This window comes from Pedobacter foliorum (genome assembly GCF_013266735.1).
GTDB classification, from domain to species: domain Bacteria; phylum Bacteroidota; class Bacteroidia; order Sphingobacteriales; family Sphingobacteriaceae; genus Pedobacter; species Pedobacter foliorum.
In genome coordinates, this window is record NZ_JABSNU010000008.1 from 1 (window position 1) to 115,343 (window position 115,343).

Below are 115,343 nucleotides of genomic sequence, written 5' to 3' on the forward strand. Positions count from 1 at the left end.
ATGCAAAGGTCAAAGCTTTCAGAGCAACTTCTAGAGGGGTAAGAGATGTCAAATTCTTTCTGTTCAGACTTTCTAAAATCTATGCTTAAAGTTTCATGCCCCCAAGAATTCCGCTTGATCCTTAGCTACTTAATTGATATTGAATTAATTTGTATATTGTATTATTGAATTTCATCTGTAAATAATACGTTATGAATCAAAAAGAAATCAAAGACGAATATGTTAATGCAGTTAACAAGATCGAGACCATTCTTAAATTCGATAAGCATGTATACCCAACCGCAACCGATTTTATAGGTCATTTGTTAAAGCTATCTAAAAGCCATCATTTTGAAGTATTAACAAAAGATGGATCCAAGTTGGAAGATGCTATTAATGGTTAAAGCTTGTTAAAAATCAAGACCTTAACGGTACGAAAAAGAGAGTAGGTTAAACGTATTGACTGATGAGTTGTTGCAGTTGCGTAGCCTGAATAACTCCTGATTGTCTCCATAGAATCTTGCCTTCCTTAAATAGGATAAAAGTAGGTACGCCCTGGACGCCATATGCAGCGGCAGCGGCCGGATTCTTATCGACATCTATTTTTAATATAGTTGCAGTCTCTCCAACCTGTTTCTTTAGTGTATTGAGAATTGGAGCCATAACTTTGCATGGGCCACACCAGGTAGCATAAAAATCTACAAGAACCGGTTTATTGCCTTTGATCATTTCTGAGAATGTAGCCATACTGTTATATTTTAGTTTACAAGTGTCAAATTACATTAATCTAAGCTACAAATGGGATGCCATTAACTGTAAAGTTATATTTTCTAATATATAAATCGATAGCTTTGTCGGCTAGATTTTAATAATATGATTAGATATTTCTTTATACTGTTTATGATGATTCAATTGAACAGTTTTGGACAAAGTTATAAGACGCAGATTGAAAAGCATCGTGAGCATTACAAAGAGGATTTCTTAAAGGATTTTCGTTCTCCTTTAAAACAGGATGACCTTAAGAATTTACATTTTTTTGAAGCTGATAGTAATTATAGAGTAAATGCGAAAGTAGAGCTTTTAAAGAATGAAATCCCATTTCAGATGCCTACGTATACAGGGACAAGCAGAGAGTATATCCGTTATGCTATTCTTAGTTTTAAGCTGAATGGAGTGGATCAGAAGTTGACGGTATATAAAAGTATTTCTTTATCCAAGGTTGAGGAATATAAGAATCATTTATTTCTTCCATTTACTGATGAAAGTAATTCTGAGGAAACGTATGGAGGAGGAAGATACATTGATTTAAGTAGTCAAGATATTTCTGGAGATGTAATTGAGGTAGATTTCAATAAAGCATACAATCCGTATTGTGCTTATAGTGATGGATATCAGTGCCCTAAACCCCCAGTAGAAAATGATATTAAGCTTAAGGTCAAGGCTGGTGAAATGATTTATACGGGAGATAAAAAGCATAAATAGTTTTTTAGGCCAGTATCCAGAAAACTGTGTAAATGAAATTAGGGTTAATTGATATAATCAATTAACCCTGGTAAGCATAAACCATATTTCGATTTGCATTCTGCTTATCTTTAATACGCTTTAAGTGATCTTTAAATTGCTCATGCTCATCCTGTGAGGCAGTGGCTAGCGCGGCTCGTTTATAATGCTCTTTTGCTGTAGTAAAGTCTTGCAATTCCTCTGCATTTAAGCCAAGGTTCTCATAGATATGAGATTTACAAACTCCGGGAACAGCTAATGCCTTATCAGCTATATTCTGAGCTAGCTTATGCATCTTTAAAGTAATCAACAGCTTTAGATAATGTTCATAAACATCAGGGAAATCTGCCTCAAGTTCTATACACTTTTTATAATAGTAGCCGGCAGTCTGATAATTTTTAAATTGATAATAGTAAAAACTACCCAACTGGTAATATGCTCTGGCATATTCTGGATCTGAATTGATGATTTCATGAAAAAAGTGAAGCGCTTTTGGCAGTTCGCCATAATGAAGTTCTTCTATTGCCTGTAGATATTTTTCTTCTACAGTGTATAAAATGTCCATAAGGATATATGTATAATTTGATAAGTATTACCTCAACAAATTGATGTTAATAAAATAAATGAGTTTTGTTTAGATCTTGAGATGTTTTAGTTAAAACTAAAATCCATACCCAAGTACATGAGCCAAAGAGACTGGCTAATGTTATTTATTTGGATATGTTTAAGGCGTAGCATGACTTTATTTTTTACAAATATAGTGAAATCTTTTCTATTAAAAAACGGACTGCCATAGGGTTGTCAGTGCGACTGGTTTTCTTTGTGTAAGAAATAAAATTAATCACTAATAACTCTAGATTATGACTACGATTAACACAACCACCGAAACAACGATCGCTCCTTTGTTTATGAATTCACTAGACTTGTTAAATCACTGGCAAGGACATAGAAGACTTACAAGACGCGTAATTGAAGCTTTTCCTGAAGAAGAATTATTTAAGCACACTATCGGGGGAATGAGACCATTCTCGGGTATGGTAAGCGAAATTAATAGTATATCCGGACCAGGCGTAAAAGGTATAGCCACAGATGTTTGGACAACGATTAATGAAATGGATCATCATTCTGGAAAGTCTGAGGCAAGTTCAAAAGAAGAGTTGTTGAGGCAATGGGATGCAGTTACTGATGAAATCAATACTTTTTGGGCGCAAATTCCTGAAGCAAAATTTCAGGAAATAGTATTGGCTTTTGGCCAGTATGAAGGGGAGGCTTATGGCACCATTCTTTACTTTATTGATAACGAAATTCATCATCGTGCACAAGGCACAGTCTATTTACGCAGTTTAGGCATTGAGCCACCTGCATTTTGGAATAGAGATTAACCTGATTTGTAATTAAGTATTTTTAGCATTAGTTGCCCTCATGGATGTGGGGGTAGCTAAATTTATTAAACAATACTTAAATTGCAGACATGGAAAAAATCTATGGCGATCATATAAATCTTTTAACGTTACCTGGTGAGGCATTTTTTCACCCTGAGTTTTTTACAGAAGAAGATAGCTATATGTATTTGGATAGATTAACTGAAGAGGTTGAATGGAGACAAGAGCCAATAAAGATGTTTGGTAAAGAAGTTTTACAACCTCGGTTTACAGCTTTCTATGGTGATGATGGTGTTAATTACACTTATTCTGGCATTACGATGTATGCGACGCCATGGACGGCTACGCTTCTAAGAATAAAAGAGAGCATTGAAATGATGCTAGAAACTAAATTTAATGCTTGCTTGTTGAATCATTATCGGGATGGTAAAGATTATATGGGCTGGCATAGGGATAATGAAAAGAATCTGGGCAAATTCCCGGTTATTGCTTCGGTAAGCTTTGGTGCTTCAAGAATTTTTCAATTCAGAAATTACAAAGATAAGTTGCCAATTGTGTCAATTGAATTAACCCATGGAAGTCTGTTGATTATGAAAGGTGGGACGCAGCAATATTGGGAGCACAGACTGCCGAAAACAGTGGTAGAGACCCAACCAAGAATCAATTTAACTTTTAGAATGATTAAAGGATAATATTCGCAATATTATGGCAGTTCAGGTTAAGTAATTGAGGTTTGTTGTAATTAAGTCAGAAAAGCATTTGAAATTTTAATTGTATATTAAACCCATTACTTTTGTTAACACTGTTAACTAAAATTAAACTAGTATGGGAATCGCGGAACGTAAAATCAGACAAAAGGAAGAATTCAGAGCTAGTATTCTTGAAGCTGCATGGCTGCAAGTGCTAAACGACGGCTGGCAATCCTTATCTATCCGTAAAATTGCGGATGCTATTGAATACAGCATTCCCGTTATCTACAATCATTTTGAGAATAAGGAAGCTATTCTATTGGAATTTACCAAAGAGGGATTTCAAAAGTTAGCAGATACTCTTCTTGAAGTGAAGAGCAGATACACCAACCCATCCGAACAGCTCGAAGCTATGGCCCATGCTTACTGGGACTTTGCTTTTGAACACAAAGAATATTACCAATTGATGTTTGGGTTAGGAATACCTGCATGTGAAATGGTAAACCAGATTGCCGAAATGAAACTCATGACAAGCGTTATGATATCCACCATACAGGAAGCCATTGCCTCCAGTAATAATACTGAAACTAACTATTTTTTGAAATACCATACTTATCTTTCGATACTTCATGGGCTAGTTTCAATAGAGATGATCCAAAAGGTTGGTAAACCTGATCCAGAAAAGAAGATGATTCTTCAGGATGCTATTTCTGGGTTCATTAAATCACTAGTAATTAATTAATCACCAAAATTTCTATATTTATCACCAAGAGAAAACTTAAAATTTAAAGATGAGAAAACTATTTAACACTAATTTCAACAATGAAGGCATACATTTCATGCTGCTTGTTACACGTATTGCTATTGCTGCATTTATGCTTACCCATGGACTTCAAAAATTGCCATGGCTTTTAGCAGGAGGAGAAATTCAATTTGCCGATCCAATAGGAGTAGGCCAGGCTACATCTCTTGTGTTAACTGTATTTGCTGAAGTGGTATGTTCTATTTTAGTTTTATTAGGTTTGGGAACGAGATTGGCGGTAATACCTCTAATTATAACTATGTTGGTTGCTATTTTAATTATTCATGCACCTGATGCATTTGAGAAAAAAGAACTTGCAGTACATTTCTTAGTTACCTATTTGTTTTTATTAGTGGCCGGTTCCGGTAAGTATAGTGTAGATCACTTAATAAGCCGTAGTATGAACAGTCGCAGACGATAATTGAAGTCTATTTGTATAATTTCACCGGATAATCCGTTATAGCTGTTATGAGAAAGATATTATTAGTTTGCCTGATGGCGATAGGGTTAGCTGGCTGTGGTATAAACAGGCAGGCGCAACAAATAAAAGCACTGGAAAGATGTAAGTATAGGGTCACTTCGGCCGATGAAATTACGCTTGCCGGAGCTGATGTGAAAAAGATGATCCTTAATCAGGATATTAATTTGGGAAGCCTTCCCGGACTTGCTTTAGGATTACTAAGAAGAGATATTCCTTTAAGGGCCAGACTAAATTTAGAAGTGAAAAATCCTTCTGGTAATGATGCTGCTATTAATCAATTTGAATATAAAATATTGATCAACAGACAAGAACTAGCTTCTGGATTTGTAAATCAGGAAGTAAACATTGCTGCTGGTCAATCTACAGTCGTTCCAGTTGATATGGAGGCAAACATTTATCCGTTTATTTCAAATAGCAAGGTAATGAAAGAGATTACCGACTTTATACAATCTGGAAAAAATGGGCCTGAACAGAAGGGGATACTTACACTGAAAATAAGACCAAGTATTAAAGTTGCTGGGGGATTGGTAAAATATCCAGGCTTTATTACTATAGATAAAGAAGTAAGCAGTAAAATTCTCCTATAAGAAACGTAGTATTTTTGCAGGATTGTTACGGAGTTTAGTTTTTAATAACACTCCGGATTGATGATTTTTAGTTATTTTCGAGCTATCATGAGTTTGTAAAGAATGTAATAATTCAAACTTATGATAGCATCATAATAATTAAAAAAAGATTATCTTCCAAGGATAATCTAAGATCTGTATATGAAGTTACGTTTATGCCTGTTACTGCTAACTGTTCTGGTTCCTTCTTTAATTAAGGCTCAGAATATGCAGCAGCTTAATGCTGCCGAGATTAAACAAGGCCTTGAAGGATTAAATGTTGTTGGCAGTGTTTTATACGTTGCCGCACATCCCGACGATGAAAACACCCGTTTATTAGGCTATCTCGCAAAAGAGAAAAAGGTGAGAGCCGGTTATTTATCATTAACCAGAGGAGACGGAGGACAAAATCTTATAGGAAATGAACAGGCCGAATTACTTGGCTTAATCCGTACTCAAGAGTTATTGGCTGCCAGACGAACAGATGGAGCTGAACAATTCTTTACAAGGGCAAATGACTTCGGATTTTCGAAAAACTCTGATGAGAGTTTTAAGATATGGGATAAGCAGAAGATATTGGCTGATGTAGTATGGGTAATCCGAAAATTTCAGCCCGATGTAATTATTACTCGTTTTCCTGAAGATGCGCGTGCTGGCCATGGACATCATTCTGGCTCTGCAATACTTGCTCACGAGGCTTTTTCAGCTGCTGCTGATCCGAAACGATTTCCTGAACAGCTTGCTTTTGTAAAACCATGGCAGGCAAAACGTATTCTTTGGAATACCTTTAATTTCGGGGGTAACAATACTACTTCAGAGGACCAACTTAAGATTGATGTTGGGGGGTATAATGCCTTGCTGGGTAAAAGCTATGGCGAAATTGCTGCTGAAAGTAGATCTAATCATAGAAGTCAGGGATTTGGTTCTTCAAGACAACGAGGTTCGGCAATTGAATATTTTAGCTATGTGGCAGGTGAAAAAGCTACGAAGGATATATTTGATGGGGTTGATTTTACCCTTAACCGAACTCCTGGAAGTGGAGAAATACAAAAGCTTGTTTCTGAGATTAATGCGGAATATGATGTTGCTGATCCATCTAAATCAGTTATAAAACTTTTAAAGCTAAAACAACTGGTAAAGGGAAAACCTTTTAAGCAGGGTTTGTTAGATGACTTAATTTTAGCTTGTGCCGGAATCTGGTTTGAAAGTGCAGCAGTAAACTCTTCATATGCCTTAAATGAACCTGTTAATGTAAGGGTTCAGGCTATAGCAAGAGCCAAACAAGGGTTTCCTTTAAAAATTAGCATTGAGGAGATCAATAGTAAAGCTTCTTTCGATTTACCTCTTAATCAATTTGTATCTCAGGATAAAACAATATCAACATCCGGCTTTGGGATTACTCAGCCTTATTGGTTGGAGAAGAAACACACTTTGGGTTCGTATGTAGTCGATTCATTATCAAAAATAGGCCTTGCCGAAAATCCTATTGGGTTAAATGGTCTGTTTAGGATTAAAATAGGTGATCAGGTGATCGAAAAGAAACGAGCTGTTGTGTATAAATATACTGATCAGGTGCGTGGTGAAATCTACCAGCCTTTGGTAATTGCTCCACCTGTTACGGCAACTATGACCGAAAAGGCATTTGTATTTAATAATAATGAACCTAAAAAAATACTTGTTCAACTCAAAAGCTTTAAAGACAATGCAGCAGGATTATTAAAACCTGAATTGCCGGCAGGGTGGAAAGCTTCTCCGGAGAGCCTGAATTTTAGCCTTTCTAAAAAAGGCGAAGAAGAATCTGTTGAATTTACAATTACTCCTTCTGGAGATGTTAAAAGTGGTAATTTGATTTTGAATGTTGTTGTTGATGGTAAAACTTACCATCAAGGTTTACACGTGATAGATTATGATCATATCCCTACTCAAACACTTTTCCCATTTGCGGAAGCGAGGGTAGATAAGGTAGATTTAAAGTTGGCAGGAAAGCGTATTGGCTACATCGCCGGTGCTGGGGATCTTGTTCCCGAATCATTAAAGCAGATTGGTTACGATGTAGTTAATTTGACTGCAGGACAGGTTATTAACAGTGATCTTTCTGGCTTTGATGCAATAGTAGCCGGGGTGAGATTGTATAATGTAAGCGAACAGATTAAAAGTATGCAGCCCAAGTTGATGAAGTATGTGAACGATGGGGGTACTTTTTTGGTACAGTACAATGTAAATGGGCCACTGAAGTTGGATAATTTAGGCCCTTATCCTTTTGGTGTATCGCGTGACAGGGTAACTGAGGAGGATGCTAAGGTTACAATATTCAATCCGTCAGATCCTGTTTTAAATTACCCTAATAAAATTACGGACAAAGACTTTGAAGGATGGGTACAGGAAAGAGGATTGTATTTTGTTACGGATGCTGACCAGAAGTATAGAACCCTATTAAGTATGCATGACAATGGTGAAAGTGATAAAACAGGATCTTTAATCATAGCAAATTATGGAAAAGGTAGGTTCGTTTACACTGGTTTATCCTTTTTCAGACAGCTACCTGCAGGTGTACCTGGTGCGTATAGATTATTTGTGAATTTAATATCAGTTAAGAAATAATATCATTACAACATGGCAGAACATGACAACCCGGTACCAGAGAACCCAGAGCAAGAGCTACCGCCTTTTGTTAAAACCTGGAAACAGTTTTACCGGTTGCTAATTGGTTGGCTTGTATTTTTGATCCTGATCCTTTACGCATTTACAAGATATTTCGAATGAGTGTTATAGATTGGACAGTATTAATTCTTACACTCGTTGTAATTGTGGTTTACGGCATTTATAAAAGTCGTGGGGCACAGAATATTAAAGGCTATTTACTTGGTAATCAATCTTTGCCTTGGTATCATGTATGCCTTTCTGTTATGGCTACGCAAGCCAGTGCAATTACTTTTTTGTCGGCACCGGGGCTGGCTTATTCTTCAGGGATGAGTTTTGTGCAGTTTTATTTCGGTGTACCATTGGCTATGATCGTGTTGTGTATCACCTTTGTACCTATATTTCATCGGTTAAAAGTTTACACTGCGTATGAATATTTGGAGCAAAGGTTTGATCTTAAAACAAGAGCTTTAACAGCTTTTCTTTTCCTTGTTCAAAGGGGGCTTTCTACCGGTATTACTATTTATGCCCCTTCAATTATTCTTTCTACCATTTTAAATATCAATACAACTTACACTACTTTGTTTATTGGAAGTTTGGTGGTGTTTTATACTGTTTACGGAGGTACAAAGGCTGTTTCCTACACACAAATGCTTCAAATGAGTATTATCTTTTGTGGTTTGTTTGCTGCAGGTATTATGGTAGTTCACTTATTACCTGCTGATATTGGTTTTGTAAAAGCGATAAGCATAGCTGGTAAAATGGGCAGAGCTAATGCAATAGACTTTACTTTTGACCCTAATAATCAATATACGGTATGGACAGGATTAGTGGGAGGTTTCTTTTTGCAATTATCGTATTTTGGAACAGATCAGAGCCAGGTTGGTAGGTATTTGTCGGGGGCTTCTATTAGTCAGAGCAGACTAGGGCTATTGATGAATGGCCTTGTTAAGATACCTATGCAGTTTCTGATATTGCTAATTGGGATATTGGTGTTTACTTTCTATCAGTACAATAAACCGCCTATTTTCTTTAACAGTTTTGAGTTGAGTAAACTTGAAAATAGTAAATATAATCCGGAGCTAAATAAAATAAAGGCCGATTATGATAAGGCTTTTGAAGAGAAGCAGGTGGAGGTTAATAAAATGAACTCTGCTTTAGACAAGGATGATCGGTTGTTGATTGATCAGCAGCGAAAGGCTTTGCAACTGGCAGACGAAAAAGAGAAATCGATTAGAAAACAGGCTACAGACCTGATGGTGAAGAATGATGAGCACGCAAATACTAAAGACAATAATTATATATTTTTAAGCTTTGTAACTCAATATCTGCCCCAAGGACTAATAGGACTGCTAATCGCAATTATATTCCTTGCATCTATGGGGTCAACGGCCAGTGCATTAAACTCTTTGGCATCCACAACAGTAATTGATATTTATAAAAGACTAATCAAAAAAGATGGTTCAGATCATGAATACCTGCAAGCATCCAGGCTTGCAACTGTATTTTGGGGGGTAATCTGTGTTATTATGGCACTCTATGCAAGTAAAATAGGTAATTTACTGGAGGCAGTGAATATACTTGGTTCATATATTTATGGTACCATACTTGGTGTTTTTTTGGTTGCCTTTTATGTGAGACATGTGAATGGGAGAGCCGTGTTTTTTGCAGCTTTAGCAACTGAATTAGTGATTGTTATTATTGGTAAACTTGATCTTGTTGCTTACTTATGGCTTAATATAATTGGGTGTTTGTTAGTCGTTTTATTATCTGTGATTATCCAGAGTACGATGAAGAAACCTAAAATTGTTGAGGAGAATAATAATGTGTAATATGATACGAAGTTTTTTAACTGTTTTTATCTTAACTATTTCAACAGCAATAGCATTTGGACAGCAATCGTGGAAAAAGACAACTGATGAACTAATATTTAATAATCCTCCATTTGATCAATGTCATGCTTCTACATTGGTTGAGCTAGACGGGGGAAGATTAATGGCTGCCTGGTTTGGCGGTAACCATGAAGGAAGTAAAGACGTAAGAATTTGGATGTCTATAAATGAACGTGGAAAATGGACTAGTCCTGTTGCTATTGCCGATGGTAAAGTAAATGGGGAATGGGCATCTCCATTATGGAATCCTGTGTTGTTTAAAACAAAAAAGGGAAAACTTTTCCTGTTTTATAAAGAGGGGCCTTCGCCAAGGGAGTGGTGGGGCATGATGAAAACTTCCGATGATAATGGAAAAACATGGTCTGCTAAAACTCGTTTACCTGATGGTGTGCTTGGGCCAATAAAAAATAAGCCAATTGAGTTAGCTGATGGTACAATTTTGTCTCCATCAAGTACTGAAACAAATGATAAATGGAGTGCGCATATAGAGAGATCTGTAGATGGGGGTAAAACATGGACAATTATACCTGTTGACCCGGAGAGTAAGTTTGAAGTAATTCAGCCAAGCATATTACTTCATAAAAATAAGAAGCTGCAAATACTATGTAGAAGTAAGCAAGGGGCCGTAGTTGAATCATGGTCAGAGGATAATGGTAAAACCTGGAGTGCATTGAGTGCGACTAGTTTGCTTAATCCTAATTCAGGAACTGATGCCCAAACGTTAAAAAACGGAACATTTATGATTGTCTATAACCCAACTGTTCCAGGTAAGGAATGGTTTAATGGGCGATTTAAGTTAAACGTCGCCCTGTCTGTAGATGGCAAAAAATGGAATGATATTTTGATACTGGAGGATGGTGATACTAAGAAAGAGTTTAGTTATCCGTCAATAATCCAATCTAAGGATGGGAAGGTGCATATTACTTATACTTTCGATAGAAAGAACATTAAGCATATTGTACTTGAATAAGTGAGAGTCTAATAAAAAACCCGGATACTGTAAATCAGTATCCGGGTTTTTTATTGATTTAGTAATCCTGATTGTTACTTTTTAGCCTCCGCTAATAAGCCTGTATGTAATCTAATATATTCAGGGTTTTTAATTTCAGTAGCTAATTTTATTCCTTCTTCAGCAGTAGCAGCTGCAGCTTTTTTATCTCCAGATTTTAATTGAATACGTCCTTTTAATAATTTAACCCAAGGAGCTTTAGGATCAGCAGCTTCAGCAGCGGTAGCCCATTCAAGTGCTTTTTTTAAGTCTTTTCCACTATCAAAATAGTAGTATGAAGCCTGGAAGTAAGGTTTTTTATCACCTCTCATTGCTTCGTCAATGCTAGCCATTACCTTAGCATCAAAATCAGTTGATAGATCAACAGTTAAACCAGTGTTTTCCCACATTAACTGCAATTTGGCAGTACCAGGATAAACATCTGCAAATTGAATGGTAAATGTTTCTACTTTCTCTTTAAGCTTAGTAGGCTTAACTTTTACACGTAATACATCATCACTTTCTTTATACTCATATGCACCCCATTGTTTTGATCCTTTGTTTATGATTATTGTCCACTCGTTTTCACCTGGTATAGTAAATAATTCATATTCGCCGGCAGCAAGATCTTTTCCTCCAATTTTTACTGCTTCTGTAAAAGCGATAGTAGTTGCAGAATTGGCGCCTGTTCTCCAAACTGATCCATATGGCTCTAATCCTCCAAATATTTTACGGCCTTTAGTATTCGGACGTGAATAATTGATGGTTACTTTACCAAGACCGAAATCCTGAGAAATGGTTTGTCCAGAGCTGGGCTGAGGCATTTTTATGCCCTGAGCCTTAAGTTCAGATTGTAACGATACTGCTAACGCAATAAATAGTACTGTTGTTAATGTCTTTTTCATGATCATAAAATTGTTTTAGGCGATCAGTGGGCGTAAGCTGAGCTGATCTAAGTTTTGCTGATGCTAAATTACCACTTATTTGACTCTTTAATTCAACAAAACCTTAAATTCGTTGCTATGGTTAATTTGCGTAATTCAATAGCAGTTTTAGCGTTTCTTTTTGTCTCATGTTCAGGCGTAAGATATGTATCGGAGCCTGTCTTGGAGGTAGGAGTATCTAAAAATCTAGCTGTTTATCGTAAATCTGTTTTGAGTAATATCAATTATAAACTGGAGTTGGATATTCCAAGAAACAGAGATGAAATTATAAGTGCTGTAGAAGAGGTTACATTTCAGCTTAGTGCTAATAAATATCCACTACAGATGGATTTTAGAGAAAATGCAAAGAAAATAAAAGTTTTGCAGGTAAATGGAGTGAATGTAGGTGTAAATCATAAAGATGAACACCTTATTGTAGAGTCCAAATACTTAAAGCAAGGAGTAAATGTAATAAGTCTAAGCTTTGAAGCAGGTGAGGCTGCACTGAATAGAAATAATGATTATTTATATTCTTTATTTGTGCCGGATAGGGCCAGAACAGTTTTCCCTTGTTTTGATCAGCCGGATTTAAAAGCCACTTACAGCCTTACTTTAAAAGTTCCTAACGATTGGAAAGCAATGGCTAACGGTACATTAAAAGATTCTGTAATTACTGGTGACCGTAAAACGTATAATTTTAATAAATCGGATACTTTGAGTACTTATCTGTTTGCATTTGCAGTAGGGAAATTTACGTTAGCCGAAGGAAAAGTTGGGAATATGGTAACTGATTTTCTATATAGAGAAACTGATACCTTGACCATAAAGAATAGTGTGGATGAAGTTTTTAATATTCACACCAAATCCTTGAAATATTTAGAGGATTGGACTGGGATTCCTTACCCTTTTCAAAAATTTGGCTTTGTAGCTATCCCAGATTTTCAATTTGGGGGAATGGAGCATGTGGGCGCAATTCAGTATAAGTCTTCGGCTTTGTTTTTAGATGAAGGTGCAACTAAAGATCAGTTAAATGCACGGAATAATTTAATAGCTCATGAGACTGCTCATATGTGGTTCGGAGATTTGGTAACGATGAATTGGTTTACTGATGTCTGGATGAAAGAGGTTTTTGCAAACTTTATGGCTGATAAGAGCACGGAGGAGATTACAGGAAAGGAAGTGTTTGATCTTAAGTTTCTTACAGATCATTTTCCTGCGGCATACAGTATTGATCGGACTAAAGGCTCAAATCCGATAAGACAGGATTTAGACAATCTAAAAGATGCCGGAACCCTTTATGGTAATATTATTTATCATAAAGCTCCTATTGTTATGAGGCAATTAGAACGATTAATGGGAAAGGAAAAGTTTCAGATGGGTGTAAGGGAATATCTAAAAGAATTTACCAATAAGAACGCTTCCTGGCCTGATTTGATAAGAATTCTGGACAAATACACGGAGGCTGACTTACAAAAATGGAATAAAGTTTGGGTAAATGAAGTTGGAAGGCCAGTAATAGATTATACAATTGAAAAAGCTAACAATAAGATTAAAAAGTTTGTAATTACGCAAAAGTCTGAATACGGGGCTGATAGGATTTGGCCTCAACTAATGGAGGTAACTCTTTATTATCCTAATCGTAGTGAAGAACTAACGGTTAATCTTAATAGTAAAAGTGTAGAATTGAAAGCTGCTGAAGGAATGGAACTTCCCTCTTATGTTTTATTTAATTCATCTGGGCAGGGCTATGGTCTTTGGCCATTGGATAAGTCAATCTATAGTGAAATATTTTTGATTGGAAAGGCTGTAAATAGATCTTCTGCCTATATCTCATTATATGAGAATATGTTAAATGGCAGATATATAAAGCCATTGGAACTGTTAAATCTGTTTGTTAAAGGTCTCGATCAGGAAAAGGAAGAGCTAAACCTGAAGTTGATTACAAACTACATCAGTAATATTTATTGGGAGTTTATTTCTGAACATGAACGGGCCAGTATGTTCGCATCTTTAGAAAATGCTTTATGGAACTCAATGCAGAAGCAAAGTTTGCCAAATAATAAGAAAGTGCTTTTTAAAACTTATCAGGATGTCTATCAGTCTGCCGAAGCTGGTAAACGACTGAATGCGATTTGGGAAACTCAAAAAGTTCCGGCCGGAATAAAACTTACGGAAGATGACTATACTTCATTGGCTTTTTCTCTGGTCTTGAGAGATGGAGATAGTTCTATTTTAGATAAACAGCTAAAACGGATAACCAATGTTGATAGAAGAAAACGGTTTGAATTTATTATGCCGGCGGTGTCTTCTTCAATGAAAAAAAGGGATGACTTCTTTAAAAGCCTTGAGCTAAAATACAATAGAGATAAAGAATCAAATGTTGGGGCTGCTTTATATTATCTTCACCATCCTCTTAGACAGAGAAGTTCCTTTAGATATTTGGAGAAAAGTCTTGATATGTTAAGTGAGATTCAAAAGACTGGTGATATCTTTTTTCCTCAAAATTGGTTGCAAGCTACGTTTGGATATTATCAGAGTAAAGAGGCTTTAAAGATTATTGAGGACTTTTTAGAAAAAAATCCTCAATATAATCCAAAGTTGAAAGCCAAAATTCTCCAGTGTTCAGATAATTTGTTTAGGGCACAAAAGTTACTGAGCGAATAACATTATTGTTGAAGTTCAATGTAGGTGATCTTAAATGTTTGCTTGCTTTTGGTTATTGTGAATTGAGTTGGATAGCCGTCAGCATTGTATTGATATGTGAAGTTAGTATTTTCACCAGGAGTACCTGTATTTGAATAGCTTAATCTATTATTCACATCGGCAGAAAAAAGCTGAAAATTTATTGCAAGAAATAGAAGCTGACAATGTTGTACATTTTTGAAAATTCCATTTTTCTCATCATAAGTATATGTAATGGAGGTGTTATTTGTAGGAGAGTTTTTAATTGTAATATCTGACAAGTTACCTGATGAGGAGTAATGACATTCGCTTTCTTTGTAGGGGTATGAATGACCACTACCAGAAGCAAGTATAGAGCTTATCTGATTTTGAAGATTTTGTTTTAATACAAGTGAGCCTGTAGGTGAATAGGCTTGGCCGTCAATATTAAAAAATGTAACTTTTAAATCTTTATTCGGAACTCTAATACAATAAATTGATTGAATAAGAGTCTTGTTGGCGTATTTGTCATATTGAGAAGGAAGCTCATCCTTGTATGTGGGCTTGAAACGATATCCATCAGAAGTTTTAACTTCTGAAATAAGAGTTGAATTCTCATTGTATTTTAGGTTAATAACGAGGTTGCCTGATTCTAATTTTATTGGTAAGAGTACCTTTTTTAAAGGTTCTTTTACAACCGGTGTGTCCTTCTCTTCTTTAGGAGGTTTGTTTTTTGTACATGATGAGATTAGTAAAACAACTCCACTGATAATAGCAACGCATTTAAATTTTAAAATAGTCATCGATTCTTTTTTGAATTGTAAGCAATTAATACTCATCAAACATATTTATAAATATCTCATATAACAAGCTTATTTTCTTTATAGTTGGTTTTATATTTCTCTGTGGGAAATATAATTATTTTAAATGAATTGAAAATATGTTGAAATAATGATAAAAGTATTGGTTTAAATGCAGCCCTAAATTGCATTCCTGTACTTAAAAAATGTACTTTTGCTTGACTATTTCTTTTAGCGACTAACGTTTATTAAACCCTTAATATGGACGATTTTTTAGCTGCCCGACTTCAGATGGCCTTTTCTCTTGGCTTTCACATTGTATTTGCTTGTATTGGTATGGTGATGCCCTTTTTTATGACAGTTGCTCATTTTTATTGGCTAAAAACTAAAAAAGTTGTTTATAAGGATGTTACTAAAGCCTGGAGTAAAGGTGTAGCTATATTTTTTGCCACAGGGGCAGTTTCAGGGACGGTGTTGTCTTTTGAGTTAGGGTTGTTATGGCCAACATTTATGGAGCATGCAGGTCCAATTTTTGGAATGCCATTTTCTTTAGAGGGAACAGCATTTTTTATAGAAGCAATAGCCTTGGGGTTTTATTTGTATGGATGGGGAAAGCTTAATCCATGGTTTCACTGGTTTACAGGTATTGTTGTTGGTATAAGCGGACTATTATCAGGGATACTGGTAGTTGCTGCTAACGCCTGGATGAATAGTCCTGCCGGTTTTGATTTTGTAGATGGTAAGTATTTAAATATTGATCCTATAAAAGCAATGTTTAATGATGCCTGGTTTTCTCAGGCACTTCATATGTCCATTGCCGCATTCGTATCTACCGGATTTGCAGTAGCCGGTGTGCATGCATTAATGATTCTTAAAGGCAAGAATGTAATATTTCATAGTAAAGCGTTTAAAATAGCAGCCGTGTTTGGAACAGTGGCGGCCTGTTTACAGCCAATAAGTGGAGATATTTCTGCTAAAGATGTTGCCCATCGTCAACCTGCAAAACTAGCGGCAATGGAGGCTCATTTTCATACAGAGAGAAATGCACCGTTAATAATTGGAGGAATACCTGATACTGCCAATAAAAAGGTTGATTATGCAATTAAAATTCCAGGGCTCCTTAGCTTCATGACTACAGGAGATTTTAATGGTGAAGTGAAAGGATTGGATACCGTTCCAAAAGAGGATCAGCCACCCGTTGCAGTAACTCATTATGCGTTTCAGATTATGGTTGGCCTTGGAATGGCTATGGTATTGATTGCTTTATTGTACTTTATTGCACTTTGGAAAAAGCAGCAATGGCTTAAAAGTAACTGGCTATTGAAACTTTTTGTGATTGCAACTCCGATGGGATTTATAGCTTTAGAGGCAGGGTGGACAGTGACGGAGGTGGGCAGACAGCCCTGGATTATTCAAGGTGTTATGCGTACTGCGGATGCTGTAACTCCAATGCCAGGGATTGCTTATTCTTTTTACCTCTTTACTGGGGTATATATATCATTAGCCATTATAGTGTGTTTACTCCTATACCGTCAAATTGCTATGGTTGGCAAATTATACGATTCGAGCACTAAACCTCATAAAAATTAAGATTATGATCTATGTTGTTATAGTTTTCCTGTGGACATCAATTTTACTCTATGTTTTATTAGGGGGTGCGGATTTTGGCGCGGGAATTATAGAACTTTTTACTTCCAAAAAGAACCGTTCTAAAACGCGTAAAACGATGTATGAAGCAATTGGTCCTATTTGGGAGGCAAACCATATGTGGTTGATCATTGCCATCGTTATCCTTTTTGTAGGGTTTCCTAAAATTTATACTACTGTTTCAATCTATTTGCATATTCCATTGGTATGCATGCTTCTTGGTATTATTGCCAGAGGTACAGCTTTTGTGTTTAGAAATTACGACGCCGTTAAAGATGATATGCAAAAGGTATATACGCCTATATTTATCTATTCGAGCTTAATTACGCCATTCTTTCTAGGTATTATAGCCGCAAGTTCAGTATCCGGCCAAATAGATATGCAGGCCCAGGATTTTCTGTCAGCTTATGTTTTTAGTTGGTTAAACTGGTTTTCTGTTGCCGTTGGTATATTTACAGTTAGCATATGTGGCTTCTTAGCTACTATTTTTATAATTGGACAGACTGCAAATGATGATGACAGAAGCTTCTTTATTAGGAAAGCAAGACGTACGATATATATAGTTATGTTTTGCGGAGCATTAGTTTTTGTTGCTGCATATCATGAAAATATTCCATTAGCTAGCTGGATTTTTGGGGATACCTTAGGCCTAATAGCCATTATAGCTGCAAGTATATCGTTGGTTATTATGTTTTTCTTACTACAACGAAAAAAGCCAGTCTTTCTTCGTTTGTTAGCTGGATTTCAGGTTACCATGATCTTGTTCGCAGCCACGTATTCTCATTTTCCAGACATAGTGCTAATAAAAAATGGAGCGAATCTGTCACTGCTTATCCATCAGGGACAGGCAAAAGCGATTGATACCCTGGGCTATGCCTTATTGATTGGCAGTATATTTATTCTCCCTGCATTGGTATATCTGATTTACATATTCCAACTGAAAAAAGAAGTACAGGAAGTTCATTAGTCACTGTATTTTTTATTGTGTTTGCTAGATGTATTTATCTATGTTGTAGTGAAATGCCTTGGTAATATTAATTGTAACAAGAATATTAAGAAACAAACTTGCTCCTCAGGTTAAACCTAAATATGTTTAGTGAGTCATAATTCTAAATTCACAGTTAATGACCAAACTTTTACTAAATATGAAACCTACATTCTTAAAAATTGCAGCAAGTACTTTATTAATTGCTGGTTTTTATATGACTGCGCAAGCTCAAAAGCTTAAAGATGTACAAGAAGTAAGTGTTACTGCCCCGGAAAACATAAAGATTGATGGAAGAAACACGGAATGGAATGATACTTTTCAGGCAGAAAATAAACGCACCGGTATTTTTTATACGATGAGTAATGACGATAAGAATTTATATCTGGTTATTAAATCTACTGACTTAACTACTAATGCAAAGATTCTGGCTGGTGGCATTACATTGGCTATAAATACTGAAGGAAAAAAGAAAGAAAAGGAAAGTATTACGCTTACTTATCCATTGATTAGTCGCCCTGCTCAAGGTGGTGGACAAGGAGGAAGGCGTCAAATGGGGATTATAATGAATAATGGTGGCAGAGGTTCACAAACTCCTGAACAAAGAGATTCTGCAATGGCCGTAATGCAAAAAAGGCAACTTGGTCAAGTTAAAGAAATTAAGATTAGTGGGTTTAAAAAAACTACTGATACGCTTATCTCTGTGTATAATGATTTAGGAATAAAAGCATTTTCCAGTATAGGAAACGATAAGGCTTTCTTTTATGAACTGGCAATCCCATTTGAAGAGTTAGGGATTTCTAAGGATGCACCAAAGGAATTTGCTTATAACGTTAAACTGAATGGTCTGCAGTTGCAAGGGTTAGATGGTGGTGAGGGTGGAAGAGGTGGTTTTGGTGGTAACAGAGGTGGTGGTGGAGGAAACTTCGGGTCAAGAGGTTCAGGTATAGATTATCAGGCATTAACTAGTCCAACAGATTTTTGGGGAAAATACACCATTAAATAATCTATACACAAATTCAACACACATACAAACCACATAACGAGAATGAATTATTTCTATAATGCATTGAGACCCGCTATTGTACTATTTCTACTGATATTCAGTTCTATAGTTCTTTATGCCCAAGTGCCATCAAAGGAACAAAATCCACCGCCGCCACTTCCCACACGAGAAGTGAGTGGAATTGTAAAGGACTCAACCGATCTGGGGGTAATTGGAGCAACTGTCAGCTTAACATCCGATAAGGATACTTTAAAAACAAGTACAAATACTGACGGTATATTTGTATTCAGAAATGTAAAGTCAGCAACTTACATCATTACAGTTCAAAGCATTGGGTATGTTAAAACTCCTGCAATGCGTTTTAAACAAAACGATACCAGTCCTAGAATTGTAATGGATCCAATAGTTCTTAAAGAAGAACGTAATACTTTGAATGAGGTGGTTATTAATGGCACTCCATCTATTACCTATAAAACAGATACAGTTGAGTATAAGGCTAGCGACTATATTGTTCGAAAGAATGCTACTGTAGATGAGCTGCTTAAAAAAATGGAGGGTATGGAGGTAGGTACTGACGGAACTTTAGTTCACCAGGGAGAAACAGTTACTAAAGCCAAATTGAATGGAAAGGAATATCTTGGGGGCGACATCGCAAACGCAATTAAAAACCTTCCAGCTGAGATCGTTGATAAAATTCAGATTGTTGATGATTATGGTGATCAGGCGGCTCGTACAGGCGTAAAGGATGGTGACCCTCAAAAGATACTGAATATCACTACAAGAACGGATAAGTCTGTCGGGAATATGGTGAATTTGAACACTGCAGGAGGTAGTAACGAAAGAAAAGAAGCAGGATTGTTTGCTACACGCATTAACGGAAATCAACAGATCGGGATAAACGGTAATTATAGTGATGCGATTAATCTTAATGCATTAAGTGGCTCTACAAAGAATACAAATACCAGATTCAGTTTGCGCGATAAAATTGGGAAAAAAATAGAGTACAATTTGGGTTATCAATTTCAAAATTCTAACGGAGACAATTTGAATGAGACCGAATCCCTAAGTATTTTAAGTAATGGACAATTGCATGCCAATAGTTCGAATACCGGCTTGCAAAAATCAAATAATCATAATTTTAAACTTGAATTTGAAGTAAACCTGGACTCAAGTAATTATCTTAAAGTTACCCCGACCATTCAATCCAATTCTACCGATAATGATGGTTCTTCTACGTTAAGTCAAAGGGGTAGCAGTCTTTCAATGGGACTGGATCAGGACCGTCGTATAACAAATTCAAATTCAAGCACAGCACCTCAATTTGGTATTTCTACTTTTTATCAGCACTTATTTAAAAAATACAGAAGGAATTTTTCGGCACAGATAGATTTGAATAAAAATAATCAGGATAACGAGCAGGAAAGATATAACTTCACAACTTATTATACCGATGCGGCACCAGACGGTAAAGATTCCGTAATTAATCAGATTATAGCACGTAAGAATCGACGTGATAATTATCGCGGAAGTATGACCTATGTTGAGCCTCTAGGAGTTAATACTCAATTCGAGGTGAATGCACAGGTGAATTATAATGGTTATGACAATACCGCAACCACAAGAGATATTTTAGATGGTGGCTTTTCCGGTATTATAGATTCGTTAAGTAATATTTATAACTATTCCTTTACACAGGGGCGGGTTGCGTTAAATTTTAGGTACGGAATGTCTAATACGTCCAAAGTTCGTTTCTCTGTTGGTTTAACAGGTGTGCCGGCTTTATTATCCGGAACTAAAATAAGTCTGGGTACCACAACAAACCGGAGTAGTTTTAACCTAATACCTATCGCAAGATTTGAATATCGTTGGAGCAGACAACAAAAAGTATCTTTGAACTATTCAGGGAATGCAGTAGAACCAACTTTTGATCAAATACAGCCTGTAAGGGATGTTACAAATCCAAATAATCCGGTTATTGGTAATCCGGACCTGATTGCCACTTTTGTGCATACTTTAAGAGGTGATTACAATAATTATATTGCAAACTCGAAGCTTAACCTTTCCCTAAATGCAAATGGTTCTTATACTGAAAATGCCGTAATCAGAAATGTGGAAACTGTTGACAATCCGGATCCAAATCTCCCTGGTAGTAAAATTAATGAAACACACTTTTTAAACGTTAGTGGAGTGTATAGATTGACTGGTAATTACAACATCAGTAAGCAGCTCAGCAATAGAAAATATAATTTGCAACTTAATGGTACAGTGAGTTATAATCATAACCTGAGTATGAGAGATGGTATTTTGAATACTACTGATATCACTGTTCTCGATCAACGTTTTGGCCCAAGAATTAACCCTACGGAATGGTTGGAGATCAATACAAATATTGGATACAAACACGAAAAGTCTAATTCGACGCTTCGTTCGGGTAATAATAATATCAACACGCTTTCTCTTAATTTGGATGGAAGAGTGTATTTATGGGATGTATGGATGTTTGGGTACAATGGTAGTAAGCAGTTCATAAATGGTATAGTCGGAAATACAAATAACAGCCCCTTAGTAATAAATGCAAGTTTGGAGCGTCAGTTGTTTAGTCGCAGAGGCCAGATCACATTTCAGGCATTTGACATTTTAAATCAGAATAATTTTCTGAGGACACAGCAACCGGATGATGGCGGTTATGTAAATACGAGAGTAAATCCCGTTAGCCGATATTTTATGCTTAAACTGAGTATGAGGCTGCAAAAATGGTCAGGTGCTCAAGGGCGTGGTGGCAGAGGCGTTATGCGCCGTGGCGACGGTAGCTTTATGTAAGATTTGATTTGTAGGTTAGATACCTATGTTAATCAAAAATCCGTATTTTGGGTAACTAACCAAATACGGATTCTTATGATCAATGGCATAAAAGCTTCAATTATATTTTCAGTTACATTTGTATTATCATGTTTTGTAAACATTCATGAAAGTAAGGCCCAAGGGTTTTTAAGGGCAGATGGGAAAAAAATTGTCAATGAAAATAACGAAAACATACTGCTCAGAGGAGTTGGGTTAGGTGGCTGGATGTTGCAGGAAGGTTATATGTTGGGGATTAACAATGAAGGCCAGCAACATAAAATTAAACAGCGAATAACTGATTTGGTAGGTGAGCAGGAAACCAAGGTGTTTTACAATAATTGGCTGTCTAATCATACCAGAAAAGCAGATGTTGATTCAATGAAAGCATGGGGATTTAATTCGGTTCGTCTACCTATGCATTACAATCTTTATACTTTATCTATTGAAGAAGAGCCTGTAAAGGGGCAAAATACCTGGCTTGAAAAAGGTTTTTCGATGACGGATTCTCTACTTGCCTGGTGTAAGGCTAACAAGATGTATTTGATATTGGATTTGCATGCAGCACCAGGTGGACAAGGTAATGATTTCAATATCTCAGATCGGGATCCCTCAAAACCTTCGTTGTGGGACAGTGAGGCCAATCAGCAAAAAACCATAGCGCTGTGGCGTAAACTAGCCGAAAGGTATGCAAATGAACCATGGATTGGAGCTTATGATATTATAAATGAACCTAATTGGGGGTTTGAGGATCCTACCAATGATAAAAATGGACTAAAGGAAAAAAAGAATGCACCTTTAAGAAAACTGATGTTAGACATCACTAAAGCAATACGTGAAGTTGACCAAAAACATATTGTAATCATAGAAGGTAATGGCTGGGGCAATAACTATAATGGAATCTTTCCTTTATGGGATAATAATATGGCCTTAAGTTTCCATAAGTATTGGGCATATAATGATCAGGCATCTGCCAAAGGGATGATAACTATTCGAGATGAGCACAACGTACCCATATGGTTAGGCGAAACTGGCGAAAACTCTAATGTTTGGTTTACAGAAGCTATCAGGTTGTTCGAAAAAAACAATATAGGTTGGGCATGGTGGCCTTTAAAAAAGCTGGGTAATAATAATCCGATTCAAGTGAAATCTAATCACGAATATGATGTAATTCTTAACTACTGGAAAGGGGATGGTGCTAAGCCAACTGCTGAGGTGGCAAAATCGGGATTAAAAAAGCTTGCCCACGATTTGAAGATAGAGAATGGTATTATCCACTATGATGTAATTGATGCAATGATGCGTCAACCCTTCTCAAATGAAACAAAACCTTTTAAAAACAATACAATAAAAAAGAATACTACCATTTACGCTGTTGATTATGACCTGGGGATAAATGGTATTGCATATTTTGATAAAGACACTGCCGATTATCACGTTTCTACAGGTATAAATACTGCTGGGAATAAAGGCAGAGTATATAGAAATGATGGGGTGGATATAAGTAGAACCCCTAATGATTCATATTATGTTAGTCATATTGAAACAGGCGAATGGCTACAGTATACAATTGATGTAGAAAGTGCTGGCGTTTACACTATAGTGTTAAATGTAGCTGCTAAGGATGCTAATGGTCGCTTGTCCATTGCCATCAATGGAAGGCAGATGGAGCCAATCGTTAATGTACCCAATACAGGTGATTACACCACTTTTAAAACAGTTCAGCTAAAAAAGATTAAGCTTAATGCCGGTAAACAAAAATTAAAGGTTTTCGCGAATGCAGGTGGTTTTAATTTTAACTATATTCGATTTATCGAATAGAATAACTAAAATTAAAATATGAAAGGAAATAGGCGTTTAGTGCTGATTTTCAGTGTTATCTCAGTATTTGTTTTCCTGTTTTCACAATGTGTTGATTCTGTTAAGAAAGTCCCTGTAGCTGAAAATGCAGTTGCAGGTAGTAAAACGTGTATACAATGCCATAAAAATGTGTATGAATCGTACTTGAAAAATCCACATTTCTCTACTACATCTCCAATCACAGCAGATAGTCAGTTGCCGAAAGGGGGTAATACAAATGTTTATAATTATGATAAACATATGAAGGTTGCTGTAGAGAAAAGGGATAGTGGGCTGTATCAGGTTGTTTATCTCGATGGTAAAGAAAGGCTTACCAGAAGATTTGACATAGTTTTTGGCTCAGGAGAAAAGGCTTTCACCTATGCAACATGGAAAGGGAAATCGTTATATCAGTTACCATTGTCCTTTTTTAAAAGTCAAGATAGTTGGGCTAATAGCCCCGGTTTTTCAGGCTCTAGACCTAATTTTGGTCGAGTTATTGAGCCGAGATGCCTTGAGTGTCACAGTTCATTTATAGATCATAAAGTAGTAAAAAATGGAGGATTAACTGTTTCAGATGAGTTGGTTAAATCGTCCCTCGTTTATGGAATTAATTGTGAAAGATGTCACGGCCCCGCTGCAAAGCATGTTGAATTTCATATAGAAAATCCAAAGAAAAAAGAGGCTAAGTTTATTACTTTATATAAGTCGTTGTCAAGAAAGCAAAAGGTGGATGCCTGTGGTGTTTGCCATTCAGGAAATGATGCTGAAAAGTTGAAATCTACTTTTTCATTTAAACCAGGAGATGATCTCAATGAATATTATGGGAATTTTTCTGCATCCTTTGATGAGTCATCACTTGATGTTCATGGAAAACAAAATCAGATGCTTTCAGGCAGTAAATGTTTTATTAAAAGCGAAAGCCTTGACTGTTCAACATGTCACAGTACCCACAACCAAAACAAAGTAGGTTTAACGGCTTATTCAAAGAAATGTATGAGCTGCCATTCTACCATTAAGCACACTGATAAAACTCTGGCAAATGCGATGGTTAAAACTAACTGTATAGATTGTCATATGCCTTTAAAACCGTCCAAGCTAATTAGTTTTCAGCAAGCAGGTCAATCGAATGTAAGTCCGTATATGCTTAGATCACACCGCATAGCAATTTATTAAGTGTAAAAAAAATGTAGTGCACTTCGGATTATATTTGTTAAATTTGGTTTAAGCCGACATTAACTTAATGGATTGCAGACTCTTATCTGATGACGAATTAATTGTTCTTTTTAAAGGAAGTTGCCAGCATGCGTTTAAAGAGATGTATTTGCGGTACTGGCAAAAGGTATATCAGATTGCGTACAAGAAAGTACATCATAAGGAATTGGCAGAAGAGTTAACTCAAAATCTCTTTACGGAATTATGGAGAAGAAGAGAAACAGTTGTAATAAACTCATTAAGTTCTTATCTGTTCGGAAGCCTAAAATACTGCATTATCAACCATTATAAGTCACTCTTAGTTCAGGAAAACTATCATAACTACGTTAAGGCATCCACTAATTACGGTGTAGTTAATAATACAGACTACCTGCTGATGCTTAATGAACTTTCTGATGCACTTGCAAGAGGCATTGCTTTACTCCCTAAAAAGACAGCAGAAGTATTCAGGATGAGCCGTATTGAACATCGGTCTGTTAAAGACATCTCCGAACAGCTCCATATCTCCGAGAAAGCTGTAGAGTACCATATCACCCAGTCACTTAAGTCAATTAGATTCTATCTTAAAGAATACCTCTTTATACTGGTTGCTTTTAGTATGTTTCTATAAAATTCAACTTTTTTCAAATATTTTTTAGGGGTAGAGGCTACTTAGCTTACATATAGTTTAAAAGCTATAAAAATGAGCAGAGAAGCATTTCATCTATTGTTAGAAAGATATTTGGAGAACAGGTGTACGGATGAAGAAAAGGAAATTATTGAAAAATGGTATGGAATGCTTGATAAGCATGACATGGAAGATATTGCTCCTGCACAAGTAAATGCGTTGGAACAAAAGCTATGGGATAGAATACATGAGGATGCCTTAATGGTAGAAGACGATGAAATTCCAGTTCGTAAACTCAAACCTCGTTTCAAACTATCAAAAACTTTAATTACTGTGGCTGCGGCTGTAGTTGCAGGCTTTGTGGTGATTACTGCTTATCTATTCTTTAATGTAGGTAGTAAAAAGCCTGAATTTATGACAGTTGCAGCTACAAATAGCATTAACTCTGTTACAAATAATACAACTAATTCCATGGTTGTTTCTTTGGAAGATGGAAGTAGGGTTACGCTTCAGCCAAAATCTTTATTGAAGTATCCTAAGCATTTTTCTAAAACTGTTCGTGAAGTATCGTTAGAAGGAGAAGGCTTTTTTGAGATCAGTAAAAATCCAGCCAGACCATTTTTAGTATACAATAGCAATGTAATCACCAGAGTTGTTGGTACCAGTTTTATCGTAAAAACAAACAGCGCAGCTAGGGAAACAGAGGTTACGGTTAAAACGGGTAAGGTAATTGTTTCTCCAAATTCAGGTAGCCTTTCCTTCAAGGTGGATGGGCTATTAAAATCTGATAAGGGAGTGGTGCTTACACCGAATCAGAAAACAGTTTACAATGCCTCAGAAAATACGTTTGCAACCTCACTTGTTGATAAACCACTGCCAATAGCAAAAAATAATAAACAGGTTATAAAAGAAAACTATTCCTTTAATGATGCCAAGGTAGCAGATGTATTAAATCAACTTCAAAAATCATACGGTATTGAGTTCACTGTCGAAGACAAGGAGCTGTACAATTATACATTTACAGGAGATCTTTCTGAACAGGATTTATACAGCCAACTAGACTTTTTATGTGAATCAATCCAAGCAAAGTATGAAGTAAAGGGGACTAAAATAATTATCAAAGAAAAATAACAACACCTAAAATCAACCAAAACTAATTATCTAACCAAACAGCTTATGAAGAAAAAGGAATTTTACTAACTAAAAGCTAAAAAAAAACTGACAATGTTGCGGGACATTGCCAGTTAAGAATTCTGTACGAAAAGTTTCATATTAACGAACAAAACTCCTAAAGTTATGAAAAAAAAGCGATTTGTTGCTTTAATAAAAACAGCAATGAGGATATCTATAGCCCAAATATTTCTAGTAGTTCTATTTACTTGTGGTGCGATGGCAAAAAATGCCGGCGCTCAGAGAATATTGAATAAGGAAATCTCAATCAGCATTAATGATGCTAAGGTTACAGAGATATTAAACGAGATACAAAACCAAACAAAAGTTAAATTTATTTACAGCCCATCAGTAATTAAAGCTGATCGGAAAACATCAGCCAACTTTATAAAAAGACGGCTTGGAGATATCCTAAACGAAACATTAAACCCACTAAGCATCTTTTATAAAGTGATCGACAACAGAATCATTTTGTATGATAAAGATGTTTCTAAAAAAGTAAACGAAGAGAATAACAATAAAGCACCAATATCGGTTAAAGGCAAGGTTACCTCTACTAAAGGAGAAACATTGCCTGGTGTAAGTGTAAAGGTAAAGGGTACTGTAACGGCTACGATTACTGATTTAAATGGAACTTTCGTCATTAATGTGCCAGATGCCAATTCAATTTTAGTCTTTTCTTATATAGGTTTTACCTCAAAAGAGATTCCTGTTAATGGACAGAGTACTTTAAGCGTCCAACTTGTTGAAGAAGAAACGTCACTAGGTGAAGTGGTTGTTCTGGGGTATTCTACCCAGAAGAAAAAGGACCTTACTGGCGCCGTTTCTGTAGTAAATGTTGCCGATATGATCAAGCAACCTAGCCCATCAATAAATAACTTGTTGCAAGGGCAGGCTTCAGGGGTTACCATTTTAGGATCTGGGCAGCCGGGAGAAGAACCTCAGGTGCGTATCAGAGGAGTAAATACCTTTGGTAATAACAACCCACTCTACGTGGTTGATGGGGTGCCAACACTTAATGTCGCCGATTTGAACCCTAACGACATAGAATCAATGCAGGTGCTAAAAGATGCAGGCTCAGCTTCAATATATGGTTCCAGGGCTGCAAATGGAGTTATCGTAATTAGTACAAAAAAAGGAAAAGATAGGGTTAAGGTGCAGTACGATGCCTATTATGGAACTCAACGTCCTAAAACAGGGAATGTTTGGAATATCCTATCACCTCAGGAGATGGCAGATCTAAAAAGGCTTGCCCAAACAAACTCAGGTGATACTGAATTTGATGATCCAATCTATGGAAATGGTCCTAAATATGTTTTACCTGACTACATCTATCCATTTGGAGCTAAAGAGGGAGATCCATCTGTAAATCCATCATTGTATAAACTAAAACCATTGTTTACTTCTGATGATGAGTATAAAACCTTTTACAGAATTAATAAGGCAAATAAAACGGGGACAAACTGGTATGATGAAATATTTAATCCAGCTCCAATAACCAGCCAAAATGTTTCTATAAGTGGTGGCTCAGATCAAGGTAATTATCTTTTTTCTGCAAACTACTTTAATCAGAAAGGAACATTGGATAGAACTTATTTAAAAAGATACACCGTGCGTTCCAATACTCAATACAACATTGGTAAATATGTTAGAGTAGGAGAGAATTTATCATACACAATTACAGCAAATCCTAAAATAGATGGACTTAGTGGCGATAATGCTATTGGTCATGCTTTCAGGGAGCAACCTATTATTCCAGTATATGATATAATGGGGAATTTTGCTGGTGGCTATGGAGGGCAATTGGGTGATGCCTATAACCCGGTAGCGATGTTGTACCGGACAAAAGATAATAAAGCTACTGACAATAGGCTATTTGGAAATGTATTTGCGGAAGCTGATCTTATGCCATTTTTGACTTTAAGGACAGCATTTGGTGCCGATTCTTATTCTGGGGCATCCAGATCATTCGTGTATCCTCAATATGAAAATGCAGAAAATACAACTAGCAACAGTTATGCAGAGTCTTCTTATACCGGTTTAGAATATACCTGGACAAACACATTGTCATTCAATAAAACTTTTAACCTTCATAGCTTAAAGGTATTGGTAGGAACGGAATACAATAAGAACCGCTACAGTACAATGAGTGGTACTAATAAAGGTTATTTTTCGTTTGATCCCGACTATACAAATCTTTCAAATGGCAGTGGGCCAATGGAAACCACAAGTGAAAGAACTGCAGATGCATTATTCTCTTTAATAGGTCGTGTTGATTATGCTTATAATGATAAGTATTTAATTGGTGCGACAGTTCGTCGTGATGGTTCTTCAAAATTCCTTAAAAATACCTACGGAGTGTTTCCTGCAGTGAGTGCGGCCTGGAGAATTTCTAAAGAAAGCTTCTTATCCGATGTTAAATGGATTACAGATTTAAAAATTAGAGGGGGATGGGGCATTATGGGTAATCAGGTAAATGTTTCGGGTTCAAACTCTTTTACAACATTTGGTAGTTCAATTGGTCAGTCGTACTACGCAATTGGTGGTGGCAATGCTGTGGTTGCAGGTTTTTATCAAAATCAGACAGGAAATCCTGATGCCAAATGGGAGAAAAACGTGAATTCAAATTTTGGTTTTGATGCTACATTATTTGGGGGAGGAATCGAAATTTCTGCTGATTACTACCAAAAAAATATAAGGGATCTTTTATACAACCCGGAAATGATTGGAACAAGTGGTGGTGCTACAGTTCCATATGTAAACATTGCCCAAATGAAGAACGATGGGTTTGATGTTTCGGTAACTGGACATAAAGATGTAGGTAGTGGCCTCAGACTTAATGCAACTGCTACAATTACCACCTATCGGAATAAGATAAAGAAAGTATCTGGCGACGTTGACTATTATGATGTTGATTCAAGAAGGTTTGATGGAAGTCATATCATTCGTAATGCCGTGGGGCATTCCATTAGTCAATTCTTTGGATATAAAGTGGAGGGATTTTGGAATTCTGATACTGAAATAGAGGCGGCTAATACAAAAGCTCAGGCAGTTACAAACGATCCGAACACCGTTTATCAGGATGATGTTAAAGTTGGTCGATTTAAATATGCGGATATAAATGGCGACGGAATGATTACTGCTGATGACAGAACTTTTTTGGGTAATGCTAATCCTAATTTTAGTTATGGACTTAATCTGGGTGCTAGCTTTAAAAACTTTGATTTTAGTGCTTTCTTTTATGGAGTTCAGGGTAATTCAATATGGAATCAGGTAAAATGGTGGACAGATTTTTCACCTTCTTTTGAAGGGGCAAAGAGCCATACAGCCCTTTACGATTCATGGACAACCTCACATCAGAATGCAAAAGCTCCAATACAGGAAACAACTCAATCTTTCAGCACAAATAGTGTCCCAAATTCTTACTTTGTAGAGAAAGGCTCATACCTAAGGCTTAAAAATGTGCAGATTGGTTATACACTTCCAGCAAATGCACTTCAAAAGTTTGGAGTTAGCAGGTTAAGAGTGTATTTGTCTGCTGCCAACTTGTTTACCATAACAAAATATTCAGGCGTGGATCCTGAAGTTGGAACTTCAAGCGAAACCGGACAGCAAACAGCATATGGGGTTGATGACGGTTCCTATCCAAGTCAGCGGACTTTTTTACTAGGTTTAAATTTACAGTTTTAATTACCTAATGGTTTAAGGAAATGAAAAGATCAACATATATATACTTAGTTGGACTGTTGTTTACAACACAACTATTTTATTCTTGTAAAAAAGCATTAATACAACCACCGTTAGGCTCTTTGTCAGAAGATCTTGTTGCTAATAAGAACGGTGTGAATGGATTGCTAATAGGCGCTTATGCTGCTTTAGATGGTATGCAGGGTGGCGATGTTGCCCTTGGGGGAGGAGATGCCTGGCAGGCTTCGCCCACAAACTGGGTTTTCGGATCTGTTGTTGGGGGGGATGCTTCCAAAGGAAGCGATGGTGCCGATCAGCCGGCTATTGATCCAATTGCCAATTTTTATTCAGGAGCTACTAATGCCTTTTATAATGGTAAATGGAAGGCCCTGTACGAAGGTGTGACCCGCACTAACAATGTTTTAAAATTCATGGCAAAAGCTGCAGATTTAAGCGATGCAGAGCGTAAAAATATAAGCGCTCAGGCACGTTTTTTACGTGGTCACTATTATTTCGAATTAAAAAAGATGTGGAATATGGTTCCCTGGATTGATGAAACCACAACCAATTTTAATCAACCTAATAATGTGGATATCTGGCCAAAAATTACCGAAGACCTTAAATATGCTTATGATAACCTGCTCCCAACTCAACCTGAAGTAGGAAGAGCTAATAAATGGGCCGCAGGAGCATACTTAGCAAAGGCTTATCTGTATCAGCATAAATTCGATCTGGCCAAACCTATATTTGATGCAGTTATTACACAAGGTCAAACCAGTTCGGGCTTAAAGTATGATTTGAATAAAAAATTCGAAGACAACTGGCTTCCTAGCGCTGAAGATAATCCTGAAGCAGTTTTTGTAATCCAAATGGCTGCAAATGCAGATCCATCAGGCCCATCAAATGCCAATAATGGCGACATGCTTAATTTCCCTTATGGCGATGGAAGTCCTTTCAGTTGCTGCGGATTCTTTCAGCCATCTATTGACTTGGTAAATCATTTCCGTACAAACCCGACTACCGGCCTGCCTTATCTTACAACCTTCAATAATTTTCCTGTAAAAACGGATATGGGAGTAAATGGTGATGCGGATTTTACACCGGATGCAGGAACTCTTGATCCGCGTTTGGATTGGACAGCTGGACGTCGTGGTATACCTTATCACGATTGGGGGATCTATCCAGGTAAGCCATGGGCAAGAGATCAGAGTTATGGCGGACCATATGGGCCTAAAAAGAATGTTTACTGGAGTGCAACAGCTGACGTTGATGGAGATCAGGGTACTTGGGCACCAGGAACAGCAGTTAATTATTCCATTATTCGTTTTGCAGATGTACTTTTAATGGCAGCAGAGTGTGAAGCTGAATTAGGAGGCTTAGGCAAAGCTGAGGAATATGTAAACCGAGTTAGGGCTAGGGCTGCGGATCATGAAAGTTGGTTATTTAAGTATAAGGATGATGAAGATCCGGCTGCTGGATTTTCTGATGAACCTGCGGCCAATTATAAAATCAATGAGTATCCAGCCGGAAATTTTGCAAGTCAGGGTAAAGATTACTCGTTGAAAGCCATTTATTACGAAAGAAAAATAGAGTTGGCAATGGAAGGTCATCGTTTCTTTGATTTGGTACGATGGGGTATAGCTGATCAGGAATTAAATGCCTATTTTAGCTACCAAGGGAAAATTACTTCTGATGTGAGGAATGGTAAATTTGTTAAGGGCAAGAATGATTACTACCCAATACCACAGCGCCAGATAGATTTAAGTCAATCTAATGGAGCACCGGTTTTAAAACAGAATCCAGGATATAATTAATCTGAACATAACCTAAAACAATGAACCAACCACAACGTTTTTTATCCCTCGACGTATTTCGGGGTATGACCGTCTGTTTCATGATTATCGTGAACACACCCGGTAGCGGAGCACAACCTTTTGCCATGCTGAACCACGCAGCATGGCATGGTTTTACACCAACTGATCTTGTATTTCCCTCTTTCTTATTTGCCGTTGGAAACGCCATGAGCTTTTCAATGAAGAAATTTGCCCAGATGGAAAACTCAGCGGTATTGGCAAAAATATTTAAGCGTACCCTGCTTATATTTCTCTTAGGGTATCTGATGTATTGGTTTCCTTTTTTTAGTTATAATGAGGGTGGAGGTATCAGCTTCTCACCCATAGCGAATACACGTATATTAGGCGTTTTACAGCGAATAGCGCTTTGTTATGGCATTGTCTCGTTACTAATTCATTACCTAACTACAAGGAGTGTAGTCGTTGTCGGTGTTTTGTTCTTATTAGGCTATTGGGCAGCGCTGTTATTATTTGGAGATGCTGCTGATCCATTTAGTATGACTGGAAATGCAGGTCAGTATCTGGATTTATATGTATTGGGAGATAAACATATGTACCATGGCGAAGGCATCGCCTTTGACCCCGAAGGGATATTGAGTACAATACCTTCTTGTGTAAATGTGATTATTGGGTATTTAGCAGGTAAATTCATACAAGAAAAAGGAAAGGGCTTCGAAACAATTTCCAAGTTATTATTAGCAGGCGGTGTATTAATATTGATCGCTATATGCCTGAATCCGGTATTTCCAATAAACAAAAAGCTATGGACAAGTTCATTTGTTTTGATAACCTGTGGGCTAGATCTGGTAATTATTGGTGCCCTGATATACGTTATTGAGGTGAAGTCCTATACAAAATGGACCGGCTTTTTTACTGTCTTTGGGAAAAATCCATTGTTCATTTACATTGTTTCAGAAGTGCTGTTAACCATTATAGGGGTAATTTTCCCTGGTCTTAATTTTAATGAATGGATAAGCAGCAGGTTTTTTCAGGTCATCGTACCTGGACCAGTTGGTTCATTGCTTTTTGCAATCTGCTTTATGCTTACCTGTTGGCTGGTTGGTTACATCCTTGATAAAAGAAAAATATATATCCGCGTTTAGTTATTAATCAAAATGAAGAAATTCTGTATTCTAGTTGCACTAATTTTTAGTGGTTTTAAAGGTGCTGATGCACAATCGGTATCGCCTTTTAAAGTAAGTAACCTTCACATTACAAGAGAGGTATTGAACAATATTGATGACATGGCTCTGTCGGTATTAACAATAACCAATAATGGAAAACAAACCTTGCCCGCTGGAGGATGGAGTATTTATTTTAACTCCAGGCCTATAAATGTTACAGGTACCGACAGCCTTAACGCAAGGATAAAATATGTTAACGGAGATTTATTTAAGTTGTATCCCTTAAAAGGTTTTCCTGCTTTAAAGCCTGGGGCATCTAAAAAGATTAAAGTCCTGTCTACTGAGATCAAAAATATTACGGATCTCTCTTCAGGTTTTTATCTTGTTTGGGATAAAGTACCTTCAAAAGGGTATAATATTAGCAATACCAATGTAAATCCGATTCAACAGGTTGAAAAAGTAGAGGCAGAAGTAGCGGCTCATGTATTTGATCAAAACAAACAGATAAAGGACATTCCTTTGGATAAACTACCAAAAGTTTTTCCAACTCCTGTTTCCTATAAAGAAGGGGAGGGCGTATTTAAACTAACATCTGGAGTATCTATAGCCGCCGAAATTGAATTTAAGAATGAGGCCAACCAATTTGCTGATGAACTGTCGGCCATGTTAGGCAAAAGACCTGCTCTTGTTCAAGCTGAGACTCAGCGTATGATTGTAATCAAAAAAGGAAATGTAAGTGGTAGCGAATCCTATAAATTAAGTGTTACACCTGATAGAATAGTGATAACCGCTGCCGAACCTGCCGGTGTGTTTTATGGTATACAATCTTTAAAAACATTATTCCCTTCCACATCTTGGGGAGCTATTCAAAAAGAAATTGCAGTAGCTGCAGTAGAAATTGAGGATGCTCCCCGGTTTGGATTCCGGGGTTTTATGATGGATGTAGCAAGGAATTTTCAATCGAAAAAACAAGTGCTGAAAGCTTTGGATGTGATGGCGCTTTATAAAATGAATGTGCTTCATTTTCACTTAAATGATGATGAAGGTTGGCGATTAGAGATTCAAGGTCTGCCTGAACTTACTACTGTGGGCTCACAAAGAGGCCATACTGTAAATGATGAGAAAAATATTCTTCCATCTTATGGGTCAGGTGCTGATACGGGCGTAAATTCAGGAAGTGGATTTTATACCAGAGCTGATTTTATCGAGATTCTTAAATACGCCGCTGCAAGACATATCCGTGTAATCCCGGAGATTGAAACTCCTGGTCATGCCAGAGCTGCCATTAAATCAATGGATGCCAGATATGAAAGGTTAATGAAAGAAGGTAAAAAGGAACAAGCCGTTCAATACCTGTTACGTGATTTGAATGATAAGTCCGTTTATGAGTCTGTTCAGGGATGGAAAGATAATGTTATTAATGTAGCAATGCCATCGGCATACAATTTCCTTGAAAAAGTAGTTGACGAAATACGCTTAATGTATAAAGAAGCAGATGCACCTTTAGCTACAATCCACTTCGGTGGTGATGAGGTTCCAAGAGGGGTATGGGAGAAATCTCCTGCAGTTGCCAACTTACTCAAAAAGGATACTTCAATTGAAGGCGTAGATGAAATGTGGCATTATTATTTCGACAAAGTAAACAAGATGCTTAAGTCAAAACAATTGTATTTGTCGGGCTGGGAAGAAATAGGATTACGCAAAGCATTGGTAAATGGAGAAAAGAAAATGGTGCTTGATGATCGTTTTACTAAAGAGAACTTTCATGCCGATGTATGGAATAATTTAAGTGGAAACGAGGATTTAGCCTATAAATTAGCTAATGCGGGTTACAAAGTTGTGCTTACCTGTGTTACCAATCTTTACCTCGATTTGGCAACCAATAAAAGTTTTAATGAAACCGGTCAGTATTGGGGTGGCTATGTTGATGTGGATAAGCCTTATTACTTTGTTCCTTACGAACTATTCAAAAATTTAAAGGAAGATGAAAGCGGTAATCCTATAGATAAAAAAACTTTAGAAGGAAAAACAGTGCTAACTGAATTTGGAAAATCTAACATTGTAGGCATCCAGTCGCCTTTATGGAGTGAAATCATTAAAACTCCAGAAAGGTTTGAGTATATGCTTTTACCAAAATTATTTGGCGTTGCAGAGCGGGCATGGGCAAAAAATCCGGAATGGGCAACAGAAGCCGATGCCTCAAAAAGTGGAGCAATGTATGGTCAGGCTTGGTCAGAATTTGTAAATATTCTTGGCAAAAAAGAATTACCGAGATTAAGTCATTATTCAGGCGGATATAATTACCGTATCCCGACTCCCGGAGTAGTAATTGAGAACGGTAAAGTGGTTGCTAATGTACAGTTACCTGGTTTTATAATCCGTTACACTACAGATGGAACAGAGCCAGCAGCAAATAGTAGCATTTACGCCGCACCTGTTGATACAAAAGGAATAATAAAATTAAGTGTGTTTAATGCTGAAGGCAAATCAGGCCGTTCAGTTAAAATAGAAAATAAATAAAGAGAACAGGACAGCACAGGTTGCTGATAAAAAAATATAATCTGATATTTAGTTAATTTATGAGGCTTTTCAAAAAGGTACAATAGCTAAGCTATTCTACGTCTCGTCATTCTGAAACAAACTATCAATGACAGAGTTTAAGCTTTCGTTATCTTAGCCCGGCCCAGCTGCAGAACCTCAGGGAAGGAAGGCTAAGATTTCGCAACTGTAAGTTCGCCCTTCTTTTGCGACAAGCTGAAATAAATTCGGCAGGACGAGCGCTTAACCAAAACGGTTATTGTTATACTTAGTATCTTTTTTAAGATATTAGGAATTCAGAATGACGAGTTTACTTTTTTGATAAACCTCATTTTTTTGACACCAAATATAAAAATCTGATTATGTTGTTACAGTACCTGGCATTCTGGCTTTGGGATTTTTTAGGGCATTTGCATCCATTGGCAGTGCATTTTCCTGTTGCCTTGCTTTTATTTGCTGCTATACTGGAGTTATTCACTCTAAAAAACTTTAACTCAAAACTCCGACACGGTATTGATGCTTTAATTATAGCAGGATCACTTGCTGGAATAATTTCTGCTGTTCTAGGCTGGTTGCTGTATAAAAATGGCGATTATAGTGGTAATGTGTTGACATTACACCAATGGATTGGATTTACAACCGCTGCTCTTGGTGTATTAACCCTAATTTCTCTTTATCAGATTCGCAAAAAGGATAAGTTTAAGCAAATTATTGTTTATCGCGGACTGCTGTTTTTTACCGCTATTGGTGTTTCTGTAGCAGGGCACTTTGGTGCTAATTTAACGCACGGTGGCGATTTCCTCACCAGCACTTTGCCTTGGAGTAAGGATCATAAAGAAACTAAACCGACTCAAAAGTTTGACTTTGTTGCTTTTAAAGCCAAAGCTGCCGATACGACTAAACTTGATAAAAAACAGGAGGTAGAATTAAGTACTGAAGTAAGAGCCATACTTGCTCATAATTGCTATAAATGCCATGGTGCAGAAAAAGTAAAAGGAGATTTAAGACTCGATGGCAAACATGTTGCCTTTAAAGGCGGTGAAAATGGCCCTGTTATTATCCCTGGAAAGCCAGAAGAAAGTGAATTGTATAAGCGTATTTCCCTTCCTGCCGATCATGAAGATATCATGCCATCTAAAGGAGGAAAGCTTTCGCAGAAGGACATAGATATAGTTCGCTTTTGGATAGCAAAAGGAGCACCTTGGCCAGAAGACGGCAGTAAAGCTACTGTTTTTAGAGTGGCTAAATTGGAACCCCGTAATCCGGTTCTTCCTGCAACTTCAAATAACCTGACAAACCCTGTCGATTTGTGGACAAATGACTATTTTAAAAAGAATAGAATATCGTGGCCGGCACTGGTAGATGACAAGATTTATCTGAGAAGAATATATCTAGATATCATAGGGTTGTTGCCTACACCGGCCGATCAGGATGCATTTTCGAAAGATACCAGACCAAACAAAAGGGCTTTGTGGGTTAAAAAACTTTTAAGTCTTGACAATGATTATGCATTGCATTGGTTAAGTTTCTGGAATGATGCTTTAAGAAACGATTACTCCGGAACGGGATACATTACCGGTGGTCGCTTTAACATTACAGATTGGTTATTTAAATCTCTCAAAGCAAACAAACCTTATGACCAGTTTGTAAAAGAGCTAATTAGTCCTACAGAACAATCAAAAGGATTTGTGGAAGGTATAAAATGGCGCGGCGTAGTTAATTCAAGTCAAAGAACCGAAATGCAGGCTGCCCAAAATGTTTCGCAGGTATTTTTAGGACTCAATTTAAAATGTGCTTCTTGTCACAACAGTTTTATCAGCGATTTAAAGTTGGAAGATGCCTATGCCTTTGCTAACATTTTTGCTGATACAACTCTGGAAATTAATCGTTGCGATAAACCTATAGGAAAATTTGTAGATGCGAGAATGCTTTGGAAAGAACTAGGTACTATTGATGCTAAAGCATCTGTTGCAGAAAAGCGCAAACAACTAGCCGAAAATTTAGTGAGACCAGAAGATGGAAGACTTTATCGTACCATAGTAAACAGGGTATGGGCACAGTTAATGGGACGTGGTTTAGTTGAACCTGTTGATATTATGGACAATGAGCCATGGAGTCAGGATCTGCTCGATTGGATGGCGTTTAATTTTGTTGCCAAGAAAGCTGATTTAAAGGAATTGATCTATCAGATTGCCACCTCCAACACCTATCAGCTTCCTTCAATAGGCTTTAAGGAGGTTGCTATGGTTAATAATCCGAACTATAAATTTAAGGGAATGGTTCGTAAAAGAATGTCGGCGGAGCAGTTTACCGATGTAGTAAGTAGTGTGATCACACCCGTGTTTGTCGATTCAAATTTGAGGTACAATCCTTTTGCAGAAGCTATTAAGGGTAAATTACAAGCAAAACCAACCTTTATCAGAGCTTCTTTAGTAGCAAATAATGGTTTTTTAACCGCTTTAGGTAGACCAAATAGAGAAACCGTTGCAACCAGCAGAGAGTCGCAGGCTAACTTATTACAGGCACTGGAGCTAACCAATGGCGTGATGTTTAATAATGTGTTAAAAACCGGAGCAGAGCGATGGAAAGCAAACTATCCGAACACTGATGTGCTCATCAAAGAAATTTACTTAAAAACTTTAGGTCGCGAACCTGCTGAAAATGAATTTAAAGTAGCCAAACAGGCGCTTGGTAAATCCCCGGATGTTGATGCGATTCAAGATTTATTCTGGGCTATTGTTTTACTGCCGGAATTTCAGATTATCTATTAACCCGAATTATGCTTAACTTAAATATAATCTTATAAAGATGAGTTGGAATAGAAGAGATTTTTTAAAGAATACTAGTGCTGCAACTTTAGCTGCAATGGCTGCTGGTATTCCTCTAACCAATTTGCTATCCTCATGCATTGGCAAAAATAATACTTCAACTGCAGACACTGTTATTTTGCTGTGGATGGCAGGAGGTATGGCACATACAGATACCTTTGATCCAAAAAAATATACGCCGTTTACCAAAGGCATGCAGGCAAATAGTGTGTTAAGTACCTTTAAATCTGTGCCTACTATTTTAGATGGAATTAACTTTTCTGAAGGGCTAGAGTCTATCGGGAAAGTGATGGATAAGGGAACCTTGATCCGCTCATATAAGGCTGGCGATATGGGACATATTTTGCATTCCAGACATCAATATCATTGGCACACGTGTTATAAGCCACCTCAATCTGTTTCAGCTCCCCATCTTGGATCCTGGATCGCTAAAGAGTTAGGTCCACTAAATCCGGTAATTCCAGCTTTTATAGATATAGGACAGCGATTTACACTAGGAGAGGGTGAAGAACTAAAGGCTTTTCACACTGCAGGTTTTTTAGGCAATGAATTTGGACCATTTTTAATTCCAGATCCTTCTGCCGGACTAGAAAGTGTGCAGCCGCCGGTAGGTATGTCGTCGAGCAGATTTGAAAAACGAAACAAACTATATTACGACCTGATCAGCAAAAGCCCATTGGGCGAATATGGTAGTGATTACCAAAAGGAATCCTTAAAAAGATCAATGGAACAGGCTTATATCCTTTTAAAATCTCCAGAAGCCAAAGCTTTTGATTTGAGCCAGGAACCTAAGGAAAGCTATGATATTTATAACACAGGTAAGTTTGGATTAGGCTGCCTAATGGCACGCCGACTTGCAGAACAAGGAGCGCGTTTTATTAGTGTAACAACTGAATACGAGCCGTTTAAAGGTTGGGATACTCATGATAATGGCTATACTCGCCTAATAGACATGAAAAAGCAGATAGATGGCCCGATAGCTCAGCTAATTAAAGATTTAGAGAAGAGTGGTCGGTTAGATCGCACTCTTGTAATTCTTGCCAGTGAATTTAGTAGAGATATGATGGTCGAAGGCCGTCCGGACGCTAAAGTACAGGAACAAGTAGAACAACCTGATGTCATTCAGGATATAAAAAACTATGGTATGCACCGTCATTTTACTGAAGGGGGATCGATGCTGATGTTTGGTGGAGGGATAAAAAAGGGGAGTGTATACGGCAAAACGGCTGATGAAAGGCCATGTAAAACGATAGAAAACCCTATAGTGATAGACCAGGTTCATCAAACCATTTATCATGCACTTGGTATTTCGCCGGATACTAATTATTTGGTGGAAAAAAGGCCGTTTTATACTACGCCTGATGGGTTGGGTAAGCCAGTATTGGATTTATTCGCTTAATTGATATTTAATAAGAGAATAATCTGTAATTACATTGGGCGTTAACAGTGGCTTTGAATAGAGGATAGTCCTATCAGTCTCTGACCTGAGTCCGAGTTGAGTCTGACAAATTATATACGATGAGCATACTCATCGTCATTCTGAATTTATTTCAGAATCTCATATTTACTATTCAAAACCTGCTTAAACGAGGTCCTGATACCGGCCTTCGCCGGCATGACGAATTCAGGATGACGAGGCTTTACTTTTTGGGATATTCCCAATAAAAAACGCCCTGTTTGTAGTTAGCAAACAGGGCGTTTTTCTATTATTTTTCTTAAAATGAAAAGTCGTCGTTTTGAACTCGCGTTCCGGCTCCTTCGTGGTTCTCAGAGTATTCATAACGTTTTTCTACCACATCCTGATGACTTTTAATGTAATCAACAGTCTCATTTAATCCTTCAGCAAATTTCTCGAAATCCTCTTTGTATAAAAAGATTTTGTGTTTTACAAAAACGCCATCTTCAAGTCTTTTTTTACTTTCGGTTAAGGTTAAGTAGTAATCTCCTGATCTTGTTGCTTTTACGTCGAAAAAATAAGTTCTTTTACCAGCTCTTACTTTCTTTGAAAAAACCTCTTCTCTCTCTTTGTTGTCAAATTCTCCCATGGTTGCTATAGCTCTTGGTTTTGGTTCGGGTAAATATAAAGGAATAATTACCAAAGTTCAAAATAGAAATTACACAGATTGACTTTCTTCCTCAAGTAATTGGTTCTGATACATTTCTGCATAAGCACCACCTTTTTGTAATAATTCGTTATGTGTACCGTGTTCAATGATCTGACCATCATCAAGAACTAAGATTTTGTCAGCATTTTTTATAGTAGAAATTCGGTGGGCAATAAGGATACTGGTCTTGTCATTCATGATTCTACCTAGATTATTTAGAATCTCTTCTTCAGTTCTGGTATCAACGGCAGAAAGACAATCATCAAATATCAGAATCTTTGGCTCTTTAATCAATGCACGGGCAATAGAAACACGCTGTTTTTGTCCACCAGACAAAGTAATACCTCTTTCTCCGAGCATGGTTTCGAATTTAAGCTCAAAGTCGATGATGTTGTGATAAACGGCTGCGTTTCTTGCTGCGGTTTCAACCTCTTGATCATTAACTGCATCAAGACCAAAGGCAATGTTGTTTTTTATCGTGTCAGAAAACAAAAATACCTCCTGTGGCACAAATCCTATCTGGTTACGATAATCTTGCAAATTAAGGTCTTTTAAGGCCTTGTCGTCAATTACTATTTTTCCTCCGTCTACATCATACATTCTCATGAGTAGATTGGCTAGGGTAGATTTTCCAGATCCTGTACGGCCAATAATTGCCACAAATTGTCCCTGCTCAATTTCAAAGCTTACATTTTTTAAAGCTGTGATGCCGGTATCCGGATAGGTGAAACTTACATTTTCGAACTTGATATTCCCATTTATGGCTCTTTTTTCCTGAGTATTGGAGGTAATATCTGGTTTGAGTTGTAAAAACTCGTTAATTCTTTTTTGCGATGCAGATGCCCTCTGTATCAAGGTGGTTACCCATCCAAGCATGGAGACAGGAAAGGTAAGCTGATTAACATATACAATAAACTCAGCTATATTTCCGGGTGTTATCGATCCGTCAATTACTTGCTTCCCACCAACATAGATGGTGAGGATAGTACTTAAACCTACCAATAGGAGCATTGTCGGATAAAACAGCGCTTGTACTTTAACCAAGCTCATTGCACTATTCTTATAACCCTCGCTCTCAGCAGCAAAAACTTTTTTGGTATGTCCTTCACGGACATAGGATTTTATTACTCTGATACCCGAAAATCGTTCTTGTACAAAACTCGATAAATTTGAAAGTTGCTCTTGTATCTGCTCACTTTTGTGGTTGATAAGCGTATTTACATAATAAATGATGATAACCAATGCTGGTAAAGGGAGCAAACAAAAGATAGCTAATGTGGCATTAACAGAGAACATCGCATAAATAACCAGTAAAAAAAGAACTCCGGTATTTATAGCGTACATAATTGCAGGCCCCACATACATTCTAACCCTGTTCACATCTTCAGTTGCTCGGTTCATCAAATCGCCTGTATTATTTCTGCGATAAAAGCCTAGACTGAGTTCTTGATAATGGGCATAAATTTCATTCTTCATGTCGTACTCAATATGTCTCGACATGAGAATTATCGTTTGTCGCATAAAGAAAAGGAACAGCCCCCTTAGCAAATAAAGTACTAAAACAAGAGCACCAAAATACAATAAACTGTAAGAGAAAATGTCGTATATAATTTCACGACGCTCAAATCCATTAAATAAGCTGTAAATCTGGATGTTTTCGGTAATTAAATTGAAGGCGTGACCAATAACCTGAGCTGGGATTACACCAAAAATATTTGATATAACCACAAAGAAAACTCCTGGAATAATCCACCATTTATATTTATAAAAGTACTTGTTTAAAAACCGAAGATGTTTCATGAGCAGGTAAAGTTAGCCAAATGGTGATAATTTTTTCAAAGACTTTAGTTAAAACAATGTAAATAATGTTTTTTTGACTAGTTTTGCGGCTTATCTGATAAACAAAATTATATGTCTGGTAATAGTTCTATCGTAAATTCCGTTTTAGATCAAATTGGTGCCTCTGGGCATAAAAAGGTTGTTTATTGTAATGATCCCGATACCGGTCTGAGAGCGATTATTGCTATTCATGATACTACATTGGGCCCTGCAATAGGTGGAACAAGGATGTGGAATTATGCTACCGAGGCCGAAGCTCTTGAAGATGTGCTTCGATTATCGAGGGCAATGACATATAAAGCAGCCATTACCGGCCTTAATTTGGGCGGGGGTAATGCGGTAATCATTGGCGATTCTTACAAAGGGAAATCTGAAGCCATGATGCGTAGCTATGGTAGATTCATTAAAAACCTAAACGGAGAATTTATTACTGCCGAAGATGTTGGTACCAACACAAGGGATATGGAATATATCCAGATGGAAACCAAACATGTTACAGGAGTTCCTGAGTCATTGGGAGGAGCCGGGAATCCTGCGCCAACAACAGCTAAAGGTGTGTTTTTAGGTATTAAAGCTTGTGTTAAAGAAGTTTTTGGTACTGATATGCTTGCTGGTCGTTCGGTAGTAGTGCAAGGTATTGGTAATGTTGGAGAACATTTGGTTGAATTGCTTAGAGCTGAAAATGTAGAAGTTTACATCAGCGATATCAATGAAGATCGTTTGCAGCATGTAGCCCGTACTTATAAAGCTAAGCCAATCTCTGCAGATAAAATTTTTGGTTTAAATGCCGATATTTACGCTCCTTGCGCTCTTGGTGCAACCGTAAATTCTAAAACCATTGAAAAAATGAAGTTTGCTATCATTGCAGGTTCTGCTAACAATCAGCTAGCTGATGAGCAGGTGCATGGTAAATTACTTTTAGATAAAGGGATTTTGTTTGCTCCCGATTATCTGATCAATGCAGGCGGTTTAATCAGCTGTTACTCTGAGCTTACAGGGTATGGTAAAAAACGTACCATGCAACTTACAGAGAACATTTACAATGCTACACGTGATGTAATTAAAATGTCTAAGAAGGATAATATCCCGACTATATGGGCAGCTAATCGCATTGCAGAACAAAGAATAATAGATATAAAGAAAATAAAATCATCATTTTAATAAACAGGTAATTTACCACTCGTTCTTACATTCATGTTAAACAGAAGGCACTTAAGAATTAAAGCTTTGCAAAATATATTTGCTTGGCACATGACAGACAAAAGAGATTTAGCTTCATCTAAGAAGGCTCTTATGCACAGTATTGATAATGTATATGAAATGTACATTTGGATGCTTTCTCTATTAGTAGAGGTTACGGAATATACCGGTGTTGATGCATTGGAAAGGGCTAATAAGCACCTACCTACCGCAGATGACCTTAATCCGAACCTAAAATTGCTGAACAATACGTTCGCCATTACGTTAAAGAATAATCCTGATTTCATTGCTGCTGTAAACAAATACAAAATCAACTGGATGTCAGATCCGGAATTTGTAAAAGCAATTTTCAATACTTTGAAAGTTACTCCAGAGTACACCGCATATCTTGCCGATCAGGATAATAGTCTGGAAGAATCTAAAACAATCATCAAATTTATCTTTAGAAAAATCATTCTAAAAAGCCACAATATTATACAGGCTTTTGAGGATAAATTTATCAACTGGTCTGTTGATAAAGAGGTGATGCAGGGTATGGTTGCTAAAACTATCAAAAATTTTACATCAGAAGATGCATTCGCAAACAAGCTTACTCCAATTAGTCAGGATTGGGAAGAGGATAGCAAATTTGTTGAAGATTTGTTTATCTATACGCTTAGGAATGATAAAGATTATCAGGCACTTATTGCAGAACGTACCAAAAACTGGGAGTCGGAGCGTATTGCTTTGATGGATACTATTTTGATGAAAATGGCGATTTGCGAACTGCTAAATTTCCCATCAATTCCAGTTAAGGTAACTATTAATGAATATCTTGATTTATCAAAAGATTACAGTACGCCGAAAAGTAATTCATTTATTAACGGTATCTTGGATAAAATTATGGGCGACCTTAAAAGAACAAATAGCATTACTAAAATTGGTCGTGGACTTATAGAAGAATAAATATTTATGAAGAAAATCTTGTTACTTGCAGCAGTTGCTTTAACATTAGCATCATGCCAATCTAAAACTAACAAAAACACTGATGCGACAACACCTGTTATTGATACTGCAGAAGCTGCAGCGAAAGCAGACTCTATTAAAGCAGCAGAAATACGTAAGGTAGATGGACCGGTATTAACTTTTGAAACTACCAATTATCACTTTGGTACAATAGAAAAGGGTGAAAAGGTTTCTTATAGTTTCAAATTCAGAAATACAGGTAGGATGCCTTTGATAATTAAAGATGCTATTGCAACTTGCGGTTGTACTGTTCCTGAGGTGCCAAAAGAGCCAATTAAACCAGGGCAAGCTGGGGAGCTTAATGTAGTATTTAACAGTGCAGGTAAAACAGGCAGACAAGATAAAGTGGTTTCGGTTAGATCTAATGCACTTAACAGCGCAATTGAGCTACACTTAACAGGAGAGATTAAAGAATAATAAATTTATAAAATAACAATATGATATCGACAATAATATTACAGGCTGCTGGTGGTAGCAGTATGTTAAGTACTTTAGTGCCAATGGTATTAATCATGGTAGTGTTTTACTTTTTCATGATCAGACCTCAGGTTAAAAAAGCCAAAGACCATAAAAAATTGGTTGAAGATTTGAAAAAAGGAGATAAAATCGTTACTACTGCAGGTATACATGGCAGAATTGTGGATATGAATGATACTACTTTCCTTATTGAAGTTGAAGGTGGTACAAAAATTCGTTTCGATAAAACTGCAATCTCTTTAGATGCTACAAAAGCTGCAGCCCCTAAAGCTGTTGACGCTCCAAAGGCATAACTTAAATAATGTTTTTAAAGCCGCTTCCATCCGGAAGCGGCTTTTTTGTTTTATTTTTATCTAAGTTTGTTTACTTTACAATTATGCCGTTTATAAAGCTTACAAAAATAGAACGCAAACGCTTCCTGGTTTTAATTACCTGTTTATTATTGGCAATTGGAGCATGGCTGTTAATGGCTTTAAATAATAAATACGTTTACACGGCTAAAACGGTATTGGTTTATAAAAACTTTCCTCAAAAGCGCGCTTTCCACGCACTTCAATCAGATACTGTGGATTTGCAGGTTGAAGGATCAGGTTGGCAGTTATTATTTGCACGACTAAGGGTTAAACCTCAATCAATAGCCATCAATCTCGAAAAATTAAACAATCGCAACTTTATTCTTTTTTCTGAGCAATTGTTTAGTGTAAATAGACAATTGGAAACATCACAAAAGATAATTTCAGTAAAGCCAGATACACTTTACTTTGATTTCTCAGAAAGAACCGTAAAAAGAGTACCAGTAAAACTGGTATCAGATTTTACCTTTGTAAAACAGTATGGGGTCTCAGATGATATTGAAATCATTCCTAAATATGTGACCTTATCAGGCCCCGAAGAAGAACTGAAGAAAATTAAAGATTGGCCAACTGATTCTTTAGAACTCAAAGATGCTCAAGGTACCACAGTTTCAAGGATAGCAATGACTCAAAACACGATGAAGAATGTTAGCATTTTTCCGACGAGTGCCGAGGTAAAGGTGCCGATTGATGAGTTTACTGAAAAAACAATAGACCTGACACTGAGAATTATAAACAACAAGGAGTACTATAGTGTTAAGCTCTACCCGAAAAAGGTTAAAGTCACTTTTTTGGTAGCTTTGTCTAAGTATCAGCAGATTAATGAGAATTTTATAGATGCGGTTGTTGATTTAGATGAGTGGAGAACGCTTAAGCACAATCAATTGAGAGTGAAGATAACCCGCTTTCCGGATTACTGTAAGTTGGTAAATATTGTTCCGGATAAGATTGATTTTATAATAGAAAAGTAATGTTAAAAGTAGGGATTACAGGGGGAATTGGTAGCGGGAAGACTACTATTTGCAGGATTTTTGAAACACTGGGGATTCCGGTTTTCTATGCTGATACCGTAGCTAAAGAAATCATGGTAAATGATGCTATTCTTATTAAAGGTGTTAAAGATGCTTTTGGTGACGAAAGTTACCTGCCTGGTGGCATTCTTAATAATAAACATATTGCAGGTATCGTATTCAATAATGCTGATGAACTGGCAAAATTAAATGCATTAGTGCACCCCGCAGTTTTTAGAGCATTCGATAACTGGGTTATTAAGTTGCCCAAAAATGTACCATACATCCTTAAAGAAGCTGCTTTATTATTTGAAAGCGGCTCTTATAAAATGTGCGATAAGAATATACTGGTAACTGCTCCTTTAGCACTCAAATTAGCTCGTGTAACGAAACGTGATGGGGTAACTGAAGATCAGGTTAAAGCAAGAATGGATAAGCAGTTTATCGACGAAAAGAAGGTAGAAATGGCTGATTATCTAATTAATAATAATGAAACAGATTCGCTCATTACTCAAGTAATGAATCTCCATCAGCTGTTTCTTAATACCAAACCTTAAATGATATTAGAAGATTTTATAGAGATCGATAAAACCGGTCTGTTTTGCAGGTATGGTAATTTTTATCTTGACCCAAAAGAAGCTGTAAAAAATGCAGTGATTTCTCATGCCCATGGCGACCACGCTGTTGGGGGCAATATTAATGTTTATTGCACAAAAGCAACCTCTTTGTTTATGCTTCATCGCTATAAAAAGTTTGCGGGTAACGAATTCAATATTATGGATTATCATCAAAGCTTTGATGTGAATGGTGTAAAGGTAAGCTTTATCCCAGCCGGACATATTTTAGGTTCTGCAATGGTGTTAATGGAGTATGAAGGAGTGAAATACCTTTATACCGGTGATTATAAGCTGCAACCTGATAAAACCTGCGAACCTGTAGAGTTTGTTGAAGCGGATGTGTTGATCACTGAAACAACATTTGCGGACCCTGAAACGCAACACCCAGTAGCGGAAGAGGAGATACTTAAATTGAACTCCACTAAAAGCAATATCATGCTTGGGGCTTATGCTTTAGGAAAATGTCAACGTCTGATCAGTTTGATGAATGATTACTGTACAGAAAAAAGGATACTTGTTCACCATAGTATGTTGCCTTTTGTGAAAATATATGAGCAAATGGGCGTAAATCTTGGAAAATATGAAATCTACGACCGTAAGGTAATGAAGAATAATCATACCGATATGGTATACATGGTGCCTCCAATGGTTTTTAAAAGCTATTTTAAAGCGATTAATGTGATCCGGATATTTGCTACAGGCTGGAAACATTTGCAAAGTAATCATGAAATTCAGTTGTATATATCAGACCATGCAGATTGGAATGATATCGTTTTAACCATCGAGAAAGTAAAACCAAAGCAGGTTTGGACAAATCATGGTAATGGGTTCCATTTACAGAAACATTATGAAAAAAGTTTGGTAGTTAAATTGCTTAATTGATGAAAGAAGGTGTAGACTATTACTTCAATGAGAATGGGTTTATGGTTTTTACAGAAGCTTACCACCTAAAACGTGGGTATTGCTGTAAAAATAAGTGCAAACATTGTCCATGGGGATTTGGAAAGGAAAAAGTAAAAACTACACCACCAAACAAATAAATTAACGAAAAGATGCAGTTGCAGAAAGAAACGCTAACCACGCGATTTGAGAGTATTCATCACCAGGCCATTGTAAATGTGTTCCATACCAGCAATTGGTGTACGGACAAATTGAAACAGGCCATTTTACCTTATGAGGTAACCACTCAACAATTCAATATTCTCAGGATTTTACGCGGACAAAACCCTAGTCCATCTACCATAAATCTCCTGAAGTCGAGAATGCTTGATAAAATGAGCGATACCTCAAGGATAGTAGATAGATTGGTGCAAAAAGAACTGGTTATAAAAGAACCTAATGGTACTGATAAACGTGCTGTAGACATTAGAATTAGTGATAAAGGGATGGAGTTACTTTCCCTCATGGATCAGGAAGTTAGCCTTTCTGTATTTATCTCATCAAATTTAACGGAGCAGGAAGCGATGGATCTAAATATATTACTTGATAAAATGAGGGGTTAAAATAACCCCTTTATAGAATTTAGTGCGAATGTGCTGAACTAAAATATCCAATTAATGCGATGCCTATCCCGCATAATACGGCAATCATTTTACGTTTAGATACTTTATGATCTACACTTGATTCAAATAGGATAGTAGTGGAAATGTGTAAGAAGATACCAATTACAATTCCCATAATTCTATTGAAATAGTTTTCGATACCGCCTATGGTGCCATTGCTAAGCCCATAACTTACATAAAATCCAAGTGGTGCCATTACTGCAAAAATACCTATGTAAACAAGTATATTACTTCTTTTGAATTGGTTTTGCATTAAAATACTCGCTAAAGCAAAGGCCGCAGGGATATGGTGAAGTGAAATTCCAAAGATCAGTGCATTGTGCTGATCCTTAGCTAAAGGCATACCCTCAAGAAAAGCATGAAGACAAAGGCTAATCATAATTCCATAAGGGAAAACCTTAGTTTCATGATGTTTATGAATGTGACCATGCTCTACACCTTCAGAAAACTGTTCCAAAAATATCTGTAATAAAAACCCTATAAGGATAAAAATCCCAATTTCCTGCGGGTCTGAGCCACTATATGCATCCGGTATTAGATGTAAAACTGTTATAGCGAACAAATAAGCCCCACTAAAAGAGAGAATCAGTTTTAATAGCTGAGATTTGTCGCTTTTTACTAAAAAGATAGCCGAACCTCCTAAAAATGCACTAAAAAATAGAATCAATACTTTCCAGATTTCCATTATAACTGTGGTTGTAGTTTTTTATAAATTTTTGCTGTTAATAAGCCTATAAGCGTACCAAGTATTGCGCCTACCATAGTATCTATAGGGTAGTGAACACCTACGTAAATCTGAGAAAACGAAATGATAAAGGCCCAAAAGAGCCCAATAGGCAATATTGGCTTCCATCTGTGGTAAAACACAAAGATAAGAAAAACCGCTATGGCAAAATGGTTTGTAGCATGAGCAGAAGGGAAGCTGTAACCACTTCCGCAAGGTACACGATGAATAATGTCGTTTACTAGAGTAATTTCATTACACGGCCTTATTCGGGCCACTAAGGGTTTAATAACTCTTGATGATACTAAATCGCCAATAGCGAAAGTGACTAATAACATCCCGATAATATACCAGCCCTTCTTTTTATACTCAATAAAAGAGAAAACGATAATGAACAGATAGAGGGGTGCCCAAAAAAAACGGTTGCGCATCAAAGGCAACAACCAATCAAAAAATGGATTGGCAAGTCCTCTATGGATCTTAAGGAAAAGTTCTACATCAAATTGCTGTAAACTTTCTATCATGCTTTTTTGCAAATTAGTATTAACCGGTCAGACTTTGTTTCATCAAAGGGGTCTAATCCGTAGCTTCCAAAAGTTGCTGAGATTTTTAATCCACTTTTTTCAAACATACGCTCAAAATCAGCAAGAGTAAAGGCCTGTACACGCTCTTCAAACGCATAAGGTTTACCTCTATGTTCAAAGTTAATGTGTTTGATTATCTTTCCTTCAGCAACAAATTTATTTAAATGAAACTCTATACCTTCAACAGTCTTTGTTTCCTGATGGGTAAGATTTTTAATGATCTTTTGCGTGTTGAAATAATCAATAACTAATGTCCCGTCCGCTTTTAGGCCTTTTCTGAAAGCTTTAATGGCATTTACATGGTCTTTTTCCGTTTCAAAATAGCCGAAACTGGTAAAAAGGTTCATGGCAATGTCGAAATAATTGATGAAACACAATTTCCGCATGTCATGAACAAAGAAATGAAGATTCTTTTGTTCAAATTGCTGTGCATACTTAATGCTCTGCTCAGATAAGTCGATTCCAGTTACATCATACCCCTTTTTATTTAGGTAAATTGCATGTCGGCCCCTTCCACAAGCTATGTCTAAAATTCGTGAATCAGCAGCTGGCTTTAGATAAGCAGAAAGGTTGTCAATTAAAAACTCTGCTTCGGCATCATTACGCTGACTATAAAGTATATGATAGAAAGGAGAGTTAAACCAATATTGGAACCATTTTCGCTGCATAGAGCCTGTATTTTGATGTTTTAGAAAAAAAACAAACTTAGATAAAATTGTTCTCATAAAACAATTTTATCGCTAGCTCCCCGAGTATTTTTTTACGAATGCGTGGTACTCCGTTAACCTGCTTTGCCTATTTTTTGTTATTTTTGGAAAAAAATAATCAACAAATTGACACTAATAAAATCTATTTCTGGAATAAGGGGGACAATCGGTGGTATTGCCGGTAATGGTTTAACCCCAATCGACATTGTAAAGTTTACTGCAGCTTATGGTTCGTGGGTAATCAGCAAAACAAATAACAAAAAAATTGTCCTTGGCCGTGATGCCAGGATCTCTGGCGAAATGGTTAATAATCTGGTTATTGGTACCCTGCAAGGTTTGGGTATTGAAGTAATCGATCTTGGTTTATCTACCACACCAACTGTTGAAATTGCTGTTCCTATGGAAAATGCCGGTGGCGGTATAATCTTAACAGCGAGCCACAATCCAAAACAGTGGAATGCGTTGAAACTCCTTAATGAGAAAGGTGAATTTATTAGTGATGCGGATGGTAAGGATGTTCTTGAAATTGCAGAGAAATCTGAATTTGCATTTGCTGATGTTGATGATTTGGGCAAAGTAGTAAGTAACGACACTTACCTACAAAAACACATTGACATAATTTTGGCTTTGCCATTGGTAGATGTTGAAGCCATCAAAGCTGCTAATTTTAAAATTGCGATTGACTGTGTTAATTCAACCGGAGGTATATTTGTACCTGCTTTACTAAAAGCTTTAGGTGTTGAAACCGTTCATGAATTGTATTGTGAGCCAAATGGTCACTTCCCTCACAATCCTGAACCACTTCCAGAAAACTTAACTGAAATAGCTAAAGTTGTACAAAGTAAAAATGCTGATCTTGGTATCGTTGTAGATCCTGATGTTGATCGTTTGTGCTTTGTTTGCGAAGATGGATCAATGTTTGGTGAGGAATATACTTTAGTAGCTGTAGCAGATTATATCCTTCAAAACACACCGGGTAACTCTGTGTCTAACCTTTCTTCTACAAGAGCACTTAGAGATGTTACTGAAAAATCTGGTGGAACTTACAATGCATCAGCAGTAGGTGAGGTTAACGTGGTTAACAAAATGAAAGCTACAAATGCAATTATCGGTGGAGAAGGAAATGGTGGAATTATCTACCCTGAACTTCACTACGGTCGTGATGCTTTAGTTGGAATTGCGTTGTTTTTAACTCACCTAGCTAAATTTGGTAAATCTATTTCACTGTTGCGTAAAAGCTATCCTGAGTATTACATTTCTAAAAATAAGATCACATTAACTCCAGAAATGGATATTGATGCCTTATTGGTTAAAGTTCAGGAGAAATATAAAGATCAGCCAAACAGTACAATTGATGGTTTGAAAATTGAATTTGATAAAGAGTGGGTACACCTGCGCAGATCAAATACAGAACCAATTATTCGTATCTATAGTGAGGCCGGATCTGAAACTGTAGCTGAAGGTTTGGCTACTAAAATCATCTCCGACATCAAAGAAATATTAAAACTGAGCTAATACAAAAAATGGAAAGAATTTATTTAGATAATGCTGCAACTACACCCCTGGATGCAGTAGTGATAGAGGAAATGGTTAAAGTGATGAATTCTTATTATGGTAATCCATCATCCATACATGCCCAGGGACGTGAGGTACGTACATTGATTGAAAAGGCAAGGAAAACTGTTTCCGGACTTTTAAATGCGACGCCTGCAGAGATTTTCTTTACTTCAGGAGGTACTGAGGCAGACAATACGGCTATTCGCTGTGGTATTGCTGCCTTTAATATCAAACACGCCATTACTTCTAAAATTGAGCACCATGCTGTAGAGCATACGCTGAATATGCTTTTGCAGCAAGGTGTAATTGATAAGCTTAGCTTTGTTAATGTAGATGCTAAAGGTAATATCGATTATGATCACCTAGAAGAGTTGCTTAAAAACAATGAGCGTTCTTTTGTTTCCCTAATGCATGCAAATAATGAATTAGGAACTTTAACTAATCTGGAAAGAGTAGGAGATATTTGTGAACAATATAATGCTATCTATCATTGTGATACCGTACAAACCATGGGGCATTATGTACATGATGTAAGAAAGCTTAAAGCTCATTTCATTGTATGTGCAGCTCATAAATTGCATGGCCCTAAAGGTGTTGGTTTCCTTTATGTTAACCATACCGTAAAAATCAGTCCAATGATTTTTGGAGGTGCTCAAGAGCGTAATATGCGCGGTGGAACAGAAAATGTTTACGGTATTGTTGGTTTAGCAAAAGCTTTGCAAATAGCGTACGGAGAAATGGAACAACATCAAAACTATATACAGGAGTTAAAATCCTATATGATGGAAAGGTTAAGCAATGAAGTGCCTGATCTATTTTTTAATGGAGAAACAGCGCCTGAAAAAAGCTTGTACACTGTTTTAAATGTTTCTTTCCCGGCGATGGATATGGCCGATATGCTTTTGTTTAATCTTGATATTAATGGGATTTCTGCTTCTGGTGGAAGTGCTTGTTCATCAGGATCTAATATTGGGTCGCATGTGCTAACCGGTATAGCTGCTGATCCTAATCGTCCATCGGTAAGGTTTTCTTTTAGCAAATACAACACGAAAGAAGAACTTGATTTTGTAGTTGAAAAAGTAAAACAGATTGTTAGCCAAAATGTAACGGCTTAATTAAATAGAGAATAAAGTATCTTTAAAAGCTAAAACATCATTTTAAGATGTTTTAGCTTTTTTGTTTCAACGGAATATTTATAAGAGTAAATAAAAAAAACTCTATCTTGCTTTACTAAATATAAATGCAGTCAAAATAACTCTAATCTTTATATGATTACTTTGTTACCATCATCAGCTAGGGAATCTTCATTTTATTATGTTTATTTGTGTGCTAAATCGATTAAATTTAATGTTTAATATGAAACGGACCACAACATTATTATGCGCTGCAGCTTTGGTGATGATCTCTGGATATCATTTAAAGGCTCAGGAAAAAGAAACCATTAAAAAAAATGGACTTACGCTTCATTTTACCAGTCAGGATCCAACATTTGACCCTGCACTAAAAAAGAAAATGATAGAAACTTTCTTTAAAGTTTATCCCCAACTTAGTAAAGAGTACAATAAAAAAACCGATAAGGAAGTCTATTTTGAGATAGATACCGCCTATGATGGGGTTGCAGCAACAGGAGGAGGTAAGGTAACTTACAGCTCAGCTTATTTCAAGAAATTCCCGGGAGATGTAGATGTGGTAACTCACGAAGTAATGCACATAGTTCAGAATTATGGCCGTAGTAAAGGACCGGGATGGCTTACCGAAGGCATTGCAGATTACGTGCGATATAAGTTTGGCGTAGATAATCCAGGTGCAGGTTGGGCACTTCCAGAGTTTAAAAACACACACACTTATAAAAATAGCTATAGAATAACCGCAAGATTCCTTGCATGGTTAGAAAATCACGGCAACAAGGGAATAGTTCAAAAACTAGACTCAAGTTTGCGCGATCACACTTATACAAACGAAATATGGGAAAAGGAAACAGGTAAATCTTTAGATGACCAGTGGAAAGCATATTCAGAAAATCCAGCATTATAACCACACTTGATATTTTTTAAACATGATTAAACAATTTTTAACCGCCTCATTAGTCCTGGCATCATCTGCACTTTTTGCGCAGAACGTAGGAAAAATAACTGATCCGGTAGAATGGATCAATCCGCTAATGGGTACTGCAAGTAAACCAAGCTTATCAAATGGAAATACCTATCCTACGATAGCATTGCCATGGGGTATGAACTTCTGGACTCCACAAACCGGTAAAATGGGCGATGGATGGGCTTATACCTACGACGCTGATAAAATAAGAGGATTTAAACAAACACACCAGCCATCTCCTTGGATGAATGACTATGGTCAGTTTTCAGTAATGCCTGTAACAGGTAAAATGAGATTCAATCAGGATGAAAGAGCTAGCTGGTTCTCTCACAAATCTGAAATTGCAAAGCCTTACTACTATAGCGTTTATTTGGCTGATGCTGATGTAACCACCGAGATTACACCTACAGAAAGAGCTGCTCAGTTTCGTTTTACTTTCCCAAAATCAAACGATTCATACGTAGTTGTTGATGCTTTTGATAAAGGTTCATACATTAAAATTATTCCTGGCGAACGTAAAATAATTGGTTACAGTACCAGATACAGTAGCGGAAAGCTTGAAAGCTTTAAAAATTACTTTGTTATTTATTTTGATAAACCTTTTACATCGGCAAATGCCTGGAAAGGAAACAGCCTTGCAAAGGATACGCTTGAATTACAGAGTGATCATTCAGGTGCTATCGTAGGGTTTAAAACTGAAAAAGGAGAGCAAGTAAACATGAAAGTTGCTTCTTCATTCATCAGCTTTGAGCAAGCAGACATCAATTTAACAAGAGAATTATCAAACGATAGCTTCGAAACAACTAAACAAAAAGGAAAAGCGGTGTGGAATAAAACACTAAGCAAAATCTCTGTTGAAGGTGGAACTATCGATCAGGTTCGTACTTTTTACTCAAGCATGTACCGTACGTTGTTTTTCCCTCATAGAATGTACGAGGTAGATAAATCCAATAAAGTTGTACACTATAGCCCTTACACAGGTAAAACTATGCCAGGCTATAGATTTGCAGGTACAGGTTTCTGGGATACCTTCAGAGCATTATATCCTTTCCTTAACTTAGTGTATCCTGCAATTAACAAAGAAATGCAGGAAGGTTTAGTAAACGATTATAAAGAGGGTGGATGGTTACCTGAGTGGTCTAGCCCTAGTTATTCAGATTGTATGATTGGAAACAACTCTGCTTCTGTAGTTGCTGATGCTTATATTAAAGGTATGCGTGGTTACGACATCAACACATTGTGGGATGCGGTAAAACATGGTGCTAACAACGAAGGTCCACAAGCTACTGGTCGTCGTGGTGTTAAATACTACAATGAATTAGGTTATGTTCCTTATGATGTGAAAATCAATGAGAATGCTGCAAGAACATTGGAGTATTCATATGATGATTTTGCGATTTATCAGTTAGGTAAAGCTTTGGGTAAGCCAGCTTCTGAAATTGATATCTATAAAAAACGCAGTATGAACTATAAAAATCTGTTCGATCCTTCAACAGGTTTAATGCGTGGTAAAAATCAAGATGGTAAATTCATGTCTCCATTTAATCCATTCAAATGGGGTGATGCATTTACAGAAGGAAATAGCTGGCACTATTCATGGTCAGTATTCCAGGATATTGACGGGTTATCTAAATTAATGGGTGGTAAAGATAAATTTGTTCAGAAACTGGACTCAGTGTTTACACTTCCTCCGGTATTTGATGATAGCTATTATGGTGGTGTTATTCACGAGATTCGTGAAATGCAAATTGCCAATATGGGTCAGTATGCTCATGGTAATCAGCCAATTCAGCACATGATTTATTTATACAACTATGCAGGTGCACCATGGAAAACTCAGTATTGGGTACGTGAAACTATGGATAGAATGTATAAAGCTACTCCTGATGGATATTGTGGAGATGAAGATAACGGACAAACTTCGGCGTGGTATGTATTCTCTGCTTTAGGATTTTATCCTGTAACTCCAGCAGTAGATCAGTATGTTATTGGAGCTCCATTGTTTAAAAAGGTTACGCTTACGTTAGATAACGGTAAAACGATTACTATCAATGCACCAAAAAACAGTGCAGATAACAAATACGTACAAGACTTAAAATACAATGGCAAACCATACTCTAAAAACTGGTTAAGCCACTCTACTTTATTGCAAGGTGCAACTTTAGATTTTAACATGGTTGAAGCTCCGAATAAAGAAAGAGGCACTAGTGAGTCGGATTTCCCTTATTCGTTATCAACAGATACAAATAAGTAATTGAGATAGATTCGGGTAAAAGGGGGTAAATACTTATTAGTGTTTACCCCCTTTTTATTAGCGTTACTTTTATTAGCGTCATATATGTTAGCATCACGTCATCCTGAATTTATTTCAGGACCCCTCAAGAGAAAGAAAGCCATGCTAGTGCGAGGTCCTGAAATAAATTCAGGATGACGGGGCGCTAACATAGAGCCAAAAAAAAGACCCCTGTTGTAACACAACAGAGGTCTTTTTATATAAGATTATACTAACAGCCAGTAATTACACTAACAATTACCAACTAGTGTTTCATCATTTTAAGGAAAGCAGCAAGTTTTGCTTTCATCATTCTGCGATCTACAATAAAATCAAGGAAACCATGTTCTAAAACGAATTCTGCAGTTTGGAAACCTTTAGGAAGATCTTTCTTTATAGTTTCTTTAATAACCCTTGGGCCAGCAAAACCAATCAAAGCACCAGGCTCTGCGATGTTAATATCACCAAGCATAGCATAAGATGCAGTTACACCACCAGTTGTAGGGTCTGTAAGTAAAGATATGTAAGGAATTTTAGCCTGACTTAACAATGCCAATTTAGCCGAAGTTTTAGCCATTTGCATTAATGAAAATGCAGCTTCCATCATCCGGGCACCACCAGACTTAGAGATCATTAAGAACGGAATTTTATGTTTCATTGAGTAATCAATAGATCGGGCAATTTTTTCACCTACTACTGAACCCATAGATCCGCCGATGAAATTGAAGTCCATACATGCAATCACAAGGTCTTCACCTTCTATCTTGCCATGAGCAGCTCTAATTGCGTCTTTTAAGCCGGTTTTCTTCATGCTTTCCACCAATCTGTCGGTGTAAGGCTTGCTGTCCGTAAAGTTCAATGGATCTCCTGATGTTAGATTAGGGAAAAGCTCCGTAAACTTATCATCGTCAAATAATACCTGAAAATATTCTTTAGATCCTATTCTTAAATGATAATCACAATATTGGCAAACATATTTATTCTCAACCTGATCGGCAGTATGTAAAGCTTTTTTACAATTTGGACACTTGTTCCATAAACCGTCTGGCGCTTCTTTTTTTTCTTCAGTAAGCGTACTAATACCTTTTTTTTCTCTCTTAAACCAAGCCATGTTATTTCTTGAAAAATGCGAGTACAAAGAAACAAAAAAAAATTAGAAGAGTTTAAGGATACTTTAGTTAAACGATTATGAGTCTGTAAATCTTCAGAAAAATATAAAATAACACATGATAGCTTCATTACCAAGGCTAAACAATACGCTTTAATTGAAAATAATCGCCGTATTGGTTTGCCTAAAGTGATATTTTTCCTAACTTCGGCAGATATAAAATTATAAAAAATGAGTTTAAAAGGCTACAAGGGCGTAATTTACGGAGATGCCGTTCAGGAATTGTTTGAACAGGCTAAAAAACATCAATTTGCTTTGCCAGCAGTAAATGTTACCGGTACAAATACCATTAATGCAGTAATGGAAACTGCCAAAGCAGTTAATTCACCTGTTATCATTCAACTTTCTAACGGTGGAGCACAATTCTACGCAGGTAAAACATTAAATAATGATAACTTAAATGCTTGCGTATTAGGTGCAGTATCTGCAGCAAAACACGTTCATTTATTAGCTGAACATTATGGTGTTGCTGTAATATTACACACTGACCACGCTGCTAAAAAATTATTACCATGGATCGACGGATTGTTAGATCATGGTGAGAAATTCTTTGCAGAAACTGGAAAACCATTGTTTTCTTCGCACATGTTAGACTTATCTGAAGAGTCTATCGAAGAGAACATGGAAATCTCTGCTAAATATTTAGCGCGTATGGCTAAATTAGGTATGACCATTGAAATCGAGCTTGGTGTTACAGGTGGTGAAGAAGATGGCGTTGACAACAGCGATGTAGATAGTTCTAAATTATATACTCAGCCTTCTGAAGTAGCTTATGCTTACGAAGAATTAAGCAAAGTAAGTGATAAATTCACTGTTGCAGCTGCGTTTGGTAACGTTCACGGTGTTTACAAACCAGGTAACGTTAAATTACAACCGGTAATTCTTAAAAACTCTCAGGATTTCATCAAAGAGAAATTCAATATTTCTGCTGAGAAACCTATCAACTTTGTATTCCATGGTGGTTCTGGTTCTTCTCAAGAAGAAATCAGAGAAGCTATTTCTTACGGAGCTATCAAAATGAATATCGATACAGATATGCAATGGGCTATGTGGGAAGGTATTTTAGATTATTATAAAGCTAATGAAGCTTATCTTCAAGCACAAATCGGAAACCCTGATGGCGAAGATAAACCGAATAAGAAATATTATGATCCTCGTGTTTGGTTACGTAAAGGTGAAGAAGCCTTTGTTAAACGTTTAACTCAAGCATTTGAAGATTTAAACTGTAAAGACGCAAGCGATAAATTGTAATCCTTGGGTTAAAAGTTACAAAGCGCCACAGGAATTATACTTGTGGCGCTTTTTTTGTTGCATTTTAAACGTAAAATAAATAAAGGTTATGGACGCACTTCAGGTAATTAAGGTAAACAATCCGCAAGATTTGGATAAAGTATTTGCAATTAGAAAAACCGTTTTTGTTGAAGAGCAGAATTGTCCTCCGGAACTAGAATGGGAAAATGAAGATGTTTCTAAACATTTTCTTGCATTGCTAAATAACGAGCCTTGTGGCGCGTGTCGTTGGCGTAAAACAGACAATGGATACAAATTAGAACGATTTGCTGTTTTGAAAAAGTTCAGAGGAAAGCGAATAGGACAGGCCCTGGTAGCAGCAGCCTTGTCTGATTTACCTTCTGATGCAGATTATGTCTATTTAAATGCACAACTGGATGCGATGAGGTTGTATTCAAGGTTTGGGTTTATTGCAGAAGGCGAGCAGTTTGAAGAAGCCGGTATACAGCATTTTAAAATGGTTAAAAAGCACCATCACGCTTAGTACAGTAATCAAAATAGGGCAATCGTTATCCTGAATCGTCATACCGGCGAAGGCCGGTATCAGGACCCCTCAAGAGAACAGTATTTATGTAGTAAAGTGGTTTAGCAAGTGCGAGGTCCTGAAATAAATTCAGGATGACGATAGTTGATAATGAACGTTGATTTAAAGTTGGAAAACCTTTTGCGAAAACACAATAGCTTCCTGCCACTTAGCCATGTTCAAGTTTAACGCCTCATTCCTGCTTTCTAAGAAAGCAATAAGATCTTCAGTGGCCAGATTACCAGTTAAGTCATCAGTTGCCATAGGGCAACCTCCAAATCCTTTTAACGCACTGTCAAATCTACGGCATCCACTTTCATAAGCAGCTTCGATTTTCTCGAAACGCGTATTGGGCGTACTATGCAAATGCAAACCTATCTCTGTGTTTTCAAACCTTTTAACCAAAGAAGGTAAAATCTCATGTATTTTCTCAGGAGAAGAAACACCCGTAGTGTCCGATAAAGAAAGAATCTTTACACCATTAGTCACCAATTCATCCGCCCACTTTTCAACTATTTCAACATTCCATTCGTCTCCATAAGGATTTCCAAAGCCCATCGACAAATAAACTACTGCAGTTTTGCCATGTTTATCACATAGATCTAGCATCTGTTTAACCGTATCCATTGATTGTGCAATGCTGGAGTTGGTATTTCTTTGTTGAAACGTCTCAGAAATAGAAAAGGGAAAGCCCAGATAAGTTATCTCCTCGTGCACAACAGCTTCCTCAACACCTCGTAAATTAGCTACAATTGCCAAAAGTTTGGAGCGTGTAGCACTTAAATCAAGTTTAGCTAATACTTCGCGTGTATCACGCAATTGCGGAATCGCTTTTGGAGATACAAAACTGCCGAAGTCAATTGTATCAAACCCAACCTGCAACAACAAATTAATATATGCCGCTTTAATATCAGTATCTATAAAATCATGAATACCCTGCATGGCATCACGGGGGCATTCTATCAGCTTAATTGACTTTTGGCTCATCTTTAACAAGTTTGGTAGTCTCATCATTAGCAAGTTTGGTGGTTTCCAGTAAAAGTTCTGGATTTCCTCTTAAAAATGGACGAATAATTAGCCTTGTCCCTCTGTCGTAACTGAAATAGCTCCATACCCAGTTCACAAATACTACTAGCTTGTTTCTAAAACCAACTAGTGTCATTAAGTGAACAAACATCCAGGTAAACCAGGCAAATACACCCTGAAATCTTACTTTATGTATATCTACAACGGCTCTGTTTCTTCCAACAGTTGCCATTGCACCTTTATCAAAGTATTTAAAAGGCTCTGTAGGTTTGTTATTTATAATGTTAATTAGATTCTCAGCAAGCTGTTTGCCTTGTTGTATTGCAGCCGGCGCAACACCAGGATGACCATTAGGAAGCTCCTCAGTAATCATGGCAGCTACGTCTCCAATGGCGTAAATATTCTCATGACCATCAATTCTGTTGATCTCGTTAACTTTTACACGATTACCACGCACTACACTCTGAGGGTTTAAGCCTTCAATCACAACTCCTTTTACCCCGGCCGACCAAATTACAGTAGAAGAGGGGATAATGCGACCGTCAACAAGTGTTAATTGCCTACCGTTGTAAGATTGGACGCGTGCATTGGTCATAACCGTTACACCAAGCTCCTTTAAAAATGCTTCTGATTTCTGCTGAGCCTGAACTGACATAGCTCCTAATAATTCCGGAGAGCCTTCAATCAAATAAATATTTACTTTACTGAGGTCTAATTCAGGATAATCATTTTTTAGTACATGCTTTTTAAGCTCGGCAATAGCTCCAGAGGTTTCTACACCGGTAGGGCCACCACCAACCACTACAAAATTCAGTAATTCTGCTTCAGCAAGTTCATCGGTTGTAATCTGTGCCAGTTCCAGATTTTGCAATATCAAACTCCTAAGGTTTAAAGCTTCGGGAATTGATTTCATGGGCATGGCATTTTTCTCAATCTCTGTCTGTCCAAAAAAGTTACTGGTAGAGCCTGTAGAAATTACCAGATGGTCGTATTCGAAAGTGCCGATAGTCGTTTCAACAACATTTTCAAGAGGCAAAACCTTTTTAACTTCGGTAACCCTAAATGTTAAGTTTTTTTGACCTTTAAAGATTCTTCTTAGTGGAAAAGCAATAGAGTCAGCCTCTAAGCCTCCGGTAGCAACCTGATATAGTAATGGTTGAAAAGTATGGTAATTATGTTTATCGAGCATAATTACTTCTACATCTTGATTTCGCAGTTTTTTTGCCAGTTCGATGCCGCCAAAGCCGCCGCCTACAATTATAATTCTGGGTTTGTTGCCTTTAGGAAAACGTTGCTCCATAAAAATCAATTTTGGTAAATATACATAACAAACAAAAAGGCATCCAAAAAGGATGCCTTTAATTATCATTTGTAAGTAATATACTTATTTGTTTTTACCAAGATCGATTACGATAGGTGTAGAGATACATAATGATGAATATGTACCGATGATACGACCAATCAATAAGGCGAAGATGAATCCGCGGATACTAGCTCCACCGAAGATAAAGATTACCAACAATACAAAGAATACAGTTAATGAAGTCAAAATAGTACGACTTAAAGTACTGTTCAATGCAAAGTTGATTAGTTTATTACGTTCCTCACCATGTAAATCTTCTTTACCACTTTCAGCAAGTTTCTCACGGATACGGTCAAACACAACAACTGTTTCAGTCATGGTATAACCCATTACCGTTAAGATCGCTGCAATGAAATCCTGACCAATTTCTAAAGAGAATGGCAATACACCATCTAAAATTGTGTAGAATGAAAGTACAAGAAGCACATCATGGAACAATGCGATAACCGCACCTAAACCATAGTTTAGTTTCTTAAACCTTACTACAATATAGAAGAACATCACTAAACAAGAGAACAAGATTGCTCCGTAAGCGCCGTAAACAATATCGCTCGCAATAATAGGACCTACCTTTTCATTACTTTCAATAGTGTATTTAACACCTGTTTTTGCTAAACCTTCGTGTAAAGCTTTCTCAACTAATTTATCAGCACCTTGATCTTGATCAGTGATGTGGTAAGTAGTAGTGATTTTTAATTCATTATCAGCACCAGCTGTTTTAACGATAGTTTCCGACTCAGGGAAAGATGCATTTAGACTAGCTTTAACATCTTCAGTATGCATTCCTTTATCGAAGTGAACGATATAAGTTCTACCACCTTTGAAGTCGATACCAAGGTTTAATCCGCCATTTTTGAAGTAGAAAATAAAACCTAAAACAATGATTGCAGTAGAAATAGAGTAATAAAGTTTTCTATGACCAACAAAGTTGAAAGCAATATTTTTAAATGCGTGGATAGTGTGTTTGTTACCAAATGTAATGTTAGATTTTTTATCTAATAGGTATTCGAAAACTAAACGAGAGATCAATACCGCACAGAATAGAGACGATAAGATACCGATACACAATGTAGTTGCGAAACCTTGAACCGGACCACTACCGAAGATGTAAAGGATAGCACCTAATACAAATACTGTAACGTTAGAGTCAATGATAGATGACATTGCATGTTTGAAACCTTCTTTGATCGCTACCGGAGTTGGTTTACCTAAAGTAAGCTCCTCTCTAACACGCTCAAAAATTAGAATGTTTGCATCCACTGATAAACCGATTACCAATACGATACCGGCAATACCAGGCAATGTTAATACCGCACCCAGTGATACCAAGATACCCATGATGAAGAATAAGTTGATTACCAATGCAAGGTTAGCAACCCATCCAGCTTTATTGTAATATAAAGCCATGAACACCAAGATTACGATAAACGCAAGCACGAATGATAATAAACCATTGTGGATAGCCGCCTCACCAAGTGAAGGACCAACAACGAATTCACCAACAATTCTAGCCGGAGCTGGAAGTTTACCTGCTTTTAATATGTTTGCTAAATCCTGAGTATCATTAACTGTAAAGCTACCAGTGATAGAAGAAATACCGTTAGGAATTTCGTTCTGTACAGTAGGAGCAGAGTAAACAGTGTTATCTAATACAATAGCAATAGATTTTTTGTTATTTGGATCAGCAGAAGCTTCAGCTGTAATTTTTTTCCATTTTGCAGCACCTTCACCAGTCATGTACATGGTTACCTCAGGACGACCTTTTTGATCGTAATCATGACGAGCATCACTGATTGCATCACCACCTAAATCTGGTTTACCATCAGATGATAAAGATTTGATTGCATACAATTCAAAGATTTTAGCACCACCAGATTGAGCAATGTCCATCGGTTTAACACTCCACATGAATTTGTAGCTATGAGGAATGATAGAAGCAATTTCAGGTCTTTTAAAGTAAGCGTTTACTTTAGCTGTATCTTTTTGAGCAACCCAACCAACAACTGGTCCCGGACGCAATGAAGGCTGTCCGTTTTGACCTTGGTAAGTAGGGATGTTTAAAACCGAGAATAATGGGTTAGATTTTGCTGCGGCAGCATTTTTAACACCTGCAGAATCTTTAGTGTCTTTACTTTTTGATAAACCAGCTAATTTACTTCCTGTTTTTGCAGCAGTAGTATCTGTTGAAGCTTTTGCAGTTGTAGCAGTATCAGCAACTTTTAAAGTTGAAGCAAGAGTTTTGTTGATGTTTTCCAAAACTGGATAAACCTCTTCGTTGTTATAAACTTGCCAGAATTGTAATTCTGCCGAACCTTGTAATAATTTATGAACCCTTTCTTTGTCCTGAACACCTGGCATCTCAATAAGGATACGGTTAGTACCTTCTTGTTTCTGCATGTTCGGGCTCACTACACCAAAACCATCAATACGGCTTCTGATAATAACGAATGAACGGTCAATAGCACTAGTAGCTTCTTTTGATAAAAAGCTTTTTACTTCCGAATTGCTGGCATCAGGTTTAAGAAGTTTAGAGTTGTCTTGATTAGAAAAGAAGTCAGCTAACTTTACACCTGGAGAAAGTTTTTCGAATTCGTTAACAAATAAGTTAATGAAATCTTTTCCACCAGCGTTCAACTGAGTTTGAGCATTTACTAACGCTTTGTTGAAATTAGCATCATCAGTATTATTAGCTAAAGATTTAACTAATTCTGATAACGAGATTTCCATCGTTACGTTCATACCACCTTTTAAGTCTAAACCAAGGTTGATTTCTTTTTCTTTACAGAACTGGTAATTAAATCCAAAAAGAGGATATACCGGTACTGTTGCCATCGAATCTAAATAAGCTTTTTCCTTATCCAGGTCTCCTTTAGCATAAGCTTTTGCGTCTTTTTCAACTTTAGAAGTAACAAAGTTGAATGAGAGAGAATACACACAGACGATACCTAAAAGTATCGCCATAAATTTTATAAAACCTTTACCCTGCATTTGTTTGTAATTATTAGTCTATATGCTATATATTTTTTTAACAAGTCGGCAAATCTAATTATTTTTTTAAATAATAGGCCACGTTATGAAAGTTTTTATTATAGGCCTCCAACTATTTGCTTTTAAGATTGTTTAATACCGTTCAAGTGTCGAAAAAGTGTAAGCTACGGCATTTTTTTCGTCTGGCAGGTAATCTTCTGAATTTATCACTTTCCAGTCCGCTTTATCGATCTCCGGAAAGAAAGTGTCCGCATCGTAAGTTTCGTGAACTGTGGTAAGATGAATGCGATCAGTTTTAGCCAGTGCATCTTTATAAATCTGAGCCCCACCCACAATAAACACTTCTTCGTTCTGATCACAAAGCGCCAAAGCTTCGTCTACACTTGTTACCACCTCAACGCCCTCAATGGCCAGATCAGTATTTCTGGTAATAACGATGTTGCGGCGGTTTGGCAACGGCCTGCCAATAGAATCATAGGTTTTACGCCCCATAATAATGGTGTGCCCGCTGGTTATTTGCTTAAAGTGCTTTAAATCGGCCGGTAAATGCCATAATAGCTGATTGTTTTTACCGATGGCATTATTCTGAGCAATTGCTACTACAATTGAAACGATCATACCGCTACTGCTCCTTTAATATGAGGGTGAGCGTCATAATCCTTCAATGTAAAGTCTTCAAATTTAAAATCGAGGATATTTTTAACATCGGGATTGATTTCCATTACAGGCAGTTTTTTAGGGTCTCTGTTTAATTGCAGTTTGGCCTGCTCAATATGATTGTTGTATAAATGAGCGTCGCCAAGTGTATGAATAAAATCGCCATATTCCAAACCACATACCTGAGCCACCATCATGGTAAGCAAGGCGTACGAGGCAATGTTAAACGGTACACCTAAAAATATATCGGCACTGCGTTGGTAAAGCTGACAGCTCAATTTGCCATCTGCCACATAGAATTGAAAAAAAGCGTGGCAGGGTGGAAGCGCCATATGCTCCACGTCTGCCACGTTCCATGCCGAAACAATAATGCGTCTCGAATCCGGGTTATTTTTAATCGTGTTAACGATCTGTTCTATTTGATCAATATGTCCACCATCAGGCTTAGGCCATGAGCGCCATTGCGAGCCATATACAGGGCCTAAATTGCCATCTGCATCAGCCCATTCGTCCCATATTTTTACCCCATTATCTTTTAAATATTTAATGTTGGTATCGCCGCTTAAAAACCAGATCAACTCATGGATGATCGACTTTAAATGCAGTTTTTTTGTGGTAACCATAGGGAAGCCTTCCTGCAAATTAAACCTCATCTGATACCCAAATACGCTGATGGTGCCAGTTCCGGTACGATCATGTTTTTGTGTGCCATGATCAAGCACGTGCTGCATCAAATCTAAATATTGTTTCATCTGATTAATTATAAAAGGCTATTTGATGCAAAAGTACATATTAAATAGAATCTTTAATAAGGTATCTCTAAACCATCCATAATACGCCATTTTGCTACCGCCCTGTATGGATCTGTTTGTACAGGTGGTACAAAAATTCCGGGGCTAAGTATAGCGCCACAAATAGCTGCAGGGTTAAAATCTTTCTTGTTAAGAACCGTTTTAATACCATTGTAAAGGTAAAAATATTGGAGGTTTATACCTGCAACACAGAGGCAGCCATCCGGAACTTCAAATTTAAATTCCTGAGCTGGTACATGAGTTTGGTTTTTGCCTATTTCAATACTTTGTAATGGGAGCACCCTTTTTAATGATTGATCGAGTACATACAAATTAACGCTAATGTTGATTGTACATGTGTTTGCCAGATTCGGGAACTTTAATTGAACCGGAATTTCAAAAGCTGGTACATATACTGTTAAATCGTTTCCTGATAATGTGGTTTGTGGTTGCACCCATAAGCTATTGGTGACAGGTGATTTGAAGTTAAATTCAAATCCTGCTAGTCTACTAAAGCTGGTTTCATTAAAAACGAATTTTCGCGTATCCTTATCATAGCAGTGTGCTAAAATGGATCTGTTCTGGTTTGTTAAGCGATTAACCATACCTCCATCGTAAAATTGGTCGGTAATTTCTGTCATGCCATAACGAATCGTTTTGGATAATGTGCTTGCAATACCAAATAGATTGGCTGCGCCTTTTGTAGCCGTGGTTTGTGCCATCGAAGCTGGTTTGGGTTGAACAATAGTTGTATTGTTTCTTCCTTTTTTAAATACGAGACCTCCTATGAGACCTACGATTTGTTTTCCGTCAAATTTTGCCATTGTAATTTTAATTTAATTGTTAATAATTCAGTTCTCAAAGGACGCGACAGTCAGTCTACCATCATCCCAGACTGGATCCACTGTCAGTCCACCTTTTCTCTAGAAAAACGTGGACTCAACGTGGACTGACTGTGGACTGAACGTGGACTGACTACCCGATCCTTTTTGTAAGATTTTAAATATATGTAGAATTTTATACTTTATGAAATTAAGGTGTTGAATTACAGTTATTTGTGGTGGTTTTTTTAATGTGTTTTTTGATTTGTACTAAAGTTTTGCGTAGAAACATTAATTTTAAGTTTTAGCATTAATCAGGTGGGAAATTGGAAGCTGTTTTTTGCTCGTAATTAGAAATGGATGAAAATAATGTTCCTATTTGCAATTGTATTTTACTTGCTAGGTTGTGCTCGCCCTGGTTATACTCCTGTAGCAGAAAACATGTCTTGCTCAAAAGAGTATAATTCTAAATTAAAAAGAAATATTTATCAGTTTGTAGATCAGATGCCTGAACCTCCTGGAGGTTTGCGAGAACTCTTGAGGTATGCTACTAGAAACGTGGATTTTATTAATGATGATGGAACCATTCAAGGCTCAGTTAAATTTGAGATGATTATTGATGTTGATGGAGCTATTCTCGAAGAAAAGATTACAGGTAAGGAATTTGAAGCTTATACCTCAACAGATAAAAAGGTGCTCAAAAATATCCGATCAATGCCTAAATGGAAGCCAGGGAAATGTAAAAACCGAAAAGTTCCGGTTCGGGTTGGTTTCCCAATGTCTGTGTGTTTGAGTCAGTAAAATACATTAAATCTGGATATAGATTTTAAGGGTTTAATTTTACAGTTATAGTTTGGTACTCGAACTGCTGATTGTAGTTTTCCTCTCTTGTTGCCATTTGGTATGGGTTTGCATTAGGATCCTCCTGTTCATAATCATATTCTAGTTGCGAAGTACGCACGGTGGTTTTAAGTTTTATTGGCATCTTGTTCTCATTGTAAATGTAGGCGTACGATGCTTGGGCAATTTTTTGACGGTTTACATTTTGTTCTCTATCAGAATAAATACAATTGTTGGGTGATAAAAAAGCGATAAAATTAAATGCGTCTTGGAAAGAGTATTCGTAATGTAATAGTCTTTCGAAGCCATCGATGCCAAATAGGGGATTCACTGAATTATCATATTGGAATGTTGATTCAAATGTTGTTGCGGTAGTGCCTGCCGATTCTTTGATAATATTTCCCCTCTCATCATATGAAAAGCTATAAATAGTGCCACTCTTATAAGTTCCAGAGGAATTAACCTCACACGCTACTAGTGGGCCCTTTGCGGCTATGCTGTCTTGATATCTGAAGAATAAATGACTGGTAATGTCTTCCTTGTTTTCATTGTAATGTTCAATTCTTATAATTCTATTGTTTCTGTAGAAGACCTTGTAGGTGTTTTTAAGCGTCATTTCATTAGACTCATAATTTTGGCCAAACCTGCGGATCTGCGTGGGTTGATTGTCATTGTAGTCATAAATGAGGTATTCTGTAAGTCCTGTTTTGTTATTAAAACGGTTAATTCTCTTAACCTTGCCAAACTCATTGTATTGGTATTCGGTTTTGCCATTGTCTCTTATTATGGCTTTTAAGACTACTTTACTTTCTGTTTTTTGTTCTTGAGCAGCTCCTTTGTGGTTTGTTTTTTTACAACCACTTAAAACAAACAGTAAGAGTAAAGGTGAAACTATTGAGAATTTTAAAAGTGTTTTCATGAGTTCGCTATTGTGTAAAGCTATGCGGAAACGCGACGGAATAAAATACCCAATACTGAGTATTTTGAACTTATTACTGATGCACTATGTTTTTGATTTTTGTAAGTTTGCCAGCTTAACAATAAACGCAAAATCAATGCTTGCATTTGCCAATGCCAAGATCAACCTTGGTCTGTATGTAACTGAAAAACGACCTGATGGGTATCATAACCTCGAAACAGTATTTTATCCGATAAAAATAAATGATGTTATAGAAATTACAGACGCTGAGGAAACGACTTGTGAGATAAAAGGAATCGATATACCAGGCAGTGCAGAGGACAATATTTGCCTAAAAGCATTTGAGCTACTGAAAAAGGACTTTGATTTGCCTTCGCAAAAAATCACATTACTTAAAAATATTCCGGTTGGTGCTGGTTTGGGAGGTGGCTCATCTGATGCTGCATTTCTTATCAAATTGCTGAATGATAAATTTGAATTGGAGCTAAGTGTTCCTCAAATGGAAGACTATGCAAGGCAATTAGGTGCTGACTGTGCGTTTTTTATCAGCAATAAGCCTGTTTTTGCTGAGGGGAAAGGGGATGAGTTTAGTGATGTAGAGGTTGATCTTTCGGATTATAGGGTCGTGCTGGTTAAGCCGCCTGTTCATGTTTCGACTGCAGATGCTTACAGCGGAATTATGCCTCATAACTCTGGCGTGTCGCTAAAGGAGCTGATTCGTTTACCCTTGAAAGATTGGAAATCAAACTTAAATAATGATTTTGAAAGCACTGTGTTTCTAAAATATCCTGAAATTGCAGCGGTTAAAGATTTGCTTTATCATGAGGGAGCAATATTTGCTGCCATGAGTGGTAGTGGTTCGTCAGTTTTTGCAATATTTGAAAATGAGGTTCGATTACCTGAATTGGAAAAGAACAACAAAGTGTTTTATAACATTTAGCTATGCGATTGATGCGACGGTATTGTTGCGTTTAAAAAGATAAAATTTAAAAGTTAAAAAGATATTTACAAATGGAAATCAACCTGATACGTAAGAACAATAAGTTTAATTTTGAAGCTCAGAACCCAAGTGGTCAAACAGTGGAGTTGGATGCTAAGCCGGAAATTGGTGGCGAAGGCAAAGGTTTTAGACCAATGGAGATGCTATTGGTAGGTTTGGGTGGCTGCAGCGGAATTGATGTTGTAAATGTGTTAACTAAGCAAAAAGAACCACTTGATGACGTTAAAATAAAGATTAAGGCTACTCGTAAGGATCAGGAGATGCCGCCAATATTTGATGTGATCAATATTCACTTTGATCTTTATGGGGCGTTAAATGTTCAGAAAGTTGAGAGAGCATTGGCTTTAACTTTCGAAAAGTATTGCTCGGTATCGAATATTTTAGAGCGTTCTGCTACGCTTAATTTCACTTACGAAATTCATCAATAAGAAAAATTATTGTCAGTGATCTTCAGTGGTCTGTAAGAAGTTTTTTAAAACGATCGTCATGCCGGGATTTACGTTATACCCGTAATTCACGTCATGCTGAGAGCCTAGCATTAGAAAAAATACAAAAAAGTAGTAATGACAATTTTGTATACTCAGTCGTCATCCTGAATTTATTTTGCTTCGCAGCTTCTTCGAGGTCAGGACCCCGCAAGAGAAAGGAAGCCTCGCTGGTGCGAGATACCGCTCTTCAGCGGCATGACGACCGCTATATACAACGAGCAGAATAACCTCTTTGTCATTGGTAATTTATTTCAGCATCCCTCAATTGCTAGGCTACATTTCTCTTGAGAGGTCCTGAAATAAATTCACTGTTGTCCGGAGAAAGTTTTATAATAAATTTTAACCGGACAGCCGACTTACAAATGGCTGCAATATTTGGCTTCTGAAATATTATTTTCCTGAATATTGCAGCTATAAAGAGTTAAGAATGCTAAAACACGAATTATAATCTAATTTTCTCCGGACAGCCGGATTTAAATAGGAATTTTAAAAATGGGAAAAACAGAGGGCTTGCTTTTTCAAAAGACAAAAAAAACACTGTTTTTAGCTTAATTTAAATGATTTAATGGTGTGTTTAGATTTTAACCGGACAACAGTGAAATAAATTCAGGATGACGGGTGGGCGATGTGTGTGCATCACCGACATGACGAATTCAGGATGACGATTTTATTTCTTAGCTGATGTAATCGCGATCCTCATCGCTCAGCGTGTTTTTATGATCTCCCGATTTTATCGGTGTATCAACCCTGTCATAAGTGCTCACGGTAGTTTTCGGTCTGCCGGCCCAGTAGCCAAGTACAAATCCCACAAAAGTACATACACCCACTACCAACAGTTTAGAAATATCTTTCTTTACAAAAATGAAGTTAAATTCTACGGCGTCTGTATTGATCATTAAAAAAATGGTAATGATGGCTGTGAATGCGATGATAAAAATGGTTTTGGTCTTCATGACTTAAAAGCTATAGTTTAAAATTAATTCTAATATAGGATTTTGGTTATATACTTTGTTTACAAAAACACATCTTGCACCCACGTCAAAAACCGGTTGATAACGCAGTAGGTTCATACTACTACGCAATTCGAAACCAAAAGTTTTAGGTTCGGCTAAATTTGTGTCACTCCCAATATTCTCGTAATGACAAAACAATCCTGCCCTCAGGTTTCTGATGTAGGCCAGGGGGCCAATCTCTGCGTCCGGAAAAACGATAGGAAAGCGGTAGTTGAAAAGTAGCGTGTTTCTGAGGATGCTTCTTGCCTGGATGTTGCTGTAGCCGTAAACCGTGTTTATTTCCTGGTCGTATTTTCTGATGCCTGATGTGTTTTGGTAATTGAAGTTTACCAGGAACGAATGATTTTTTAGCAAACCGGGGAAATATAGAAATCCTTCGAAAGCAAACAGCATACCATTAAGGTGATCATCAAAGGGTTGGTTCATGTAAGAAATCCTAAAAATTTGAGCCCATTTTGGTGCAATGTCTCTCGGAGCTTGCGCAGTACCGTGATTAAAAGTGAAACTGTATTCCATCGGGAAAATCAGTTTGTTGATAAAAGTACTTGGCAGATTTTCCGGTTGGTATCTTTGGGTGTAACTGGTAAGTGCGTTGAATGAAAAACTGTAAGTGTCATTTAGCGCGTTTAAGCTAATTGGAACGGAAGCCTGGAGTTGGACATTGTTTTCTCTCCAGTCTCCCTGCAGAACGCCTGATTTTGCGTTGTAGAAGGTTCTTCTGGGGCGGTTCCGATAAGTGGCTTGTATGATCGGGTAAAAACTTTTTAGGGTAAAGCCCGCATTGTATTCGAATTTTTTAAGATCACGGTAATAATCCACGCCAGTGAAAAAGCTGAACGTGCTGAGTAAATTGTCTGAATTTAGTTGCAGTCCTCCGCGGTACTCGTTTTCTATTACCGGAATTACGCTGTGCACGTTGAACAGGTTTGCTAGTGCTCGGTATGGTTTGGAAATGTAGGTGCTGTCGGGAATGTTGTTGAAAACGCTGCCGGTGTTTTCTTGTTTTTGGACAGCGCCGTCAAAATAAACGAAATTGTTTCGGCCAATGGGCTTTGGCGATAATGGCATTTCCGAAATTTGGTAGCCGGTTAGTTCGTAGTTGTTGAAAACGATGGCGGCTGTGCTGTCGGCCTGAGTTGGATTAAAGGCGCCGTATTTAGAGGCGCTCAGAGCGCTTATCTTTTTTGAAACGGTATCTATACTGTAAATGTTATCGATTCCGTTGTAGTGCGCGTTAAAAGCTATTCCTCGATTAATGTAAATCGGCCTGCTTATCTGCTGTTGCGTTTCCTTTATCAGCTGTTCTGTTTTTTCTTCTTTGTCGGTTACCCATAAGGCTTTTCCTTTTTCGCTTACGCTGATGTAGGTGATGAGGTTTGCGGTAGGATTGTAAGAGGGAGTTTGAAGAATTAGGTTTTCGGGATTTGGGATGGTGGTTAGGGTGGCGCCGGTTTCTGCGTCAAGCTCTATCAGGTTGCATTTGTTGCTAAGGTCAATTTTTACCGCCACTATCTTTTTTCCATCAGCAGAAATGGAAGGGGAGAAGATCCGGCTTCTTGTGGTTAGTTTTTTCTGCTTCCCGGTTTTTAGGTTGTAACTACAGATGACACTGTAGCTGCGCTGGCGATATCTTGGGTCGTAACGAATCTCGTCCCAAACAATAACTCCGTTGGCGTAGCTGAACCACGGTTGTTCCTGGTAGCCGATGCTTAACAGTTTGGTTTCGTTTTTCGCGCTGTCGATGATTGCGAAATGTGCCGTCTCAGCTTTGCTTTGTTTGAGGGTCAGAATTCTGCCGTCTTTAATTTTTACAGGAAGGAAGTAGTTGGTTGCAAATTTGGATTCGCTGTTTAGAGCAGGGTAGTTTTCGGTTGGTGATTTTTCGCTTTGACTGGTCCATTCTTTCTTCAGAATTTCGGTGGTATGGTTGTACCATTTTTTGGTTCCCATTTTGGTGAACTTTTTTAAGCTGTTGGAAAAGGGGTAAAGTCTGACTGGTCTTTTGCGAATGTCGGTGAGTAGACTGTCGAAAATGTTTTTTCCAAATTCCTTTCTGATGTTCGAAGCCATCAGGTACCCAAGTTGGTAGTATCCGGGGGTGATGTCTTTTTCTGATCCGAAGCTCGCTTTGCTGTAAGAGAATTTCTTGCCTTCGAGTAGGCTGGCTCGGTAAGGCATAACCCATGAAGGTTGCCTGCCGCGACCGGCATTTGTAAGTGCCGTTTCGATGGTGACTGCATCGCCTTCGAAAAACCAAAGTGGGATGCTAACTCCAAACCAGGCGAAGTAAACATACTCAGGAAAAGGGTAGGCTTTTCCGCCGGTTAATTTGTCGTATTGAGCAACGTGTCGGAGCTCATGAACGGCCAGGTTATTTAGCCAATCCTGACTGTCGAATTGCTGCGGTGGGGTGGTGTAAAATTCAGACTTTTTTGGGGCGAGTTGAACGAAGCCATTTGCGATCACTCCGCGGTTTTGAAGGATCAGTGGGATGGTGGTTTTTTGCCTTCCCAGACTGCCGCCAACATGGGGATAAATGTAGCCGAGCGTATTGGCCATTCTTTGGGCTTCTTTTTCAAGTTCGCTCGGAAAGATGATCTTAAACCCCGAGGTATTTATTTGTCTCCATTTTACACTAAGTGGGTTTTGGTCTCCTCCGAAAATCTGAGCAAAAGCACTATGTGAAATGATGCTTAATGTTACTGTAATTATTAATTTGAATATCAGTTGTTTAATATCTTTATTTTGCGTCATTTATCATGTTTGCTAAAATAATTAGTATTTGTAAGTTTTTATCAGTTGATATTGGTGATTTTTTAATTTATTTAAAAGTATTTAATTTACTGATTTTTAAATAAATATATTTATGTGTTTAAAGTGATGTAATTCTGATTTTTGTGAATTATTAGCGCTGAAATGATTGGTTTTTGATTTCTGGAGCTAATTTATTTCAGGTTGTCGGAATCTGCTGTTAAGGTACACTAATTACGCTTAAAATGCAACAAAAATTCTTCGTTAAAATTTGATGATGTATACGGAAATGGTAAATGTGTTGCTGTAAAATACTGGAGAAATGCGCGGTATTTTGAAGCGAAATGGGTTGAGTTATAGCGCTTGGTTTTGGCTTCTGTTTACACTTTGATGTGAGCGTTGTTGGTGAGTTTTACTGTGCAGGATTACCCTCCTCCCCTCTCGTTAGAAGGGGCAGGTTGCTAGTGTAAATTCCTTCTTTTTTTGTAGATGGGCTATAAGAAAACTGAGCCTAAAATGAGGGTGGATCCGAGGTAAAATCCGGTAGATATTGCCTCTTTGGTTCCGAAGAAAATGAAGGCTAAAATGATGCCGTATACGGGCTCGAGGTTGGTGATGGGTGCTACCCTAAAAGCCGACAAAGTACGCATCGCCGACACGCCTGCAACATAGGCGAGGGCGGTGCAAATGGTACCTAAAACGGTCAGGTAAATCCAGTCGGTAACAGTCAAATTGAATGTCTCGGTAAGTAGCGTTTTGTCGAACAAACGATACAGTGTGATCCAGAAAAAAGCTCCTGAAATCTCATAAAATCCAATGATTTTATGGTCGATTTTTTGAACTAATGTGGAGTTTATGGTGGCGAATAAGCTGGATCCAAGGGCTGAAGTAAGCCCGAAAATGATGCCTAAAGTGTACTTTTATTCGAATTTAAAGATAAGATAGATGCCTGTAATGATGGTTAAACCTACGATGGCATTCTGTATCAGGACACGTTGTTTCTTTATTAGAGGCTCTAAAATGGCCGTAAAAAGAGTAAATGATATCAATAGTATTAGAGCGCCGAGGATGCCTGTAAAGCCTTATATGAACACAGTGAAATGTAAGATTAAAAGGTTTTTGGTTACAGATGTTTCTGGTGTAACCGGCACATTATTTAGGGGCTTTTCTCAATAAATAGTAGCCTAACAAGCCAAAAAATATGGTTGGGGCGAGTACTGCAAATAACGGAGAGGCGCCTCCTTTTAGGGAGAACATCTTGGCAAATTGGTTCATTACAATATAGGCAAAGCTTAATAATATGCCTATTCCAAGAGGTAAACCAACACCTCCACGTACCTTGCGAGATGATAATGCTACACCAATTAGGGTTAAAACAAAGGCTGAAAGCGGGTGTAAGTACCGTTTGTACTGTTCAAACAACAGATCGTTCCAAATACCGGTTCCTCTGGTCTTTTCTTTTCTGATTTTGTCTGATAACTCTTTGTTACTCAGGTTTTCGTAGATGTTGTCGTAGGCCGAGAAATCATCTGGTCTCATGTCAAGTATAGTGTCCTTTGGTTTTACCAATTCTCTAACAAAGGTTTCTTTTAAGCCATTGATATACCTTACGGAATAATTGGTAAGCTTCCATGATCTTTTTAAAGAATCATACTGTATTTCCTCTGCAACAAGCTTTTTAGTAAGTACATCGCCTTTAAAATTATCAAGGGAGAACCTTGATCCTTTCTTTGTTTTGTTGTCAAAACTATCCATATAGATGTAGGTATTCGCATCTAATTTCATGTGGATATTGTTCTTGCTTGGTGATGCATTCTTCTTTACATAGGTGTTTTCGAAGCTATTTTTAAGCTGATTTGTATAGGGAAGAATGAAAAGATTTGAAGCCAGATTTACAGAAAATATGACGAATGCAGATACAAAATAGGGTAAAAGGAAGCGGTTAAAGCTTACTCCTCCACTTAGAATTGGTACAATTTCGGTCTGATCGGCCATCTTTGCGGTAAAGAAAATTACGGCAATAAAATTGATCAGGGGCGAGAGCATATTCACGTAAAAGGGGATGGAGCCTGCGTAATACAGTGTTACAACCTGCCAAAAGGTAAGGTTTGCACTTAAAAAGTCATCCAGTTTCTCCGACAAGTCAAAAATAATGATGATCACCACAAATAAGGTCAGGGTATACAGAAATGTACCCAGATACTTACTGATAATGTACCAGTCGATGATTTTAATCCTGTCTTTAAAGAAACTCATTTACAATTTATTCCCTAAGATAGTTACCATTTTGTTTTTCCACGCATAAAACTCGCCTGCGATGATTTTTTCGCGAGCTTGTTTAACCAACCACAGGTAAAAATGTAGGTTATGTAGGGTAGCTATTTGTGCGCCTAGCATCTCTTTTGAGTGCATTAGATGTCTTAAATAGGCTTTAGAGTAAACTTGGTCTGCATATAGATCGCTATCAGCTTCAATTGGCGAGAAGTCGTTTGCCCACTTCTTGTTACCTATGTTAATGATACCGTTTTTAGTGAAAAGCATACCATTTCTGGCATTTCTTGTAGGCATTACGCAATCAAACATATCTACTCCTAACGCAATATTCTCTAAAATATTGATAGGAGTACCTACGCCCATTAAATAACGAGGTTTTTCGTATGGTAAAATATCGCATACAACCTCTGTCATACCATACATTTCTTCAGCAGGTTCACCAACAGATAAGCCACCTATTGCATTGCCCTCACGGTCCATAGATGCAATAAATTCTGCTGATTTTTTCCTTAAATCTTTATAAACTGAACCCTGTACGATAGGGAAAAGGGTTTGATTGAAGCCGTACTTAGGCTCTGTGGAGTCGAATCTGTCACAGCAACGCTTTAACCAGCGGTGTGTCATGTGAATAGATGAAGCTGCATATTTATAATCGCATGGGTATGGTGTGCATTCATCAAAAGCCATAATGATATCGGCTCCGATGGTACGCTGTATATCCATTGCATATTCTGGTGTAAACAGGTGTTTTGAACCATCTATATGCGAACGAAAGGTAACTCCTTCTTCTTTGATTTTTCTTACTTTACTCAAAGAATATACTTGATAACCACCACTATCTGTTAAAATAGGACGGTCCCAACCGATAAATTTATGTAATCCGCCGGCTTGTTCCAGAACATCCAGTCCTGGTCTAAGGTATAAATGGTAGGTGTTTCCAAGAATTATTTTGGCATCGATATCTTCTTCAAGCTCTCTTTGGTGTACTGCTTTAACTGTTCCTGCGGTACCTACGGGCATGAAAATTGGAGTTTGTATCTCTCCGTGATCTGTTGTAACTGTCCCTGCTCTTGCTTTTGAATGTATATCTTTTGCCTCTAAACTAAACTTCATCTGTGTATGATTATTTGATTTTTTACACCTATTAATATATACGTTTAAAAATCTGCGCAAAAGTAGCAAAAAACCAGCTATTTACGGTCTAAATTTTTTATCAACATAAATGTGCATTACAGATTAAAAATGAGAAATTTGCCGGTTACAAAAATACATCGTGGAATTAACCTTAATTGAGAGTTGCCTGCTCGGCGCTTTAATCTTTTGCTTTTTAGTACAGCTATATTTTAGTCTCTTTGTTCACTTAAAACTAGCTTTAGTTAAAATAGATGATCTTCCTGAAACAGGTAGGAAGCCATTAAGCGTTGTGGTTTGTGCCAGAAACGAGGTTAATAACCTTACGGAGTACCTTCCGTCGGTTCTTGAACAGAATTATCCTGATTATGAGGTTGTTGTTGTGAATGATAGATCGTGGGATGGAACGCGTGAATTATTGGAATCATTTCAGAAACAGTATAAGCATTTAAAAGTTGTTCAGGTAAATGAAGGCGAAAAGTTTATTGCAGGTAAGAAATTTGCAGTTACCATGGGTATTAAAGCAGCATCGAATGAGTGGTTGGTTTTTACAGATGCTGATTGTTTGCCAGCTTCTCAAGACTGGTTATTGGGTATGCAACAGCCGGAAGATGATAGCGTAGATATTCTTTTAGGGTACTCGCCTTATATGAAAAAGAGAGGGATATTGAACGCATTAATTCGTTTTGAGACTTTTTTTACAGCAGTAAATTACCTTTCATTTGCACTAAAAGGTATGCCTTATATGGGTGTTGGCCGAAATATGGCATATAAAAAATCGTTGTTCTTTAAGAATAAGGGCTTCGCTGCGCACATGCATATTCCCTCTGGTGATGACGATTTATTTGTAAATGCGCATGCTACAAAGAACAATACAGCGATCTCTATCAATAAAGATGCTCATGTTTGGAGTGAGCCCAATACAAGTTTTGGTGCTTATTTGAGACAAAAGAAGAGACATTTTGGTGCTGGTAAGATGTACAAAGGGAAACATAAGTTCATTTTGTCGTCGCAGATTATCATTCAGTTCCTGTTTTATGCTTTCTTTACAGCATTATTGTTTTTTAAAGCTACCTTATATATAGCATTAGGAGTTTTTGCTTTGAGTATTATAATAAGGTGTTTTGTTTATCCTCGCCTTTTAAAGCGGTTAAGTTATGGTAATTTGAGCTTCTGGTTTCCTATTTTGGATATTCTATTGTTCATTTTTCTAGTGTTTAACGGCATTGTGTCTATATTTGTTAAAAAAGTCCAGTGGAAATAAAGTCTACTCTTATACAGAAATATTTTAAAGAGCTAACTGATCAGCAGATAGCTCAGTTCGATCAATTGTATGAATTGTACAGTTTTTGGAACTCCCAGATCAATGTAATTTCAAGAAAAGACATTGATGAATTGTATGAACGCCATATTCTTCATTCACTTGGAATCGCTAAATTTTGCACTTTTAAAGCAGGAGAGCGGGTATTGGATGTTGGTACCGGAGGTGGTTTCCCTGGAATTCCCTTGGCTATTCTTTTCCCTGAAACTCAGTTTCATCTGGTAGATTCTATCGGTAAAAAGATTAAAGTAGTTACTGAAGTGGCTTTGGCATTGGGTTTAACAAACGTTAAGGCCAGTCATTTAAGAGCCGAACAGATCGCTGATAAGTATGATTTTGTGGTTTCGAGAGCGGTTACAAGGCTTATAGACTTTTACCCTTGGGTAAAAGGTAAGTTTAATAAGGATTCAAAAAACGCCATTGCTAACGGTATACTGTATTTAAAGGGAGGTGATTTGAAGGAAGAGATTTCTGAATCACGACTAAAAGCGGAATTATATCCGCTTTCAGCTTACTTTGAAGAAGAGTTTTTTGAAACCAAGTACGTGGTTTACATACCTCAGTAAGGTTTAGTTAGTTGGCTTTGCCTCGAAGGTAACTGTGCCTTTTTGTACTGTATTAACTCCGTTTTTTGTCGGTTTACCTTGTAGGTCAGTTGCTACCGTTCCTCTTCCTGTAAAAGTTATTTTTTGAGTCTTTACAGCCTTTGTTTGTTCTCCATTGGTGATAAGTACAACATCTTGATTGGTTCCGCTAATGCTTATTGATGTTGGTTCATCTTTTTTTGGCTCTGCAGGTGGTGGAGGTGGAGGCACAGGTTTATCTGGGGTTACAATTGGTGGCGGGAACTTTACTTCCTTAAGTGATTTAGCCTTTTTATGTTTTGCCGGTGGATCTGGAGTTACAATAGGTGGGGGGAATTTTACTGGTGGGAATTTGACATTACCCGCTGGTTTTTTTGGCCTTGGTGCAGCTGGCGGATCAGGTGTTACAATTGGAGGTGGGAATTTTACTGGTTTAGCTTTTGTTCCTGATTTAGTCCTAACGGTTTCCAATTCAGTTGCTTTTTTCTTAGACGTATCCTGTTTTACGGATTGCGTAGACTCGTATTTCTCCGGATACAAGTCTATCATCGCATAATCTTTAGTAAACGCCATGGTGGACGCGCAAAGCATTCCTCCGGCAATTGGCAGTGCAAACAGGAGTTTGAGCCTCGCTCTTCCTGCTGATCTTTCTTTGTTTAACATGTTAATTCTCCTTTTTAATATTGATTGATTGAATATTTGATTGGCGAGTTGATTGGGTACAATTCCGAAGGAGTTCTGAATCAGAAACATAGCGTAATCATGTTTATGAATATCATTGTCCGTGGTAATGTCGTCAGCGATGTATTCATGTAAAAGCTTAATGTCCTTTTTAATGAAATAGGTAATAGGGTTAAACCATGCGATTATTTGAACAATTTCAAAGAAAATGATATCCAAGCTGTGTTTCTGTTGTATATGGACCATTTCGTGCTTAAGAATGGTATGCTTTTCAGCTACAGATGGATTTAAAAATAGTAGGTTAAAGAATGAAAATGCAGCATGTGAATGATTTAGTTCTACATAGGTGACTTTCCCTGCTTTCTGTTTTTTAGCATTAAAGGATAGTAAAATGATCTTGTATATGCTAATGGCCATTTTTACTGTAAAAAATGCAGCGATACTTAGGTAACAAAAGATCAGCAGATCGGTTACTGTGAGTGCTTTACTTGTTTCAGTTACCTGGGCTACCTGAACAGATAAGATTCTGGCTTCCTGTTGATTATTTAAAAGATTATTAAGGTAACCTACCTGCAAAAGTGGGATAATAAAAGCCACAATACTGGTTACAATAAGATAGCCTCTATTTAAGGAATAGAAAGTCTCTTTATGTAAAAACAAACGGTAAAACCCGTAAAACGCAGCTAAATACAGATTAGCCTCCAGCAGATAGTACAACCAGTTCATCATTTCTTGTTTTTAAGTTTTTCAGCGAGTTGGATCAATTCATCAAGCTCGTCCATATCCATGTTTTTCTCTTTTACAAGGAATGATACCAAGCTCTGGTAAGAGTTTTCGAAGTAATTGTTCATTACTTTATCAAATGCAAAGTGTTTGTATTCTTCCTCAGTTATAATAGGGAAGTAGATATGGGTATTACCAATAGCTTTATGATCAATAAACCCTTTACCTTCTAATACTCTGATTACAGTTGACACCGTATTGTATGCTGGTTTTGGTGGGGTCATTTTGTCTATTACTTCCTTCACCAAGCCCTCTTTTATCTCCCATAAAATTAGCATTACCTGTTCTTCCGCCTTTGTAAGTTCTCTCATTACGTATTATATATTGTTGTTAATTAAAGGTACTACTATTTTTATAGTTTACAAACTATTTTTGTAGTTTGTTTTTAATGTGTTGATTGTTAGTTGTTTATTTTGAGTTGTTGGTTGGTGGGTAAATAAATATATAATTTAGCCCATGAGTTTAATTTACAAAATTGGCCTTACATTGATTAAGAGTGTAGGGCATGTAACAGCCAAAAGCTTACTGGAGCATTTTGGTAGCGCAGAGGCTATATTTAAAGCGAGTAAAAAGGAATTGCTGCAAATTCCCGGTATAGGGCCTGTTACGGCTGAGCAGATTCTAGCCAATGATGCTTTAAAAACTGCCGAAGTACAATTGAAATTTATCAAAAAGCATAAGGTTGAATCATTGTTTTATACTGATGATAACTATCCTAAAAGGTTAAAACACTGCTTTGATGCGCCAGTATTGTTATATTATAAAGGTACTGCAGACCTTAATCATAGTAGGATTATTAGTGTAGTTGGTACCAGAAAGGCCACAGAGTACGGCAGAGAGCTCTGTAAGCAACTGGCTGTAACCTTAGCTGATTATGACGTAGTTATCGTTAGTGGACTCGCATACGGCATTGATATAGCTGCCCATAAAGAAAGTCTGTATCAAAATATCCCGACAATTGGTGTTCTAGCGCACGGACTGGATAGGGTTTATCCTTCTTTACATCAGCCAATAGCACAAAAGATGGTGCTAAATGGCGGTTTGTTAACGGAATTTCCATTGTATACCAATCCTGATAAAGAGAATTTTCCGAAGAGAAATCGCATTATTGCAGGGCTTGCAGATGCTACAATTGTAGTGGAGGCAACGGCCAAAGGAGGAGCTTTAATTACCGCAGATATCGCCAATTCGTACAATAGGGATGTTTATGCTTTTCCAGGCAGGACAACAGATGTGAGCTCTGAAGGCTGTAATTTCCTGATTAAAACGAATAGGGCTGCACTCGTTAATCACGCAAAAGACCTGGCTTATTATCTTGGATGGGATGAGGTAAAGTCGAAAAAGACTAAACAAACCCAATTATTAATAGGGCTTTCTGAAGAAGAACAGAAAATTGTGGATCTATTGCAGGTATCTGCGGTAAGGATTGATGACCTGGCCATACAATCTGAAATACCCCAGAGTAAGCTTGCGATGCATCTGTTAAGCCTTGAAATGCAGGGGATTCTGATTTCTTTACCGGGTAAGTTGTATAAATTGAGTGGCTAAGGTTCGGTGTTTACCTATATATTTAATTGTTTGTTAGTCTATTGGAGTACTAGATTAAAATAATATACTGTGTATTTCGTTATTTCAATATTAAATTATGAATTTCTATTTGTAAATAAAATTCCAATCTTCAATCTGTATTTTTGTGTCATGTGGTACAACAATATTTTAGAAACCATTGGTAATACACCATTGGTAAAATTGAATAACATTACGAAGGATATTCCGGCTACGATATTGGCTAAAATTGAGACAACCAACCCTGGTAACTCAATAAAAGATCGTATGGCTGTGAAAATGATAGAAGACGCTGAAAAAAGTGGCAAATTGAAACCAGGCGGAACTATTATAGAGGGAACATCCGGAAATACCGGTATGGGACTAGCTATGGCTGCTATTATTAAAGGTTACAAGTGTATTTTTACTACCACTGATAAGCAATCAAAGGAAAAGGTGGATGCTTTGCGCGCGTTTGGAGCTGAGGTAATCGTATGTCCAACTAACGTTGAGCCAGAGGATCCAAGATCTTATTATTCAGTCTCTACGCGTTTGGAACGCGAGGTTCCTAACTCATGGAAGCCTAATCAGTATGATAATTTATCTAACTCTCAGGCGCACTATGAGCAAACAGGGCCAGAGATTTGGGCACAAACGGAAGGGAAAATTACCCATTTGGTAGTAGGAGTTGGTACCGGGGGTACTATTTCAGGTACTGGAAAATACCTTAAAGAGCAGAATCCTAACATTAAAGTATGGGGTATTGATACTTATGGTTCTGTGTTTAAAAAGTATAAAGAAACTGGAATTTTTGATAAAAATGAGATCTATCCTTATATCACAGAGGGTATTGGAGAAGATTTTCTGCCAAAGAATGTTGATTTTGATGTAATTGACCTTTTTGAAAAGGTAACGGATAAAGATGCTGCCTTGATGACACGTGATATAGCACGCAAAGAAGGGATTTTTGTGGGTAATTCGGCAGGTTCTGCGGTTGCGGGATTGCTGCAATTAAAGGATAAATTGAAACCTGAAGATGTTGTTGTGATCATATTTCATGACCATGGTAGCAGGTACATGGGAAAAATGTATAATGAAGATTGGCTAAGAGAGCGTGGTTTCTTAAAAGATGAGAAACTTACTGCCGCTACGATTATCGATAAAAAAGACAAAACAGAAATTGTAACTATAGATTGTGAAAAGACTATTCTTGAGGCAATTAATACAATGCACATGTTAAATATTTCTCAAATTCCGGTTACTCAAAAAGAAATGGTTGTGGGTAAGTTGGCTGAGGGTGATATATTAAAGGCCTTAATGGAAAATCCTTCATTGAAATCAGCTAAGGTTCAGGAGATTATGTCATCTGGCTTTCCTTTTGTTGATCTCAACACATCAATTGATAGGATTTCTGCGTTAATAAATAAAGAAAATAGCGCAGTGTTGGTTGAAACTGAAGGGGGTAAGATTGAAATTATCACTCAGTATGACATCATCAATGCTATTTCTGCTTAAATAAGCAACCGAGACAAAACCACTATACAATAAAAAAGCCCCGATTTGGGGCTTTTTTATTTATCGTTATCCTGAATTTATCGTCATCCTGAATTTATTTCACTGTTGTCCGGTTAAAATCTAAACACACCATTAAATCATTTAAATTAAGCTAAAAACAGTGTTTTTTTTGTCTTTTGAAAAAGCAAGCCCTCTGTTTTTCCCATTTTTAAAATTCCTATTTAAATCCGGCTGTCCGGAGAAAATTAGATTATAATTCGTGTTTTAGCATTCTTAACTCTTTATAGCTGCAATATTCAGGAAAATAATATTTCAGAAGCCAAATATTGCAACCATTTGTAAGTCGGCTGTCCGGTTAAAATTTATTATAAAACTTTCTCCGGACAACAGTGAATTTATTTCAGGATCTCGCACATGCAAGGCTTCCTTTCTCTTGTGAGGTCCTGAAATAAATTCAGGATGACGATGAACATAATAAAGCTTTTAATGTGTTGGAGCAGAAGCTTCGATACGCGTAATTTGCGCACCTAATGCACGTAAACGAATATCAATATCTTGATAACCGCGTTCAATTTGCTCTATATTGAAGATTGTAGATTTTCCTTCAGCAGATAATGCAGCAATTAACAACGAAACTCCGGCACGTATATCAGGAGAGGTCATACTGATACCTCTAAGTTTATATTTCTTATCGATACCGTTAACTGTTGCTCTGTGAGGGTCGCAAAGGATGATTTGAGCACCCATATCAATTAGTTTATCCACAAAAAACAGTCTGCTTTCAAACATTTTCTGGTGAATAAGTAAGTTTCCTCTTGCTTGCGTGGCAACAACTAACACAATACTTAAAAGATCGGGAGTGAAGCCAGGCCATGGAGAATCGGCAATTGTAAGCATTGAACCGTCTATAAATGACTCAATTACATAGTGCTTTTGAGAAGGAATAAAGATATCATCACCTCTTAATTCAAATTTGATACCCAATTTTCTGAATACATCAGGGATTACACCAAGCTCAGAATAACATACATTTTTAATGGTGATTTCTGACTCAGTCATTGCTGCTAATCCTATGAATGAACCTATTTCAATCATATCAGGAAGCATCCTGTGTTCAGTACCACCAAGTTTTTCAACTCCTTCAATAGTAAGAAGGTTAGAACCAACACCGGTGATTTTTGCCCCCATGCGGTTTAGCATTTTACAAAGCTGTTGTAAATATGGCTCACATGCGGCGTTGTAAATGGTAGTAACACCTTTAGCAAGAACAGCTGCCATAACGATATTAGCTGTACCGGTTACTGATGCCTCGTCTAATAATATATATGCACCTTGAAGGTTTGTTGCATCTACATTAAAGAACTCTTTTTTAGAATCGTACACAAATTTAGCGCCTAGTTTTTCAAAGCCTAAAAAGTGAGTGTCTAATCTTCTTCTGCCTATTTTATCGCCGCCCGGTTTAGGGATTGCGGCAGTTCCAAAGCGGCCTAAAAGTGGACCAACTATCATGATTGAACCTCTTAAACCACCACCTTTAGCTTTAAAGGTATCAGATAAGAAGAATTTAAGGTCAATATTTTTAGCTTCAAAGGTGTAAGTGTCTTTTGATAAGCGCTCAATGGTTACACCCATGTCGCCTAACAATTCAATAAGCTTGTTTACATCTTTGATGTCTGGAATATTACTGATGGTAATTTTCTGATCTGTTAATAGAACAGCGGCAATGATTTGCAATGCCTCATTTTTTGCTCCCTGAGGGTGAATTTCACCCTTTAACTTCTTTCCACCAATTATTTCAAATGCGTTCATACTACTATTAAGGATCTAAATTTTAAAATTGGTAAGGATTAATGTTTTTGTTTAGGATTGTTGTTACGTTGCTGACGGTTGTTGTTGTTTTGTCTGCCTTTATTGTTGTTGTTGTTTTGTCTGCCACGGTTGTTGTTATTAGAAGGTCTGCTAACAACAGGCTTAAATTCAACTTTATTTAGGTTAACATTCTCATCCAGTTCTAGTTGACCGGCAGATAGTTCACGTAAATTTTTGAAGATGGTTTCATCAGCTACGCTATCTTTATTCCAGGTAACATAAGCCATTTTCATGAAGTTTGCTATGCCTTGTACCATTGCCGCTCTGCGTTCCGGTTCATCAACAGCTATCGCTTTTTCAATCATTACTTCAACAGTTTTGCCGTAATGTTTGTATTTGATTCTTTGCTGAGGATAACCAATATGGTCAGGTTTTATTAAAGCTGCTTCAGGAGTAGGCTTAGGATATGGGCTATCCACATCTATCTTATAGCCAGATATGATGTGTAAATGATCCCATAGTTTATGTTTAAAGTCGGCAACATCACGTAAATGGGGATTCAGAAAGCCCATTAGGTCGATTACTGCCTGTGCATATTTATTACGTTCTTCACGATCGGGTAATTCTATAATGTACTTAACCATGTTTTGTACATTACGGCCGTATTCGGCTAGAATTAATTCGTTTCTTGTGGTATTATAGTCGAAATTCATTTAATTTATTTCTATGAAGTAGTCGTTCAGGAATAACGGCTAAATGTCCATTTTTATATAATTCTTGTTAGGATTATTTATAAGCGTTATGATTCTGTCTAAGTTAATACAGATTTAGCAAATATATATCTTATTTAACAATTCGCAATTTAGCAAATTTTAATAATAACTGCTTATTACCCAGTCCCTGAAAAAATACTGTTGCCTTAACGTCAGGTAAAGTGCCCTCTAAACTTACTATTTTACCGAATCCAAATTTCTCATGTTCTACATCCATACCATTTTGGAATAGATTTGCTGCGTCCGGAGCAAAGCCAGGAGTAGGCACGTGTGCCTTTGGTAGTAATGAAGTTGTTTTAGGCCTTGTAGGAGGGGTACTAGTGGTAGCAGATCCTGAACCTGAGCTTGACATTCCAGGTTTTGGCTTGCTAAAACTATCTCTTTGCTGGGTCCAGCTTTTACGCTCGCCATCAAAACTGTCTTGTCCTAAGCTACTTTTTGCTGGCTTGACCACCTCAATCTCTAAAAACTTTGCATTGATTTCATTGATGAAGCGACTTGGTTCACAGTTTGTTAAAGTACCCCAACGATATCTAGATGTTGCGTACGTTAAAGTCAATTTTGTCTCGGCTCTTGTTACTGCTACATAAAATAAGCGCCTTTCTTCTTCCAGATCGGTACGTGAATTTATGCTCATTTGCGAAGGGAAGAGGTTTTCCTCCAGTCCTACAACAAATACGTTTTTAAACTCAAGCCCTTTTGAAGAGTGTATTGTCATCAAAGAAACAGTATCTTTTTCTTTTTCGTCTTGTCTATCATCATTGGTTAACAATGCAATATCCTGCATGAAAATAGCAAGACTTCTGTCTTCAATGTCTTCACGTTCAGCGAATTCTTTAACTCCATTCAATAATTCCTGGATGTTTTCGTATCTGCTACGCCCTTCAATGCTATCGTCGGTATGCAGTTCTTTTAAAATTCCAGAGTGTTGAGCAATGTATAGCGCAGTTTCGTAAGCATCCAATTTCTTTGCTTCAGCAGAAAAGCTTTGTATCATCATAGCAAAATCATTCAACTGATTTGCTATTCTACCTTCTATATATTGTTGAGGATTACATACTACTTGCCACATGGTGATGTCATGCTTGTCGGCAGCAACGATGATTTTCTCAACGGTAGTATCTCCAAGTCCACGACGAGGATAATTGATTACCCTTTTTATGGCCTCTTCATCACTAGGATTAAAGGTTAAACGGAAGTAAGCAATTAAATCTTTTATCTCTTTACGCTGATAGAATGAGAGGCCTCCATATATTTTGTAAGGCACATTTAGTTTCCTTAAGCCTTCCTCCATAGCCCTTGATTGGGCATTTGTTCTATACAGAATGGCAAAGTCATTAAATTTAAGTCCTTTTGAACTGCGATCCTGAACAATTGCTTCAGCAACTAATTTACCTTCTTCATTATCTGTAAATGCACGCTGAACTTTAATTCTATCACCTTCTTCATTATCAGAAAATACGTTCTTTTCTAATTGGTTTTTATTGTTTGCAATGATGCTATTGGCTACTTCAACAATATTTTGTGTAGAACGGTAGTTTTGCTCTAACTTATAAACTTGTAACTCAGGATAATCACGTTCAAAGTTTAATATGTTTTGGATATTTGCACCCCTAAAGGCATAAATACTTTGCGCATCATCACCCACAACACAGATATTCTGATATGCAGCAGCCAGTTTTTTAACAATAGTATATTGAGAAAAGTTGGTATCCTGGTACTCATCAACCATCAGGTATTTAAATTTCTGCTGGTATTTATTTAATACATCCGGATGATTTTTAAGCAGAACATTGGTTTTGAATAGTAAATCATCAAAATCCATGGCCCCCGCTTTAAAGCATCGCTTGGTGTAGGTTTCGTAAATTGAACCCATCATTGGGCGTTTATTGCTTACATCTTCAGCTTGAATTTCAGCGCTTTGAAGGTATTCGGAGTAAGAAACAAGGTTGTTTTTAGCAGAAGAGATTCTACCGTAAACAAAATTTGCATTATACAACTTATCATCAAGCTGCATCTCTTTTAATATAGATCTGATCAGACTTTTGCTGTCGTCAGTATCATATATAGTAAAGTTTGATGGATAGCCGATTTTTTCAGCTTCAACCCTTAGTATTTTAGAAAACACAGAGTGAAAAGTACCCATCCAGATGTTTTTTGCTTCTGGACCAACCACTTTCATGATCCTCTCACGCATATCTTTGGACGCCTTATTGGTAAAGGTAAGTACGAGGATATTAAAAGGATCTACACCCTTTTCAATCAAATGAGCTACTCTATACGTAATTACACGTGTTTTTCCAGAACCAGCACCTGCAACTATCATTGCCGGGCCTTGTGTGTTTTCTACTGCTGCGCGTTGTTGGGGGTTTAAACCTGCTAAATAATCCAAAATCCGTTCCTGTTCTGCTTTGAGGGTATAATACTTAAGAAATTAATCTTTTTAGGTTACAAATCTACATTTTTTAGTAGTTGTTTCAAAAAGTATCTGGTACTGTTTACTGTTTTTGCTTTGGGTGATTTTAGGCAGGAAACTGAAGTTTTTTACTCTATTTTTATTTAGATAGGCTTTTTAATAGCTCCTTAGCTGGAACAGATTTGACATTTCCATCTTTATCGCCAATGATTAAACTTTCGTTATTGGCTGCTGAAGATTCAGCAAGTTTACGGAGCGCCTTGTTAACACCATTAATTATGATAACAGATAATTCATTAAGATCTGTTTTATTACCCTTAATTATCATTGCTTTGAGTTATAATGGTTTGCCAAATGTCGTTATTTTTTATTTCTGCTCCCAATTTACTTGAGCCTTGAGCAATAATCTCAGAAGCTAAGTCCATATTGTCGATTACGAGCCAATTATTACATATTGGAATATACAATTTTAATAGGTTTTTAATACCTCTAAAATATCTACGCTGAATTACATCTCTTGGTATATCATGACCTCCATTACTTACACGTTTTGCGACACGTTTTATTGCCATCAAAGGCGAGTTTAACCAAAAATAAAGTAATGTGACTTCAAAGCCTTTTTCTTGTGCTTTCTTAACCAAGGGAACGTAACTTCTGGTTGCTAATGTTGTTTCAAATGCAAAATCAGCACCTTCATTTAGTAATTCTTGGATACGGTTTAACATTATTCTGCCTGCTTCAAAAGCTACCCCTTCCGGATTAAATGGTGAAATGCCAGCCGCTATATTATCAGCATTGACGAATTCTTTGCAGTTCAGTATTTCGGGTAATATGGTATAGCTAGCTATGGTTTTACCTGCGCCATTGTATCCTGATATAATGTATAGATTAGGCATACGTTACTTTATTTTCTCTAGACATAGGTAAGTAGGAGTGTGACATAGTTAGTATAATTACTAAGTTACCAAATATTGAAGAGGTGAACCAAATTTTAGGATATGAAAATGCGACATAGTGTCTTAAAATGAGACCAAATGTGGAATAAATGAGATTTTATAGGTCATTTAGATTTAATAGATTAACTACTTTTGACAATAGGTTGCCAAATTAAACCAACACACAACTTTATTTTATGAGTTCAATTTCTAATCCAATCCCCGAACGCATCGTTTGGGCGGATGTACTTCGCTTTATTGCTATGTTTATGGTAATAAGTGTGCATTGTACTGATCCCTTTAACATATCTCCTGCAGCGAGGTTAAATCCTGAATATAATTTCTGGGGCACAATTTATGGATCTGTTTTAAGACCATGCGTTCCATTGTTTGTGATGCTTACCGGGATGTTGTTGTTACCTGTAAGACAGGAGATAGGGCCCTTTTATAAGAAAAGATTAACGAGAGTAATATATCCTTTTTTAATCTGGTCTGTTCTTTATAGTTTGTTTCCATGGTTTACAGGCGTTCTTGGCCTTGAACCATCTGTTATCACTAAGTTTTTTGTTTATGCAGGCGATTCGCCATCACAAGCTTTTAGCGATAGTTTGCACAATATTTTAATGATTCCATTCAATTTTACACCTTTAAGTACCCACATGTGGTACATATATATGTTGGTTGGATTATATTTATTTATGCCAATCTTTTCTGCCTGGATAAAGGAAGCTACCGATAAGCAAAAGAGAATGTACCTGTATTTTTGGGGAGCCACGCTTTTTATGCCATATCTACATGAATATGTAGCTAAATATATGCTGGGTTCTTGTCCATGGAATGGGTCGTTTGATATGCTTTATTATTTTGCGGGTTTTAACGGGTACCTGCTTTTAGGCCATTATTTATCGAAGGGCAACGATTGGAGTATCTCAAAAACATTGCTGATTAGCGGGGCTTTATTTGCAGTGGGTTATGCCATTACCTATGTTGGCTTTGGTAAGATGGTGGCCGATCCTAAATCAACCGAAGAGCAGATTGAATTGTTCTTCCTTTACTGTACTCCAAACGTGTTTTTAATGACCATTTCGGTTTTTCTGGTAGCTAAGAAGATTAGAATTAGCAGCCCATTCTGGATTAATGTTTTTGCTAATCTTACTAAATTTGGCTTTGGAATTTATATGGTTCATTATTTCCTGGTAGGACCAAGCTTTATGGTCGTAGATTTCCTTAAGGTTCCAATTCCTATCCAGATTCCTGTAGCGGCGAGTATTACTTTTGCTGGTGCATGGTTGTTTACCGCGCTTGTTTATAGGATATTACCGATAAAAGCTAAATGGATAATGGGTTAATCTTTAATTACATCCAATCCTTTTTGGAGACCTCGATTTTATAGGTCCAATAATTTACCAAACTTTTAATATGGGTGTAATTCCCGTATTTGAAATGAATTACACCGGCTGCAGTGTGGATGATCAAATGACCGACATCTGCAGCCTTATGCCAGAAATACTGTTTGGCTGTTATTGCCTGAATCTTATGGGGTTCAATGATTTCATGTTCTACATCCCAAATGCCGCTTCTTTTAATGATGAAATTCTCATCAACATATAATCTATGTCGTCTGAATTCGAAATACAGCATTACACCAACTACCATTATATATGGTATAATTATTAATAAGTAATTTCTTAAAATTGGAAGGGCATAAGTGCTTAGTAATACAAATACTGCAATTGGAAACGCAATCCATATCATAGTTTGTAAAAAGATGAACCGGTAATTTGGCTTTAGTTCTGCACCGTTTACTGGAACCTGACCAAGGATCATATTTAAAACCTCATCACGTTCTAACTCATTGCAACCGGGGATTTCAATGTCGGATTTTTTGCTGTCCTCTTTATCAGCAGAATCAAAAGAAGCCTGCTTTATTTTCATGTTCAGCAGATCGAACTTCTTTTGGAAATAGTTCTGACTGTAGGCGCTTAACTGTACTTTATTCGGGGTTAATAGTACGTTTTTATGGGTAAACAATCCTGAACTTATGGCAAGAGCCCTTTTTTGTTTAATGATCTTGAAGTTGAAATACTTTATAAATGTCCTTATAATATTAGTGCCTAAAATGATGATTATGGCAAATATTGCCAGAAAACACATGGAGAAAAAGGTGATGCCCTGGTTCAGCATTTGAGTAAACTGTTCGCGCTCAATCTCTAAGGCATCGGTGTAATCCTTAAACAATTGAAGTGTTCCGAAAATAAAACCAGTTAATAATAATAGACTGGCCCCATAATTAGAGGTTATACCAATTTTAAGTAAGGTATTGGTGCTTAATTTAAGAAGGGGTGAAGTGATTTCTACGGTCTTGTCACTTATTTCTGGACTGGTATTCTCTTCTTCTACCTGATCGCGACTAAGTAGTTTTTGCTTAAGTATGGTAGCTGTGGCATGATCAATAGCTTTTATTGTAGCCTCTTTCTTTTCGCTTCCCGCGGTATCAATTTCCAGACTATAAACTCCAACTACTTGCTGCAATAGATTTTGATTTATATTAACCTGTTGGATCTTATTCAGTTGAATGGTTAGGGATGTTTTGCTGAAAATGCCACTATTTATGATGAATTCCTGTTTCTTCTCATCCAGAAAAAAGGTGAATTTTTGGTAGCTGAAATAGGCATAGAATGCAAGGACGATGGTTAACAGACATAGCGAAACAATAAGAATCATTGCTAAATGCCCAGAATCCTTTGATTTAACTATAATCAAGATAAGGGGAAGCGCCAAAGCTCTTACTATTTTTTGAAAGCCATTGGCAAACATGATGATAATGCCTGCTGCTGATTGCTTTCGGGGCTCAGAAAAATCGTATTCCCTGTTAGTTGCTTCGGACATCGTTAATCAGCTTCATTTATTTGTTTCATGAGTAATTCTTTAATGCTTTTGGCTTTCTCGATTTCAATTCCGGGAATATGTAAGCTACCGGAGCTACCACCTGCGGTGAAAATTCTTAATTCGCCTAGTCCGTATATTCTGGAAAACAAGCCTTCATCTAAAGCAATATGTTGTATTCTGGAGAAAGGAACTACAGTAGTAGATAGGGCTATGATTCCACTGGTGTACATAATGTCTTTTTCCCTAACTGCAAATCCCCTTTTTTTAAGGCTAGCACGGTAAAGAGTTATCATTAACAAGGCAAAAACAACATAAATCCCTAGTATTATATATAGGTATGCTCTTATATCAGCATTAAATATTAACACTGCTGTAATTCCAATACCAACAATTAGTAAAAAGATAAAGATATTTATCAGCATTACATTCCAATACTTCTGGCTTAGGGAATTTAACGGTACTTCTTCATACTTCGGTAATGATCCGGTATCTAATGTTTCATTGGTAAATTCCTTCATTCCTGCGTTTTTGATGTGCTGAACGAAGTTAAGGAATTATTTGACTAGAGTAGTATGGTTATCTTTTACCTTGTATAATAATTATTGGTATAAATTTAAAAATAGTTCTTGCTAATTTGTAACGGAATAGTTACCTTTATCGTGAGAGCGTTAATTTAAGGGGGTAAGTCTTAGGATTTATCCCTTTTCTTTTTGCCGCCATTCTAAAGTCGGCAATCCAAAGTCTAAAATAGAGTACGCTGAGTACCATCAACTGGTATAATTTAATTAGTTTTGCTACCACAAAATAAGGACTAATAATGGCTTATTTTTCTATAAAATAACCTAAAAGTGCTTTAAACTAACTTAATAAAAATTCGTAAAAACTAATCTGTTATGCAAGAAATCAAAAAATATGTTGAAGAAAACAAGCAACGCTTTTTAGATGAGTTGTTTGAATTGTTACGTTTCCCGTCGGTTAGTGCTGATCCAAAATATAAAGGAGATGTACTAAAAACTGCCGATTATGTTGCTCAAAAACTTAAAGATGCTGGTGCCGATAAAGTAGAGATTTGTGAAACAGCAGGCTATCCAATCGTTTACGGTGAGAAAATTGTTGATGAGAGTCTTCCTACAGTATTAATTTACGGGCACTATGATGTGCAGCCGGCAGATCCGTTGGAATTATGGAAAACTCCTCCGTTTGAGCCTACAATACGTGATGGAAAGATTTATGCTCGTGGCGCTTGTGATGATAAAGGTCAGTTTTACATGCATGTAAAAGCTTTTGAATTGATGATGAAGACCAATACCCTGGCATGTAATGTTAAATTCATGATTGAGGGTGAGGAGGAAGTAGGCTCAGCAAATCTTGGCATTTTTGTAAATGCTAATGTAGAGCGTTTAAAAGCTGATGTGGTGTTGATTTCTGATACATCAATGATTAGTATGGAAAACCCTTCAATTGAAACCGGATTACGTGGTTTAGCCTATATGGAGGTTGAAGTTGTTGGTCCTAACCGTGATTTACACTCAGGTGTGTATGGTGGTGCTGTAGCAAATCCAATTACTATATTGTGCAAAATGATTGCTTCATTACATGATGAGAACAATCACATTACTATACCAGCTTTTTATAATAAAGTGGTTGAGCTTACTGATGGGGAGAAGACAGCTTTAAACTCGGCTCCATTTGATTTGCAAGAATATAAAAAAGACCTTGAAATTGATGCTGAGTGGGGGGAGAAAGGTTATTCGACATTAGAGCGTACAGGAACCAGACCTACTTTAGAGGTAAATGGTATTTGGGGTGGTTATATAGGAGAGGGTGCTAAAACTGTACTTCCGTCAAAAGCGAATGCTAAAATTTCTATGCGTTTGGTGCCTCACCAAAGTTCAGATGAAATAGCGGAGATCTTTACCAAACATTTCGAAAGCATTGCTCCTGATTATGTTAAGGTTAAAGTTACTGCACATCATGGCGGTGAACCAGTAGTAACACCTACTGATAGTATAGCTTATAGAGCTGCTGAACAGGCTATTGTTGATTCTTTTGGCAAAAAACCAATCCCTACACGTGGCGGAGGAAGTATTCCAATTGTTGCATTGTTTGAAAGTGCTTTAGGTATTAAATCTGTGCTTTTTGGCTTTGGTTTGGATAGCGATGCCCTACACTCGCCAAATGAGAAATATGATATTTATAACTATTACAAAGGAATTGAAACATTGCCTTTGTTCCATAAGTACTTTGCGGAATTGAGTAAAGGGTAGTTGCCTTTTGACTTCGGTCCGCCTATTTAATAAAAACACCAATATTCCTTCTCTCCTCACAGCAGTGAAAAACTGCTGCGCATGTCGATCAGGAACATTGGTGTTTTTATTTATAGTGCTTTATCCTAAGACTGATTTTATTTAATCTTTAGTGTCCGGCTAGTATCTTCGTAACGATAACAATTAGCCCTTTTCTGGCACTTTCATTGTATTCAGTAACAGCCTTGTCTCCCTTAAATACACGAATTGTTTTTAGACCTCTTGGGTATATTACCTCATCAAGTTTAAATCCATTTTTGGTTTTTTTGTAACTTGCTTCCTTACCGTCAACAAGAATTACAGGGTCTGTAAGCGGAGTTCCAGCTAGGTAGTTCACAATTTTTCCAGCTTCTTCTTTTGTCTCATCCTGAGCGATAAACATTGGCAGTTGTTTAGTATATCCACCAAATAACATGTTTGCTTTACTATTTAATAATTTTTTGTCGCTTGGATATTTATCCTCGTTACCTGAATAGATGAAGCCTTTATAGAAATGATATGTGCCTTTTGTCAGTGATACTGTATCATTAAATTCGTTAAGGTAAGCCAAATATTCATCCTGCCATTCAAAATTATCAGATTCTAACATTTTAAAATTACCAGCTTTCTTATTCTCATTAACCTCAAAGGATATAATGATTATGCCCTCCTTGAAGTTTCGGCCAGTTCCCTCCCTTTTGAAATTGTGGGTATAATCACTCAGGTTAATCGGAATATCTTGGCGACGAGATTCTAACTCCTTTAATTGTGAAGCATTGTTTTTTTTCTTCTTATTTTTCATCTTAAGAGCAGAGGTAGTCTCGATCTCGCGCTTTAAATTCCCGATTGGATTGATGTCGGTTTTGGGATGATTTATAATGATTGGGACTACCTTGTCGGTAATCTTAGTGATGATTTTCGCTTCAGCACCGGTGGCTGATGAAAAAATAACCATACCTGCAAAAAGAGGTACTGAGAGCCCATACTTCAGTATGGCAACCTTACGAGATTTTGTTTTGTGTAACATAATGATTCTCCTTTTTAATAATGATTGATTATAAAAACTGTTTGTTAATTGCTGAGGTTGGGTATCAAAAACATTGGAGACCAGCAAGAGCGCATATGCTGATTTACTTTCCAATGTTGAGGCGGCAGTTTCGTCTGCAATAAATTCATGTATATTTTTAACAGCATTTTTATAGAGGTAGGCGATAGGATTGAACCAGTTCATAGCGGTAAAAAGCTCAAAGAAAATCACATCGGCAGAGTGCCATTGTTTTGCATGTACCAGCTCATGTTTCATGATGGTTTCCTGACCTTCTAATTCATTATCTACAGAAATCGTATTAAAAAAGCTAAATGCTTGTCTCTTACTACCTCGTTTTAAAATTTGGTTTAGTAGATAGAGCTTTCTTAAAAAATTGATCAAAAAGATCGCGGTTACCAAGCCGTAGATTATCAAAAACCATTCTACTGCGGACAGGGAAGATTCTTCTGCTTTAAGTGTTGTTATAATAGTGGTCGTTTGGGAGACTGTAACCGCAGCTTCTATGTTTTGAGCTAATTGCTGTACCTTTTCAGTAACAAATAGTTCCTTTATCCAATCTGCACGTAAAAGCGGAATAAAAAGAGCGAGTGCAGCTGAACCAACCAAATAGAAGCGGTTTAGCCTAAAGAAAGTCTCATTACGAAGTAATACAAGATAAAAAAGATAAAAGAGGAGCAGGTAGAGATTTACCTGCAAGAGGTAGGTTAGGGCGTTCATTTTTGGTTCTTTTTAAGGTCTTCAATTAGTTTTAGTATTTCATCAGCTTCTTTTAAGTCTACCTTTTCTTGCTTTAGAAAGAAGGAAAACATCTTTTCAACAGAATTACCGAAATAGCTATTCAACAATTTGCCTGTAGCAAATTCCTTATACTCATCTATACTGATAATAGGGAAGTACCGATGAGTAGTGCCAAATGCCTCATGATTTACAAAACCCTTACCTTCTAATATTCTGATGATTGTAGATACTGTTGTGGTTGCAGGCTTGGGATCTGGAAGGTATTCTATTACATCCTTTACAAAAGCTTGTTTAAGTTCCCATAGCACTTGCATGATCTGTTCTTCTGCCTTGGTCAATTCTTTCATCATTGGAGCTGGTATAAATATATTTGGTTAACATTTAATTTTAATCCTAATTCAATGTATTAAAACATAGTGGGTTAGAATATAAATCTAATATAGAACTAATATTTTAGTTGCGCAACTAAAATATTAGTTTCTTCAAATATTTTTTTTACAGCCATCCAAAATTGGCTATATAATGTATTTTTGCAGCATCATGCCGCCAGCACAAAGAAAAACACCTGTTTCGCAAAAGACAGCCATTCCCCGAAAAACTACTGTACCGCGTAAAAAAGCTGCTCCAAGAAAAAAGCAAGTGAAGAAAAAGCCCTGGTCTATGCAGGTTAAGTTCTTGCTTGTGGTCGTATTGCTTGTTCTACTGTCTCCTTTTTATTATGCCTATATTATTAGAGGGTTTACTTCAACATGGAGGTGGCTAAAGGATCTGGGAGAGGATCCTGCTTATCGTACTTATAGGAGTTTTAATATCCGGATACCAAAGAATTACAATATACATGGCATAGATGTTTCTTATTATCAGGGTAAAATTGATTGGAAAAGGGTTAGGGCAATGGAAGAAGATGACGTGCGCGTACACTTTGCATTTATAAAGGCTACAGAAGGGATGCTGAGTGTTGATCCTTACTTTCAACGAAACTGGCGTGAAGCAGCTAAGGTAGGTATTGTCTGTGGAGCATACCATTTTTTCAGACCCCAGAAATCTGGTAGCTGGCAGGCTAAGTTCTTTCTGCAAACGGTAAAATTTGAAGCTGGTGATCTTCCTCCAGTTGTTGATATTGAACAATTAAATGGGACTTCTCCTGCTAATATGAGAGCTCAATTAAAGGAGTTTGTTTCTTATGTAGAAAAGAAAGAGCAAGTGAAGCCGATTATTTATACCGGTTTGTCATTTTACAACGATTATCTTAAAGGGTATTTTGATGATTATCCTTTATGGATTGCACATTATCACCAACCTAAGCTTAAAGTTAATGATGCCACTAAATGGTTCTTTTGGCAGCATTCTGATAAAGCCAGAATCTCTGGCATTAACCATGCGGTGGATTTTAATGTTTTTAAAGGTGACAGTACCACTTTTACACAAATGTTGATTAAATAAAATTCTTTCTGAGTTTAGAAAGCTTTCTTTTATCATAAAGAAAAATAAGTGCAGATATAAAAATATATTGAATCATTATTTCTAATATTACTAAAAATTAGTTTTAAATATTGGGATATGCAGGAGCTGGTCATTCGCATTCGGGAAAATGAGGACGAATCTGCATTTAATGAGCTTTATGAGAGGTATGCACATAAGTTTTTCCAATTCGCACAATCATTTGTGGGAGAGCGAGAGATTGCCGAAGAAATTGTAAATGATGTATTGGTAAAGCTTTGGATGGAACGTAATAAAAACCTGCACATTAAAAATATGCAGGTTTATCTTTATGCATCCATCAAGAATGGCTGTTTAAATCATTTGCGTAGTGTATCTTCAAAAAAAAATAATGAGATTAAGGTAACTGAGGCTTATTACTTCCATCTGTCTATAGATCCATCTCAAATACTGATTAGTAAAGAACTATCTGACAATATGCTAAAGGCTATCAATGAACTACCTGCCAGATGCAAACTCATTTTTAAAATGGTAAAGGAAGACGATCTCTCTTGTAAAGAGGTGGCGACTATCCTTGGGTTATCCGACAAGACCATTTTTGCACAACTATCTATTGCGCTTAAAAAATTAGACTCAGCAATTCACAGTAAATAGATATTAAAGTAATACTACGGTGTTGTAGTCAGCACGCGGTTTTGTTCATCCATGGCACCGTTCCTGTCCCTAAGCCTTTTATTATCCTTTGCATTTTTACTGATCTTGTAACTGAAAGACAGGATTACCGTCCTGCTGTCTCCACGGTTTTTATAACTGGCACCAGATCCTGCTACATTTATGATTTTTCCACGGGTAATTGCTGAATAAAACAAATCGCTGCCGCTGATGCCAATTGAGCCATTTCCTTTAAACAATTGTTGTTTAATGCCGGCTCGCCATGCCATTATTCCCTTAGTTGTATTCTGTCCTGAAAATGATCTACCCCCCCAGTTCATAACTAGTTCTGCTGTGCAACTTTTGCTGATCGCAAAATGATTGAACCAGTTGAATGAATACGCAAAAAATGTGGTGTCTATACGTTTATCATCCAAAAGCACGTTCATATGAATCCGTTCTGGGTTTATCGAAAAATCAGCATTCCACCATTTAAATACGTCTTTATTATAGGTTACCATTATTCCGGCAATCTGGAGGTTACCGGTATTCTCTAGGCGTTTTACATACACGTCATTCATAGGCCGAATTACGGATCCGCTGATGTTGGACAGGTCGGAGTAATATAGTATCGTGTTCAGTTGCTCTTTGAATACATGTGTAAACTCAAATGTATTTGTAAAATCGGGTTTTAAAAATGGATTTCCTACTACTTGATTGTAACGCTGCACCAACGAAAGGAAGGGGTTAAGACGATCATATCCAGGACGCCCAATTCGTCTGCCATAACTGAAAAAAAACTGGTTGGTATTTGTGGTGTCTGGTTTAAAAGAGATAAACAGTGTAGGGAAAGCATTTAGATAACTTCGGTGGAAGGAAGAGTCGGCAACCATAGCATTTCCAAGCTGGTGCCCATTAGATTGTGTATGCTCCGCTCTTAAACCAGCCTTTACTCCAAATTTGCCAATTTCTTTAAATCCTTCCAGGTAAGCTGCAGAGATCGTTTCCTTATAATAGAATTGGTTGCTGCGGTTATAGTCAACTTGCTCAGCGAGCTCTTCGCCCGTAAAATAATTGGCTTTGTTGTCCGTGCTAACTTTGCTGATTTTTAGGCCCATATTGAGCTTGATCCTGTTTTTTAGCGGTATGGCTAAATCTGTCTTTGCCGAATAGATATTGATTTGCCTCGGTAACATACCGCGTATCCTTTCTTTATTCAATAGTTCACCCTGTGGAGTAAATGTGTGGTTACTAAATATCTGGTCAATTTGTGTATGGTATTGGCCATAATCCAGATCTACACCCAGTTCTGTACCTAGTGAATCAAACTGGTGTACCATATTCAAATTCATCAGTTGGTTTCGGAATTTATTATTGGCGTCATTTGCCGAGAAGATTGAAGAATCCAGCTGATGCGCAGCATTGAAAATCCTGTTGCGGTTTTCTCCTCGCTCAGTTACTGAATTCCTGGTAGCGTTTGCTATAAATCCAATAGTGGTCTTCTTGTTGAGGTAATAATCTGCTCCAAGTTTGATGTTTCCATTACTGCGGGTATAAACGATTTCACTTTCTTGATCTAATGTTGTCATGGGTGTTCCATCAGGGTTCAGAAAACGCCTGAGGGACGAGGCATTTTCGAAGTCTTTGGGACTACCGGCCCCGACATTGGCGAACAGGTTTAGCTTACCTACCCTATAGTTCATATTTAAAGAGCCGTTCGCTTTTCGATAGACGCCTGTTCCCAAATTACCGGATAGGGAAGCATTATATCCTGGTTGGTTGTTTTTTTTGGTAATAATATTAATCACTCCACCACTGCCTGCTGCATCATATTTGGCAGGCGGATTGGGCATTAACTCGATCTTGTCTAGCAGGTCGGTTGGCAGGGACTTAAGATAAGCGGCAAGGTCTGCACCTGATAGGTAAGTTGGTTTACCATCTACATAAATGGTTGCACCTTTACCCATCAGGTTAATGTTTCCATCATCGTTTACGCGCAGTCCGGGCAACCGTCCTAGCAAATCAAAAGCATCGATTCCTGCAGTGCTAATGAAACCCGAAACGTTGACTATTGTCCGATCTATTTTTCGTTCTATCATTTTTTTTCGGGTATTGATGATGACCTCTTTTAGTAGTTTCGTTTTAGTTACCGTGTCCTTTTTCAAAGTATCATTCTGTGTTTTTTTGTCTTGTGCCTTTGTAGTAAGAGCCCCGATAAAGAAGAAGAGAATAAAGTATTTTTTCATAGCTAATTTATATGGTTATTCTGTCCAAATTACTTTTGATGAGGTGTTGTAAAGAGTATAATCGTTGAACCCTTGAATCACCTCGATCAACGCCTGAAAATTCACAGTTTATTTTTTAGTAAATAATGTAGTTTTGAATTATGAAGAAGAAGACAGGGATACTAGTTGTTGCTTTCCTGGTGTTTTACAGTATGATACATCTTGGGTGGTATTTGCCAGATCTTTACAATGGCAAATTTAGCCTGGTAGATGAGCGAAGTTATGATGTGCGTTTAGCTAGTTTAGTGGTTGATGTAATACTGTCTTTTCTGTTTGTCTGGAGTACTTACTATACTTTATATATATTCTATCCCGTAAGAAAATATTTGCTCCTGGCAGTTACCTTAATTGCTACTTTCATCGCTTGCTTCATCATCAGTTATATAGGCTCCCGATGGTTTTCAGAGGATCATGTCCGTTTATCGCAGTTTTTTAGGGGGCAAATTTTGTACAGTGCCTTCTATGTGGTTTTTGCTATGGTGTTTTATTTTGTGCAATATGCACAGTTTAAGGAATTGCGGGAACGGGAGCTGGCTGTTCAAAACCGGGATTCGTCGCTGGCTTTTCTCCGTTCGCAAATTAATCCTCATTTTTTATTCAATAACCTTAATAATATCTATTCATTAGTCTACCATCAATCAGATCAATCTTTGGCAGCTATTTCCGGCTTATCGGAATTACTGCGATATATGTTGTATGATACCAGTGAGACAATTAGTTTGGAAAAGGATGTTTATTATCTGGAAAAATATATTGAATTAGAGCAGTTACGCTTTGAAAAACCTTGTAAACTCAATTTTAACTATACTAGCACTTCTTTGGTTCAATTGCCTCCATTTTTGCTCATCCCTTTTATAGAAAATGCATTTAAGCATGGAGCAATTGCTTATGACCATGCCTGGCTGGACGTCAGTATCTGTACTACACCTGATCGTGGGATGATTTTTAGCTGTACCAATGATATTGGTGTAAAGAACAAAGATCATGTCGGAGGAATAGGGATTGAAAATGTCCGTAAGCGCTTAGAGTTACTTTATCCCGGTAATCACCGTTTGGATATTGAAGATGAGGATAATACCTTTAAGGTCGAATTGAAATTGGGTGCATATGAAAACCGTTAATTCCATATCCTGCGTTGTTGTAGACGATGAATTTCCAGCGGTGAAGTTGTTGGCAGACTATGTGCAAAGAAGTAGCGGACTTGAGCTGCTACTCAAAACAACTTCTGCACTGGAGGCTCTTGGCTTCATCAATGATAATCAGGTCGACCTGGTTTTTATGGACGTGCAAATGCCTGAACTTAGTGGCATGGAGTTGATGAACATCATCAAAAGCTCAAATACTAAAGTTATTCTCACAACGGCCTATTCAGATTATGCTGTGGCAGGATATGAGCAAGATGTGGTAGATTACCTACTTAAGCCCATTACTTTTGAGCGCTTCCTGATGTCAGTCAATAAAGCCCGGGCACGCATATCCAATGAAAAAGCGATCACGATGCAAAGTCAGGTAGCAATCCCCTTATATATTTTTTTAAAAACGGAATACCGTATCCAAAAGGTTTCCCTCGCTTCAATTCAATATATCGAAGGACTTGGTGATTACATTAACCTGCACACTACGAACGGAAAAATTCTATCTCTGGAGCGTATGAAGAATATAGAAGAAACTCTTCCTCCAAGTTTTCTTCGGATTCATAAGTCTTATATCATCAATATCGACCAAATTGACTTTATAGAAAAAGGTCGCATCATCATCAATAAAGAATATCTTCCTATTGGCGACTCTTATAAAGAGAAAGTAAAACGCCATTTAGGTTTATAGTCGCAGCGGAGAAAAAATATTTTTATTTCTTTTAGGAATATCGATGTACTCAGGTGTCTTTACCTTAGAACACTATTTATACATATGATAAAATCCAGGTTTATTGAATTAATGGCTAAAAGCATATCTAAATCTGCAACAGTAGAAGAATTAGATGAGCTCGAAGTTTTTTTTGTTCATTTTCCGGAATATAGAAAGATGCAGGCTTTTACCGATGCATTAACAACAGAGGAAAAACAATCTGATACTTTAGTTAAGCAAAAGGTTATTAATAAAAAGATTGATGGCCTTTGGGATAGAATCAGAGTAGAAGAAAGTATTGTAATGCCTGTTAAAGAGGCAAAGATAATGCCTTTAATGTATTGGAAATGGATAGCTGCGGTATTAATTGTGGGTGTCTTAGCTGTATTCTTCTACGTAAGAAAGCCAACTGCTCCAGATCAGTTTGCAGGTTCAGAAATGCATCGGATCGACGTTCCTTTTGGGAAAACCAAAGAATTGAAATTGTCGGACGGTACAAAAGTTAAATTGAATGCCGGAAGTACATTTATTTATCCGGAAGTGTTTTCAGCAACAAGCAGGGAGGTTAGTCTTAAAGGGGAAGGTTTTTTTCAAGTAGAAAAAAATCCGAAAAGACCGTTCCTGGTACATACAGAAAAGTTTATTGTAAAGGTATTGGGTACTGTCTTTAATGTTAAGGCTTATTCAACGGATAAAAAGACAGAAACCACATTGCTTAGTGGGAAAATTCTGGTTGAATTAAATGATAAGCCTGAAAAGAAGATTGTAATGCTACCCAATGAAAAGCTCACTGTTGCTAATGATTTAGATCATGGTGCAAAGACTAATACAAAAGAAGCTGTGCTGGAATATCAACTGGAAAGGTTATCCGAAGCCAATACGCAGGATGTTAAAGAGATCGCCTGGTTAAGCAATAAAATGATTTTTACGAATGAGAATTTTGAAGAGGTTGCTAAGCAGATAGAAAGGCGATTTGATGTGAAAGTTGCATTTGACGATGAAACCTTGAAAAAAGAGGAGATCAGTGGGGTGTTCGAAGAAGAATCACTAGAACAGGCACTCTCATTGATAAAAATGACTACACCATTTAAGTTTAGAAAAGACAAGGGAGTGATCCATCTCTCTGCACCATAAACGCTAATAATTAACCAATAATAAAAAACCAAATTAAACTAAAAATGAAGAAATTTTATCTGACCGATTCCTGAAGATCCGCAAATAAATAAGGGAAGAATTGCAGTTCTTCCCCTTAAAAATCCGGATTTAATTCACAAGAGTAAGCGTTGTAAATGGACTTACTCTATTCCTTAATTTTCAAAAACAAATGTAATGAAAAAGATTACAAAAGCTTTTGCGTGGCTTTATATGCAACCACCTTTTAAAACAATTTTGCTAATGAAAGGAGCATTATTACTAATTATGTTCACCTGTTTACAGGTTTCGGCGAATGTTTACTCTCAGGAAAAGTTCTCACTTGATTTAAAACAGACAGAAGTAAGTAACATTCTGACAAAAATTCAAAAACAAAGTAATTATCGATTTTTTTACAATTACTCCAGCATTAAGAAACTGGGTAAGGTAAATCTGCAGGTAAAAGATGCGAGTATCCACGCAATTCTGGAAGCACTAATGGGCGATAAATTGCCTTATAAAATAGCAGATGACCACGTGGTCATCATCTATGAAGCCGGTGCCCCTGCAGCTCAAGCTCTTATAAAAGGTAAAGTTGTTGATTCAAAAGGAGAAACCCTTATAGGGGTTAGCGTTAAATTGCAAGGAACTAATATTGGTGCTACAACCGATGTTAATGGTGAGTTTGTAATTAATGCTCCTGAAAATGGGATTTTAGAATTCAGTTATGTTGGCTATGAAAAACAGACTGTTCAGTTAACAGGGAAACCTAATTTGACCATTACTATGGTTGAAACCAACTCTAACTTAGATGAGATAGTAGTTGTAGGTTATGGTACCTCTAAAAAAATTGACGTTACCGGGTCAATAGCAAGTATTAAAGGTAGTGATATTCAGAATTTACCTGTAAGCACAGTAGCCCAGGCATTAGATGGAAGAGCAACAGGTGTTAGTATTGTACGTAATGATGGATCACCTGGGGCAGCGCCAAGTATTCGTATTAGGGGTACAGGTACTATAAATAATGCCAATCCATTGGTGGTAATTGATGGGGTACCTTCAACAAATCCGGATGCATTGAGTGATGTGAATCCAAATGATATCGCTTCTGTTGATATATTAAAGGATGCATCATCAAGTGCTATTTATGGAACAAGAGCAGCCAACGGGGTTATTTTGGTAACCACCAAGAAAGGCAGCTATAGTCAGAAATTAGCTACATCCATCAATGCATACACAGGAGTTTCTAAATCGACTAAATATATTGACTTGCTAACTGCACCTGATTTGTATAAGCTTAAAAGAGAAAGATATACTAATGATGGGGTTGCAATTGAAGCGCCTTGGGAGGATGCTTACTACGCTACTCAACGCACAGATTGGCAGAAAGCCATACTGGGCAGTGGAAAAGTAAGCAATATTGATGTTAACCTTCAGGGAGGTAATGATGTTTCTACTTACTACTTCTCCACTTCTTTTTATGATGAAAAAGGTATTATTGATCAATCTTATTTTAAGCGTTTTAGTACCCGTATTAATTCAGAGCACAAAATTAAACCCTGGTTGAAAGTAGGCCAAAACCTTCAGTTAACTTATGTAGAAAACAATGGTTTTAATAACAGTAGCTCTCAGACTGGACTACTCTTTTCAGCATTGAGGTTTAATCCTGCTATTCCTACTGTGAACGATGATGGAACATATGGAACATCAAAGGCTTTTGCTAATCAGTTGGGTGATATTAATAATCCTTACTCAACAATTCATCAGGCTGATGCTTATAACCGTAAATATAGGGCTATAGTTAATGTGTTTGCCGAAATTCCTATTTATGAAGACCTAAAATTCCGCGCTAATTATGGTTTTGATGGTACAATTGGTCGTACTTATTCATTTAATATAGAAGACCAAAACCAAGCTAGACAAACTACAAGTTCAACGTTAACAGAAGGAGAGTCGGATAATTACTCACAATTGCTCGATCTTGTTCTTACCTATGACAAAGTAATCAGTAAAAGCCACATTACTTTTATGGGTGGATATTCCAATCAAAGTTATAGAGGAAGCTTTTTCTCAGCCGGAAGAGTAGGCTATGATGATACCTCAAAAGGTCAGCGGACTTTAAATAAAGGAAATGCATTTTTAAATGCTGATGGTGGTTATGATGATCCATGGGGTTTGGAATCGGTTTTTGCAAGAGGATTTTATGACTATGATGGCCGTTTTTTAGCAACATTGACTTTCAGAGCAGATGGATCATCAAGATTTGCTGCAGGAAACCGCTGGGGTTATTATCCTGCTTTCTCTTTGGGATGGAGGTTGTCTAATGAGAAATTCATGAAGGATATTACTTGGATCAGTAATTTAAAGTTAACAGGAGGATGGGGTGAGTTAGGTAACCAGAATGTCGACGCCTTTCAGTATGTAAGTAAAATTCTTGTGGGTAATACTTATGGTACAAATGGTTATACTTTTGGAGGCGTTGGCGTTAACGGTGCTGCAGTAATAAAAAGTGCCAATCCGGATATTGCATGGGAGCGGGCTGCAATGACTAATGTGAGTTTGGAAGCCGGGTTTTTAGATAACAAACTAAGTACTACAATCACTTATTTTGATAAAAACACAAAACAAATGCTTGTTCCTGCCTTATTGATAGGAACAACTGGAAAAATACAAGCACCTGATATTAACATTGGGAATATGAACAATAGAGGGATAGAAGCTGAGGTGAATTACCAGTCTGGTGATAGTTTTAAATATTCCTTTGGTGTAAATGGTTCCTTCATTAAAAATAAAGTAACTAAGCTGTATGGTGTAAATGCCTTTATCCCTTCATTAGTGTATGGCCGTTCAAGTCAGGAAATTTCAAGAACTTATGAAGGTCAATCTATAGCTTCTTTTTACGGATGGAAAACCGCAGGACTGTATCAAACTCAAGCTGATGTTGACAATGATCCTTATTTGAAAAATGACTCTAGAAAAGGCAGTATAAAACCAGGAGATGTTCGTTTTGTTGACATTAACGGAGATGGAATAATTGATGGGGGAGATAGAACCTATCTGGGAAATCCTAATCCAAAAGCAACTTTGGGCTTCCAAACCAGTTTGTCTTACAAAGGATTTGACTTAGCAGCAAACTTAACAGGTGTATTTGGGGTGAGTTTATATAATGCCGACAGAATGCAAGGCATAGATCCAACATACTCTTTTAATCTTTATGCAGAATCATTAAATAGGTGGACTGGTCCTGGAACCAGCAATTCAATGCCTCGTATGACACTAGACCGTGCAAACGAGAACTACCGTACTTCTGATCTTTTTGTTGAGAGTGGCAATTATGTTAGCCTGAAAAACTTAACAATCGGCTATACATTGCCTGATTTTATCATTAAAAAAGCCACTTTTAGCAGCTTAAGAGTGTATGTAACTGGTCAGAATTTATTTATGATTACCAATTATTCAGGTTTTACTCCTGAGCTGGGTTATACAGACGGTAACAAACAGAGAGGTGTTGATGTTGCACAATATCCATCTGTACGTTCATTCACATTTGGTTTAACTCTTAAAATCTAATCTCCATGAAAACAAAATATATAATATGTACATGCTTATTTATGGTGGCGGTTTCCACTGCATGTAAGAAAAATCTGGACCTTACTCAAAAAGGTGTTTACAATACAGGTAACTATTTTAGGAACGAAACAGATGCAATAAATACCATTTCCGGTATTTACAATCTATTGGCACAGGAAGATTACATTTCTCATGCTGAGACAACATTTGATGTTGCGTCGGATGATTATTGGCGCTCAGGTGACCATGCTGAGGATGAGGCGATAGAAAATTTAACTTATAATGCTTCAAACGCACAGGTGAATTTTAGCTGGACTTATAAATACGAGATGGTTAATCGTTCAACAAATGCGATTATCAATATTCCGAAAATTACTAGTATCACCCCGTCGATAAAAGATCGCAGTATGGGAGAAGCCTATTTTTTCAGAGCTTTCGGCTACTGGCGGTTAATGGTAATTTATGGTGATGTACCTATAGTTAGTGAGGAGAATTATGCTAAAAGTAACTTTAACCTTCCAAAATCGTCTACTGAAGAGGTTCGTAAACAAATTGAAACAGATCTTTTAAAGGCAATAGACTTGTTGCCGGAGAGTTATGGTGGTTCGGATTTTGGAAGGGTAAGTAAAGGTACAGCCTTAGGATTGCTAACTAAGCTGTATATGTATTGGGAAAAACTACCTGAAGCAATCACTACCGGTGAGAAATTAATTAGCAACAGTAAATATGCTTTGGCAACAACTTATCAGGAAAACTTTACCAGAGCGAATAAGAACAGTACGGAAGTTCTAATGTCAGTACAAGGACTTCAAAATATTCTTTCTAATGATTATACTGTCTATTACATTCCAAGAGCTTGGGGTGGTTATGGATTTAGTCAACCACTTAAAGGGCTTGCGGATGAATTTGAAGCAAATGATTCACGTAAATCTGCTACGCTATTAAGTGTCGGAGATAAGGTGGATTTAGGTGATGGTAAAGGTCTGACTGAGTTTACATCGGATTTATCATCTACTGGTTTTAGTTTTAGAAAGTACGCGGTATTTTTCCCCGCCGGTTCTTCAGAAGGAAATGGTGTAGATCATAATTACGCAGTACCATTAATGCGCTCTTCAGATATCTATCTTTTAGTTGCCGAAGCAAAAATCCGTACACAGGGAGCCGGAGCCGGAGATGCTTTGATTAACCAGGTGAGACGCAGAGCTTCGTTATTATTACCTCCGGTGGTAAATGCAGGTATGACAGAATTGATCCATGAAAGACGTGTGGAATTGGCAGGAGAGGGCGAAAGGCATCAGGATTTAATGAGATGGGATAAAAAGAATTTAGTTGATATTGCTGCAATATATAATCTGGCTAAGTCAAAAGCTCCCGTTGATCAAGGGAAAACAGTGACCTTTATCAGACCAAAGCATTATTATTATCCGATTCCTCAGGTTGAGATTGATAAAAGTAATGGTGTGTTAAAGCAAAATGTAAACTACTAGTTCTACTCATCGTCATCCTGAAATAAATTTGCTTCGCAGCTTCTTCGAGGTCAGGATGACGATGAGTAAATATATTCTAAAATTATACGACTCTTTTATGCAAGAAAGATTCACTACCCTGGATATTTTCAGAGGGATGACCATCTGTTTCATGATCATTGTAAATTCCCCAGGTTCCGGAGCAACGCAATGGGCTCCTTTAGATCATGCGGCATGGTTTGGTTTTACACCAACCGATTTGGTTTTTCCATCATTTCTATTTGCTGTTGGAAATGCTTTGAGCTTTTCTAAAAAGAAATTTGAGAGCGACAGTAGCTTCCTGTTTAAAGTATTCAAACGATCTGCAATCATCTTTTTGTTAGGTTATTTGATGTATTGGTTCCCTTTTATGCACAGGGATAATGGCGAATGGGTGTTTAACTCGATCAGTAATACCCGCATTATGGGAGTGTTACAACGCATTGCTCTTTGTTATTTATTTGGGTCTTTAATTGTTCATTATTGTTCAAAGAAATCAGCTTTGATCATTTCAATAATTCTTCTTTTCGGGTATTGGCTGTTTTTATTGTTATTTGGAGAGCAAGGTCAAGAATATACTATGCTTGGCAATGCCGGTACTCGTTTGGATATCTTCATTCTGGGTGATGCGCATCTTTATCATGATAAAGGAGGGCCGATTGCATTTGATCCGGAAGGGTTATTAAGTACATTAACGGGTATTGTGAATGTAATAGGTGGTTACCTCGCAGGAGCGTATATTCAGCAAAAAGGAAGGAATTACGAATCAGTTGCTAAATTACTTCTTGTTGGTGCATTGTTGATTTTTGGTTCCTTATTTTGGGGTCAATTTTTTCCAATAGCTAAAAAACTTTGGACCAGTTCATTTGTGTTGCTTACTATAGGTTTAGACCTGGTTATTATAGCCGTTCTCATTTACGCTGTGGAGATTAAGAAGATTAAATGGGGAAATAACTTTTTTCTTGTATTCGGCAGAAACTCACTGGCTATCTATCTTTTGTCGGAACTATTATTGGTGATTTTTCAGTTGATATGGGTGAAACCTGGTGTCAGTTTTTATAATTGGATCAACAATGTTATTTATCAGCCGTTATTTCCAGGTGCTTTCGGTACACTGGTTTTTGCGGTGAGTTTTATGATGCTTTGCTGGTTTGTTGGTTATCTCATGGATAAAAGGGAGATTTACATCAAAATTTAAATCTACTAAGGTAATGAACATCAGAGAAGCAGAACTTAAGGACGCCGCGGCTATTCAGGTTTTATTGGAACAGCTTGGCTACCCTACAGACGATGGGTTTATTGCTAAAAGGCTAGGCGAGCTATCTAAGTTGACTGATCATTTCGATATCGTTTATGAACTGAATGAAGAAGTACTTGGCTTTGTTTCCCTTCATTTCATTCCTCAGATAGCTTTTGAAGCTGATTATGCAGTAATTAGCTTCTTTATTGTAGATGATAATTCGAGAAGCCTGGGAATTGGTAAAGAGCTGGAAGAGTATTGCACCTCATTGGCTGTTGAAAGGAAATGTAAGCGAATTCTGGTCCATAGCAATGCAAGGCGAACAGATGCACACAGGTTTTATTTAAGGCAAGGTTTTGTTGAATATCCAAAGGATTTTGTAAAGTTCTTGTAGTTGATAACGAACCTTATTCATAAATCCATAGTAACATATCTTTTTGCCCTGATTTAATTAGCTCATCTATTTTGCGCATAGTTGCATTTGCAATTACCGGACAACCATAACTCACATTAAATACTGGGAGAGGATAACTTTCAAAGGCAGGGACGTGTGTGTAAGAATGTAACACTACGATCCTCTTAAAAGCATTGCTGTTTGTTTTTTCAAGACCATGCATTTTGTAATGAACATTAATACCCCAGTTGCTATATGCTCTTTTGCCTAGTTTATATTTACCGAGTGAAGTGCAATTACTCCCGATTTTATTGCTGTAAACCGGTTTGTTTGCTGAACTGCCCCCACCATTTCCATGTGCACAAACACCTTTAATAACTACCTCTTTTTTCTTGAAATCATAAACGAAAAGGCGGTTTTTGCCAGAATGTATACTCATGTCAACCATAATGCAATAGGAAGTATTCATTTTATGAGTTTTCGAATATTTTAAAGCTTCTTCAACCTTACTTTCAAATTTTATATTCTCATTCAAGGCATATTTATACGACTCAGCTTTTCCTGATAGAAATATAGATAGCGTGATTAAAAGTAAGAAGATACTTCTTTTTTGCATGGAATAAATATACAGTTTTCCTTAATGGCATAGAGATTGCAGCTTTGATCTTTTGACTAACAAATTAATAGGATTATGAAATTTTCCAGTTTAATACCAGTAGTACTAGTCGCGGCCGTACTAACCCAAGGCTGTGTAAGTAACAAAAAGTATAACGATCTCCAATCTAATTATGATCAGTTGAAGGAAAAGACTAAGGATTTGAATCAGAAATATCAAACCAGTCAGCAGGATCTTTCCGGATCATCAACAAGAGTAAAAAGTTTAGAAGAGCAAATCGCATCTGAAAAGGCAAATTCAGCTTCATTACAGTCGGCGCTCGACAAATGCTTGAGTTCTACCAGCCAAGGGAATGTAAACATTTCTAAATTGGTGGATGAGATTAATGCCTCTAATAAATACATCCAGCATCTTGTGAATACTAAAAACACAAGTGATTCACTTAATTTGGTGTTAACCAACAACCTTACTCGTTCATTGAGCAGGGATGAAATGAGAGATGTGGATGTAAAAGTGCTTAAGGGAGTAGTTTATATCTCTTTATCAGATAATATGCTCTATAAGTCTGGTAGCTACGAGATTTCGGATAAAGCAGGGGAGACACTAAGTAAGATTGCCAAAATCATTAAAGATTACCAAAGTTATGATGTGTTGATTGAAGGTAACACAGATAATGTGCCTATCTCGCAACCAAATATTCGTAATAACTGGGATCTAAGTGCTTTAAGGGCATCTTCAGTTGTTCAATCATTACAGAACAATTATGGAGTTGATCCGAAACGTTTAACGGCAGGTGGTAGAGGTGAGTATAATCCGATTGCAGGAAATGATTCACCGGATGGTAAGGCAAGAAACAGACGTACTCAGATTATTATAACCCCTAAATTGGATCAGTTTATGGAGTTAATAGGTAAAGCCCCTGAACAGGCAACTGAACCAGCAAAACAGTAATTGTAATAAAAATGCCTGATGAAATCGTTCATCAGGCATTTTTTCTAACTCGCACATTTCGATATCTTATTTTTGGCTTTGTTCAAAATTTACCATCCATTGGATGCCGAATTTGTCTTTAAAACTTCCAAAATAAGCACCCCAGAAAGTATCTTCAAGAGGCATTTCAACTTTTCCTCCTGATGATAATCCATTAAAAAGACGCTCAGTTTCTTCTCTGCTCTCAGGATGAAGTGAGATTTGAATATTGTTTCCTTCGTTTAGTACATGTCCGCAAGAAGGAAGGATATCTGAAGCCATCAATGTCGTATGTCCATCAATGGGCAAGGAGATATGCATAATTCCGTTTCTTTCATTTTCTGGTAGTTGCGAAGCTTCGGGTGCTTCAGTCATTCTATGAACGGCGCTAAATTCTCCGCCAAAAACAGATTTGTAAAAATTAAAAGCTTCTTCAGTTTTTCCGTCGAAGTTTAAATAAGGATTCATTTTAGCCATGTTTTCTAAGTTTTATGTAAGGTCAAAAATTGTTTTGGTTGTTAAACAAATTTATAGAATACAGATGGGAGCTAAGCGGTGCGAAAAGGTCAATTTTAGGGGTCGTTTGCGACAAGCTTCAATCTGTATATTTGGTTAACGGTAAAATAACATTTTAGAAGTACCTTTGGTTCTTAATTTCGTATTGTTTGTGCCATGATTAGATTAAATAACGAGACACCATCAAGTGTATTACAAGATGTTAAAATTGGTAACCTGGTTACCGATACATTTAGTAAAACCGGATTGGTAGAGAAAATTGAGATTACTGATGACGGCCTATACCGGATTTATAAGTTTATTCTTGTAACCGGACGAAGCATTACCATTAAAAAGTAGCCCTAATTTGTAATCAGCTTGCTTATCGTATCATAAGATAAACCTTTATAGTCATGTATATAATGGTCGCAGGGCGGAAGTTCTTCTTTGGTATGTGAAGTAAGTACGCCTACTACTTTCATACCTGCGTTTAAAGCTGCTGAAATTCCTGAAAATGAATCCTCAAATACAATACACCGGTTAGGAGATACCCCAAGGTTTTTTGCAGAAGTAAGGTAAACTTCAGGATCAGGCTTGTGCTTTTTTACATCTTCACTAGCCATTATTGAACCTAGTGTTTCTCTGATGGGCACTTTGCTAAGTATCAGTTCGAGATTGGCATATGGGGCTGATGTGGCAACTCCGATTTTTGCGCCATTATTTTTTAGATCATTGATGAATTGAACAAGACCATCAATAGGTTCTACATGCGGCTCATATATTTTTCTGAAAAGACCTTCTTTTTCTTGTTCTAATTGTAGTAGTTCTTCGCCTTCAATTTTTCTCTTTAAGAAATGACTTAAGATATAGCTGTTCGACTTGCCAAACATGTGTTGTGCAAATTCTTCATCTGTAGGGGCTAGGCTTCTTGTCGAAAAAAACTCACGGAAAGCAAGGGAGTGATAAGGGTTGGTATGACATATTACGCCGTCCATGTCAAAAATGACTGCAATTTCTTTATTCATGCAGCAAAGTTAACACTCTACAATCCATTCAATGCCATATTTATCCCTGAACATTCCGGCATAGGTACCCCATGGACTGTCGCCGATGGCCCCTTCCACTTCTCCGCCTGCTGATAATCCGTTAAATATTTTATCTGCTTCTTCACGGCTTTCGGCATTCACGTGTATTTTAGATCGGTTTTCATTTTCGCTTACGCGCCCCAAAAATCCGGGAACATCGTTGGCTATTAACACGTTGTTTTTGCCAAGCGGCAAGCCGATGTACATTATTTTATTTGCCTCATCTTCGGGTACCTCAAACTCGGGGCCTGATAAGTCTTTAAAACGGATGATTTTTGTAAACTCGCCGCCAAAAACTGATTTGTAAAAAGTGAATGCTTCTTCAGCATTGCCATTGAAGTTGATCCAGGGATTAATTGCTCTCATAATTTCCTTTATTTTATTCAGTTTTTTTCTTGGCGTCTTTTTTATCTGCTTTCTTTTCAGCTTTAAATTCTTTGTAAGCTTTGCGCTGAGTATCATTTAAGACAGCATTTATTTTAGTGTCTCTTTCATCTTTAACGGCTTTTATAGCAGCTTTGTCTTTCTTTTCTCCTTTAGGATTGCTGTCCTTTATTTTTTTAAAACTCTCCATATTAATTGCCTGTACTTTTGTTTTTTGATCGGCAGTTAGCGATAGCTTTTTAGTTAACTCCTCAGTTGCAAACTGGGCTTTTTCTTCAGGTGTCTTTTTTACCTTTTTATCACCTTGTTGTGCAAATGCCATAGTACCCATACTGATGAATAGTATCGCTGTAAAGATTAATTTTTTCATATACAATTTTTATTATTCTAGAGTTATAGAGACATAAATATAAGAATGGTTTAATTGAAAATAGTATTAATTATTAATCCGTAATACTTTGGTGTGTTTATTGCTATGCAGATGTTTTAATAATTTTATACATGCTTAAAAAGATATCAATTGTTGTTATAGGTTTATTCGTTGTTCTGTTTGCTGCTGCGGCCGCTATTCCTTTATTCTTTA

At 37.1% G+C, this 115,343-nt stretch carries 100 protein-coding genes (1 of these 100 running past the window's edge); 61 read left to right on the forward strand and 39 right to left on the reverse strand.

Going from position 1 to position 115,343, the window contains the following annotated elements:
* The first annotated feature begins 191 nt into the window (after positions 1 to 191).
* A complete protein-coding gene (locus HQN83_RS16095; RefSeq protein WP_048906978.1) occupies positions 192 to 383 on the forward strand; it encodes a hypothetical protein in 192 nt (63 codons plus the stop codon).
* 46 nt (positions 384 to 429) lie between these two features.
* Here HQN83_RS16095 and trxA read toward each other — a convergent pair whose 3' ends face one another.
* Entirely contained in the window at positions 430 to 726 is a 297-nt protein-coding gene (gene trxA / locus HQN83_RS16100) for a thioredoxin (protein ID WP_173091357.1), read from the reverse strand.
* Positions 727 to 852: 126 nt separating this feature from the next.
* Here trxA and HQN83_RS16105 point away from each other — a divergent pair, with 126 nt between their 5' ends.
* Positions 853 to 1,461, forward strand: coding sequence for a DUF1684 domain-containing protein (locus tag HQN83_RS16105; protein WP_217277407.1), 609 nt, complete (start codon positions 853 to 855; stop codon positions 1,459 to 1,461).
* Positions 1,462 to 1,522: 61 nt separating this feature from the next.
* On the opposite strand, the gene HQN83_RS16110 is transcribed toward HQN83_RS16105, so the two are convergent.
* Positions 1,523 to 2,044, reverse strand: coding sequence for a hypothetical protein (locus HQN83_RS16110; protein WP_173091358.1), 522 nt, complete (start codon positions 2,042 to 2,044; stop codon positions 1,523 to 1,525).
* Between the two features lie 295 nt (positions 2,045 to 2,339).
* Between HQN83_RS16110 and HQN83_RS16115 the strand changes: the two genes are divergently transcribed.
* The 8 genes from HQN83_RS16115 to HQN83_RS16150 all read left to right on the forward strand — a co-directional run bounded on the left by HQN83_RS16115 (position 2,340) and on the right by HQN83_RS16150 (position 10,940).
* On the forward strand, positions 2,340 to 2,861 hold the full coding sequence (locus tag HQN83_RS16115; protein ID WP_173091359.1) for a DinB family protein: 522 nt from the start codon (positions 2,340 to 2,342) through the stop codon (positions 2,859 to 2,861).
* 89 nt (positions 2,862 to 2,950) lie between these two features.
* Complete coding sequence (locus tag HQN83_RS16120; RefSeq protein ID WP_173091360.1) at positions 2,951 to 3,553, forward strand: alpha-ketoglutarate-dependent dioxygenase AlkB family protein; 603 nt, start codon at positions 2,951 to 2,953, stop codon at positions 3,551 to 3,553.
* 133 nt (positions 3,554 to 3,686) lie between these two features.
* Positions 3,687 to 4,292, forward strand: a complete 606-nt coding sequence (locus HQN83_RS16125; protein ID WP_173091361.1) for a TetR/AcrR family transcriptional regulator — start codon at positions 3,687 to 3,689, stop codon at positions 4,290 to 4,292.
* 49 nt (positions 4,293 to 4,341) lie between these two features.
* Complete coding sequence (locus HQN83_RS16130) at positions 4,342 to 4,773, forward strand: DoxX family protein (protein WP_173091362.1); 432 nt, start codon at positions 4,342 to 4,344, stop codon at positions 4,771 to 4,773.
* 47 nt (positions 4,774 to 4,820) lie between these two features.
* Positions 4,821 to 5,420: an NDR1/HIN1-like protein gene (locus HQN83_RS16135; RefSeq protein ID WP_173091363.1), complete on the forward strand. Its 600-nt coding sequence runs from the start codon at positions 4,821 to 4,823 to the stop codon at positions 5,418 to 5,420.
* A gap of 180 nt (positions 5,421 to 5,600) precedes the next feature.
* Positions 5,601 to 8,039, forward strand: a complete 2,439-nt coding sequence (locus tag HQN83_RS16140; RefSeq protein ID WP_173091364.1) for a PIG-L family deacetylase — start codon at positions 5,601 to 5,603, stop codon at positions 8,037 to 8,039.
* Between the two features lie 158 nt (positions 8,040 to 8,197).
* Positions 8,198 to 9,910: a sodium:solute symporter gene (locus HQN83_RS16145; RefSeq protein WP_173091365.1), complete on the forward strand. Its 1,713-nt coding sequence runs from the start codon at positions 8,198 to 8,200 to the stop codon at positions 9,908 to 9,910.
* A 1-nt stretch (position 9,911) separates the two neighbouring features.
* The gene (locus tag HQN83_RS16150; RefSeq protein ID WP_173091366.1) at positions 9,912 to 10,940 is read left to right on the forward strand and encodes a sialidase family protein; all 1,029 of its coding nucleotides are present in this window, start codon (positions 9,912 to 9,914) and stop codon (positions 10,938 to 10,940) included.
* A gap of 74 nt (positions 10,941 to 11,014) precedes the next feature.
* On the opposite strand, the gene HQN83_RS16155 is transcribed toward HQN83_RS16150, so the two are convergent.
* Positions 11,015 to 11,863: a DUF2911 domain-containing protein gene (locus HQN83_RS16155; RefSeq protein ID WP_173091367.1), complete on the reverse strand. Its 849-nt coding sequence runs from the start codon at positions 11,861 to 11,863 to the stop codon at positions 11,015 to 11,017.
* A gap of 117 nt (positions 11,864 to 11,980) precedes the next feature.
* On the opposite strand from HQN83_RS16155, the gene HQN83_RS16160 reads away from it, so the two are divergent.
* Positions 11,981 to 14,545, forward strand: a complete 2,565-nt coding sequence (locus tag HQN83_RS16160; protein ID WP_173091368.1) for a M1 family metallopeptidase — start codon at positions 11,981 to 11,983, stop codon at positions 14,543 to 14,545.
* Positions 14,546 to 14,547: 2 nt separating this feature from the next.
* Here the strand turns inward: HQN83_RS16160 and HQN83_RS16165 are convergent, their stop codons facing one another.
* Entirely contained in the window at positions 14,548 to 15,345 is a 798-nt protein-coding gene (locus HQN83_RS16165; RefSeq protein WP_173091369.1) for a hypothetical protein, read from the reverse strand.
* Between the two features lie 258 nt (positions 15,346 to 15,603).
* Between HQN83_RS16165 and HQN83_RS16170 the strand changes: the two genes are divergently transcribed.
* The 14 genes from HQN83_RS16170 to HQN83_RS16235 all read left to right on the forward strand — a co-directional run bounded on the left by HQN83_RS16170 (position 15,604) and on the right by HQN83_RS16235 (position 40,078).
* Positions 15,604 to 16,932: a cytochrome ubiquinol oxidase subunit I gene (locus HQN83_RS16170; protein ID WP_173091370.1), complete on the forward strand. Its 1,329-nt coding sequence runs from the start codon at positions 15,604 to 15,606 to the stop codon at positions 16,930 to 16,932.
* Positions 16,933 to 16,936: 4 nt separating this feature from the next.
* Positions 16,937 to 17,956: a cytochrome d ubiquinol oxidase subunit II gene (locus tag HQN83_RS16175; RefSeq protein WP_173091371.1), complete on the forward strand. Its 1,020-nt coding sequence runs from the start codon at positions 16,937 to 16,939 to the stop codon at positions 17,954 to 17,956.
* A 157-nt stretch (positions 17,957 to 18,113) separates the two neighbouring features.
* Complete coding sequence (locus HQN83_RS16180) at positions 18,114 to 18,980, forward strand: hypothetical protein (protein ID WP_246254526.1); 867 nt, start codon at positions 18,114 to 18,116, stop codon at positions 18,978 to 18,980.
* A gap of 42 nt (positions 18,981 to 19,022) precedes the next feature.
* Entirely contained in the window at positions 19,023 to 21,800 is a 2,778-nt protein-coding gene (locus HQN83_RS16185; protein WP_173091372.1) for an outer membrane beta-barrel protein, read from the forward strand.
* 75 nt (positions 21,801 to 21,875) lie between these two features.
* Positions 21,876 to 23,639 (forward strand): cellulase family glycosylhydrolase, encoded by a 1,764-nt coding sequence (locus HQN83_RS16190; protein ID WP_173091373.1) that lies wholly within the window; start codon positions 21,876 to 21,878, stop codon positions 23,637 to 23,639.
* Positions 23,640 to 23,657: 18 nt separating this feature from the next.
* Positions 23,658 to 24,833, forward strand: coding sequence for a multiheme c-type cytochrome (locus tag HQN83_RS16195; protein ID WP_173091374.1), 1,176 nt, complete (start codon positions 23,658 to 23,660; stop codon positions 24,831 to 24,833).
* Between the two features lie 67 nt (positions 24,834 to 24,900).
* The gene (locus HQN83_RS16200; protein ID WP_173091375.1) at positions 24,901 to 25,482 is read left to right on the forward strand and encodes a sigma-70 family RNA polymerase sigma factor; all 582 of its coding nucleotides are present in this window, start codon (positions 24,901 to 24,903) and stop codon (positions 25,480 to 25,482) included.
* Positions 25,483 to 25,554: 72 nt separating this feature from the next.
* Positions 25,555 to 26,610, forward strand: coding sequence for a FecR family protein (locus HQN83_RS16205; RefSeq protein ID WP_173091376.1), 1,056 nt, complete (start codon positions 25,555 to 25,557; stop codon positions 26,608 to 26,610).
* Between the two features lie 165 nt (positions 26,611 to 26,775).
* Entirely contained in the window at positions 26,776 to 30,339 is a 3,564-nt protein-coding gene (locus HQN83_RS16210) for a SusC/RagA family TonB-linked outer membrane protein (protein WP_173091377.1), read from the forward strand.
* 20 nt (positions 30,340 to 30,359) lie between these two features.
* A complete protein-coding gene (locus HQN83_RS16215; protein ID WP_173091378.1) occupies positions 30,360 to 32,150 on the forward strand; it encodes a RagB/SusD family nutrient uptake outer membrane protein in 1,791 nt (596 codons plus the stop codon).
* 20 nt (positions 32,151 to 32,170) lie between these two features.
* A complete protein-coding gene (locus HQN83_RS16220) occupies positions 32,171 to 33,292 on the forward strand; it encodes an acyltransferase family protein (protein WP_173091379.1) in 1,122 nt (373 codons plus the stop codon).
* A 12-nt stretch (positions 33,293 to 33,304) separates the two neighbouring features.
* The gene (locus HQN83_RS16225) at positions 33,305 to 35,833 is read left to right on the forward strand and encodes a family 20 glycosylhydrolase (RefSeq protein WP_246254527.1); all 2,529 of its coding nucleotides are present in this window, start codon (positions 33,305 to 33,307) and stop codon (positions 35,831 to 35,833) included.
* A 380-nt stretch (positions 35,834 to 36,213) separates the two neighbouring features.
* The gene (locus HQN83_RS16230) at positions 36,214 to 38,622 is read left to right on the forward strand and encodes a DUF1549 domain-containing protein (RefSeq protein ID WP_173091380.1); all 2,409 of its coding nucleotides are present in this window, start codon (positions 36,214 to 36,216) and stop codon (positions 38,620 to 38,622) included.
* A 37-nt stretch (positions 38,623 to 38,659) separates the two neighbouring features.
* On the forward strand, positions 38,660 to 40,078 hold the full coding sequence (locus HQN83_RS16235; protein ID WP_217277408.1) for a DUF1501 domain-containing protein: 1,419 nt from the start codon (positions 38,660 to 38,662) through the stop codon (positions 40,076 to 40,078).
* Positions 40,079 to 40,394: 316 nt separating this feature from the next.
* Here HQN83_RS16235 and HQN83_RS16240 read toward each other — a convergent pair whose 3' ends face one another.
* The gene (locus HQN83_RS16240) at positions 40,395 to 40,724 is read right to left on the reverse strand and encodes a DUF3276 family protein (RefSeq protein WP_173091381.1); all 330 of its coding nucleotides are present in this window, start codon (positions 40,722 to 40,724) and stop codon (positions 40,395 to 40,397) included.
* 69 nt (positions 40,725 to 40,793) lie between these two features.
* Positions 40,794 to 42,584: an ABC transporter ATP-binding protein gene (locus tag HQN83_RS16245; RefSeq protein WP_173091382.1), complete on the reverse strand. Its 1,791-nt coding sequence runs from the start codon at positions 42,582 to 42,584 to the stop codon at positions 40,794 to 40,796.
* A 111-nt stretch (positions 42,585 to 42,695) separates the two neighbouring features.
* Here HQN83_RS16245 and HQN83_RS16250 point away from each other — a divergent pair, with 111 nt between their 5' ends.
* The 9 genes from HQN83_RS16250 to HQN83_RS16290 are packed head-to-tail and all read left to right on the forward strand — an operon-like array spanning position 42,696 to position 48,787.
* Entirely contained in the window at positions 42,696 to 43,784 is a 1,089-nt protein-coding gene (locus tag HQN83_RS16250; RefSeq protein ID WP_173091383.1) for a Glu/Leu/Phe/Val family dehydrogenase, read from the forward strand.
* Between the two features lie 33 nt (positions 43,785 to 43,817).
* Positions 43,818 to 44,768, forward strand: coding sequence for a transcription antitermination factor NusB (gene nusB, locus HQN83_RS16255; protein WP_173091384.1), 951 nt, complete (start codon positions 43,818 to 43,820; stop codon positions 44,766 to 44,768).
* A 6-nt stretch (positions 44,769 to 44,774) separates the two neighbouring features.
* Positions 44,775 to 45,245 carry a DUF1573 domain-containing protein gene (locus tag HQN83_RS16260; protein ID WP_173091385.1) on the forward strand — a complete coding sequence of 157 codons (471 nt, stop codon included), beginning with the start codon at positions 44,775 to 44,777 and terminating at the stop codon, positions 45,243 to 45,245.
* Positions 45,246 to 45,265: 20 nt separating this feature from the next.
* Positions 45,266 to 45,598 (forward strand): preprotein translocase subunit YajC, encoded by a 333-nt coding sequence (yajC, locus tag HQN83_RS16265; RefSeq protein ID WP_173091386.1) that lies wholly within the window; start codon positions 45,266 to 45,268, stop codon positions 45,596 to 45,598.
* 8 nt (positions 45,599 to 45,606) lie between these two features.
* Positions 45,607 to 46,629: a YbbR-like domain-containing protein gene (locus HQN83_RS16270; protein WP_246254529.1), complete on the forward strand. Its 1,023-nt coding sequence runs from the start codon at positions 45,607 to 45,609 to the stop codon at positions 46,627 to 46,629.
* On the forward strand, positions 46,629 to 47,225 hold the full coding sequence (gene coaE / locus HQN83_RS16275; protein WP_173091387.1) for a dephospho-CoA kinase: 597 nt from the start codon (positions 46,629 to 46,631) through the stop codon (positions 47,223 to 47,225). The genes HQN83_RS16270 and coaE overlap by 1 nt, the downstream gene beginning before the upstream one ends.
* On the forward strand, positions 47,226 to 48,167 hold the full coding sequence (locus tag HQN83_RS16280) for an MBL fold metallo-hydrolase (protein ID WP_173091388.1): 942 nt from the start codon (positions 47,226 to 47,228) through the stop codon (positions 48,165 to 48,167).
* On the forward strand, positions 48,167 to 48,325 hold the full coding sequence (locus HQN83_RS16285) for a DUF5522 domain-containing protein (RefSeq protein ID WP_173091389.1): 159 nt from the start codon (positions 48,167 to 48,169) through the stop codon (positions 48,323 to 48,325). Before HQN83_RS16280 ends, HQN83_RS16285 begins: the two co-directional genes overlap by 1 nt.
* 12 nt (positions 48,326 to 48,337) lie before the next feature.
* Positions 48,338 to 48,787, forward strand: coding sequence for a MarR family winged helix-turn-helix transcriptional regulator (locus tag HQN83_RS16290; protein ID WP_173091390.1), 450 nt, complete (start codon positions 48,338 to 48,340; stop codon positions 48,785 to 48,787).
* A 19-nt stretch (positions 48,788 to 48,806) separates the two neighbouring features.
* Here the strand turns inward: HQN83_RS16290 and HQN83_RS16295 are convergent, their stop codons facing one another.
* The 3 genes from HQN83_RS16295 to HQN83_RS16305 are packed head-to-tail and all read right to left on the reverse strand — an operon-like array spanning position 48,807 to position 50,823.
* Complete coding sequence (locus HQN83_RS16295) at positions 48,807 to 49,532, reverse strand: ZIP family metal transporter (RefSeq protein ID WP_173091391.1); 726 nt, start codon at positions 49,530 to 49,532, stop codon at positions 48,807 to 48,809.
* Positions 49,532 to 50,095: a phosphatase PAP2 family protein gene (locus tag HQN83_RS16300; RefSeq protein WP_173091392.1), complete on the reverse strand. Its 564-nt coding sequence runs from the start codon at positions 50,093 to 50,095 to the stop codon at positions 49,532 to 49,534. The genes HQN83_RS16295 and HQN83_RS16300 overlap by 1 nt, the downstream gene beginning before the upstream one ends.
* Positions 50,092 to 50,823 (reverse strand): class I SAM-dependent methyltransferase, encoded by a 732-nt coding sequence (locus HQN83_RS16305; RefSeq protein ID WP_173091633.1) that lies wholly within the window; start codon positions 50,821 to 50,823, stop codon positions 50,092 to 50,094. The genes HQN83_RS16300 and HQN83_RS16305 overlap by 4 nt, the downstream gene beginning before the upstream one ends.
* A gap of 165 nt (positions 50,824 to 50,988) precedes the next feature.
* Between HQN83_RS16305 and glmM the strand changes: the two genes are divergently transcribed.
* The 4 genes from glmM (at position 50,989) to HQN83_RS16325 (ending at position 56,767) form a co-directional block, all read left to right on the forward strand.
* Positions 50,989 to 52,377, forward strand: a complete 1,389-nt coding sequence (gene glmM, locus HQN83_RS16310; RefSeq protein ID WP_173091393.1) for a phosphoglucosamine mutase — start codon at positions 50,989 to 50,991, stop codon at positions 52,375 to 52,377.
* Positions 52,378 to 52,385: 8 nt separating this feature from the next.
* Positions 52,386 to 53,534: a cysteine desulfurase family protein gene (locus HQN83_RS16315; RefSeq protein ID WP_173091394.1), complete on the forward strand. Its 1,149-nt coding sequence runs from the start codon at positions 52,386 to 52,388 to the stop codon at positions 53,532 to 53,534.
* A 241-nt stretch (positions 53,535 to 53,775) separates the two neighbouring features.
* Positions 53,776 to 54,453, forward strand: a complete 678-nt coding sequence (locus HQN83_RS16320) for a basic secretory protein-like protein (RefSeq protein WP_173091395.1) — start codon at positions 53,776 to 53,778, stop codon at positions 54,451 to 54,453.
* A gap of 22 nt (positions 54,454 to 54,475) precedes the next feature.
* Entirely contained in the window at positions 54,476 to 56,767 is a 2,292-nt protein-coding gene (locus tag HQN83_RS16325; RefSeq protein ID WP_173091396.1) for a GH92 family glycosyl hydrolase, read from the forward strand.
* 283 nt (positions 56,768 to 57,050) lie between these two features.
* Here HQN83_RS16325 and accD read toward each other — a convergent pair whose 3' ends face one another.
* Positions 57,051 to 57,896: an acetyl-CoA carboxylase, carboxyltransferase subunit beta gene (accD, locus tag HQN83_RS16330; protein ID WP_173091397.1), complete on the reverse strand. Its 846-nt coding sequence runs from the start codon at positions 57,894 to 57,896 to the stop codon at positions 57,051 to 57,053.
* Between the two features lie 228 nt (positions 57,897 to 58,124).
* Here accD and fbaA point away from each other — a divergent pair, with 228 nt between their 5' ends.
* Both fbaA and HQN83_RS16340 read left to right on the forward strand, forming a co-directional pair.
* Positions 58,125 to 59,204, forward strand: a complete 1,080-nt coding sequence (gene fbaA, locus HQN83_RS16335; protein WP_173091398.1) for a class II fructose-bisphosphate aldolase — start codon at positions 58,125 to 58,127, stop codon at positions 59,202 to 59,204.
* A gap of 88 nt (positions 59,205 to 59,292) precedes the next feature.
* The gene (locus tag HQN83_RS16340) at positions 59,293 to 59,727 is read left to right on the forward strand and encodes a GNAT family N-acetyltransferase (RefSeq protein WP_173091399.1); all 435 of its coding nucleotides are present in this window, start codon (positions 59,293 to 59,295) and stop codon (positions 59,725 to 59,727) included.
* Between the two features lie 162 nt (positions 59,728 to 59,889).
* Here HQN83_RS16340 and HQN83_RS16345 read toward each other — a convergent pair whose 3' ends face one another.
* From HQN83_RS16345 to HQN83_RS16370, 6 genes are all read right to left on the reverse strand, one after another.
* On the reverse strand, positions 59,890 to 60,753 hold the full coding sequence (locus HQN83_RS16345; RefSeq protein WP_173091400.1) for a hydroxymethylglutaryl-CoA lyase: 864 nt from the start codon (positions 60,751 to 60,753) through the stop codon (positions 59,890 to 59,892).
* Positions 60,734 to 62,092, reverse strand: coding sequence for an NAD(P)/FAD-dependent oxidoreductase (locus HQN83_RS16350; RefSeq protein WP_173091401.1), 1,359 nt, complete (start codon positions 62,090 to 62,092; stop codon positions 60,734 to 60,736). The genes HQN83_RS16345 and HQN83_RS16350 overlap by 20 nt, the downstream gene beginning before the upstream one ends.
* 84 nt (positions 62,093 to 62,176) lie before the next feature.
* The gene (gene secDF, locus HQN83_RS16355) at positions 62,177 to 65,143 is read right to left on the reverse strand and encodes a protein translocase subunit SecDF (RefSeq protein WP_173091402.1); all 2,967 of its coding nucleotides are present in this window, start codon (positions 65,141 to 65,143) and stop codon (positions 62,177 to 62,179) included.
* 132 nt (positions 65,144 to 65,275) lie between these two features.
* The gene (locus HQN83_RS16360; protein WP_173091403.1) at positions 65,276 to 65,761 is read right to left on the reverse strand and encodes a dihydrofolate reductase; all 486 of its coding nucleotides are present in this window, start codon (positions 65,759 to 65,761) and stop codon (positions 65,276 to 65,278) included.
* Entirely contained in the window at positions 65,758 to 66,552 is a 795-nt protein-coding gene (locus HQN83_RS16365; protein ID WP_173091404.1) for a thymidylate synthase, read from the reverse strand. The genes HQN83_RS16360 and HQN83_RS16365 overlap by 4 nt, the downstream gene beginning before the upstream one ends.
* 53 nt (positions 66,553 to 66,605) lie before the next feature.
* Complete coding sequence (locus tag HQN83_RS16370) at positions 66,606 to 67,415, reverse strand: hypothetical protein (protein WP_173091405.1); 810 nt, start codon at positions 67,413 to 67,415, stop codon at positions 66,606 to 66,608.
* A 357-nt stretch (positions 67,416 to 67,772) separates the two neighbouring features.
* On the opposite strand from HQN83_RS16370, the gene HQN83_RS16375 reads away from it, so the two are divergent.
* Complete coding sequence (locus HQN83_RS16375) at positions 67,773 to 68,213, forward strand: energy transducer TonB (RefSeq protein ID WP_173091406.1); 441 nt, start codon at positions 67,773 to 67,775, stop codon at positions 68,211 to 68,213.
* A gap of 25 nt (positions 68,214 to 68,238) precedes the next feature.
* Here HQN83_RS16375 and HQN83_RS16380 read toward each other — a convergent pair whose 3' ends face one another.
* Entirely contained in the window at positions 68,239 to 69,171 is a 933-nt protein-coding gene (locus tag HQN83_RS16380) for a hypothetical protein (protein ID WP_173091407.1), read from the reverse strand.
* Positions 69,172 to 69,307: 136 nt separating this feature from the next.
* On the opposite strand from HQN83_RS16380, the gene ispE reads away from it, so the two are divergent.
* Together ispE and HQN83_RS16390 are read left to right on the forward strand one after the other, a co-directional pair.
* The gene (gene ispE / locus HQN83_RS16385) at positions 69,308 to 70,111 is read left to right on the forward strand and encodes a 4-(cytidine 5'-diphospho)-2-C-methyl-D-erythritol kinase (RefSeq protein WP_173091635.1); all 804 of its coding nucleotides are present in this window, start codon (positions 69,308 to 69,310) and stop codon (positions 70,109 to 70,111) included.
* Between the two features lie 71 nt (positions 70,112 to 70,182).
* The gene (locus tag HQN83_RS16390; protein WP_173091408.1) at positions 70,183 to 70,599 is read left to right on the forward strand and encodes an OsmC family protein; all 417 of its coding nucleotides are present in this window, start codon (positions 70,183 to 70,185) and stop codon (positions 70,597 to 70,599) included.
* A 734-nt stretch (positions 70,600 to 71,333) separates the two neighbouring features.
* Here the strand turns inward: HQN83_RS16390 and HQN83_RS16395 are convergent.
* From HQN83_RS16395 to tgt, 5 genes are all read right to left on the reverse strand, one after another.
* A complete protein-coding gene (locus HQN83_RS16395; RefSeq protein ID WP_173091409.1) occupies positions 71,334 to 71,612 on the reverse strand; it encodes a LapA family protein in 279 nt (92 codons plus the stop codon).
* Positions 71,613 to 71,615: 3 nt separating this feature from the next.
* The gene (locus HQN83_RS16400) at positions 71,616 to 74,426 is read right to left on the reverse strand and encodes a TolB family protein (RefSeq protein WP_173091410.1); all 2,811 of its coding nucleotides are present in this window, start codon (positions 74,424 to 74,426) and stop codon (positions 71,616 to 71,618) included.
* Between the two features lie 491 nt (positions 74,427 to 74,917).
* Positions 74,918 to 75,328, reverse strand: coding sequence for an EamA family transporter (locus HQN83_RS16405; protein ID WP_317172517.1), 411 nt, complete (start codon positions 75,326 to 75,328; stop codon positions 74,918 to 74,920).
* A 247-nt stretch (positions 75,329 to 75,575) separates the two neighbouring features.
* The gene (locus HQN83_RS16410) at positions 75,576 to 76,679 is read right to left on the reverse strand and encodes an LptF/LptG family permease (protein WP_173091411.1); all 1,104 of its coding nucleotides are present in this window, start codon (positions 76,677 to 76,679) and stop codon (positions 75,576 to 75,578) included.
* The gene (gene tgt, locus HQN83_RS16415) at positions 76,680 to 77,810 is read right to left on the reverse strand and encodes a tRNA guanosine(34) transglycosylase Tgt (RefSeq protein ID WP_173091412.1); all 1,131 of its coding nucleotides are present in this window, start codon (positions 77,808 to 77,810) and stop codon (positions 76,680 to 76,682) included.
* 160 nt (positions 77,811 to 77,970) lie between these two features.
* Here tgt and HQN83_RS16420 point away from each other — a divergent pair, with 160 nt between their 5' ends.
* Positions 77,971 to 79,092 (forward strand): glycosyltransferase, encoded by a 1,122-nt coding sequence (locus HQN83_RS16420; RefSeq protein ID WP_173091413.1) that lies wholly within the window; start codon positions 77,971 to 77,973, stop codon positions 79,090 to 79,092.
* Entirely contained in the window at positions 79,083 to 79,715 is a 633-nt protein-coding gene (gene rsmG, locus HQN83_RS16425) for a 16S rRNA (guanine(527)-N(7))-methyltransferase RsmG (protein ID WP_108206129.1), read from the forward strand. The genes HQN83_RS16420 and rsmG overlap by 10 nt, the downstream gene beginning before the upstream one ends.
* A gap of 3 nt (positions 79,716 to 79,718) precedes the next feature.
* On the opposite strand, the gene HQN83_RS16430 is transcribed toward rsmG, so the two are convergent.
* Complete coding sequence (locus HQN83_RS16430) at positions 79,719 to 81,143, reverse strand: M56 family metallopeptidase (protein WP_173091414.1); 1,425 nt, start codon at positions 81,141 to 81,143, stop codon at positions 79,719 to 79,721.
* Positions 81,140 to 81,475 (reverse strand): BlaI/MecI/CopY family transcriptional regulator, encoded by a 336-nt coding sequence (locus HQN83_RS16435; protein WP_394353510.1) that lies wholly within the window; start codon positions 81,473 to 81,475, stop codon positions 81,140 to 81,142. The genes HQN83_RS16430 and HQN83_RS16435 overlap by 4 nt, the downstream gene beginning before the upstream one ends.
* Positions 81,476 to 81,653: 178 nt before the next feature.
* Between HQN83_RS16435 and dprA the strand changes: the two genes are divergently transcribed.
* Complete coding sequence (dprA, locus tag HQN83_RS16440) at positions 81,654 to 82,745, forward strand: DNA-processing protein DprA (protein WP_173091415.1); 1,092 nt, start codon at positions 81,654 to 81,656, stop codon at positions 82,743 to 82,745.
* Between the two features lie 150 nt (positions 82,746 to 82,895).
* Positions 82,896 to 84,257: a pyridoxal-phosphate dependent enzyme gene (locus HQN83_RS16445; protein ID WP_173091416.1), complete on the forward strand. Its 1,362-nt coding sequence runs from the start codon at positions 82,896 to 82,898 to the stop codon at positions 84,255 to 84,257.
* Positions 84,258 to 84,740: 483 nt separating this feature from the next.
* On the opposite strand, the gene murA is transcribed toward HQN83_RS16445, so the two are convergent.
* The 5 genes from murA to HQN83_RS16470 form a co-directional block, all read right to left on the reverse strand.
* Complete coding sequence (gene murA, locus HQN83_RS16450; RefSeq protein ID WP_173091417.1) at positions 84,741 to 86,066, reverse strand: UDP-N-acetylglucosamine 1-carboxyvinyltransferase; 1,326 nt, start codon at positions 86,064 to 86,066, stop codon at positions 84,741 to 84,743.
* 38 nt (positions 86,067 to 86,104) lie between these two features.
* On the reverse strand, positions 86,105 to 86,779 hold the full coding sequence (locus HQN83_RS16455) for a DUF4290 domain-containing protein (RefSeq protein ID WP_173091418.1): 675 nt from the start codon (positions 86,777 to 86,779) through the stop codon (positions 86,105 to 86,107).
* A gap of 130 nt (positions 86,780 to 86,909) precedes the next feature.
* Positions 86,910 to 89,231: an ATP-dependent helicase gene (locus HQN83_RS16460; RefSeq protein ID WP_173091419.1), complete on the reverse strand. Its 2,322-nt coding sequence runs from the start codon at positions 89,229 to 89,231 to the stop codon at positions 86,910 to 86,912.
* A gap of 163 nt (positions 89,232 to 89,394) precedes the next feature.
* Positions 89,395 to 89,583: a hypothetical protein gene (locus HQN83_RS16465; protein ID WP_173091420.1), complete on the reverse strand. Its 189-nt coding sequence runs from the start codon at positions 89,581 to 89,583 to the stop codon at positions 89,395 to 89,397.
* Positions 89,573 to 90,151, reverse strand: coding sequence for a zeta toxin family protein (locus tag HQN83_RS16470; protein ID WP_173091421.1), 579 nt, complete (start codon positions 90,149 to 90,151; stop codon positions 89,573 to 89,575). Before HQN83_RS16470 ends, HQN83_RS16465 begins: the two co-directional genes overlap by 11 nt.
* A 236-nt stretch (positions 90,152 to 90,387) precedes the next feature.
* Here HQN83_RS16470 and HQN83_RS16475 point away from each other — a divergent pair, with 236 nt between their 5' ends.
* Positions 90,388 to 91,539 carry an acyltransferase gene (locus tag HQN83_RS16475; RefSeq protein WP_173091422.1) on the forward strand — a complete coding sequence of 384 codons (1,152 nt, stop codon included), beginning with the start codon at positions 90,388 to 90,390 and terminating at the stop codon, positions 91,537 to 91,539.
* A gap of 7 nt (positions 91,540 to 91,546) precedes the next feature.
* On the opposite strand, the gene HQN83_RS16480 is transcribed toward HQN83_RS16475, so the two are convergent.
* Together HQN83_RS16480 and HQN83_RS16485 are read right to left on the reverse strand one after the other, a co-directional pair.
* Positions 91,547 to 93,079 (reverse strand): PH domain-containing protein, encoded by a 1,533-nt coding sequence (locus HQN83_RS16480; protein WP_173091423.1) that lies wholly within the window; start codon positions 93,077 to 93,079, stop codon positions 91,547 to 91,549.
* A gap of 2 nt (positions 93,080 to 93,081) precedes the next feature.
* Positions 93,082 to 93,597 (reverse strand): PH domain-containing protein, encoded by a 516-nt coding sequence (locus HQN83_RS16485; protein WP_173091424.1) that lies wholly within the window; start codon positions 93,595 to 93,597, stop codon positions 93,082 to 93,084.
* A gap of 375 nt (positions 93,598 to 93,972) precedes the next feature.
* Between HQN83_RS16485 and HQN83_RS16490 the strand changes: the two genes are divergently transcribed.
* Positions 93,973 to 95,346: a dipeptidase gene (locus tag HQN83_RS16490; protein WP_173091425.1), complete on the forward strand. Its 1,374-nt coding sequence runs from the start codon at positions 93,973 to 93,975 to the stop codon at positions 95,344 to 95,346.
* A 148-nt stretch (positions 95,347 to 95,494) separates the two neighbouring features.
* Here HQN83_RS16490 and HQN83_RS16495 read toward each other — a convergent pair whose 3' ends face one another.
* Together HQN83_RS16495 and HQN83_RS16500 are read right to left on the reverse strand one after the other, a co-directional pair.
* Positions 95,495 to 97,129 (reverse strand): M56 family metallopeptidase, encoded by a 1,635-nt coding sequence (locus tag HQN83_RS16495; protein WP_173091426.1) that lies wholly within the window; start codon positions 97,127 to 97,129, stop codon positions 95,495 to 95,497.
* Positions 97,126 to 97,500 (reverse strand): BlaI/MecI/CopY family transcriptional regulator, encoded by a 375-nt coding sequence (locus HQN83_RS16500; protein ID WP_173091427.1) that lies wholly within the window; start codon positions 97,498 to 97,500, stop codon positions 97,126 to 97,128. Before HQN83_RS16500 ends, HQN83_RS16495 begins: the two co-directional genes overlap by 4 nt.
* A 190-nt stretch (positions 97,501 to 97,690) precedes the next feature.
* Here HQN83_RS16500 and HQN83_RS16505 point away from each other — a divergent pair, with 190 nt between their 5' ends.
* Together HQN83_RS16505 and HQN83_RS16510 are read left to right on the forward strand one after the other, a co-directional pair.
* Positions 97,691 to 98,593, forward strand: coding sequence for a glycoside hydrolase family 25 protein (locus HQN83_RS16505; RefSeq protein WP_173091428.1), 903 nt, complete (start codon positions 97,691 to 97,693; stop codon positions 98,591 to 98,593).
* Positions 98,594 to 98,710: 117 nt separating this feature from the next.
* Positions 98,711 to 99,244, forward strand: a complete 534-nt coding sequence (locus tag HQN83_RS16510; RefSeq protein WP_173091429.1) for an RNA polymerase sigma-70 factor — start codon at positions 98,711 to 98,713, stop codon at positions 99,242 to 99,244.
* Positions 99,245 to 99,258: 14 nt separating this feature from the next.
* Here HQN83_RS16510 and HQN83_RS16515 read toward each other — a convergent pair whose 3' ends face one another.
* On the reverse strand, positions 99,259 to 101,487 hold the full coding sequence (locus tag HQN83_RS16515; RefSeq protein ID WP_173091430.1) for an outer membrane beta-barrel protein: 2,229 nt from the start codon (positions 101,485 to 101,487) through the stop codon (positions 99,259 to 99,261).
* 140 nt (positions 101,488 to 101,627) lie between these two features.
* Here HQN83_RS16515 and HQN83_RS16520 point away from each other — a divergent pair, with 140 nt between their 5' ends.
* The 7 genes from HQN83_RS16520 to HQN83_RS16550 all read left to right on the forward strand — a co-directional run bounded on the left by HQN83_RS16520 (position 101,628) and on the right by HQN83_RS16550 (position 111,211).
* The gene (locus HQN83_RS16520) at positions 101,628 to 102,647 is read left to right on the forward strand and encodes a sensor histidine kinase (RefSeq protein WP_173091431.1); all 1,020 of its coding nucleotides are present in this window, start codon (positions 101,628 to 101,630) and stop codon (positions 102,645 to 102,647) included.
* Positions 102,634 to 103,350 (forward strand): LytR/AlgR family response regulator transcription factor, encoded by a 717-nt coding sequence (locus HQN83_RS16525; RefSeq protein WP_173091432.1) that lies wholly within the window; start codon positions 102,634 to 102,636, stop codon positions 103,348 to 103,350. Before HQN83_RS16520 ends, HQN83_RS16525 begins: the two co-directional genes overlap by 14 nt.
* A gap of 84 nt (positions 103,351 to 103,434) precedes the next feature.
* Positions 103,435 to 104,505 carry a FecR family protein gene (locus HQN83_RS16530; protein WP_173091433.1) on the forward strand — a complete coding sequence of 357 codons (1,071 nt, stop codon included), beginning with the start codon at positions 103,435 to 103,437 and terminating at the stop codon, positions 104,503 to 104,505.
* A gap of 195 nt (positions 104,506 to 104,700) precedes the next feature.
* Positions 104,701 to 108,072 carry a SusC/RagA family TonB-linked outer membrane protein gene (locus HQN83_RS16535; RefSeq protein ID WP_173091434.1) on the forward strand — a complete coding sequence of 1,124 codons (3,372 nt, stop codon included), beginning with the start codon at positions 104,701 to 104,703 and terminating at the stop codon, positions 108,070 to 108,072.
* A 5-nt stretch (positions 108,073 to 108,077) separates the two neighbouring features.
* Positions 108,078 to 109,559: a RagB/SusD family nutrient uptake outer membrane protein gene (locus tag HQN83_RS16540; RefSeq protein ID WP_173091435.1), complete on the forward strand. Its 1,482-nt coding sequence runs from the start codon at positions 108,078 to 108,080 to the stop codon at positions 109,557 to 109,559.
* A 97-nt stretch (positions 109,560 to 109,656) separates the two neighbouring features.
* Positions 109,657 to 110,775 (forward strand): acyltransferase family protein, encoded by a 1,119-nt coding sequence (locus HQN83_RS16545; protein ID WP_173091436.1) that lies wholly within the window; start codon positions 109,657 to 109,659, stop codon positions 110,773 to 110,775.
* A 13-nt stretch (positions 110,776 to 110,788) separates the two neighbouring features.
* A complete protein-coding gene (locus HQN83_RS16550; RefSeq protein ID WP_173091437.1) occupies positions 110,789 to 111,211 on the forward strand; it encodes a GNAT family N-acetyltransferase in 423 nt (140 codons plus the stop codon).
* Positions 111,212 to 111,224: 13 nt separating this feature from the next.
* Here HQN83_RS16550 and HQN83_RS16555 read toward each other — a convergent pair whose 3' ends face one another.
* On the reverse strand, positions 111,225 to 111,827 hold the full coding sequence (locus HQN83_RS16555) for a murein L,D-transpeptidase catalytic domain-containing protein (RefSeq protein WP_173091438.1): 603 nt from the start codon (positions 111,825 to 111,827) through the stop codon (positions 111,225 to 111,227).
* A gap of 75 nt (positions 111,828 to 111,902) precedes the next feature.
* Between HQN83_RS16555 and HQN83_RS16560 the strand changes: the two genes are divergently transcribed.
* Positions 111,903 to 112,778 (forward strand): OmpA family protein, encoded by an 876-nt coding sequence (locus tag HQN83_RS16560; protein WP_173091439.1) that lies wholly within the window; start codon positions 111,903 to 111,905, stop codon positions 112,776 to 112,778.
* 66 nt (positions 112,779 to 112,844) lie between these two features.
* On the opposite strand, the gene HQN83_RS16565 is transcribed toward HQN83_RS16560, so the two are convergent.
* Entirely contained in the window at positions 112,845 to 113,273 is a 429-nt protein-coding gene (locus HQN83_RS16565; RefSeq protein WP_173091440.1) for a VOC family protein, read from the reverse strand.
* Between the two features lie 195 nt (positions 113,274 to 113,468).
* On the opposite strand from HQN83_RS16565, the gene HQN83_RS16570 reads away from it, so the two are divergent.
* Positions 113,469 to 113,651: a hypothetical protein gene (locus HQN83_RS16570; RefSeq protein WP_173091441.1), complete on the forward strand. Its 183-nt coding sequence runs from the start codon at positions 113,469 to 113,471 to the stop codon at positions 113,649 to 113,651.
* Between the two features lie 2 nt (positions 113,652 to 113,653).
* On the opposite strand, the gene HQN83_RS16575 is transcribed toward HQN83_RS16570, so the two are convergent.
* From HQN83_RS16575 to HQN83_RS16585, 3 genes are read right to left on the reverse strand one after another with little or no spacing between them, the layout of a single operon-like run.
* Entirely contained in the window at positions 113,654 to 114,316 is a 663-nt protein-coding gene (locus tag HQN83_RS16575) for an HAD family hydrolase (protein ID WP_173091442.1), read from the reverse strand.
* A 9-nt stretch (positions 114,317 to 114,325) separates the two neighbouring features.
* Positions 114,326 to 114,742: a VOC family protein gene (locus HQN83_RS16580; RefSeq protein WP_173091443.1), complete on the reverse strand. Its 417-nt coding sequence runs from the start codon at positions 114,740 to 114,742 to the stop codon at positions 114,326 to 114,328.
* 13 nt (positions 114,743 to 114,755) lie between these two features.
* Complete coding sequence (locus HQN83_RS16585) at positions 114,756 to 115,130, reverse strand: hypothetical protein (protein ID WP_173091444.1); 375 nt, start codon at positions 115,128 to 115,130, stop codon at positions 114,756 to 114,758.
* A 131-nt stretch (positions 115,131 to 115,261) separates the two neighbouring features.
* Between HQN83_RS16585 and HQN83_RS16590 the strand changes: the two genes are divergently transcribed.
* Positions 115,262 to 115,343: the 5' portion of an AsmA-like C-terminal region-containing protein gene (locus HQN83_RS16590; protein ID WP_173091445.1), read on the forward strand. The gene runs 2,501 nt beyond the window's last position; 82 of the gene's 2,583 nt are visible here — the first part of the coding sequence; its start codon is at positions 115,262 to 115,264; the stop codon falls past the right edge of the window.

Bases quoted from the DNA above. Each gene is read 5' to 3' on its own strand.
- HQN83_RS16140 (WP_173091364.1), top strand. From the start codon at position 5,601: ATGAAGTTACGTTTATGCCTGTTACTGCTAACTGTTCTGGTTCCTTCT.
- HQN83_RS16485 (WP_173091424.1), bottom strand. From the start codon at position 93,597: ATGAAGGAATTTACCAATGAAACATTAGATACCGGATCATTACCGAAG.
- HQN83_RS16475 (WP_173091422.1), top strand. From the start codon at position 90,388: ATGAGTTCAATTTCTAATCCAATCCCCGAACGCATCGTTTGGGCGGAT.
- HQN83_RS16315 (WP_173091394.1), top strand. From the start codon at position 52,386: ATGGAAAGAATTTATTTAGATAATGCTGCAACTACACCCCTGGATGCA.
- HQN83_RS16370 (WP_173091405.1), bottom strand. From the start codon at position 67,415: ATGGCAAAATTTGACGGAAAACAAATCGTAGGTCTCATAGGAGGTCTC.
- HQN83_RS16095 (WP_048906978.1), top strand. From the start codon at position 192: ATGAATCAAAAAGAAATCAAAGACGAATATGTTAATGCAGTTAACAAG.
- HQN83_RS16510 (WP_173091429.1), top strand. From the start codon at position 98,711: ATGCAGGAGCTGGTCATTCGCATTCGGGAAAATGAGGACGAATCTGCA.
- HQN83_RS16215 (WP_173091378.1), top strand. From the start codon at position 30,360: ATGAAAAGATCAACATATATATACTTAGTTGGACTGTTGTTTACAACA.
- HQN83_RS16430 (WP_173091414.1), bottom strand. From the start codon at position 81,143: ATGATGAACTGGTTGTACTATCTGCTGGAGGCTAATCTGTATTTAGCT.
- HQN83_RS16230 (WP_173091380.1), top strand. From the start codon at position 36,214: ATGTTGTTACAGTACCTGGCATTCTGGCTTTGGGATTTTTTAGGGCAT.
- HQN83_RS16305 (WP_173091633.1), bottom strand. From the start codon at position 50,823: ATGCAGCGAAAATGGTTCCAATATTGGTTTAACTCTCCTTTCTATCAT.
- HQN83_RS16320 (WP_173091395.1), top strand. From the start codon at position 53,776: ATGAAACGGACCACAACATTATTATGCGCTGCAGCTTTGGTGATGATC.
- HQN83_RS16200 (WP_173091375.1), top strand. From the start codon at position 24,901: ATGGATTGCAGACTCTTATCTGATGACGAATTAATTGTTCTTTTTAAA.
- HQN83_RS16350 (WP_173091401.1), bottom strand. From the start codon at position 62,092: ATGGAGCAACGTTTTCCTAAAGGCAACAAACCCAGAATTATAATTGTA.
- HQN83_RS16205 (WP_173091376.1), top strand. From the start codon at position 25,555: ATGAGCAGAGAAGCATTTCATCTATTGTTAGAAAGATATTTGGAGAAC.
- secDF (WP_173091402.1), bottom strand. From the start codon at position 65,143: ATGCAGGGTAAAGGTTTTATAAAATTTATGGCGATACTTTTAGGTATC.
- HQN83_RS16290 (WP_173091390.1), top strand. From the start codon at position 48,338: ATGCAGTTGCAGAAAGAAACGCTAACCACGCGATTTGAGAGTATTCAT.
- HQN83_RS16500 (WP_173091427.1), bottom strand. From the start codon at position 97,500: ATGATGAAAGAATTGACCAAGGCAGAAGAACAGATCATGCAAGTGCTA.
- HQN83_RS16175 (WP_173091371.1), top strand. From the start codon at position 16,937: ATGATCTATGTTGTTATAGTTTTCCTGTGGACATCAATTTTACTCTAT.
- coaE (WP_173091387.1), top strand. From the start codon at position 46,629: ATGTTAAAAGTAGGGATTACAGGGGGAATTGGTAGCGGGAAGACTACT.
- tgt (WP_173091412.1), bottom strand. From the start codon at position 77,810: ATGAAGTTTAGTTTAGAGGCAAAAGATATACATTCAAAAGCAAGAGCA.
- HQN83_RS16375 (WP_173091406.1), top strand. From the start codon at position 67,773: ATGAAAATAATGTTCCTATTTGCAATTGTATTTTACTTGCTAGGTTGT.
- HQN83_RS16555 (WP_173091438.1), bottom strand. From the start codon at position 111,827: ATGCAAAAAAGAAGTATCTTCTTACTTTTAATCACGCTATCTATATTT.
- HQN83_RS16110 (WP_173091358.1), bottom strand. From the start codon at position 2,044: ATGGACATTTTATACACTGTAGAAGAAAAATATCTACAGGCAATAGAA.
- HQN83_RS16170 (WP_173091370.1), top strand. From the start codon at position 15,604: ATGGACGATTTTTTAGCTGCCCGACTTCAGATGGCCTTTTCTCTTGGC.
- HQN83_RS16250 (WP_173091383.1), top strand. From the start codon at position 42,696: ATGTCTGGTAATAGTTCTATCGTAAATTCCGTTTTAGATCAAATTGGT.
- HQN83_RS16160 (WP_173091368.1), top strand. From the start codon at position 11,981: ATGGTTAATTTGCGTAATTCAATAGCAGTTTTAGCGTTTCTTTTTGTC.
- HQN83_RS16185 (WP_173091372.1), top strand. From the start codon at position 19,023: ATGAATTATTTCTATAATGCATTGAGACCCGCTATTGTACTATTTCTA.
- HQN83_RS16195 (WP_173091374.1), top strand. From the start codon at position 23,658: ATGAAAGGAAATAGGCGTTTAGTGCTGATTTTCAGTGTTATCTCAGTA.
- HQN83_RS16270 (WP_246254529.1), top strand. From the start codon at position 45,607: ATGTTTTTAAAGCCGCTTCCATCCGGAAGCGGCTTTTTTGTTTTATTT.
- HQN83_RS16225 (WP_246254527.1), top strand. From the start codon at position 33,305: ATGAAGAAATTCTGTATTCTAGTTGCACTAATTTTTAGTGGTTTTAAA.
- HQN83_RS16540 (WP_173091435.1), top strand. From the start codon at position 108,078: ATGAAAACAAAATATATAATATGTACATGCTTATTTATGGTGGCGGTT.
- HQN83_RS16180 (WP_246254526.1), top strand. From the start codon at position 18,114: ATGACCAAACTTTTACTAAATATGAAACCTACATTCTTAAAAATTGCA.
- HQN83_RS16565 (WP_173091440.1), bottom strand. From the start codon at position 113,273: ATGGCTAAAATGAATCCTTATTTAAACTTCGACGGAAAAACTGAAGAA.
- HQN83_RS16535 (WP_173091434.1), top strand. From the start codon at position 104,701: ATGAAAAAGATTACAAAAGCTTTTGCGTGGCTTTATATGCAACCACCT.
- HQN83_RS16400 (WP_173091410.1), bottom strand. From the start codon at position 74,426: ATGACGCAAAATAAAGATATTAAACAACTGATATTCAAATTAATAATT.
- HQN83_RS16220 (WP_173091379.1), top strand. From the start codon at position 32,171: ATGAACCAACCACAACGTTTTTTATCCCTCGACGTATTTCGGGGTATG.
- HQN83_RS16575 (WP_173091442.1), bottom strand. From the start codon at position 114,316: ATGAATAAAGAAATTGCAGTCATTTTTGACATGGACGGCGTAATATGT.
- HQN83_RS16295 (WP_173091391.1), bottom strand. From the start codon at position 49,532: ATGGAAATCTGGAAAGTATTGATTCTATTTTTTAGTGCATTTTTAGGA.
- HQN83_RS16105 (WP_217277407.1), top strand. From the start codon at position 853: ATGATTAGATATTTCTTTATACTGTTTATGATGATTCAATTGAACAGT.
- HQN83_RS16300 (WP_173091392.1), bottom strand. From the start codon at position 50,095: ATGATAGAAAGTTTACAGCAATTTGATGTAGAACTTTTCCTTAAGATC.
- HQN83_RS16525 (WP_173091432.1), top strand. From the start codon at position 102,634: ATGAAAACCGTTAATTCCATATCCTGCGTTGTTGTAGACGATGAATTT.
- nusB (WP_173091384.1), top strand. From the start codon at position 43,818: ATGTTAAACAGAAGGCACTTAAGAATTAAAGCTTTGCAAAATATATTT.
- HQN83_RS16260 (WP_173091385.1), top strand. From the start codon at position 44,775: ATGAAGAAAATCTTGTTACTTGCAGCAGTTGCTTTAACATTAGCATCA.
- HQN83_RS16445 (WP_173091416.1), top strand. From the start codon at position 82,896: ATGTGGTACAACAATATTTTAGAAACCATTGGTAATACACCATTGGTA.
- HQN83_RS16390 (WP_173091408.1), top strand. From the start codon at position 70,183: ATGGAAATCAACCTGATACGTAAGAACAATAAGTTTAATTTTGAAGCT.
- HQN83_RS16470 (WP_173091421.1), bottom strand. From the start codon at position 90,151: ATGCCTAATCTATACATTATATCAGGATACAATGGCGCAGGTAAAACC.
- HQN83_RS16190 (WP_173091373.1), top strand. From the start codon at position 21,876: ATGATCAATGGCATAAAAGCTTCAATTATATTTTCAGTTACATTTGTA.
- HQN83_RS16210 (WP_173091377.1), top strand. From the start codon at position 26,776: ATGAAAAAAAAGCGATTTGTTGCTTTAATAAAAACAGCAATGAGGATA.
- HQN83_RS16145 (WP_173091365.1), top strand. From the start codon at position 8,198: ATGAGTGTTATAGATTGGACAGTATTAATTCTTACACTCGTTGTAATT.
- HQN83_RS16560 (WP_173091439.1), top strand. From the start codon at position 111,903: ATGAAATTTTCCAGTTTAATACCAGTAGTACTAGTCGCGGCCGTACTA.
- HQN83_RS16285 (WP_173091389.1), top strand. From the start codon at position 48,167: ATGAAAGAAGGTGTAGACTATTACTTCAATGAGAATGGGTTTATGGTT.
- HQN83_RS16125 (WP_173091361.1), top strand. From the start codon at position 3,687: ATGGGAATCGCGGAACGTAAAATCAGACAAAAGGAAGAATTCAGAGCT.
- HQN83_RS16490 (WP_173091425.1), top strand. From the start codon at position 93,973: ATGCAAGAAATCAAAAAATATGTTGAAGAAAACAAGCAACGCTTTTTA.
- HQN83_RS16150 (WP_173091366.1), top strand. From the start codon at position 9,912: ATGATACGAAGTTTTTTAACTGTTTTTATCTTAACTATTTCAACAGCA.
- HQN83_RS16410 (WP_173091411.1), bottom strand. From the start codon at position 76,679: ATGAGTTTCTTTAAAGACAGGATTAAAATCATCGACTGGTACATTATC.
- HQN83_RS16545 (WP_173091436.1), top strand. From the start codon at position 109,657: ATGCAAGAAAGATTCACTACCCTGGATATTTTCAGAGGGATGACCATC.
- HQN83_RS16530 (WP_173091433.1), top strand. From the start codon at position 103,435: ATGATAAAATCCAGGTTTATTGAATTAATGGCTAAAAGCATATCTAAA.
- HQN83_RS16570 (WP_173091441.1), top strand. From the start codon at position 113,469: ATGATTAGATTAAATAACGAGACACCATCAAGTGTATTACAAGATGTT.
- fbaA (WP_173091398.1), top strand. From the start codon at position 58,125: ATGAGTTTAAAAGGCTACAAGGGCGTAATTTACGGAGATGCCGTTCAG.
- HQN83_RS16325 (WP_173091396.1), top strand. From the start codon at position 54,476: ATGATTAAACAATTTTTAACCGCCTCATTAGTCCTGGCATCATCTGCA.
- accD (WP_173091397.1), bottom strand. From the start codon at position 57,896: ATGGCTTGGTTTAAGAGAGAAAAAAAAGGTATTAGTACGCTTACTGAA.
- HQN83_RS16380 (WP_173091407.1), bottom strand. From the start codon at position 69,171: ATGAAAACACTTTTAAAATTCTCAATAGTTTCACCTTTACTCTTACTG.
- ispE (WP_173091635.1), top strand. From the start codon at position 69,308: ATGCTTGCATTTGCCAATGCCAAGATCAACCTTGGTCTGTATGTAACT.
- HQN83_RS16280 (WP_173091388.1), top strand. From the start codon at position 47,226: ATGATATTAGAAGATTTTATAGAGATCGATAAAACCGGTCTGTTTTGC.
- HQN83_RS16245 (WP_173091382.1), bottom strand. From the start codon at position 42,584: ATGAAACATCTTCGGTTTTTAAACAAGTACTTTTATAAATATAAATGG.
- HQN83_RS16115 (WP_173091359.1), top strand. From the start codon at position 2,340: ATGACTACGATTAACACAACCACCGAAACAACGATCGCTCCTTTGTTT.
- HQN83_RS16235 (WP_217277408.1), top strand. From the start codon at position 38,660: ATGAGTTGGAATAGAAGAGATTTTTTAAAGAATACTAGTGCTGCAACT.
- murA (WP_173091417.1), bottom strand. From the start codon at position 86,066: ATGAACGCATTTGAAATAATTGGTGGAAAGAAGTTAAAGGGTGAAATT.
- HQN83_RS16515 (WP_173091430.1), bottom strand. From the start codon at position 101,487: ATGAAAAAATACTTTATTCTCTTCTTCTTTATCGGGGCTCTTACTACA.
- HQN83_RS16340 (WP_173091399.1), top strand. From the start codon at position 59,293: ATGGACGCACTTCAGGTAATTAAGGTAAACAATCCGCAAGATTTGGAT.
- HQN83_RS16135 (WP_173091363.1), top strand. From the start codon at position 4,821: ATGAGAAAGATATTATTAGTTTGCCTGATGGCGATAGGGTTAGCTGGC.
- HQN83_RS16465 (WP_173091420.1), bottom strand. From the start codon at position 89,583: ATGATAATTAAGGGTAATAAAACAGATCTTAATGAATTATCTGTTATC.
- trxA (WP_173091357.1), bottom strand. From the start codon at position 726: ATGGCTACATTCTCAGAAATGATCAAAGGCAATAAACCGGTTCTTGTA.
- HQN83_RS16120 (WP_173091360.1), top strand. From the start codon at position 2,951: ATGGAAAAAATCTATGGCGATCATATAAATCTTTTAACGTTACCTGGT.
- HQN83_RS16480 (WP_173091423.1), bottom strand. From the start codon at position 93,079: ATGTCCGAAGCAACTAACAGGGAATACGATTTTTCTGAGCCCCGAAAG.
- HQN83_RS16345 (WP_173091400.1), bottom strand. From the start codon at position 60,753: ATGAGCCAAAAGTCAATTAAGCTGATAGAATGCCCCCGTGATGCCATG.
- HQN83_RS16550 (WP_173091437.1), top strand. From the start codon at position 110,789: ATGAACATCAGAGAAGCAGAACTTAAGGACGCCGCGGCTATTCAGGTT.
- HQN83_RS16495 (WP_173091426.1), bottom strand. From the start codon at position 97,129: ATGAACGCCCTAACCTACCTCTTGCAGGTAAATCTCTACCTGCTCCTC.
- HQN83_RS16165 (WP_173091369.1), bottom strand. From the start codon at position 15,345: ATGACTATTTTAAAATTTAAATGCGTTGCTATTATCAGTGGAGTTGTT.
- HQN83_RS16155 (WP_173091367.1), bottom strand. From the start codon at position 11,863: ATGAAAAAGACATTAACAACAGTACTATTTATTGCGTTAGCAGTATCG.
- HQN83_RS16365 (WP_173091404.1), bottom strand. From the start codon at position 66,552: ATGAAACAATATTTAGATTTGATGCAGCACGTGCTTGATCATGGCACA.
- HQN83_RS16435 (WP_394353510.1), bottom strand. From the start codon at position 81,475: ATGCTAATTTTATGGGAGATAAAAGAGGGCTTGGTGAAGGAAGTAATA.
- HQN83_RS16585 (WP_173091444.1), bottom strand. From the start codon at position 115,130: ATGAAAAAATTAATCTTTACAGCGATACTATTCATCAGTATGGGTACT.
- HQN83_RS16580 (WP_173091443.1), bottom strand. From the start codon at position 114,742: ATGAGAGCAATTAATCCCTGGATCAACTTCAATGGCAATGCTGAAGAA.
- dprA (WP_173091415.1), top strand. From the start codon at position 81,654: ATGAGTTTAATTTACAAAATTGGCCTTACATTGATTAAGAGTGTAGGG.
- HQN83_RS16240 (WP_173091381.1), bottom strand. From the start codon at position 40,724: ATGGGAGAATTTGACAACAAAGAGAGAGAAGAGGTTTTTTCAAAGAAA.
- HQN83_RS16520 (WP_173091431.1), top strand. From the start codon at position 101,628: ATGAAGAAGAAGACAGGGATACTAGTTGTTGCTTTCCTGGTGTTTTAC.
- HQN83_RS16360 (WP_173091403.1), bottom strand. From the start codon at position 65,761: ATGATCGTTTCAATTGTAGTAGCAATTGCTCAGAATAATGCCATCGGT.
- HQN83_RS16505 (WP_173091428.1), top strand. From the start codon at position 97,691: ATGCCGCCAGCACAAAGAAAAACACCTGTTTCGCAAAAGACAGCCATT.
- HQN83_RS16395 (WP_173091409.1), bottom strand. From the start codon at position 71,612: ATGAAGACCAAAACCATTTTTATCATCGCATTCACAGCCATCATTACC.
- HQN83_RS16455 (WP_173091418.1), bottom strand. From the start codon at position 86,779: ATGAATTTCGACTATAATACCACAAGAAACGAATTAATTCTAGCCGAA.
- yajC (WP_173091386.1), top strand. From the start codon at position 45,266: ATGATATCGACAATAATATTACAGGCTGCTGGTGGTAGCAGTATGTTA.
- HQN83_RS16130 (WP_173091362.1), top strand. From the start codon at position 4,342: ATGAGAAAACTATTTAACACTAATTTCAACAATGAAGGCATACATTTC.